At 63.5% G+C, this 113,306-nt stretch carries 105 protein-coding genes and 5 pseudogenes (1 of these 110 running past the window's edge); 49 read left to right on the top strand and 61 right to left on the bottom strand.

What is annotated here, in order from left to right:
- Positions 1-886: the 5' portion of a LysR family transcriptional regulator gene (locus P7F60_RS25020; RefSeq protein WP_277920423.1), read on the bottom strand. It extends 14 nt beyond the left edge of the window; the window shows 886 of its 900 coding nt (coding positions 1-886); the start codon lies at positions 884-886; its stop codon lies beyond the left edge, outside the window.
- A 147-nt stretch (positions 887-1,033) separates the two neighbouring features.
- On the opposite strand from P7F60_RS25020, the gene P7F60_RS25015 reads away from it, so the two are divergent.
- Together P7F60_RS25015 and P7F60_RS25010 are read left to right on the top strand one after the other, a co-directional pair.
- A complete protein-coding gene (locus P7F60_RS25015; RefSeq protein ID WP_277920422.1) occupies positions 1,034-2,317 on the top strand; it encodes an FAD-binding oxidoreductase in 1,284 nt (427 codons plus the stop codon).
- A gap of 47 nt (positions 2,318-2,364) precedes the next feature.
- On the top strand, positions 2,365-3,903 hold the full coding sequence (locus P7F60_RS25010; RefSeq protein ID WP_277920421.1) for an aldehyde dehydrogenase family protein: 1,539 nt from the start codon (positions 2,365-2,367) through the stop codon (positions 3,901-3,903).
- A gap of 83 nt (positions 3,904-3,986) precedes the next feature.
- Here P7F60_RS25010 and P7F60_RS25005 read toward each other — a convergent pair whose 3' ends face one another.
- The 6 genes from P7F60_RS25005 to P7F60_RS24980 all read right to left on the bottom strand — a co-directional run bounded on the left by P7F60_RS25005 (position 3,987) and on the right by P7F60_RS24980 (position 11,209).
- Entirely contained in the window at positions 3,987-4,370 is a 384-nt protein-coding gene (locus P7F60_RS25005) for a VOC family protein (RefSeq protein ID WP_277920420.1), read from the bottom strand.
- A 126-nt stretch (positions 4,371-4,496) separates the two neighbouring features.
- Complete coding sequence (locus P7F60_RS25000) at positions 4,497-6,302, bottom strand: ABC transporter ATP-binding protein (RefSeq protein WP_277920419.1); 1,806 nt, start codon at positions 6,300-6,302, stop codon at positions 4,497-4,499.
- 2 nt (positions 6,303-6,304) lie between these two features.
- On the bottom strand, positions 6,305-7,165 hold the full coding sequence (locus tag P7F60_RS24995) for an ABC transporter permease (protein ID WP_277920418.1): 861 nt from the start codon (positions 7,163-7,165) through the stop codon (positions 6,305-6,307).
- The gene (locus tag P7F60_RS24990) at positions 7,162-8,112 is read right to left on the bottom strand and encodes an ABC transporter permease (RefSeq protein ID WP_277920417.1); all 951 of its coding nucleotides are present in this window, start codon (positions 8,110-8,112) and stop codon (positions 7,162-7,164) included. The genes P7F60_RS24995 and P7F60_RS24990 overlap by 4 nt, the downstream gene beginning before the upstream one ends.
- Before the next feature lie 11 nt (positions 8,113-8,123).
- Entirely contained in the window at positions 8,124-9,641 is a 1,518-nt protein-coding gene (locus P7F60_RS24985) for an ABC transporter substrate-binding protein (RefSeq protein ID WP_277920416.1), read from the bottom strand.
- 86 nt (positions 9,642-9,727) lie between these two features.
- Positions 9,728-11,209: a M81 family metallopeptidase gene (locus tag P7F60_RS24980; protein ID WP_277920415.1), complete on the bottom strand. Its 1,482-nt coding sequence runs from the start codon at positions 11,207-11,209 to the stop codon at positions 9,728-9,730.
- A 720-nt stretch (positions 11,210-11,929) separates the two neighbouring features.
- Here P7F60_RS24980 and P7F60_RS24975 point away from each other — a divergent pair.
- A complete protein-coding gene (locus tag P7F60_RS24975; RefSeq protein ID WP_277920414.1) occupies positions 11,930-12,793 on the top strand; it encodes a MurR/RpiR family transcriptional regulator in 864 nt (287 codons plus the stop codon).
- Between the two features lie 19 nt (positions 12,794-12,812).
- Here P7F60_RS24975 and P7F60_RS24970 read toward each other — a convergent pair whose 3' ends face one another.
- On the bottom strand, positions 12,813-14,174 hold the full coding sequence (locus P7F60_RS24970; protein ID WP_277920413.1) for an aspartate aminotransferase family protein: 1,362 nt from the start codon (positions 14,172-14,174) through the stop codon (positions 12,813-12,815).
- 121 nt (positions 14,175-14,295) lie between these two features.
- Here P7F60_RS24970 and P7F60_RS24965 point away from each other — a divergent pair, with 121 nt between their 5' ends.
- From P7F60_RS24965 to P7F60_RS24900, 14 genes are all read left to right on the top strand, one after another.
- Positions 14,296-15,171, top strand: a complete 876-nt coding sequence (locus P7F60_RS24965; protein WP_277920412.1) for a LysR substrate-binding domain-containing protein — start codon at positions 14,296-14,298, stop codon at positions 15,169-15,171.
- 157 nt (positions 15,172-15,328) lie between these two features.
- Entirely contained in the window at positions 15,329-15,991 is a 663-nt protein-coding gene (locus P7F60_RS24960; RefSeq protein WP_277920411.1) for a cytochrome c3 family protein, read from the top strand.
- A 5-nt stretch (positions 15,992-15,996) separates the two neighbouring features.
- Positions 15,997-18,774, top strand: coding sequence for a 4Fe-4S dicluster domain-containing protein (locus tag P7F60_RS24955; RefSeq protein ID WP_277920410.1), 2,778 nt, complete (start codon positions 15,997-15,999; stop codon positions 18,772-18,774).
- Positions 18,771-20,108, top strand: coding sequence for an NrfD/PsrC family molybdoenzyme membrane anchor subunit (gene nrfD / locus P7F60_RS24950; protein ID WP_277920409.1), 1,338 nt, complete (start codon positions 18,771-18,773; stop codon positions 20,106-20,108). The genes P7F60_RS24955 and nrfD overlap by 4 nt, the downstream gene beginning before the upstream one ends.
- Positions 20,101-20,661 (top strand): DUF3341 domain-containing protein, encoded by a 561-nt coding sequence (locus P7F60_RS24945; RefSeq protein WP_277920408.1) that lies wholly within the window; start codon positions 20,101-20,103, stop codon positions 20,659-20,661. Before nrfD ends, P7F60_RS24945 begins: the two co-directional genes overlap by 8 nt.
- Positions 20,658-21,191 carry a cytochrome c gene (locus tag P7F60_RS24940; RefSeq protein WP_277920407.1) on the top strand — a complete coding sequence of 178 codons (534 nt, stop codon included), beginning with the start codon at positions 20,658-20,660 and terminating at the stop codon, positions 21,189-21,191. The genes P7F60_RS24945 and P7F60_RS24940 overlap by 4 nt, the downstream gene beginning before the upstream one ends.
- The gene (locus P7F60_RS24935) at positions 21,188-22,219 is read left to right on the top strand and encodes a hypothetical protein (RefSeq protein ID WP_277920406.1); all 1,032 of its coding nucleotides are present in this window, start codon (positions 21,188-21,190) and stop codon (positions 22,217-22,219) included. The genes P7F60_RS24940 and P7F60_RS24935 overlap by 4 nt, the downstream gene beginning before the upstream one ends.
- On the top strand, positions 22,216-22,569 hold the full coding sequence (locus P7F60_RS24930; RefSeq protein ID WP_277920405.1) for a hypothetical protein: 354 nt from the start codon (positions 22,216-22,218) through the stop codon (positions 22,567-22,569). The genes P7F60_RS24935 and P7F60_RS24930 overlap by 4 nt, the downstream gene beginning before the upstream one ends.
- Positions 22,569-23,363 (top strand): SCO family protein, encoded by a 795-nt coding sequence (locus tag P7F60_RS24925; RefSeq protein WP_277920404.1) that lies wholly within the window; start codon positions 22,569-22,571, stop codon positions 23,361-23,363. The genes P7F60_RS24930 and P7F60_RS24925 overlap by 1 nt, the downstream gene beginning before the upstream one ends.
- Positions 23,356-24,312, top strand: coding sequence for a cytochrome c oxidase subunit II (gene coxB / locus P7F60_RS24920; protein ID WP_277920403.1), 957 nt, complete (start codon positions 23,356-23,358; stop codon positions 24,310-24,312). Before P7F60_RS24925 ends, coxB begins: the two co-directional genes overlap by 8 nt.
- Entirely contained in the window at positions 24,296-25,960 is a 1,665-nt protein-coding gene (locus P7F60_RS24915; RefSeq protein ID WP_277920402.1) for a cbb3-type cytochrome c oxidase subunit I, read from the top strand. Before coxB ends, P7F60_RS24915 begins: the two co-directional genes overlap by 17 nt.
- The gene (locus P7F60_RS24910; protein ID WP_277920401.1) at positions 25,957-26,592 is read left to right on the top strand and encodes a cytochrome c oxidase subunit 3; all 636 of its coding nucleotides are present in this window, start codon (positions 25,957-25,959) and stop codon (positions 26,590-26,592) included. The genes P7F60_RS24915 and P7F60_RS24910 overlap by 4 nt, the downstream gene beginning before the upstream one ends.
- A gap of 6 nt (positions 26,593-26,598) precedes the next feature.
- Positions 26,599-26,868 (top strand): cytochrome C oxidase subunit IV family protein, encoded by a 270-nt coding sequence (locus P7F60_RS24905; RefSeq protein WP_277920400.1) that lies wholly within the window; start codon positions 26,599-26,601, stop codon positions 26,866-26,868.
- A gap of 19 nt (positions 26,869-26,887) precedes the next feature.
- The gene (locus tag P7F60_RS24900) at positions 26,888-27,154 is read left to right on the top strand and encodes a hypothetical protein (protein WP_277920399.1); all 267 of its coding nucleotides are present in this window, start codon (positions 26,888-26,890) and stop codon (positions 27,152-27,154) included.
- 57 nt (positions 27,155-27,211) lie between these two features.
- On the opposite strand, the gene katG is transcribed toward P7F60_RS24900, so the two are convergent.
- Positions 27,212-29,386 (bottom strand): catalase/peroxidase HPI, encoded by a 2,175-nt coding sequence (gene katG / locus P7F60_RS24895; protein ID WP_277920398.1) that lies wholly within the window; start codon positions 29,384-29,386, stop codon positions 27,212-27,214.
- A gap of 166 nt (positions 29,387-29,552) precedes the next feature.
- On the opposite strand from katG, the gene P7F60_RS24890 reads away from it, so the two are divergent.
- Positions 29,553-30,500, top strand: a complete 948-nt coding sequence (locus tag P7F60_RS24890) for a hydrogen peroxide-inducible genes activator (RefSeq protein ID WP_277920397.1) — start codon at positions 29,553-29,555, stop codon at positions 30,498-30,500.
- Positions 30,501-30,714: 214 nt separating this feature from the next.
- Here P7F60_RS24890 and P7F60_RS24885 read toward each other — a convergent pair whose 3' ends face one another.
- The 6 genes from P7F60_RS24885 to P7F60_RS24860 all read right to left on the bottom strand — a co-directional run bounded on the left by P7F60_RS24885 (position 30,715) and on the right by P7F60_RS24860 (position 35,693).
- Positions 30,715-31,479, bottom strand: a complete 765-nt coding sequence (locus P7F60_RS24885) for an ATP-binding cassette domain-containing protein (RefSeq protein WP_277920396.1) — start codon at positions 31,477-31,479, stop codon at positions 30,715-30,717.
- Positions 31,480-31,514: 35 nt separating this feature from the next.
- Positions 31,515-32,216, bottom strand: coding sequence for an ABC transporter permease subunit (locus P7F60_RS24880; protein WP_277920395.1), 702 nt, complete (start codon positions 32,214-32,216; stop codon positions 31,515-31,517).
- Positions 32,216-32,929 carry an ABC transporter permease subunit gene (locus P7F60_RS24875; RefSeq protein ID WP_277920394.1) on the bottom strand — a complete coding sequence of 238 codons (714 nt, stop codon included), beginning with the start codon at positions 32,927-32,929 and terminating at the stop codon, positions 32,216-32,218. The genes P7F60_RS24880 and P7F60_RS24875 overlap by 1 nt, the downstream gene beginning before the upstream one ends.
- Before the next feature lie 133 nt (positions 32,930-33,062).
- The gene (locus P7F60_RS24870) at positions 33,063-33,863 is read right to left on the bottom strand and encodes a transporter substrate-binding domain-containing protein (protein ID WP_277920393.1); all 801 of its coding nucleotides are present in this window, start codon (positions 33,861-33,863) and stop codon (positions 33,063-33,065) included.
- Positions 33,864-33,887: 24 nt separating this feature from the next.
- On the bottom strand, positions 33,888-34,691 hold the full coding sequence (locus P7F60_RS24865) for an arginine deiminase family protein (protein WP_277920392.1): 804 nt from the start codon (positions 34,689-34,691) through the stop codon (positions 33,888-33,890).
- 33 nt (positions 34,692-34,724) lie between these two features.
- Entirely contained in the window at positions 34,725-35,693 is a 969-nt protein-coding gene (locus P7F60_RS24860) for an arginine deiminase-related protein (protein WP_277920391.1), read from the bottom strand.
- Between the two features lie 229 nt (positions 35,694-35,922).
- On the opposite strand from P7F60_RS24860, the gene P7F60_RS24855 reads away from it, so the two are divergent.
- Positions 35,923-36,348: an Lrp/AsnC family transcriptional regulator gene (locus tag P7F60_RS24855; protein ID WP_277920390.1), complete on the top strand. Its 426-nt coding sequence runs from the start codon at positions 35,923-35,925 to the stop codon at positions 36,346-36,348.
- On the opposite strand, the gene P7F60_RS24850 is transcribed toward P7F60_RS24855, so the two are convergent.
- The gene (locus tag P7F60_RS24850; protein WP_277920389.1) at positions 36,345-37,067 is read right to left on the bottom strand and encodes a UTRA domain-containing protein; all 723 of its coding nucleotides are present in this window, start codon (positions 37,065-37,067) and stop codon (positions 36,345-36,347) included. The two genes, P7F60_RS24855 and P7F60_RS24850, sit on opposite strands and share 4 nt — an antisense overlap.
- A 301-nt stretch (positions 37,068-37,368) precedes the next feature.
- Here P7F60_RS24850 and P7F60_RS24845 point away from each other — a divergent pair, with 301 nt between their 5' ends.
- From P7F60_RS24845 to P7F60_RS24820, 6 genes are all read left to right on the top strand, one after another.
- Positions 37,369-38,541: a CoA transferase gene (locus P7F60_RS24845; protein WP_277920388.1), complete on the top strand. Its 1,173-nt coding sequence runs from the start codon at positions 37,369-37,371 to the stop codon at positions 38,539-38,541.
- The gene (locus P7F60_RS24840) at positions 38,538-39,692 is read left to right on the top strand and encodes an acyl-CoA dehydrogenase family protein (RefSeq protein WP_277920387.1); all 1,155 of its coding nucleotides are present in this window, start codon (positions 38,538-38,540) and stop codon (positions 39,690-39,692) included. The genes P7F60_RS24845 and P7F60_RS24840 overlap by 4 nt, the downstream gene beginning before the upstream one ends.
- Before the next feature lie 65 nt (positions 39,693-39,757).
- Positions 39,758-40,576, top strand: a complete 819-nt coding sequence (locus tag P7F60_RS24835; protein WP_277920386.1) for a transporter substrate-binding domain-containing protein — start codon at positions 39,758-39,760, stop codon at positions 40,574-40,576.
- Between the two features lie 130 nt (positions 40,577-40,706).
- Positions 40,707-41,354, top strand: coding sequence for an amino acid ABC transporter permease (locus P7F60_RS24830; RefSeq protein WP_277920385.1), 648 nt, complete (start codon positions 40,707-40,709; stop codon positions 41,352-41,354).
- On the top strand, positions 41,354-42,016 hold the full coding sequence (locus P7F60_RS24825) for an amino acid ABC transporter permease (RefSeq protein WP_277920384.1): 663 nt from the start codon (positions 41,354-41,356) through the stop codon (positions 42,014-42,016). Before P7F60_RS24830 ends, P7F60_RS24825 begins: the two co-directional genes overlap by 1 nt.
- Before the next feature lies 1 nt (position 42,017).
- Positions 42,018-42,791, top strand: a complete 774-nt coding sequence (locus tag P7F60_RS24820; protein ID WP_277920383.1) for an amino acid ABC transporter ATP-binding protein — start codon at positions 42,018-42,020, stop codon at positions 42,789-42,791.
- A 1-nt stretch (position 42,792) separates the two neighbouring features.
- Here P7F60_RS24820 and P7F60_RS24815 read toward each other — a convergent pair whose 3' ends face one another.
- From P7F60_RS24815 to asnB, 7 genes are all read right to left on the bottom strand, one after another.
- Positions 42,793-43,398, bottom strand: a complete 606-nt coding sequence (locus tag P7F60_RS24815) for a hypothetical protein (RefSeq protein ID WP_347276894.1) — start codon at positions 43,396-43,398, stop codon at positions 42,793-42,795.
- 303 nt (positions 43,399-43,701) lie between these two features.
- Positions 43,702-45,162: a glucose-6-phosphate dehydrogenase gene (gene zwf / locus P7F60_RS24810; protein WP_277920382.1), complete on the bottom strand. Its 1,461-nt coding sequence runs from the start codon at positions 45,160-45,162 to the stop codon at positions 43,702-43,704.
- Positions 45,163-45,350: 188 nt separating this feature from the next.
- Complete coding sequence (locus P7F60_RS24805) at positions 45,351-46,379, bottom strand: thioesterase domain-containing protein (protein ID WP_277920381.1); 1,029 nt, start codon at positions 46,377-46,379, stop codon at positions 45,351-45,353.
- Between the two features lie 21 nt (positions 46,380-46,400).
- Positions 46,401-47,399, bottom strand: coding sequence for an NAD(+) synthase (gene nadE, locus P7F60_RS24800; RefSeq protein WP_277920380.1), 999 nt, complete (start codon positions 47,397-47,399; stop codon positions 46,401-46,403).
- Positions 47,396-48,949, bottom strand: coding sequence for an AMP-binding protein (locus tag P7F60_RS24795; RefSeq protein WP_277920379.1), 1,554 nt, complete (start codon positions 48,947-48,949; stop codon positions 47,396-47,398). Before P7F60_RS24795 ends, nadE begins: the two co-directional genes overlap by 4 nt.
- Before the next feature lie 14 nt (positions 48,950-48,963).
- On the bottom strand, positions 48,964-49,242 hold the full coding sequence (locus P7F60_RS24790) for an acyl carrier protein (RefSeq protein WP_277920378.1): 279 nt from the start codon (positions 49,240-49,242) through the stop codon (positions 48,964-48,966).
- A gap of 8 nt (positions 49,243-49,250) precedes the next feature.
- Positions 49,251-51,206, bottom strand: a complete 1,956-nt coding sequence (gene asnB / locus P7F60_RS24785) for an asparagine synthase (glutamine-hydrolyzing) (RefSeq protein ID WP_277920377.1) — start codon at positions 51,204-51,206, stop codon at positions 49,251-49,253.
- Between the two features lie 283 nt (positions 51,207-51,489).
- Between asnB and P7F60_RS24780 the strand changes: the two genes are divergently transcribed.
- The gene (locus tag P7F60_RS24780) at positions 51,490-52,248 is read left to right on the top strand and encodes a HemK/PrmC family methyltransferase (protein ID WP_277920376.1); all 759 of its coding nucleotides are present in this window, start codon (positions 51,490-51,492) and stop codon (positions 52,246-52,248) included.
- 187 nt (positions 52,249-52,435) lie between these two features.
- Here the strand turns inward: P7F60_RS24780 and P7F60_RS24775 are convergent, their stop codons facing one another.
- The gene (locus tag P7F60_RS24775) at positions 52,436-53,218 is read right to left on the bottom strand and encodes a response regulator transcription factor (protein WP_277920375.1); all 783 of its coding nucleotides are present in this window, start codon (positions 53,216-53,218) and stop codon (positions 52,436-52,438) included.
- A gap of 356 nt (positions 53,219-53,574) precedes the next feature.
- On the opposite strand from P7F60_RS24775, the gene P7F60_RS24770 reads away from it, so the two are divergent.
- From P7F60_RS24770 to P7F60_RS24720, 11 genes are all read left to right on the top strand, one after another.
- Entirely contained in the window at positions 53,575-54,267 is a 693-nt protein-coding gene (locus P7F60_RS24770) for a sugar transferase (RefSeq protein WP_277920374.1), read from the top strand.
- A 4-nt stretch (positions 54,268-54,271) separates the two neighbouring features.
- On the top strand, positions 54,272-55,138 hold the full coding sequence (locus P7F60_RS24765; protein WP_277920373.1) for a glycosyltransferase: 867 nt from the start codon (positions 54,272-54,274) through the stop codon (positions 55,136-55,138).
- 21 nt (positions 55,139-55,159) lie between these two features.
- Positions 55,160-56,617 (top strand): polysaccharide biosynthesis protein, encoded by a 1,458-nt coding sequence (locus tag P7F60_RS24760; RefSeq protein ID WP_277920372.1) that lies wholly within the window; start codon positions 55,160-55,162, stop codon positions 56,615-56,617.
- A complete protein-coding gene (locus P7F60_RS24755) occupies positions 56,614-58,008 on the top strand; it encodes an O-antigen ligase family protein (protein ID WP_277920371.1) in 1,395 nt (464 codons plus the stop codon). The genes P7F60_RS24760 and P7F60_RS24755 overlap by 4 nt, the downstream gene beginning before the upstream one ends.
- Positions 58,005-59,096, top strand: a complete 1,092-nt coding sequence (locus P7F60_RS24750; RefSeq protein WP_277920370.1) for a glycosyltransferase family 2 protein — start codon at positions 58,005-58,007, stop codon at positions 59,094-59,096. Before P7F60_RS24755 ends, P7F60_RS24750 begins: the two co-directional genes overlap by 4 nt.
- Positions 59,093-61,309 carry a family 16 glycosylhydrolase gene (locus tag P7F60_RS24745; protein ID WP_277920369.1) on the top strand — a complete coding sequence of 739 codons (2,217 nt, stop codon included), beginning with the start codon at positions 59,093-59,095 and terminating at the stop codon, positions 61,307-61,309. Before P7F60_RS24750 ends, P7F60_RS24745 begins: the two co-directional genes overlap by 4 nt.
- Positions 61,306-62,586 carry a polysaccharide biosynthesis/export family protein gene (locus P7F60_RS24740; protein WP_277920368.1) on the top strand — a complete coding sequence of 427 codons (1,281 nt, stop codon included), beginning with the start codon at positions 61,306-61,308 and terminating at the stop codon, positions 62,584-62,586. The genes P7F60_RS24745 and P7F60_RS24740 overlap by 4 nt, the downstream gene beginning before the upstream one ends.
- 123 nt (positions 62,587-62,709) lie before the next feature.
- The gene (paaG, locus tag P7F60_RS24735; protein ID WP_277920367.1) at positions 62,710-63,498 is read left to right on the top strand and encodes a 2-(1,2-epoxy-1,2-dihydrophenyl)acetyl-CoA isomerase PaaG; all 789 of its coding nucleotides are present in this window, start codon (positions 62,710-62,712) and stop codon (positions 63,496-63,498) included.
- Complete coding sequence (paaI, locus tag P7F60_RS24730; protein WP_277920366.1) at positions 63,495-63,935, top strand: hydroxyphenylacetyl-CoA thioesterase PaaI; 441 nt, start codon at positions 63,495-63,497, stop codon at positions 63,933-63,935. The genes paaG and paaI overlap by 4 nt, the downstream gene beginning before the upstream one ends.
- A gap of 41 nt (positions 63,936-63,976) precedes the next feature.
- Complete coding sequence (paaK, locus tag P7F60_RS24725; RefSeq protein WP_277920365.1) at positions 63,977-65,287, top strand: phenylacetate--CoA ligase PaaK; 1,311 nt, start codon at positions 63,977-63,979, stop codon at positions 65,285-65,287.
- A gap of 86 nt (positions 65,288-65,373) precedes the next feature.
- Complete coding sequence (locus P7F60_RS24720; RefSeq protein WP_277920364.1) at positions 65,374-65,970, top strand: TetR/AcrR family transcriptional regulator; 597 nt, start codon at positions 65,374-65,376, stop codon at positions 65,968-65,970.
- A 7-nt stretch (positions 65,971-65,977) separates the two neighbouring features.
- On the opposite strand, the gene P7F60_RS24715 is transcribed toward P7F60_RS24720, so the two are convergent.
- The 17 genes from P7F60_RS24715 to lysA all read right to left on the bottom strand — a co-directional run bounded on the left by P7F60_RS24715 (position 65,978) and on the right by lysA (position 83,485).
- Entirely contained in the window at positions 65,978-66,496 is a 519-nt protein-coding gene (locus P7F60_RS24715) for an acyl-CoA thioesterase (RefSeq protein WP_277920363.1), read from the bottom strand.
- A gap of 4 nt (positions 66,497-66,500) precedes the next feature.
- Entirely contained in the window at positions 66,501-68,558 is a 2,058-nt protein-coding gene (paaZ, locus tag P7F60_RS24710; protein WP_277920362.1) for a phenylacetic acid degradation bifunctional protein PaaZ, read from the bottom strand.
- 1 nt (position 68,559) lies between these two features.
- The gene (locus P7F60_RS24705) at positions 68,560-69,321 is read right to left on the bottom strand and encodes a Phenylacetic acid catabolic protein (protein WP_277920361.1); all 762 of its coding nucleotides are present in this window, start codon (positions 69,319-69,321) and stop codon (positions 68,560-68,562) included.
- Positions 69,322-69,331: 10 nt separating this feature from the next.
- Positions 69,332-70,408: a 1,2-phenylacetyl-CoA epoxidase subunit PaaE gene (gene paaE, locus P7F60_RS24700; protein ID WP_277920360.1), complete on the bottom strand. Its 1,077-nt coding sequence runs from the start codon at positions 70,406-70,408 to the stop codon at positions 69,332-69,334.
- 82 nt (positions 70,409-70,490) lie between these two features.
- Positions 70,491-71,015, bottom strand: a complete 525-nt coding sequence (paaD, locus tag P7F60_RS24695) for a 1,2-phenylacetyl-CoA epoxidase subunit PaaD (RefSeq protein WP_277920359.1) — start codon at positions 71,013-71,015, stop codon at positions 70,491-70,493.
- A gap of 9 nt (positions 71,016-71,024) precedes the next feature.
- Positions 71,025-71,780: a 1,2-phenylacetyl-CoA epoxidase subunit PaaC gene (paaC, locus tag P7F60_RS24690; protein ID WP_277920358.1), complete on the bottom strand. Its 756-nt coding sequence runs from the start codon at positions 71,778-71,780 to the stop codon at positions 71,025-71,027.
- Positions 71,780-72,064, bottom strand: coding sequence for a 1,2-phenylacetyl-CoA epoxidase subunit PaaB (gene paaB / locus P7F60_RS24685; protein ID WP_277920357.1), 285 nt, complete (start codon positions 72,062-72,064; stop codon positions 71,780-71,782). Before paaB ends, paaC begins: the two co-directional genes overlap by 1 nt.
- A gap of 16 nt (positions 72,065-72,080) precedes the next feature.
- Positions 72,081-73,070, bottom strand: a complete 990-nt coding sequence (gene paaA / locus P7F60_RS24680; RefSeq protein ID WP_277920356.1) for a 1,2-phenylacetyl-CoA epoxidase subunit PaaA — start codon at positions 73,068-73,070, stop codon at positions 72,081-72,083.
- Between the two features lie 296 nt (positions 73,071-73,366).
- Positions 73,367-74,227, bottom strand: coding sequence for a phenylacetic acid degradation operon negative regulatory protein PaaX (paaX, locus tag P7F60_RS24675; RefSeq protein WP_277920355.1), 861 nt, complete (start codon positions 74,225-74,227; stop codon positions 73,367-73,369).
- A 164-nt stretch (positions 74,228-74,391) separates the two neighbouring features.
- Positions 74,392-75,960 (bottom strand): D-aminopeptidase, encoded by a 1,569-nt coding sequence (locus tag P7F60_RS24670; protein WP_277920354.1) that lies wholly within the window; start codon positions 75,958-75,960, stop codon positions 74,392-74,394.
- Positions 75,961-75,962: 2 nt separating this feature from the next.
- Positions 75,963-76,472 carry a L,D-transpeptidase family protein gene (locus tag P7F60_RS24665; protein WP_277920353.1) on the bottom strand — a complete coding sequence of 170 codons (510 nt, stop codon included), beginning with the start codon at positions 76,470-76,472 and terminating at the stop codon, positions 75,963-75,965.
- 11 nt (positions 76,473-76,483) lie between these two features.
- A complete protein-coding gene (locus tag P7F60_RS24660; RefSeq protein WP_277920352.1) occupies positions 76,484-77,458 on the bottom strand; it encodes an oligopeptide/dipeptide ABC transporter ATP-binding protein in 975 nt (324 codons plus the stop codon).
- The gene (locus tag P7F60_RS24655) at positions 77,455-78,471 is read right to left on the bottom strand and encodes an ABC transporter ATP-binding protein (RefSeq protein ID WP_277920351.1); all 1,017 of its coding nucleotides are present in this window, start codon (positions 78,469-78,471) and stop codon (positions 77,455-77,457) included. The genes P7F60_RS24660 and P7F60_RS24655 overlap by 4 nt, the downstream gene beginning before the upstream one ends.
- A 4-nt stretch (positions 78,472-78,475) precedes the next feature.
- The gene (locus tag P7F60_RS24650) at positions 78,476-79,372 is read right to left on the bottom strand and encodes an ABC transporter permease (RefSeq protein ID WP_277920350.1); all 897 of its coding nucleotides are present in this window, start codon (positions 79,370-79,372) and stop codon (positions 78,476-78,478) included.
- Positions 79,372-80,307, bottom strand: coding sequence for an ABC transporter permease (locus P7F60_RS24645; RefSeq protein ID WP_277920349.1), 936 nt, complete (start codon positions 80,305-80,307; stop codon positions 79,372-79,374). Before P7F60_RS24645 ends, P7F60_RS24650 begins: the two co-directional genes overlap by 1 nt.
- A gap of 144 nt (positions 80,308-80,451) precedes the next feature.
- Complete coding sequence (locus tag P7F60_RS24640) at positions 80,452-82,035, bottom strand: ABC transporter substrate-binding protein (protein WP_277920348.1); 1,584 nt, start codon at positions 82,033-82,035, stop codon at positions 80,452-80,454.
- Positions 82,036-82,147: 112 nt separating this feature from the next.
- Positions 82,148-83,485 (bottom strand): diaminopimelate decarboxylase, encoded by a 1,338-nt coding sequence (gene lysA / locus P7F60_RS24635; RefSeq protein ID WP_277920347.1) that lies wholly within the window; start codon positions 83,483-83,485, stop codon positions 82,148-82,150.
- A gap of 118 nt (positions 83,486-83,603) precedes the next feature.
- On the opposite strand from lysA, the gene P7F60_RS24630 reads away from it, so the two are divergent.
- The gene (locus P7F60_RS24630; protein ID WP_277920346.1) at positions 83,604-84,524 is read left to right on the top strand and encodes a LysR family transcriptional regulator; all 921 of its coding nucleotides are present in this window, start codon (positions 83,604-83,606) and stop codon (positions 84,522-84,524) included.
- A 302-nt stretch (positions 84,525-84,826) separates the two neighbouring features.
- Here P7F60_RS24630 and P7F60_RS24625 read toward each other — a convergent pair whose 3' ends face one another.
- The 5 genes from P7F60_RS24625 to P7F60_RS24605 all read right to left on the bottom strand — a co-directional run bounded on the left by P7F60_RS24625 (position 84,827) and on the right by P7F60_RS24605 (position 89,743).
- Positions 84,827-85,801, bottom strand: coding sequence for an FAD:protein FMN transferase (locus P7F60_RS24625; RefSeq protein WP_277920345.1), 975 nt, complete (start codon positions 85,799-85,801; stop codon positions 84,827-84,829).
- Positions 85,782-87,989 (bottom strand): PepSY domain-containing protein, encoded by a 2,208-nt coding sequence (locus P7F60_RS24620; RefSeq protein WP_277920344.1) that lies wholly within the window; start codon positions 87,987-87,989, stop codon positions 85,782-85,784. The genes P7F60_RS24625 and P7F60_RS24620 overlap by 20 nt, the downstream gene beginning before the upstream one ends.
- 12 nt (positions 87,990-88,001) lie before the next feature.
- Entirely contained in the window at positions 88,002-88,469 is a 468-nt protein-coding gene (locus P7F60_RS24615) for a DUF2271 domain-containing protein (RefSeq protein WP_277920343.1), read from the bottom strand.
- A 266-nt stretch (positions 88,470-88,735) separates the two neighbouring features.
- Positions 88,736-89,251, bottom strand: coding sequence for a cytochrome b (locus tag P7F60_RS24610; protein WP_277920342.1), 516 nt, complete (start codon positions 89,249-89,251; stop codon positions 88,736-88,738).
- 54 nt (positions 89,252-89,305) lie between these two features.
- Positions 89,306-89,743 carry a PepSY domain-containing protein gene (locus P7F60_RS24605; protein WP_277920341.1) on the bottom strand — a complete coding sequence of 146 codons (438 nt, stop codon included), beginning with the start codon at positions 89,741-89,743 and terminating at the stop codon, positions 89,306-89,308.
- A gap of 104 nt (positions 89,744-89,847) precedes the next feature.
- Here P7F60_RS24605 and P7F60_RS24600 point away from each other — a divergent pair, with 104 nt between their 5' ends.
- Complete coding sequence (locus tag P7F60_RS24600) at positions 89,848-90,507, top strand: response regulator transcription factor (RefSeq protein ID WP_277920340.1); 660 nt, start codon at positions 89,848-89,850, stop codon at positions 90,505-90,507.
- Positions 90,504-91,832 (top strand): ATP-binding protein, encoded by a 1,329-nt coding sequence (locus P7F60_RS24595; RefSeq protein WP_277920339.1) that lies wholly within the window; start codon positions 90,504-90,506, stop codon positions 91,830-91,832. Before P7F60_RS24600 ends, P7F60_RS24595 begins: the two co-directional genes overlap by 4 nt.
- A 211-nt stretch (positions 91,833-92,043) precedes the next feature.
- Here the strand turns inward: P7F60_RS24595 and P7F60_RS24590 are convergent, their stop codons facing one another.
- Together P7F60_RS24590 and P7F60_RS24585 are read right to left on the bottom strand one after the other, a co-directional pair.
- Positions 92,044-94,023, bottom strand: coding sequence for a cation-translocating P-type ATPase (locus P7F60_RS24590; RefSeq protein ID WP_277920338.1), 1,980 nt, complete (start codon positions 94,021-94,023; stop codon positions 92,044-92,046).
- Positions 94,024-94,025: 2 nt separating this feature from the next.
- Complete coding sequence (locus P7F60_RS24585; protein WP_277920337.1) at positions 94,026-94,721, bottom strand: VIT family protein; 696 nt, start codon at positions 94,719-94,721, stop codon at positions 94,026-94,028.
- Between the two features lie 537 nt (positions 94,722-95,258).
- Between P7F60_RS24585 and P7F60_RS24580 the strand changes: the two genes are divergently transcribed.
- The gene (locus P7F60_RS24580; protein ID WP_277920336.1) at positions 95,259-95,621 is read left to right on the top strand and encodes a hypothetical protein; all 363 of its coding nucleotides are present in this window, start codon (positions 95,259-95,261) and stop codon (positions 95,619-95,621) included.
- A gap of 732 nt (positions 95,622-96,353) precedes the next feature.
- Here the strand turns inward: P7F60_RS24580 and P7F60_RS24575 are convergent.
- On the bottom strand, positions 96,354-96,956 hold the full coding sequence (locus P7F60_RS24575; RefSeq protein ID WP_277920335.1) for a class I SAM-dependent methyltransferase: 603 nt from the start codon (positions 96,954-96,956) through the stop codon (positions 96,354-96,356).
- Between the two features lie 180 nt (positions 96,957-97,136).
- On the bottom strand, positions 97,137-97,712 hold the full coding sequence (locus P7F60_RS24570; protein WP_277920334.1) for a hypothetical protein: 576 nt from the start codon (positions 97,710-97,712) through the stop codon (positions 97,137-97,139).
- A gap of 432 nt (positions 97,713-98,144) precedes the next feature.
- Here P7F60_RS24570 and P7F60_RS24565 point away from each other — a divergent pair.
- From P7F60_RS24565 to P7F60_RS24555, 3 genes and pseudogenes are all read left to right on the top strand, one after another.
- Positions 98,145-98,387 (top strand): annotated as a pseudogene (locus P7F60_RS24565) (GFA family protein); the annotation flags it as partial.
- Between the two features lie 125 nt (positions 98,388-98,512).
- Positions 98,513-99,013: a ferritin-like domain-containing protein gene (locus P7F60_RS24560; RefSeq protein ID WP_277920333.1), complete on the top strand. Its 501-nt coding sequence runs from the start codon at positions 98,513-98,515 to the stop codon at positions 99,011-99,013.
- Positions 99,014-99,049: 36 nt separating this feature from the next.
- Positions 99,050-99,403 (top strand): annotated as a pseudogene (locus tag P7F60_RS24555) (cysteine hydrolase); the annotation flags it as partial.
- Positions 99,404-99,423: 20 nt separating this feature from the next.
- Here the strand turns inward: P7F60_RS24555 and P7F60_RS24550 are convergent.
- From P7F60_RS24550 to P7F60_RS24515, 8 genes and pseudogenes are all read right to left on the bottom strand, one after another.
- Positions 99,424-99,832, bottom strand: a pseudogene (locus tag P7F60_RS24550) (metal-dependent phosphohydrolase).
- 4 nt (positions 99,833-99,836) lie between these two features.
- Positions 99,837-100,103 (bottom strand): DUF2934 domain-containing protein, encoded by a 267-nt coding sequence (locus P7F60_RS24545; RefSeq protein ID WP_277920332.1) that lies wholly within the window; start codon positions 100,101-100,103, stop codon positions 99,837-99,839.
- A 13-nt stretch (positions 100,104-100,116) separates the two neighbouring features.
- On the bottom strand, positions 100,117-101,286 hold the full coding sequence (locus tag P7F60_RS24540; protein WP_277920331.1) for a zinc-dependent alcohol dehydrogenase: 1,170 nt from the start codon (positions 101,284-101,286) through the stop codon (positions 100,117-100,119).
- Positions 101,287-101,299: 13 nt separating this feature from the next.
- On the bottom strand, positions 101,300-103,105 hold the full coding sequence (locus tag P7F60_RS24535) for a YbhB/YbcL family Raf kinase inhibitor-like protein (protein ID WP_277920330.1): 1,806 nt from the start codon (positions 103,103-103,105) through the stop codon (positions 101,300-101,302).
- A 56-nt stretch (positions 103,106-103,161) separates the two neighbouring features.
- Positions 103,162-104,028 carry an SDR family oxidoreductase gene (locus P7F60_RS24530; protein WP_277920329.1) on the bottom strand — a complete coding sequence of 289 codons (867 nt, stop codon included), beginning with the start codon at positions 104,026-104,028 and terminating at the stop codon, positions 103,162-103,164.
- Between the two features lie 289 nt (positions 104,029-104,317).
- Complete coding sequence (locus tag P7F60_RS24525; protein ID WP_277920328.1) at positions 104,318-104,689, bottom strand: response regulator; 372 nt, start codon at positions 104,687-104,689, stop codon at positions 104,318-104,320.
- Positions 104,682-107,516 (bottom strand): PAS domain-containing protein, encoded by a 2,835-nt coding sequence (locus P7F60_RS24520; protein WP_277920327.1) that lies wholly within the window; start codon positions 107,514-107,516, stop codon positions 104,682-104,684. The genes P7F60_RS24525 and P7F60_RS24520 overlap by 8 nt, the downstream gene beginning before the upstream one ends.
- Positions 107,517-107,733: 217 nt before the next feature.
- Complete coding sequence (locus P7F60_RS24515) at positions 107,734-108,219, bottom strand: hypothetical protein (RefSeq protein ID WP_277920326.1); 486 nt, start codon at positions 108,217-108,219, stop codon at positions 107,734-107,736.
- Between the two features lie 180 nt (positions 108,220-108,399).
- Here P7F60_RS24515 and P7F60_RS24510 point away from each other — a divergent pair, with 180 nt between their 5' ends.
- Entirely contained in the window at positions 108,400-109,527 is a 1,128-nt protein-coding gene (locus tag P7F60_RS24510; protein ID WP_277920325.1) for a helix-turn-helix domain-containing protein, read from the top strand.
- 116 nt (positions 109,528-109,643) lie between these two features.
- Here P7F60_RS24510 and P7F60_RS24505 read toward each other — a convergent pair whose 3' ends face one another.
- Complete coding sequence (locus P7F60_RS24505; protein WP_277920324.1) at positions 109,644-109,892, bottom strand: hypothetical protein; 249 nt, start codon at positions 109,890-109,892, stop codon at positions 109,644-109,646.
- Here P7F60_RS24505 and P7F60_RS24500 point away from each other — a divergent pair.
- Positions 109,882-110,079, top strand: coding sequence for a hypothetical protein (locus P7F60_RS24500; protein ID WP_277920323.1), 198 nt, complete (start codon positions 109,882-109,884; stop codon positions 110,077-110,079). The genes P7F60_RS24505 and P7F60_RS24500 overlap by 11 nt on opposite strands.
- Positions 110,076-110,858, top strand: a complete 783-nt coding sequence (gene xth, locus P7F60_RS24495) for an exodeoxyribonuclease III (RefSeq protein WP_277920322.1) — start codon at positions 110,076-110,078, stop codon at positions 110,856-110,858. Before P7F60_RS24500 ends, xth begins: the two co-directional genes overlap by 4 nt.
- A gap of 2 nt (positions 110,859-110,860) precedes the next feature.
- Here the strand turns inward: xth and P7F60_RS24490 are convergent, their stop codons facing one another.
- Both P7F60_RS24490 and P7F60_RS24485 read right to left on the bottom strand, forming a co-directional pair.
- On the bottom strand, positions 110,861-111,739 hold the full coding sequence (locus tag P7F60_RS24490) for a hypothetical protein (protein ID WP_277920321.1): 879 nt from the start codon (positions 111,737-111,739) through the stop codon (positions 110,861-110,863).
- Positions 111,740-111,775: 36 nt separating this feature from the next.
- Entirely contained in the window at positions 111,776-111,958 is a 183-nt protein-coding gene (locus P7F60_RS24485) for a hypothetical protein (protein WP_277920320.1), read from the bottom strand.
- Positions 111,959-112,159: 201 nt separating this feature from the next.
- Here P7F60_RS24485 and P7F60_RS24480 point away from each other — a divergent pair.
- Positions 112,160-113,019, top strand: a pseudogene (locus tag P7F60_RS24480) (Ku protein).
- Positions 113,020-113,030: 11 nt separating this feature from the next.
- Positions 113,031-113,189, top strand: a pseudogene (locus tag P7F60_RS24475) (Ku protein); the annotation flags it as partial.
- Between the last annotated feature and the right edge of the window lie 117 nt (positions 113,190-113,306).

Raw genomic sequence — 113,306 nt, 5'->3', positions numbered from 1 at the left:
TCGCCACCGCCGCGATCCAGTCGCGAAAGGCGGCAAGCGGCGGATAGGCCAGCCGCTCCGTCGGGCAGGCAAGGAAATAACGTCCGCCGCCGTCGATCTCGCCATCCTGGAAGGCCTCGACCAGATCGCCGCGCCGCAATTCCTCCTCGAACAGGAAGCGCGGCAGCAACGCCACGCCGAGCCCGGCGACCGCGGCTTGCGCCGCCGCGGTGAACTGGTCGAACAGCATGCCGTGGACCGTCGGTTCCGGGACGCCATGGCCGATCAGCCATTGCTCCCAGGCATCCGGCCGCGAAGTCAGATGCAGGAGCGGCACCTGCAGGAAGTCGCCGGGCTGTTGCAACCGGTGCCGGTCGCGGAAATGTGGGCTGCAGGCCGGCAGGATACGTTCGCCCATCAACGGCGTCAGTTCCGCGCCCGGCCAAATGGAATCACCGAAGTGGATCGCCGCATCGATGGAGTCGAGCTTGAAATCGAAGGGCGACAGCCGCGTCACCAGATTGACCGACATGCCGCGATGGTGCTCCAGGAAACCGGCCAGCCGAGGCATCAGCCAGCGGTTGCCGAAGGCCGGCAGCACCGCCAGCGTCAGCGTGCCGCCATCCGGATTGGCGCGCAGGTTCAGCGAAGCGGTGGAGATGCGCCGCAGCGCCTCGCGGATTTCCCGCGCATAGGCATCGCCCGCCAGCGTCAGCCGGATGGTCTGGCGCTCGCGAACGAACAGCTCGACGCCGAGATGGTTTTCCAGTGCGCGTATCTGCCGGCTGACGGCGCTTTGCGTCAGATCCAGCTCACGGGCGGCGATAGTGACGCTGCCCGTGCGCGCCGCCGCTTCGAAGGCGGAAAGCAGCGAGAGCGACGGCAGAAAACGGCGGGCATGCAGCATGATCAGGTTATTCCTTCGCGGAATGAACTCTTGAGAATATGTCGATATTCACGACGCCGGCGGCGCTGTAAAGGCTGCGATGAGGGAAGACGTGCCGAATTCTCGCATGCATGCGACGGCGGACGGCATTCCCCTATGGTGAACACGATGCTGAACGATCCCCGCTCTCACGGCCTCTGGGAAAAGACCGCCCCGCCCGCCCCCGCGGCGCCGCCGCTGCAGGGTGTTGCGACGGCGGATGCCGTCATCATCGGCGGCGGTTATACCGGCTTGTCCTCGGCGCTGCATCTGGCGGAAGCTGGCAAGCATGTCGTGCTGCTGGAAGCGGTGGATTTCGGCTTCGGCGGCGCCGGCCGCAATGTCGGCCTCATCAATGGCGGCATGTGGGTGATGCCGGATGATCTGCCGGGCGTGCTCGGTTCCGTCTATGGCGAACGCGTCCTCGCCCTGCTCGGCGAAGCGCCGCTGGTGGTGCGCGGCCTCATCGAAAAACATGAGATCGCCTGCGAGCTGGAAACCGGCGGCACGCTGCATTGCGCCGTCGGCGCGGAAGGCTTCAAGGAATTGGAAGAGCGCCAGCGCCAATGGTCGATGCGCGGCGCGCCGGTGCGGCTGCTGGATGCGCGCGAAACCGCCGCGCGGCTCGGCAGCAGTGCCTATGCCGGCGCCCTGTTCGATCCCCGCGCCGGCACCCTGCAGCCGCTCGCCTATGCCCGCGGCCTTGCCCATGCCGCGCAAAAAGCCGGCGTTGAGCTGCATGGCGAAAGCCGCGTCGAAAGCTGCGAGCGGGCTGGCAATGGCTGGCGCGTCGCGACCGCCCAAGGCTCCGTGACCGCGCCCTGGGTGATCGTCGCCACCGATGCCTATTCCACCGGCCCCTTCGCCAGCGTGCGCGAGGAGCAGGTACATCTGCCCTATTTCAATTTCGCGACCGCGCCGCTCGGCGACAACCTCAGGCATTCGATCCTGCCGGGCCGCGAAGGCTGCTGGGATACCAGGGAGATCCTCTCCTCCTTCCGTATGGACAAGGCGGGAAGGCTGGTGTTCGGCAGTGTCGGCGCCTTGCGCAACACCGGCCTTGCCGTGCATCGCGCCTGGGCGCAACGCTCGCTGAAGCGGATTTTCCCGCAACTCGGCGAGATCGGCTTCGAGGCCGAATGGTATGGCAAGATCGGCATGACCACCGATGCCGTGCCGCGCTTCCACCGCTTTGCCGATGGCATCGTCGGCTTTTCCGGCTATAACGGCCGCGGCATCGCGCCGGGCACGGTGTTCGGCCAGACGCTGGCGCGGCTCGTCCTCGGCGAGATGAGCGAACAGGATCTGCCGCTGCCGCTAACAGAACCCACTGCCCAGCGCTTCCGCGCCGTCAAGGAAGCGTGGTATGAGGCCGGCGCCCAGGTGGCCCATTTTGCCGGCGAGCGTTTTTAAGCGCGCCGGACTGAACCAGACAACGACAACCCACGGGGGAGACATCCATGACCGTTGCAAAACTCGACCTTGCCGCAGAGGTGAAGTCCATCCTGAGCGAACTCGGCGTTGCCGAAAACGCCTATACCGGCGGCACGCTGACCGTCACCTCGCCGGTCAACGGCGAAGTGATCGGCCGTCTGCCGGAGGATTCGCCGGAAGCCGCCAACCGCAAGATCGAAGAGGCGCACAATGCCTTCCTCGAATGGCGCAAGGTGCCGGCGCCGAAGCGCGGCGAGTTGATCCGCCTGCTCGGCGAAGAACTGCGCGCCGGCAAGGCAGCACTTGGCCGCCTTGTCTCGCTGGAAGTCGGCAAGATCACCTCCGAAGGTCTTGGCGAAGTTCAGGAAATGATCGACATCTGCGATTTCGCCGTCGGCCTGTCGCGCCAGCTTTACGGCCTGACGATCGCCACCGAGCGCTCCGAGCACCGCATGATGGAAACCTGGCATCCGCTCGGCGTCGTCGGCATCATCTCGGCCTTCAACTTCCCCGTCGCCGTCTGGTCGTGGAACGCGGCGCTGGGGCTGGTCTGCGGCAATGCCACCGTCTGGAAGCCCTCCGAAAAGACCCCGCTGACGGCGCTCGCCTCGCAGGCGCTGCTGGAGCGCGCCATCAAGCGTTTCGTCGCCGAAGGCGGCGTTGCTCCGGTCGGCCTGTCCTCCGTCCTGATCGGCGACCGCGCCATCGGCGAGCTGCTGGTCGACAACGTCAAGGTACCGCTGGTTTCGGCCACCGGCTCGACCCGCATGGGCCGCGAAGTCGGCCCGCGCCTTGCAAAGCGCTTCGCCCGCTCGATCCTCGAACTCGGCGGCAACAATGCCGCAATCGTCTGCCCGAGCGCCGATCTCGACCTGACGCTGCGCGGCGTCGCCTTCGCCGCCATGGGCACGGCCGGCCAGCGCTGCACCAGCCTGCGCCGCCTCTTCGTTCATGACAGTGTCTACGATGCCCTCGTTCCGCGCCTGCGCAAGGCTTACAGCTCGGTCACCGTCGCCAGCCCGCTCGAAAACGGCACGCTGGTCGGCCCGCTGATCGACAAGGCCGCCTTCGACGGCATGCAGAAGGCGCTCGACGGCGCCAGGACCGCCGGCGGCAGCATCACCGGCGGCGACCGCGTCGATGTCGGCGCCGACAATGCCTATTATGTCCGCCCGGCCCTCGTCGAAATGCCGTCTCAGACCGGCCCGGTCGAGCACGAAACTTTCGCGCCGATCCTTTATGTGATCAAGTACAGCGATTTCGACGAAGCACTGCGCCTCAACAACGCCGTGCCGCAGGGCCTGTCGTCGTCGATCTTCACCAACAACATGCAGGAAGCCGAAACCTTCGTCTCGGTTCGCGGCTCCGATTGCGGCATCGCCAACGTCAACATCGGCCCCTCCGGCGCCGAAATCGGCGGCGCCTTCGGCGGTGAAAAGGAAACCGGCGGCGGCCGCGAATCCGGCTCCGACGCCTGGAAGGGCTACATGCGCCGTTCGACCAACACCATCAACTACGGCAAGACCCTGCCGCTGGCCCAGGGCGTCAAGTTCGACGTCGAATAAGCCAAGCCGAATGCAAAAGCCCCCGCGCGGACACCGCGCGGGGGCTTTTTTGCTGTCGAAACCGAAAACCGGCACCTGAGGGATCAGAGTTTCTGGATGAACTCGACCTTCTCGGCATTCGGGCCATTGATCGTGAAATAGCGCACGCCGCGCTCCCAGAAGGGCAGTTCGCGAATTCCGCCTTCGATCGCCTGCAGGCCCGCCTTCGAAATGACCTCGAAAACCGACTCGATATCGATGACGTCGATGGCGATGTGATCGATCGCGCCGGAAAGGCCGGCTGCCGGTCCTTCCCAGATCTCGACGACGAAATCCCGCAGCTTCAGGAAAACCACCCGGCTGTCGCCGTTGCGCGTCTGGTGGAGGATGTCGAAGCCGAGGCCGGTGTAGAAGCGAACCGAAGCTTCCATGTCATTGGTCGGGATGCCGACATGCTGCAGCCCCGTTGCATATTGGGCGATATTCATCGTTGCGTCCTTCCGCCTCTTGCGCGACCCGAGGCGATCGCCTTCGACTCGGAAACCGAAATATCGCTCCTCTTACCCTGTTATGCACGGAATGTCGTGGGGGTTGGCGCGTCGGCAAGGTGCCGGCTATGCCGCTGCGGCGGTTTCCTGCACGAAGTGACCTGACGAAACTTCGCGGTAAATCCGTTTCGGCGGCACATAATCGAAGGGACGCACGGGGCTCTTGATTTCCTCGCCAAGCGGCGGGCGGGCTTTGCCGCGCCGCGATGGATCGGGGATCGGCACGGCCGCGATCAGGCGCTGCGTATAGGGATGCTGCGGATTGTCGAAGATCGCCGCGCGCGGGCCGATCTCGACGATTTCGCCGAGATACATCACCGCGACACGATGGCTCATGCGCTCGACCACCGCCATGTCATGCGAGATGAACAGGTAGGAGAGGCCGCGCTTTTCCTGCAGGTCGAGCAGCAGATTGCAGACCTGCGCCTTCACCGAGACGTCGAGCGCCGAAACCGCCTCGTCGGCGACGATCAGCTTCGGATCGAGCGCCAGCGCCCGGGCGATGGACACGCGCTGCCGCTGGCCGCCAGAGAATTCATGCGGAAAACGCTCGGCCATGGCGGCGGAGAGGCCGACCTGATCGAGAAGTTCGACGACGCGCGCCTTTGCCTCGCGCTTGCCCATCAGCCCATGCGCCAGCATGGGTTCGGCAATCGCCGAACCGATGGTGATGCGCGGATTGAGCGAGGCGAAGGGATCCTGGAAGATCATCTGCGCGGTGCGGCGCACCGCACGCATGTCGCGCCCGCCCGCCTGCAACACGTCCCGGCCCTCGACCTTGATCACGCCGGCGGTCGGATTGTTGAGTCGGATGATGGCGCGGCCGGTGGTCGACTTGCCGCAGCCGGATTCACCGACCAGCGACAGCGTCTCGCCCGGGCGCAGGTCGAAGGACACGCCTTCCACCGCGTGGACGCGGCCGGTCGGCAGGTCGAAGCGGATGGTGAGATCGGAGACCTGCAGGATGGGCGCGGCTTCCGCCGGAACGGCCTTCGCCTCCCGCCCGTCGATGGCCTCGCCCGTCTCGGCGTCGACTTCCGGGAAGCGTTTCGGGGCCTTGGCCTCGCCCATAGTCCCGAGCCTCGGGATCGAGGCGAGCAGCGATTTGGTATAGACTCGCGCCGGCGCGGCAAAAATATCTTGCGTGCGGCCGGTCTCGACCATGTCGCCGCGGAACATCACCACGGCGCGGTCGGCGACTTCGGCCACCACGCCCATGTCGTGGGTGATCATCAGCACGCCCATGTTCTCCTCGCGCTGAAGCTCGCGGATGAGATGCAGGATCTCGGCCTGGATGGTGACGTCGAGCGCCGTCGTCGGCTCGTCGGCGATCAGCAGTTTCGGCCGGCAGGCCAGCGCCATGGCGATCATGACGCGCTGGCGCATGCCGCCGGAGAATTTATGCGGATATTCGTGCAGCCGCGTCTTCGCCGCGGGAATGCGCACCCGCTCCATCATGCGCAGCGCCTCGGCCTCGGCCGCCGACCAGGACAGGTTCTGGTGGAGCACCAGCGCCTCGGCAAGCTGGTTGCCGATGGTGAAGACCGGGTTGAGCGAGGTCATCGGCTCCTGAAAGATCATGCCGATGGAGCCGCCGCGCACCGAGCGCATCTCGGCTTCGTAAGCTTGCAACAGATCCTTGCCCTGCAGCAGGATGCGGCCTTCGCAGCGGGCCTTGCCGGCCGGCAGCAGGCGCATGGTGGAGAGCGCCGTGACGCTCTTGCCGGAGCCGGATTCGCCGACGATCGCCACCGTCTCGCCGGCATCGACATGCAGGCTGATATCGCGGATGACGGCGCGCCAGCCGTCCGGCGTCTTGAAGGAGGTGGTCAGGTTCTCGATTGACAGAACCGGTGTAGCCTTTTCACGCATGATCAGCTTTCCTTCGCAAGGCGCGGATCGACCAGATCGCGCAGGCCGTCGCCCAGCAATTGCAGCGACAGGACGGAGAGGACGATGGCGAGGCCAGGGAAGATCATCAACCAAGGCGCATTGTTCATGAACTCGCGGCCGGACGCCAGCATCGTGCCCCAGGTGGGCATGTCGCTGGAGACGCCGACGCCGAGGAAGGACAAGCTGGCTTCCGCCAGCATCGCCGAGGCGAAGACGAAGGTGGCCTGGACAAGGATCGGCGAGGCGAGGTTGAGCAGGACGTGACGCATCAGCACCTGCCAGGTCGGCAGGCCCATTGCGACGGCCGCCTCGATATAGGGCAGTTCGCGCAGCACCAGCGTCGAGCCGCGCACGATGCGGGCAAGCCGAGGGGCATAGGTGATGCCGAGCGCGATGATGACGGTCGCCAGCGACGGTCCCAAGGCCGCGACCAGCGCGATGGCCAGCAGGATATCCGGAAAAGACATCATGGCATCCAGCAGGCGCGAGATCGGCGCGTCGAGCTGGCGGAAATAGCCGGCGGCGACCCCCATGATCACGCCGAGCACGGTGGAGATGAAGACGACGCCGAGGCTGACGAGCAGCGAAATCCGCCCCGCATAGATCGCCCGCGAGAAGATGTCGCGGCCGAACTCGTCGGTGCCGAAGAGATGGGTGAGCGACGGGCCCTTGAGCTTGTTGACGATCGACAGCTTGTTGGGCGCATAGGGCGCGATCAACGGAGCCAGGATGGCGGCGAGGACGACGAGCGCCAGGACGATCGCGCCAAGCAGAATGGCGCGGTTGCGGAACAGGCGCCGCAGGCCGGCCACGACAGGCATGGTGGTGGAAGCGGCCATCATAGGCGGACCCTCGGATCGACGAGAATGTAGAGCATGTCGACGATGAAATTGATGAGCACGTAGATTGCGGCGACAACCAGCAGCGTGCCCTGGATGACCGGATAGTCGCGCCGCAGCACGGCCGAGACCACCAGATTTCCGACCCCCGGCAGGCCGAACACGGTTTCGGTGACGACGGCGCCGGCGACCAGCATGGCGACCGACAGGCCGATGACGGTGATGATCGGGATCAGCGCGTTCTTCAGCGCATGCTTGAGGATCACCCGGCGCTCGTTCGCCCCCTTGGCGCGGGCTGTGCGCACGTAGTCCTCGCCGAGGACATCGAGCATCGCGGCACGGGTGAAGCGGGTGATCAGCGCCGAATTGACGACGCCGAGCGCCACGGCCGGCAGCACGAGGTGGTGCAGCCGCTCCAGGAAGGGCGTATCCGGGCCGCCATAACCGGAGGCCGGGAACCAGCCCGTGCCGACCGCGAAGACCTGGATGAGCATCAGCCCCAGCCAGAAGCTCGGCACGCTTGCCGCCACCATGGTGAGGGTGACGACGATCTGGTCGAAAAGCGTGCCGCGCCGGACGGCGGAGAGCACGCCGACCGGCAGCGCGATCGCCACCGCGATGAGGATCGAGAATAGCGTCAGGAAGAAGGTCGGTTCGGCGCGCGCGGCGAGCGCCTGCGTCACCGGCTGGTTCAGGAAGATCGACTGGCCGAGATCACCCCTGAGGATGCCGCCGACGAACTGCCCGTACTGCACGATCAGCGGCGCATCCAGCCCCATCCTGGAGCGCAGTTGCGCGATGTCTTCCGGGGTCGCATCCGACCCCAGCATGACCGCTGCGGGGTCGCCCGGGGTGACCCGGACGATGATGAAAACCACCGTCACGACGAGGGCAAGCACGATCAGCATGCCTCCCAGCCGGTGCAAAAGTCCCCAGGAAATCCTCGCCATGGCCTGTCGCCTCACTTTTTCGGGGTGACGTTCCAGAAATGCGGCCAATAGGTCGGCGTATAGCCGCCGACCGACGCGCCGACACCCGTCAAGCCGTTGAAATTGCCGACTTTATAGAGCGGCGCATCGTCATAGATGACCGTCTGGATGCCTTCCCAGGCCTTGGCTTTGGCGGTGTCGTCCAGCGCGTCCATATAGGCTTTGACGGCGGTCGCCTTCTGCTGCGAAACATACCAGCCCGGATAGGTGTCGGTAATGGTGTTGATCGTCGTCGGGTCGCCGGGAAAGTTGGAATGGGTGATGAAGATGTCCCACTCCTTGGGATCGCCGCGCCGGGTGGTCAGCGTCGCCCAGTCGACCACCTGCATGTCCACCTTGAAGCCGGCTGCTTCGAGATAAGCCTTGGCGACTTCGCCGAGCTTGTAGTGGAACTCGTATTGGCGGCTGGTCAGCAACCGGATCGGCGTGCCGTCATAGCCGGCTTCGGCAAGCAGCTTGGCGGCGGCTTCCGGATCGCCTTCGCCGTAACGGGCGACGCCGGCTTCGGTGTACCAGGCCGAACCCTTGGGGAAGAACGAGCCGTCGATACTGAAGAACCGCTCGTCCGAGAAGGCGGCGAGCATCATATCGGAGGCGTTGAGCGCGGCCTGGACGGCCTGGCGCAGCGGCTTCTTGGTGAGAAGACCCTCCTTCATATTCATGTTGAGCGACACCCAACCGGAATTTTCGAAGATCACCGGCTTGGCGGTGCCGCTGGCCTCGATGCGCTCATAGGTGCTGACCGGCAGCGAGTCGGCGAAATCGAACTGGCCGGAGATCAAGCCCTCGACACGGGTATTGGCATCGGGAACCGGAACGAAGCGGATTTCCTTGGCGATGGCCTCGCGCTTGCCGGCATAATTGCTCGGCTCGCCTTCCGGCGACTTGTAGCCATCGAAGCGGACGAGCTGGGTGTACTGGTCCGGCTTGCGCTCCTTCAGCACATAGGGGCCGGTGCCGACGAATTCGGTCAGCGTGTCGGCGATCTTTTCCGAGGGCATGATGACCGAGGCCTGCGACAGCGTGGCGAGCAGCGGCGCATAACGCGACTTCAGCTTGAAGACGACGGCATGGTCGCCGTCCTCGGTCAGGCTTTCGACGATGGTGGCGACCTGCTTGCCCTTCGGATAGAGCGCCATCCAGCGCTTCAGCGAGGCGGTGACGTCCCTGGAGTCGAGATCGCTGCCATCATGGAATTTCACGCCTTCGCGGATCGGGATGCGATAGGTCAGTCCGTCCTCGGAGATCTCGGGCATGGAGGCGGCCAGCAGCGGCACGGACTTCCACTGCGCGTCATAGGTATAGAGGGTTTCGAAGATGTGCTGGTCGATGGTCAGGACGATGTCGGTCGCTGTCTGCATGACGTCGAGGGTTGGCGGTTCGCCAATGGTCGCGACAGTGAGAACGCCATCGCCCTGCGCCTGTGCGAGAGCGAGGCCGCTGGTTCCGGCCAGCGCCGCAAGCGTTGCGAGAAGAAATGCACTTTTCATCGGGTTCCCCTTTCGGATTGAGCGACCTTGGCGGTCCCTGTCTTTTCAAATGCACGGTTGCGAAGACCGCCGGCTCGGTTCGCGATCTATGATTCCAGCCCCAGGGGATCGGCGACGCGCGGCCACAATTCCAGGCTGGCCTTGCGGTACGGGGTCGTCGCGGGATCCGTCGGATAGGAGGTCGGCGCGGCGACATAGACGATCTCCGAAGCGATCGGCTGGAAGCCGGCATGGAAATGATTGGTCGACTTGACCAGCAGCAGCGCCTTGCCGGCGAAATCGATGCCCTGGTTCGAGAAGATATCCGGCTCGTAGGTCTGTGTGCGGCTGGTGATCAGCACGATATCCACCGTCGTACCGATCGGTCGCACCACGGCGGTCCTGCCGAGCGTCACGCGGCTGTTGCGAAAGCTCTGCCAGCCGGCATCGAAGACACCTTGCACCGTCACGCGCAGATCCAGCGGCTCGCCGCCCTGGGGGCCGCATTTGCCGCCGACGCGCAGGTCGAGTTCTGCCCCCTCGCCGGCCGCATGGCAGAAGGAAACGGCGATCGGATCCCAGATCGTCGCCACGCCGACATGTTCGATGCCGCGCTCGATAATCCGCCGCAGGATATGGGTGGCATCGCCCGCCACGCCGCCGCCGGGATTGTCCCAGACATCGGCGACGACCGCCGGCTTGTCCGGCCGGGCGGCGCGCAGGTGGAGAGCACGGTCGAGCCCGGCCTCGGTGTCCAGCATCGGCATGGTCGTGCGCTTGCGCATCCCGTAAAGCTCATGGCCGAGCGCCTTGGCGAGCGCATCGCCCTTGGCTCTGTCGTTGTCGGTGACGACGACGATGCGGGTGCCCATGTCCGGCACGTCGCCGGCCATGAAGCCGTGGATAACCGAGGCGGAGAGGATGCCGTCCTTGCCTTCCAGCGCCATCAGACGGTCGACGAAGGAGCGCATCGGCTCGCGGCTGGTCGGATAGATGGTGATCATGCGGCAATCGAAGGTGGAGATGACCGGCTTGATCTCGCCCCGCAGCGTGCGCAGCGCCAGCTCGACGACATGTTCGCCGCGCTGCTCGAAGTCCGTATGCGGAAATTCGAGGAAGGCGGCCATGATATCGAGACTGGCGACGCGCAGCGTCGTCAGATGGCTATGCGGGTCGAATTCGGCGGCGATCAGCACATCCGGCCCGACCAGGGCCCGAACCTTCGACAGCAGATCGCCTTCGGGATCGTCATAGCCCTGGGCAACCATCGCGCCATGCAGGCCGAGCACTACGGCATCGACCGGCATCGCCGCCCGCAACTCATCGAGGATCTGGTCGCGCAGCATCTCATAGGTGCGGCGCTGGATGAGACCGGCGGGCTCCGCCCAGCAGGAAGTACCTTCGATGACGGTAAAGCCTTCCGCGCGCGCCCGGCGCCGCAGGATCGGCACGACCGAGGAGCAGAGCGTCGGCGTTTCCGGATGCTCGCCCGGCCCGGCATAGAACGCCGCCTTGAAGGCGTTCAGATCCGTCGGGACGGGGGAGAATGTGTTGGTTTCGGTCGCAAGCGACGCGGTGAAAATGCGCATGAACAATTGATCCGATCTTCTTCAGCCGTGAGGACACGCGTCCGCCCTCGCCGCCTCTTTCGAGGTACGACCGCTCGTTTTCGTTACGCTGAGTGGATGAAACGTCTCATTCGGCACCGCCGCCTATGGCAAGCATCGGCTCGGCACCACGACTGATCGCAATCAGACGCCGACTATGCTCTATAAGAGCGATATCGCTGATATTTCCTCCCGCCACCGCCTCAAGGTGTAATTAATTTTCTTGGATAAGGAATAAATGGATCGAAGTCAATCAGATTTTCGGTAAGCAGCATGAATTGTGAAAATTGATTTCTTTCAGCTTTGCATTTCATGAAATCGTTAAATCAACCAAAACGGCAAACGCTAGACCAGATCGACTTAAATTCCTTATAAATCAAAAAGTTAAATTGTATTCTCTCAAATAAGGCACTCCCTCGTCGCCGCAACACCGCTGAAAACGCTGAAACCGAATTTCGAGACCGCCTTCGCCCGCGCGGCTGGACCAAATCGCTCCCCAAGTCGGGATCGATGTGAAATCAACCGATTGTATCGTCAAAAGAATGTCCCGAAAGCCGCGCCTCGAAACACACTCAGGAAATGCCTTCGCCTGAAATCGCATTGCCGCCCGCCAATAGTGTGGTATGAAACCGCGTTCGAAAGAAATTCATTTTCATGAACGCGTTGCGGCCCGTGGGCCGTCAGTTCGAACCGGAGCCGTCAATGGATCTCTTCCACGCCCTTTCAGACGAAGACGGCCGGCTTGCCGGCCTGGACAAGAAGCTCGCCCATCTCGTGCTGAAGGATGTCGAGGCGGTGATGAATGCCTCGATCAGCGAGCTTGCCGAGCGCGCCGGCGTTTCCCCGCCGACGGTGACGCGCTTCTGCCGGCGGCTCGGCTGCCAGGGCTATTCGGATTTCAAGGTGCAACTGGCGAAGATGCCCTATGTCGGCCTGCGTTACCTGGTGCCGGAGACGCCAACCGCGACACCGGAAGAAGTCGCCGAGGATATCGTCGCCAAGGCGCAGAACGCGCTGTTCCAGTTCCATCGCCAGATCGATCTCAAGGCGATGAACCAGGCCGCCCACCTGCTGCGCGGTTCCGAATTCATCTATGCCTTCGGCGCCAGCGGCAATTCGGCGATGATCGTCAATGAGTTGCACAATCGCCTGTTCCGGCTGGGCTGCCGCATCAATTCCTCCAACGATCACAACATGAACATCATGCTTTCCGCCTCCGCGCTACCCGGTACGGTGGTCTTCGCCTCTTCCTTTACCGGCCGTGACCTCGGCGTCGTCGATTGTCTGGACGTGCTGCGCAAGCGCGCCATCCCGACCATCGTCATCACCCAGAGCGGCTCGCCGGTCGCCACCGCCGCCGATGTGGTCATTCCCATCGACCTGCCCGAGGGCAAGAACATCTTCCGCCCCACCTCCACCCGCTATGCCTATCTCGCAGCCATCGACATCCTTGCCAACCTCGTCGCCTACGCCGACCGCGGCAAGGCCACGAAGGCCCTGCGCAACATCAAGGAGGAACTGGTCAGACGGCGCGACGGCGACGATCGCCAGGTGCTGGGAGACTGAGATTCCGGTCGATTCCCGATCAGCCGGCGGCAATCGCCTGTTCGACGATGGCGAGCGCCCTGTCGAGATCGTCGCGCGCAATCACCATCGGCGGCGAGAGCGTCATGACGTTGCCCTGGCTGATCTTGAGGCTTAGCCCTGCTTCCAGGCAGCGATAATAGGCGCGTTCGGCCAGTCCGTTGTCGGGTGCGAAATCGGCGCGGTCGGCGACGATTTCGACGCCGAACAGCAGGCCGCGGCCGCGCACGTCGCCGATGGCGGTGCAGCGCTCGCCGAGGCTGCGCAGCCGGTCCATGGCATAAGCGCCGAGTTCGGCGGCCCGCTCCGCCAGACCCTCTTCCCGGATGATGGCAATCGTGGTCAGCGCCGCCTTCGATGTCACCGGGTTCTTTTCGTGGGTATAATGGCCGATGGCATAATCCCCGGCGACATCCAGATCGCGCCGCGCGATCACACCGGCGATCGGCAGGATACCGCCGCCGAGCGCCTTGCCGAGCACGAGAATATCGGGGATGACGCCGTCATGCTCGCAGGCGAAGAAACGGCCCGTCTTGCCGAGGCCGGTCGGGATCTCGTCGAAGATCAGCAGCGTCCCATGCCGGTCGCAGGCCTCGCGCACCATTTTCCAGAAGCCCGGCGCCGGCGGATTGGGGGTCGCGCGCATCGGCTCTGCAACCAGAGCCGCGAAATCGCCTTCGCGGCCAAGCACGTAGGAAATCATGTTGGCGCAGGCGCGGGCTGAACTTTCGAGATCGTCGTGGCCATAGGCGCAACGGCGGCTGGCCCAGGGTGCGACATGCTCGGCGCCCGGCAGCAGCGGACCGGCGATCCCGGAGCGGAATGTCGCCTCGCCGCCCACGCTGGAAGCGCCGAAACCGGCGCCATGGAAGGCATCCCAGAAGGACAGCGTCTTGAAACGGCCGGTCGCGGCCCGCGCCAGCCGCAGCGCCACCTCGATCGCATCCGAGCCGCCGGTGGTGAACAGCACCTTGCTAAGATCGCCCGGCGCCAACCGCCCCAGGGTCTCGGCAAGTTCCACCGCCGGCTCACAGGTGAAACGGCGCGGCGCGAAACAAAGGTCATCTATCTGCGCCTTGATCGCCTGCTTCAATCTGGGATGACCATAGCCGATGTGATGGACGCTGTTGCCGTGGAAATCCATGTAGCGCCGCCCCGCCATATCCTCGATCCAGATCCCTTCCACCCTGGCGATGGCGCTGAGGCAGGGGCTCGAGAGACTCTGGTGCAGAAAGGCGGCGGCATCCCGCGCCACCAGCGCGCTGGTCCGCTGATCGCCGATCCGGGCATTCCAGGCGCCGCGTGCGGCGGAGGTGTTGGCCTCGCCTTCGGTGTGAACCAGCGTGGATTCAGTCGGTTTCATCGCTTTCTCCGATCGTCGCTACGCAAAATCCATCGCATCTTTCTCAAAGGGAATAAAATCGATAATATAGCTTTCATTTAAGAATTCTTCGATATCATGAAGTGACCCGGAGGGCCCGTCCATGCGCTATGTCCAGCTTCGCGCTTTCCACCATGTGGCATTGTCCGGCAGCTTTTCGCAGGCTGCGCGCGCCTTGCGGCTGACGCAGCCGGCAATCTCCGATCAGGTGCGCTGGCTGGAAGAGGCCTATGATGTCGCCCTGTTCGTGCGAAAACGCCGGCAGATCGAACTGACGCCGGCTGGCGCCCGGCTGCTGGTCGCAACCCGCCGCCTATTCGACGCGGAAGGCGAAGCGCTGGGCGTCCTGCAGGAGGAGCGCTCGCTGCGGGCCGGCACGCTGCGCATAGCCGCGGACTCGGTCGATCACGTGCTCGAAGCGCTCACCGTCTTCCAGACCCGCTTTCCCGGCATCCAGATCAGGATCGTCGGCGGCAATTCGGAGGAGATCGTCGAAGATCTGCTGAATTATCAGGTGGATATCGGTGTCCTCGGCGACCTGCGCGACGACCGCCCGTTCGAGGTGCTTTCGCTCAACCTCTCGCCGGTGGTGCTGTTTGTCGCGAAATCACATGCCCTCGCCGGCCGTGCGAGCATGTCGCTCGACGCGCTGGCCGCATGGCCGCTGATCATGCGCGAGGAAGGTTCGCGTACGCGGCAGATGTTCGAGGCACTCGCCCGAGCGCAAGGCGTGACGCTGCGCTACGCCATCGAGGCGGAAGGCCGCGAAGCCGTCCGCCGTCTCGTCGCGACAGGCATAGGCGTCGGCATCGTTTCCGAGGCCGAATTCGACGACGATCCGCGCCTCGTCAAGATCGCCCTCGACCACCAGCCATTGACGATGCACGAAAAGCTGATCTGCCTGAAGGATCGCCGCAACGGCAAGGCCATCCATGCCTTCTTTGCGGTCGTCCGAGAACTGGGCGATCCGAACCGCTAGGCAACCTCTTGATCGGCGATCCCGCCGCCGCGTGCTTTTTCCACAAGCGCAGGGAACAAATGCCGGCCCGGCCGTGTTGAACTGCCGTTCGCCGACTTTCTGACCGGATTCGACCGCCGTGGCAGCCGGCCGGTGCATGCGCGAAGGGAAGCGCGGCATGGCGCAGATTTTTACCGCCTCGGCGGATACGCGGTTGAGAGCGATGCTGCTGATGGCGGCTGCCGCTCTCGTCCTTGCGATCGTCGCTGGTTATGCGTCCCAGGGATATGGCACTGTGGTCGGCTGGGTGCGCGATCAGCCTGTTCCTTTCAGCCACCGCCATCATGCCGGCGATCTCGGTATCGATTGCCGCTACTGCCACGGCGCCGTCGAGACCAGCAGCCGCGCCGGTTTTCCCGCCACCCATGTCTGCATGACCTGTCATTCGCAGATCTGGACGAATGCCGGGATGCTTGCGCCGGTGCGCCTCAGCCTGGCGCAGGACAAGCCGCTGATCTGGCAGCGCGTCTCGAAGCTTCCCGATTACGTCTATTTCAACCATTCCGCCCATGTCGCCAAGGGCGTGCCCTGCGTCACCTGCCATGGCCGCATCGACCGCATGCCGCTGACGGCGGCGGCCCATTCCTTTCACATGAACTGGTGCCTGGATTGCCACCGCAACCCCGGACCGGCGCTGCGCCCGCCCGGTGAAGTAACGCGCATGGATTGGTCCGGCTGGGACGACAGTGTGGAAAGTCATCGGCAATACGCCGCCTTGCGCGTCAGGGTCGAACATATCGACCCCGTCAAGCTCACCCAATGCAATGTCTGTCACAGGTGACCGCAATGCCCTTTGATCCCACAACAGAGCCAAATCGCCGCCCACCGGCCGAGATCGACCGGCGCAACCTGCTGAAGCTGATGGGGGCGTCGCTGTCGCTGGCGGGTTTCGTCGGCTGCACGGGAAACCATGACGAGAACGCCCTTCCCTATGTCCGCCAGCCCGAAGGCGTGACACCGGGCATCGCCAAATGGTATGCGACGGCGGTGACCTTCTGCGGCCTCGCCCAGCCGGTGCTGGGCAAGACCTATACCGGACGGCCGGTCAAGCTCGAAGGCAATCCGGACCATCCTGCCGCGCAGGGCAAAAGCGATGCCTTCACCCAGGCCGCGCTGCTCGGCCTCTACGATCCCAACCGCTCGCGCGGACCGCGGCGGCTCGGCACGCCGGTGGGCTGGGCGTCCTTCCGTCGATGGGCGACGGAAAATGCCGCCGCGATGGATCGGCGCAGGGGTGAAGGGTTTCGCCTGCTGACCGGCCCCTTCTCCTCGCCGACGCTCGCCCGGCAGATCCGCGCCTTGCTGGCGCGCTGGCCGCTGGCGCGCTGGCATATTCTGGACGACGGCCTGTTCACGGCCGAACGCGCGGCCACGCAAAGCCTGTTCGGTCAATCGCTGACGCTGCAGCCGAGCTTCGACCAAGCCAGTACCATCCTTGCCATCGAAGACGATTTCCTCGGCCCCGGCCCGCGCCAGACGCTGAACGCGGTGCAATTCGGCGCCGCGCGACGCAAGGGTGATCGACGGGTGCAACTCCTCGTCGCCGAAGCCGTACCGAGCGCTACCGGCGCCGTGGCAGACCAGCGCCTTGCCCTCGCCCCGGACGAAACCGCCACGCTCCTGCGAGCGCTCGCTGCCCGCCTCGGTCTCGGCATCGATGCCCCGGCTCCGGGTTCGCAGCAGGAGGCGTGGATTTCGAAAGCGCTGGCGGCAGCGACGCAAGGCCGCACGCTGCTCACGGTCGGCACGACGCAGCCAGCGGCACTCGTCAAGCTCGGCCTGCTGATCAATGAAAGGCTCGGGGCCTTGGGACGAACCCTGCATTTCTCCCCTTCGCCATTCGAGAGCCTGCAGGCGGAAAGCATCGCCGACCTCGTGGCGGACATGGCAGCCGGCAAGGTCGAGACATTGCTCTGTCTCGATACCAACCCGGTTTACCATGCCCTCCCCGATCTCGATTTCACGGCGGCGCTGGGAAAACTGCCGTTGCTTCTGCATGCCGGTCTGCACTTCGACGAAACGGCGGCGCGCGCGCAGTGGCACCTGCCTTTGCAGCACGATCTGGAAAGCTGGAGCGACGCCCGCGCCGTCGATGGCACGACAGGCATCCTCCAGCCGCTGGTGCGGCCCTTCTTCGATGTCCGTTCGCGCCACGGGCTTCTCGACATCATTGCTGGCGGAGAGGGCAATGACGACCGGGCGCTCGTCTCCGGCACCTGGCGAAACGCATGGGGCGAGGCTTTCGAGGAAAAATGGCGCGCGGCGCTGTTCAAGGGGTTTGTCGAGGGCAGCCGGCCCGAACCGCTGTCGCCGGCCGTGCGCGACCGTTCGCTCGAACTGGAAACGAAAAGCCCGCCAAGGCAAGGCCTGGCGGCACTCATCCGGCCTGACGCCACCGTCTGGGACGGCGTTTTTTCCGAAAACGCCTGGCTTCAGGAAACCCCGAAGCCGCTGAGCAAGCTCGTCTGGGAGAATGTCGTCCAGATCGCCCCGGCGCTCGCCGCCCGGCACGGGCTCGCCGATGGCGACATGGTGGAGGTGTCGGATGGACACATCCGCCTGCAAGGCCCGGTCTTCATCGCCAGGGGTCAGGCCGACGAGACGCTGGCGCTGACCCTCGGTTACGGCCGCGCCATTGCCGGCGGCCTTTCCGAGGGCATCGGCCACGATGCCGGGCTTCTGAGGCGCAGCAGCACCCCGTGGCGCTGCGATGGCCTGACGCTGACGCCGCTCGGCAAAACTGTGCCGCTTGCCTTCACCCAGCCGCATCAGCAGCAGGAAGGGCGCGATTTCGTCCGATCCGTCACCGCCCGCGAAAAGGCGGTGGAGACCGATATCGCCGCCGCCGACTTCTACCCGCCCCGACCGCCGCAGGATCCGAGCTGGGGCATGACGATCGATCTCGATCTGTGCATCGGCTGCAACGCCTGCGTCACCGCCTGCCAGGCCGAAAACAACATTCCCGTCGTCGGCAAGGCGATGGTGGCGCAAGGGCGCGCCATGCACTGGTTGCGGGTGGATCACTATACCGATGGGCCGGGAGACGCCTTCCAGCCGGTGCCTTGCATGCATTGCGAGCAGGCGCCCTGCGAGATGGGATGCCCGGTCAACGCCGCCGTCCACAGCATCGACGGCCTCAATTTGCAGGTCTACAATCGCTGCATCGGAACGCGCACCTGTTCCTCCTACTGTCCCTACAAGGTGCGGCGCTTCAACTGGTTTAACTACACCGCCGGGGATGCCGATTCCGTGCAGGCGATGCGCAACCCGCAGGTGACGGTGCGCAGCCGCGGCGTCATGGAAAAATGCACCTATTGCGTCCAGCGCATCGAGGAAGCCCGCATCGCTGCCGACCGGGAGAACCAGCCGCTCGGGGAGGTCGTGACCGCCTGCCAGCAGGCCTGCCCGACGCAGGCGATCGTCTTCGGCAACATCGCCGACCGCGGCTCGCACGTCAGCCGCACCAAGGCAGACCCACGCAATTACACGCTGCTGGAGGAAGCCAATACTCGCCCGCGCACCACCTATCTCGCCCGGATCCGGCCGGAGGAAGGCGAAGGATGAGCGATTTTTCCCGCCAGGCCGACCGCGCCATCACCGAGGACATCGTCTCCATACCGCTGGATTTTCCGCATCCGCGCCTGTGGCGGTTGTTTTTCGGCATGTCGCTGGCGCTGCTCGGCTGTTTCTTCGTCTCCGCCGTCGTATTGTTCGTCAACGGGGTCGGCGTCTGGGGGATCAATATCCCGGTCAACTGGGGGCTCGCGATTGCCAATTACGTCTGGTTTCTCGGCATCGGCCATGCCGGCACGCTGATTTCGGCGCTGCTGCTGATCGCCGGCGGGCATTGGCGCAATTCGCTGAACCGGTTTGCCGAGGCGATGACGCTGTGCGCCGTCGCCTGCGCCGGTCTCTATCCGATCCTGCATCTCGGCCGGCCCTGGCTGTTCTACTGGATGGCGCCCTATCCGAACACGATGGATCTCTGGCCGCAGTTCAAGAGCCCGCTCGCGTGGGATTTCTTTGCGGTGCTGACCTATCTGATCGTGTCGCTGCTGTTCTGGTATATCGGCATCGTTCCCGATCTCGCAGCCTTACGCGACCGGGCGAAAAGCCGGGGGCGACAGGTCGTCTACGGGCTTCTCGCGCTCGGCTGGCGCGGATCGGGACGGCATTGGGCGCGCTGGCAGCAGGCCTATCGGCTGACGGCGGCGATTGCCGTGCCGCTGGTCGTCTCGGTGCATTCGGAGATCTCGCTGCTGTTTGCGGCCAGCCCGGTTCCCGGGTGGAATTCCACCGTCTTCCCGCCCTATTTCGTGCTGGGCGCCGCCTTTTCCGGCTTTGCCGTCGTGCTGATGATCGCGATCGCCATCCGCCATCCGCTCGGCCTCGACCGATTGGTCACCGACCGCCATCTCGACCGCCTCGCTCTCTTCCTGCTCGCCACCGGCCTGATGACCGCCTATGGTTATCTCGCCGAGGTGTTCGACGCGCTCTATTCCGGCGAGGGTCCCGACATCGACACGCTCCGCGACCGGCTGACGGGCACCTATGCCTACAGCTACTGGGCCGCCGTTATCTTCAATTTCCTGCCGCTTCAGATGCTTTGGTTCGCGCGGCTGCGCAGAAAACCGCTGCTGCTTTTCCTGGTGGCGCTTTCGGTGACGGTCGGCATGTGGTTCGAGCGCTTCATGCTGCTGACCACGGCGCTTTATCGCGACCGGCTCGTCTCATCCTGGGGAGAATACAGCCCGAGCCATTGGGAATGGGCCTTGTTCCTCGGCATGCTCGGGGTTTTTCTGACCCCCTATCTGCTGTTCGTGCGCTATCTGCCGGTCATCTCCGCTTTCGAGGTGAAGGAAGCCTATCGCAAGACCGGGAGGCTGGAGGATGCGTGAACCGGAAGCCCATCTGCAACCCTTCGGCCTCATCGCCGAATTCGACGATGGCGAGCGTCTCGTCGAGGCGTTGCGAAAAGCACACGCCGCCGGCTTTTCCCGCCTCGACAGCTATTCGCCCTATCCGCTGGAAGGCATGCCGGAGGCGCTCGGCTTTCATGACCGGCGCCTTGCGCTGCTGACATTGGCAGGCGGCATCTTCGGCGCGGTCTTCGGCTACGGCATGCAGGTTTTCGCAATCGGGGATTTCCCGATCGATATCGGCGGCCGGCCGCTTTTCGCCTGGCAATCCTTCCTGATGGTCAGCTTTGAGCTGGCCGTGCTGTTTGCGGTGCTGGCCGCCGTCTTCGGCATGCTGGTGCTCAATCGCCTGCCGCGCCTGCACCATCCTGTCTTCGACGTGCCGGGCTTCGAGCGTGTCAATGTCGATCGTTTCTTCCTGATCATCTTTGGCGATGACGCGTCTTTCGAGCCCGCCTTTGCGCGCGGCTTCCTCGAAAGCCTTGCGCCGCGCGCGGTCCACACGGTCGGCAAGGCGGAGGAGCCGGAATGAAACGCGCGATCCTGCTTGTCCTCCTCTGCCTGCTGCCGGCCGCCTGCAACGACATGGGGCGCCAGCCGCGTTCCGATTCCGACGAGCCGAGCAAACTCTTCGCCGATGGCAAGGCGTTGCAGGCCCCGCCCGAGGGCACGCTGGCGCGCGACGATCCCGCCCGCATGGCCGCGCTGCAGAACCGCCCGCCCCTCACCCCCGCCCTGCTGCAACGCGGGGCGGAGCGCTACGCCATCTATTGCACCCCCTGCCACGGCCTGACCGGCGATGGCCACGGGCGCATTCCGTCGCGCGGCTTTCCGCAGCCGCCGAGTTTCCACGAGGCCCGACTGAAGGCGGCGCCCAGCCGCCATTTCGTCGATGTCATTACCGCGGGCTACGGTGCGATGTACAGCTATTCCGACCGCATAGAGCCCCGCGATCGCTGGGCAATCGCCGCCTATATCCGCGCGCTGCAGATCAGCCAGTCCATGCCGGCCTCCGCTCTCGACGAGGACGAGCGCCGGCGTCTTGAGGAGAGCGGCTCATGACACCGGGACGCGCGTCTCCCCACCTCGCCGAATGGGCCGGGCTTGCCCTTCTGGTCCTGTCGCTTGCGCCGTTGCCTTTCACGCCGGCCGCAGCGCTTGGTGGCTGGCTCTGTGCTTTCGTCCTGGCAAGCGGCATCCTGCTCGGCGGCCTGCTGTTCCTCGCGCTGACTTGGATCATTCCCGGCCGCTGGCAAGCCTGCGTGGAAGCGGAGGCAAGGCTTCTCGCCGTGCTGACGCCCTGGTTGCCTGTTCTTGCCATTCCCCTGCTCGCCGGTCTTTCCCGGCTCTACCCCTGGACTTCGGGCGACACTCTCACCGGGTTCAAGGCCGTCTATCTCTCGCCGGTGTTTTTCAGCCTGCGGCTTGTCGCAATCCTCGTCTTCGCGGCGTTGCTTTCCCTGCGGATGGCGCTGAAACCGGGGCGCGCCGTAGCCGTCGCGGGCAGCATCGGCTTCGTCCTGCTCGACAGCCTGCTTGCCACCGACCTGATCCAGTCCCTCGATCCGAATTTCCATTCCTCCGGCTTCGGTCTCTATATTCTGGCCTTGCAGATGCTGACCGCTTTCGCGGCGATGCTTCTCCTGCGGTTGCGGCAACCGTCCGATGGCGACGTTTCCCTTACCGGCGCATTGTTCCTCACCCTGCTGCTGTGCTGGCCCTATTTCTTCTTCATGCAGTATTTCATTCTCTGGTCCGGAAACCTGCCGCCGGGTGCGGCATGGTTTGCGCGCCGCGGGGTTGGTCTCTGGGGCGTGGCGGAGACATTGCTGGCAGCGCTCCGCTTGCTGCCGGCGTTCCTGCTGCTGTTCACCCCGATCCGCAGCAGCCGCAACTGGCTAAAGGGGATTGCAGCCGTGACACTGCTCGCCAGCCTGGTCGAGATCGGCTGGCTCATCCTGCCGGAAATCGACGGCCCCGCATGGCTCGGCTTCGGCTGCTTCCTGATGGCGGCAGCCGGTGGCGCCCTTGCAGCACCCCTCGCCCGCCGCCTTTTCGCCTGGGGACGAACGGAAAGGATGCGGGCATGAAAGCGCTCACTCGTTTCTCCTCCGTCGAGACCAGCGATCTGCGCCCGCGATGGCTGCTGGTCGCCGCCGCATTGCTGGTGGTGATTACCGCCTTCTGCGTGGTGGCCGCCGTATTGATCGTTTCCTTCGACCGCCCTCCCGCAGCAGAGCCCGCTGCCTCGGCGCTGCGCCGCGGGATCAGGTTGGAGACCGATCCGCGCGCCGATGGCGACCGCCTGCAACAGGCGGCGAAGACACGGCTGGAAACCTATGGCTGGAGCGACCAGCGGCGAGGGCTTGCTCATGTGCCGATCGCAAGGGCCATGGATCTGCTTGCCGCCCATGGCTGGCCGGATGAGGAGGAGCAGTGATGCGCGCCCCTATCCTCCTGCTGCTTTCCAGCCTGCTCTGCGCTGCGCCCGCCGCCGCTGCATTCAACCCGTTCGAAACCGCCGGTATCGATCGAAAGTCGGATGCGCAGGTGCCGCTCGCGATTCCCTTCATCGATCAACATGGTGCCCCGGCGACGCTTGCCGGCATCGCACACGATCGGCCCATCCTGCTGGTTCCCCTGCTGCACAAATGTCCGAACATCTGCGGCGTCACGCTTTCCGGCTTGATGGAGGCCATCCGGGTCCAGGATTACAAGCCGGGGCGGGATTTCGAGATCATCGCCTTCAGCATCGACCCGAAGGAAGTGCCGCAGGATGCCCGCGACAGCCTTGCGGATCTGCAGCGCCGCTATCCGGCGCTTTCCGCATCCGTTCACGCGCTGACCGGTTCGCGAAAAAACATCGCCGCCGTCACCGATGCACTCGGCTATCGCTATGGATGGGATGACGCAATCGGCCAGTATGCCCATATCGCCGCCACGGCCGTGCTTACGGCGGACGGCCGGCTCAGCCGCTGGCTTTACGGCCTCCAGCCCGCCCCCGAGGATCTCGCCCTGGCGCTGACGGAAGCCGGGCGCGGCCGGATCGGCACCTGGGGCGATCAGTTGCTGCTGCTCTGCTATCACTATGACCCGGTGACCGGACGCTATTCCCCGATCATCTGGACGGCCCTGCGCCTCGCCGGTGTCGCCACGGCCGGCATCATGCTCGGCGGGCTGGGCCTCGCCCTGCTGCGCGAGCGCCGCGGCCGCAAGGAGCGCGGCGATGCGTGATCTCCTCGCCTTCCTCCTGCCCGCCGAGGCGTCGGCCTATAGCCGCCAGGTCGATATATTCGCCCTAGCCTTCCTGTCGCTGGTCATCGCGCTTTCGGCTCCCGTCTTCATCCTCATTACCGCCTTTGCGGTAAAATATCGCCGGGGCAAGGAGGCCAACCGCGTCCACCCGCCGCAAAAGAGCGCCTGGATGGAAATCTCCTGGGCAGCGATCCCATTCCTCTGCCTGCTCGGCTTCTTCGCCTGGGCGACGGCGCTGTTTGCCACGCGCTATGCGCCGCCGGCCGACGCGCTGACCATCGACGTCGTCGTCAAGCAATGGATGTGGAAATTCCAGCACCCCGAGGGACAAGGGGAAATCGACGAGCTGCATGTTCCCGTCGGACGGCCGGTCAAGCTGGTCATGGCTTCGCAGGATGTCATCCACAGCCTCTATATCCCCTCCCTGCGGCTCAAGCAGGACGTGGTGCCGGGGCGCTATACGACGATGTGGTTCACCGCCGACCGTCCGGGCGTCTTCGGCCTTGCCTGCGCCGAGTTCTGCGGCACGGATCATTCCGTCATGGGCGGAAAGTTCATCGCGCTGGATGCGGCGGACTACAGCCGCTGGCTGGAGCGCGCCCCGGCCGACGAAACGCTGGCCGCCGCGGGCGCGAAAATCTTCCGCGCCCGCGGCTGCAGCGGCTGTCATGGTCCTTCCGCAACCGTGCACGCACCCCGGCTGGAAGGGCTGTACGGCCGCGCCGTGCCGCTGGCATCGGGGGAAATCGTCACCGCCGACGCTCAATATATCCGCGACAGCATCCTGCTGCCGCACAAGCAGGTGGCGGCCGGCTACCCCGACATCATGCCGACCTTCGCCAACACGCTCAGCGAAGAGGAACTGCTGATGCTCGTCGCCTATATCCAGTCACTCGGCGGGGAGGATTTCGATGTCCGTGCCCGATAAGAGCGAGTTCTTCCCGGACACGGTTTCGCAGCACGGCGTGCCGGAAACCGGGGCCGAGCGCGTCAGCTACCTGCGCGCCGGCCACAGCCTGCGCTCCTGGCTGTTGACGACCGATCACAAGCGCGTCGCCATCCTCTATCTTTTCGCCGTCACCTTCTTCTTCTTCGTCGGCGGGGCGGCAGCCGCGCTCATCCGCATGGACCTGCTGACGCCGCAGGCGGACCTGCTCACCAACGAGGGGTACAACCGCGCCTTCACGCTGCATGGCGTCATCATGGTCTGGTTCTTCCTCATCCCGTCCATCCCCAACACGTTCGGCAACTTCCTGGTGCCGCTGATGATCGGCGCGCGCGATCTCGCCTTTCCCCGGCTGAATCTGGTCAGCTGGTACATCTTCGTGATGGCCGGCTGCTTCACGCTGTTCGTGGTGGTCAGCGGCGGCGTCGATACCGGCTGGACCTTCTACACGCCGCTGTCCTCCAGCTTCGCCAACGGCAATGTCGTGCTCGCGGCGACGGCGGTGTTCATCGCCGGCTTTTCCTCGATCCTGACCGGGCTGAACTTCATCGTCACCATCCACAAGCTGCGCTGTCCCGGCATGTACTGGCGACGCCTGCCGCTGTTCGTCTGGTCGATCTACGCCACCTCGCTGGTGCTGGTGCTGGCGACGCCGGTGCTGTCGATCACGTTGGCGCTGATCGTCGCCGAGCGGCTGTTCGGCCTCGGTATCTTCGATCCCGCGCTTGGCGGCGATCCGCTGCTCTACCAGCATCTGTTCTGGTTCTACAGCCATCCGGCGGTCTACATCATGGTGCTGCCGGCGCTCGGTGTCGTCAGCGAACTGATCGCGGCGGCGGCGCACAAGCCGATCTTCGGGTACCAGTTCGTCGCCGGCTCGTCGATCGCCATCGCCGTCATCGGCTTTCTCGTCTGGGGGCATCACATGTTCGTCGCCGGACAATCCATGTATGCCAGCGCCGCCTTTTCGCTGCTCAGCCTCGCCGTCTCGGTCCCCTCGGGCATCAAGGTCTACAACTGGACGGCGACGCTGTACAAAGGCGACATCTCGCTCGATCCGCCCTTTCTTTTCGCCATGGGATTCATCGGCCTGTTCGTGGTCGGTGGGCTTACGGGACTGATGCTCGCCATGCTGGCGCTGGACCTGCACGTCCACGACACCTATTTCGTCGTCGCCCATTTCCACTACATCATGGTCGGCGGAACGGTGTCGGCGTTTTTCGGGGCCCTGCATTACTGGTGGCCGAAGATCGTCGGGCGGCGCTATTCGCAGATCTGGGGCAGCCTGACGGCGATCTTCATCTTCGCCGGCTTCAACCTCACCTTCTTTCCGCAATTCCTGCTCGGCTATTGGGGCATGCCGCGCCGCTACCATGTCTACGCGCCGGAGTTCCAGCCGCTGCATGTGCTCTCCTCCGCCGGCGCCAGCCTGCTCGCCGTGGCCTATGCCGTCCCCTTCGTCTATCTTTTCTATTCGATGCGCTACGGCAAGCCGGCCGGCGACAATCCCTGGCGCGCCAAGGGGCTGGAATGGACCGTCCCGTCGCCGCCGCCACAGCACAATTTCGATACGCTGCCGGTGGTGAGCGAACCACCCTACAACTATCCGATCGAGCGGGCGGAACGATGAACGAGATCACCCGCCTGCGCGAGCCCTACTCCACCCCGGAACGCCAGCAGGAAGCGGCGATGATGGGCGCCTATATCTTCCTCGCCACGGAAATCATGCTGTTCGGCGGCCTGTTCCTGGTCATAGCCTGGCTGCGTTACAGCCATGCGCCGGATGTCGTGGCTGCATCGAAACGCATGCATCTGGGTCTCGGCGCGCTCAATACGGCCGTGCTGCTGACCTCCAGCGCACTCGTCGCGCTTTCGGTAGCGGCAGCGCGTGAGGGAAAACCAGCGCCCGTCCGGCTCGGGCTTTGCGGCGCGACCCTGCTGGGCCTGGCCTTCCTTGCCGTCAAGGCGATGGAATATCGTTTCGAATATCGGGAGGGACTGCTGCCGGTCCCAGGAAGCGGCGCGGCGCTGTCGAAGGCCGGCGAGCACCTGTTCATGAATTTCTATCTGATCTCGAGCGGATTGCATGCCATTCATCTGACGATCGGCGTGCTGCTGCTGGCGGGTTTGCTGATCCGCTCCATGGCGGGCCGCCTGCCGCTGCCGGACCGGGCCATCGTGGTGACGGTTATCGGGCTCTACTGGCATTTCGTCGATATCGTCTGGATTTTTCTCTTTCCGCTTCTCTATCTGGCGAGGTGACGCCCCATGCCGAAAGCGATGCAGATCCTGAGCGTATGGCTGGCGCTGATGGCGCTGCTCGCCGCCACCGTGGTTTCCAGCATGCTCCTGCGGGGAAGTGTGGGACTGGCGGCAAGCCTGGTCATCGCCCTGGCAAAGGCCGCCCTCGTCTTCTGGTTCTTCATGCATCTGCGCGAGGAAAACGGCCTTGCCCGCATCGCCGCCACCGGCGCCGTGCTGTGGGTAGCGATCCTTTTCCTGCTCAGCGGCCTCGACATCGTGACGCGCGGGCTCTGAAGAAACGCGGCCAACGCCCATGCCCGCGCTTCATGAGGGCGTTGACGGCGGAACCGGATCCGAGGCGGCGCCGTTATGTATGCGTCTTGCAAAAAAGGTGGACGATATGGACAAGCAAAAGGACATGCCCGACCCGAAAAAGACCGGGCACAGGGATAGCACCAAGCCGGGAACGATCGTCGCAGGGCCGGAGGCGCATGCGCATGAAGGGGCCGGACAATCGCCGGCAGGGCGCGGCGGCCGGCCGCAAAGCGAGCCGGACGATAAGCCCGCCAAGGGCCACTGAACCTTCGAAGGTAGCCGTCCCCGTTGGGGGACGGCCTTGATCATGGCGCGACCGTTATCAGGCGGCCAGATCGAAGCGATCGGCGTTCATGACCTTGGTCCAGGCCGCGACGAAATCCTTGACGAACTTCTCCTTGTTGTCGTCCTGGGCATAGACTTCCGCATAGGCGCGCAGGATCGAGTTCGAGCCGAAGACGAGATCGACGCGGGTTGCCGTGTACTTTGTCGCGCCGGTCTTGCGATCGCGGATGTCATAAAGGTTGTTGCCGGTCGGCACCCAGGAATAGGCCATGTCGGTCAGCGTGGCGAAGAAATCGGTCGACAGCGCGCCGACCCTGTCGGTGAAGACGCCGTGTTTCGTGCCGGCATGGTTCGTGCCGATGACGCGCAGACCGCCGATGAGCGCCGTCATTTCCGGCGCGGTCAGGCCCATGAGCTGCGCACGGTCGAGCAGCAGCTCTTCCGGGCTCACCACATAATCCTTCTTCTGCCAGTTGCGGAAACCATCGGCCAGCGGCTCCAGCGGCGCAAACCCGTCCGGATCGGTCTGCTCGGCGGTGGCATCGCCACGGCCGGGCGCGAACGGCACGGCGATGTCGAAGCCGGCCGCCTTGGCCGCTTGCTCGACGCCATAATTGCCGGCGAGCACGATGACGTCGGCAATGCTGGCCCCGGTCGCGGCCGCAATCGGCTCGAGAACGGCGAGAACGCGGGCCAGACGCGCCGGCTCGTTGCCTTCCCAATCCTTCTGCGGCGCAAGGCGGATGCGCGCGCCGTTGGCGCCGCCGCGGAAGTCGGAACCGCGGAAGGTGCGGGCGCTGTCCCAGGCGGTGGCGACGAGATCGGCGACCGAAAGGCCGGATGCGGCGATCTTCGCCTTGACGGCGGCGACGTCATAGTCCTTGGCGCCGGCGGGGATCGGATCCTGCCACAGAAGGTCTTCCGCCGGCACGTCCGGACCGAGATAGCGCGACTTCGGACCCATGTCGCGATGCGTCAGCTTGAACCAGGCGCGGGCGAAGGCATCCGAGAAGGCCGTGAAATCGTTGCGGAAGCGCAGCGAAATCTCGCGGTAGATCGGGTCGACCTTCAGCGCCATGTCGGCGTCGGTCATCATCGGCATGACGCGGATCGAGGGATCCTCGACATCGACCGGCTTGTCTTCCTCGGCGATGGTGATCGGCGCCCATTGGGAAGCGCCGGCCGGGCTATGGGTCAGCGTCCACTCATGCTTGAACAGCATTTCGAAGAAGCCGTTGTCCCACTTGGTCGGCTCGGCGGTCCAGGCGCCTTCGATGCCCGAAACGACCGTGTCGCGGCCGATGCCGCGGCCATGCGTGTTCATCCAGCCGAGGCCCTGGAATTCGGGGCCGGCGGCTTCCGGGTCCGGGCTGAGATTGCTTGCCTTGCCGTTGCCGTGCGACTTGCCGATGGTGTGGCCGCCGGCGGTCAGCGCCACGGTTTCCTCGTCATCCATGCCCATGCGGGCGAAGGTCTCGCGCATCTGCGCGGCCGTCGCCATCGGATCTGACTTGCCGTTGACGCCTTCCGGGTTGACGTAGATCAGGCCCATCTGCACGGCGGCCAGCGGGTTTTCCAGCGTGGCGGGCTTGGAAACGTCGCCATAGCGACCGTCGCTCGGGGCGAGCCATTGCTTTTCATTACCCCAATAAACGTCCTTTTCCGGCGCCCAGATATCCTCGCGGCCGAAAGCGAAACCGAAGGTCTTCAGGCCGGCGACCTCGTAGGCGATGGTGCCGGCGAGCGCGATCAGGTCGGCCCAGGAGATCTTGTTGCCGTACTTCTTCTTGATCGGCCAGAGCAGGCGGCGACCCTTGTCGGTGTTGACGTTGTCAGGCCAGGAGTTGAGCGGCGCGAAACGCTGGTTGCCGGTGCCGGCACCGCCACGACCGTCCGCGGCGCGATAGGAACCGGCGGCGTGCCAGGAAACGCGGGCCATCATCCCGACATAGCTGCCCCAGTCGGCCGGCCACCAGTCCTGACTATCGGTCATCAGCGCGCGCAGATCGGCTTTCAGCGCCGCGACGTCGAGCTTCTTGAGTTCCTCGCGATAGTTGAAAGCCTTGCCCAGAGGATCGGTCTTCGTATCGTGCTGGTGAAGGATGTCGAGGTTCAGCGCGTTGGGCCACCATTCCATGACGGAATTGCCAAGCGCAGTGGCGCCGCCATGCATGACCGGACATTTGCCGGCGAGGTTTGTCTTCGTATCCATTTGGTCCCTCCAACGGATTTTCTAGGGTCTCTTGGGCACCGGAAGCGTTTCAGCAGGCGCCTTCCACCAGCGCGACGGGGCAACGATCTTCCGTATACCCAAGCAGTAGCAAAGCTCATCCATAAGTTCCAATTGTAAATTCTAAACTCTGCGATAGGATCAGGTTATGAATGGCCTGTCGATGAAACATCTCCGTTATTTCGATGCGCTTGCGCGGCTCGGCCATTTCGGTCGCGCGGCGGAAGCCTGTTCCATCTCGCAACCGGCATTGTCGGTGCAGGTGAAGGAATTGGAGGATCTGGTCGGCGCACCGCTGGTGGAACGCGGCGGACGACGCATCCGGCTGACAGGGCTCGGCGAGGAATTCGCCGCCCGCACCCAGGCGATCCTGCGCGCCGTCGACGATCTCGAAGATCTCGGCCGCGCGGCGCATGGGCCGCTTGCCGGCCGCCTGCGCCTCGGCATCATCCCCACGGTCGCCCCCTACCTGCTGCCCGACATCATCAAGGCTTTGGCGCGGCTTTATCCGGGGCTCGATCCGCGCCCGCGCGAGGCGATCACCCAGCGGCTGATCGAAGATCTCGCGGAGGCAAGGCTTGATGTCGCCATCGTCGCCCTGCCGATTTCCGAGCCGGCGCTGGAGGAAATTCCGCTGTTCGAGGAGGAATTCGTCCTGGTGCGGCCGCTGGAAGACATAGGCAAGCCTGTGCCGGTCTCCGAACGGCTACACGAGATGCGGCTGCTGCTGCTGGAGGAAGGCCATTGCTTTCGCGATCAGGCGCTTTCCGTCTGCAACATCGCGCCGACGTCGACCCGCGACCTGATGGAGGGAAGCTCGCTGTCGACGCTGGTGCAGATGGTCGGCGCCGGCATCGGCGTGACGCTCATCCCGCAAATGGCCGTCGATACCGAAATGCGCTCCGCCGCCGTCTGCGTCTCGCGGCTGGCCGAACCGCGCCCCACCCGGACGATCGGCATGGTCTGGCGCAAGACCAATCCATTGTCCGGGCGATTTGCCGTGATCGCCAACATCGTTCGCGAGGCGGGCGTGGACAAGCAGAAGCAGATGGCCGGCAGCCTGGTTGCGTCCTGCGCGGCGCGCCTTCGTGTATAACCAACCCTGCCATCCGGAAGGACAGGCAGCCTTGTTCCCATGTCAAGCGCAATCAAGTGCGCTCGGAAATCAAGAATTTTGCAATCAGCGGCGGGGTTTCACGGATATGGACCAGGTGCGCGCCTTCCTGGAAATCGTCCGTACCGGCAGTTTCCTCAAGGCTCGCAGCGGCGGCGCATTACCGGACGACGATCAGCGCCCGTATTGACGCGGTTCAGGAAAACTGCAGGAACTGGCGCAGGCGTGCCGATTGCGGATCGCGCATTACCTGGGACGGCGCGCCGCGCTCCTCCACCTGCCCCTTGTGCAGGAAGATGACCTCGCTGGAGATGTCGCGGGCGAGCGCCATTTCATGGGTGACCATGACCATGGTGCGCCCTTCCTCGGCGAGTTTCTTGATGACCAGCAGCACTTCGTTGACGAGTTCCGGATCGAGCGCCGAGGTCGGCTCGTCGAACAGCATCACCTCCGGCTTCATCGCGAGCGCACGGGCGATGGCCGCGCGTTGCTGCTGGCCGCCGGAGAGCTGGTTGGGATAGTGGTCGCGCTTGGGGGTGATGCCGACCTTTTCCATCAGCAATTCGGCCTCGCCGATCGCATCCTGGCGGGAAACGCCCAGAACATGGATCGGTCCCTCGATAATGTTTTCGAGGATGGTCTTGTGAGCCCAGAGATTGAAACTCTGGAACACCATGCCGAGGCGGGTGCGGATATGTTCGAGCTGGCGCTTGTCGGCGGCATGGAACTTGCCGTCCTTGCCCTTGACCGTGCGGATCGTCTCGCCGGAGACGGAGATCTCGCCCTCGTCAGGGGTTTCCAGATAGTTGATGCAGCGCAGGAGCGTGCTCTTGCCGGAGCCGCTGGAGCCGATCAGCGAGATGACGTCTCCGGATTTCGCCTCGAAGGAAATACCCTTGAGAACCTCGACGGTGCCGAAGCTCTTGTGGATATTCGAAACCGAAAGCGCCGTTGCGACCATGTTCGTTCCTCTCGTCGCGCCGTGCGCGCCTTTCGTTATGCCCTTGCCGTGCGGTAGCGGCTGAGCCGCGTCTCGACGACGCCCATGATGCGCGTCAGGATGAACACGACGGTGAAATAGATGATGCCGGCGGCGATCAGCGGTTCGAAGATTTGCAGCGATTGACGCTGCAACATGCGGGCCGTGCCCATGACTTCGAGGATGGTGATCGTCGAGGCGAGCGAGGTGGTCTTCAGGAGGATGATGAGATCGCCGGTCAGGACCGGCAGGCAGGAGCGGAAGGCCAGCGGCAGGGTGATGCGCCGCAGGATCATCGCGGCGCGCATGCCGATCGATTTCGCCGCCTCGATCTGTCCGCGCGGCACCGCCTTGATCGCGCCACGGATGACCTCGGCATTGTAGGAGGCCTGGTTGAGGCTGAGCGCAAAGATCGCATACCACAACCCGTCGCGCAGATAGGGCCAAAGGAAACTGTGGCGCACCCAGGTGCCGGGCAGGATCTGGCCAAGGCCGTAATAGACGAGATAGATCTGCACCAGGAGCGGCGTGCCGCGAAAGGCGAAGGTGAAGACAGAGGCCGGCACAGAGAGCGCGCGATGGCCGGAGAGCCGGGCAAGCGCCACCAGCGTGCCGATGACCAGCCCGAAGGCGCCGGCCACCGCCGTCAGAAGCAGCGTCAAGGGCGTCGCCTTGATCAGCGCCGGCAGGAAGCCGATGACGTTGGAGATCGTTTCCATCAGTGATGCCCCCGGTTCAGGTGGCGCTCGATCCTGGCGATCGCCAGCACGGAAACGAGGGTGATGCCCAGGAACAGAATGGCCGTCAGCCCGTAGAAGAAGATGTATTGCTTGGTGCCCGCCGCCGCCCGGTAGCCGGTGTAGAGCAACTCGCTGAACGAGCCGAGCACGCTGATGATGGCGCTTTCCTTGGTGATCGACAGCCAGAGATTGCCCATGCCGGGGACGGCATGGCGCATCATCTGCGGCAGGATGATGCGGGTGAAAATCTTGGAGCGCCGCATGCCGATCGAGACCGCCGCCTCAACCTGGCCCGGCGGCACCGACAGGAAGGCGGAACGCAGCACCTCGGTCATGAAGGCGCCGGAGACGAAGGCGAGCGCGATGATCGCCGCCCAGAACGAACTGAACTGGAAGGTTTCGGCGACGAGACCGAGACGCTTCAACAGCCGCTCGGCGCCGCTGGCGACGGAGAAATAGAGGAGCAGGATGACCAGCAGCTCGGGCAGCGAACGCACGACGGTGGTGTAAAGCTCTGCGGCCAGGCGCAGGATGCGATGCCGCGACAGCTTGCCCGCCGCCCCGAGGAAACCGAAGACGACGGAAAGCGCATAGGCGAGTAAAGAGACCTGCAAGGTCATCAGCAGGCCCCAGGCGAAATCGTCGCCCCAGCCGTCGCCGCCAAAGGCAAGCAGGTGCCAGTAATAGTCCATCCGTCGTTACCTGTTCCGATTCTTGGTCAGCCGCGAAACGCCGCCTGTCCCTTGGAGGCGGTTCCGGTCGCCGGTGGTCTCCGACACGCGGCCGGCAGCGGCGGCGAGGAGCCACGCGCCGCCGGTCAGCGGATTACTTCTTGCCGAAGATCCAGGTATCGACGAACTTCTTCAACTCACCGTCCTTTTCCAGTGCCGCAAGGCCGGCATTGACCTTGTCGAGCGTCGCCGCATCGCCCTTGCGCACGGCATAGGCCACGCCTTCGCCCAGAACCACGTTCTTCGGCACTTCCAGCTTCACCTCGTAGTCGGCGCCTTCCGGCGTCTTCAGGAAGGTCTGGATGTAGAGGTCGGGGATCAGCACATAGTCGACGCGGCCGGCGACGAGATCGGCGACGGAATTGTCGGCGGTATCGTAGCTCTTGGCCTCCGCGCCCGTCAAGTATTTGGCGACATAGGCGGACTGGACGCTGGAGGTCTGGACGCCGATGATCTTGCCCTCGACGCTGGCGGGATCGATGATCTTGCCTGAACCGTCGGGCGCATCGGCCGTCTTGATTTCGCTGCTATCCGACTTGGCGCCGACGAAGGAGGTGCCTTCCGTGTAGTAGGGCGTCGAGAAATCGACCGACTTGCGGCGTTCGTCGGTGATCGAAAAGGCGCCGATGATGAAATCGACCTTGTTTTCCTTCAGCGACGGGATGAGCCCGTCCCAGGCCATCTGGCTGATCTCGCACTTCACCGCCATCTTGTCGCACAGGGCGCGGGTGAGATCGGCTTCCAGGCCTTCCCATTTGCCACTGGAATCGATCTGGGTGAAGGGCATGTAGGGCTCGGGCGTCATGCCGAGCCGCAGCGAATCCTCGGCCAGCGCGCTGCCGATAGACATGGAAAGGGCGATCCCTGCAAACAGGGCGGACTTGAACGTCTTCATTATTTCTTCCTCGAAGGTACGGGATTACAGCGTGTTGCTGAACCAGCGCAGTGACATGCAGGACAGGCCCGCATCGATCTTGCCGATCTCGGTGGTCTTCAGCGGCACGACCTTATAGCCGAGCGTATCGAGCATCTCGATGGTGCGCGGGAAGTCGGAGCCGACCATGACGACATCGTTGACGCGAAGCGCATTGGCCGCCGCCTCTTCGCCTTCCGGGATGATCACCTGCTTGAAGCGCTCGAACACGCCGGACTTGGCCAGACGCGCAGTCGACAGCACGGTCTCGTCGTCGAGCAGCGAGCAATCGGTCTTGAAGTGCAGCACGCCTTCCGGCGTCGCGACGATCTCGCTCTTGCGGCCGAGCTTGGCCAGAGTGGCCTGCAACGCCTCGGCGCCGACCTTGCTGGTGCGGGCGGAGAGGCCGATCATGACGCTTTCGCGGGTGGTGAGCACGTCTCCGCCATCGGCAAAGCCTTCGCCCGGCAGGTCGAGCACGGTTTCGAACATGGCGCGCAGCGTCGGCTCGATTTCCGGCGTTTCCTTGATGCGCGTCTCGGCGCCCGGACGCAGCAGGATCGCGCCTTCGGTGAAGACCAGCGCCGGATCCTCGACGAAGATCGAATCGGGGAAGGCTTCCAGCGCCGGCAGTACCGTCACCTTCACACCCGCATCCTGCATCGCGGCGATATAGGCGTCGTGCTCGGCTTTCACGCCTTCGAAAGTCGGGTTGCCGCGGTCGTCGGCGCGCAGGCCGTTGACCACCGAGCGGGACGGCGTGCGCACGATGATGTTGTTGAACTGGTAGACGGGGCGGGATTGCGACATGTGCAGTACCTTTATCCTGGATTTAGGGTGCTTCTATCGAGCGGACGGGGCGGCGTAAAGCGTTTGCGTACCGACGGGTTCTCTTCGCGACAAATGGACGCCCGCGAGCATGCAGCGCACGGAGCCGCCGGCAAGCTCGATGGTCGGCACGTCGAAGGCGAGCAGGCGGGCCGAAGTTTCCAGCGCCGCGATCTGGTCGGACCGCAGCGAGGCCAGAGCGCGGGCCGACAGCACCACCACGCGACCATCGGCGCCATCGAGTTCGATGGCGTTGCCGGCGAAATTCTCGATCTGCTCCACCGTCAGGTCGATGACCTGGCGGCCGGTCTCCTCGAGGCGCGCACAGATCTCGGCGCGGCGGGCCGCATCCGGGATCATGCTCGCGCCGATCAGGGCGAATTCCGTGCCGATGCACATCAGCACATTGGTGTGGTAGATCGAATTGCCGTTGCGGTCGACCGCGCCGAAAATCATTGGCTCGAAATTGAAATGGGTGCAGAATCGCTCCAGCGCCACCTCGTTGGTGCGGTTCGAGCGCGCCGCATAGGCGACGCGGCCGATATGGTCGAGCACCATGGCGCCGGTGCCTTCGAGATAGACGCCGTCCTTTTCGAGGCCGGAATAGTCTATGACGTCCTGGACGCGGTATTCGCTCTTCAGCATCTCGATGATGTCGGGGCGGCGCTCGCTCTGGCGGCTTTCCGAATACATCGGATAGATCGCCACATGGCCGCCGGAATGAGTCGAAAACCAGTTGTTGGGAAAGACGGAGTCGGGAAGGGCCGCCGTCTCGTCCTCGAACAGATGCACGGCGACGCCGGCCCGCGCCAGGCCCTCGGCCATGCGGGTGACTTCCTCGAAGGCGGCTTTTGCTATTGCCGAGGGCTGGCGTGCGTCGGTCGCCTGGAAGGCGTTGTCCCTGGCCGTCATCGGGTTCGGGCCGAAGTAATGCGGGCGGATCATCACAACGCCCTTCGGCGCCTGTGCGGACGGTCTTTTCATGTCAGGCAATGCGCTCCATGCGGCGAGGGCCGAACCGTCTTCGCACGATCCGCAACATCGAACGGCGGCACAAGGCAGCCGGCATGTGTGGATCAGCTGACGATCCCCCGCTCCCTCGGGAAATTCGACGAAATCAGCCTAGGCTGGCATGACGTGAAATGAAATTCGAAACCTGCTCGATGTTTGCCGTCGTATTGCGCAATTTGCGCAATGGCACTAAGCATTCCTGATGCATATTTTCGACGATCTCGATCATCGGCTCATCTCGCTGCTGCGCGAGGATGGGCGCGCGCCCTATTCCAAGATCGCGGCCGTGCTGGGCATCTCCCGGGCGACGGTGCAGACCCGCATCGACCGGCTGCTGGAAAGCGGCGCGGTCCTCGGCTTCACGCTGCGCGTCCGCCAAGATTACGACGACCGCTCGATACGCGCGATCATGATGATCGAGGTCAGCGGCCGCAACACCACGAAAGTCATCAAATACCTGCGCGGCCTGCCGGAGCTGTATGCCCTGCACACGACCAATGGCGGCTGGGATCTGGTGGCCGAAATCCGCGCCAACAGCCTCAGCGACTTCGACCGCATCCTCCGCGAGGTCCGCGACGTCGAGGGCGTTTCCAACAGCGAGACGAGCATTCTGCTGAGCAGCGTCTAATTCGCCTCCGCCGCGCGTCTGTCCGTGCTGACACGATGGCCGGGCCGGAAAGCGACGCGGACGGTGGTGATCGGACCGAGGTCGTTCCAGGTGGTGCGTTGCTGGATCAGCAGCGCCTGACCGTGACGCACCTGAAGCAGGCGGGCATCGCGCCGGTTGGCGTTTTCGGCGGAGAAGGCCAGTTCGGCATGCAGGTAGGGCGCGTTGCGCACCAGCCATTCGTTGACGTTCAGGCGGCGCAGGCTCGACGGATCGAGATCCGGCACGGCGCACAGGTTGATCCAGCGGTCTTCGAGCTGGAAAGGCGTCCCGTCGCCGTAGTGAACGGCACGCATGCGCACGAGCTTCTCCCCCACGGGCAGGCCGAGGCATGCAGCGATTCCGGCCGGCGCGGGGCTCAGCCGATGGGCGACGACGCGGTGACCATAGACGAGGCCCGCCTGCTCCACCTGCTCGCGCACGATGCCGATGGAAAAGCTCGCCTTGCGTACCGGATCGATCGCAATCCGGGTGCCGGCGCGGCGGCGGCGATCCAGCAAACCCTCGTCCGCCAGCATCTGCAGCGCCTTGTTGACCGTCGCGCGCGCCGCGTCGAACTCGATGGCGAGTTCGGCTTCGTCGGGAATGCGCTCGCCCTGCCGCCAGCGGCGCTCGACGATGCGGCGCCGGACTTCGGTCGCGATGGAATGCGCCTTGGCGCCTGCGCGCTTGTCGGTCATCCAATCCTCCCTTCTGACGAGAAGGACGACATTTCCGTTCGAAGCTAGGCGAAAAGAAAAAATATGTCTAGACATAAGCGCGATTACATTTATACATATCGGCATTGCACGGCGGCTGGGAGGACGCATTACATGCAGGCATTCCGCAATACCGCAGATGCGGCCACAGCCTGCGCGCCGGCGCCTGCCGGTCTTTTGCAATACCCCTCTTCCGTCCTCGATCCCGAAAAGATTTCCCCGTCCGCAAGGCGCCGGGCCGGCTGCCGTCCGGCGTCGAGTGCCAGACATGTCGGAGGCATCCATGCCTGAACTGACGCCCGTTTCCACGGGACCGCTTGCCGGAATCAAGGTGCTGGATCTGTCCCGCGTCCTTGCCGGCCCCTATTGCACCGCCCTGCTCGCCGATCTTGGCGCCGAAATCATCAAGTTGGAACCGCCGTCGGGCGACGACTATCGCCATATCGGCCCGTTCCTGAAGGGCGAGAGCGCGCTTTTCACCCTCAACAATCGCGGCAAGAAGAGCCTGGTGCTCGATCTGAAGAAGCCGGAGGACCAGGCGATCGCCCGGGCGATCGCGGCGCGTGTCGACGTAGTTGTGGAGAATTTCCGCCCCGGCGTCGCCGCCCGGCTGGGGATCGGCCCCGAGGAGTTGCGGACGGTCAATCCCCGGCTGGTCTATTGCTCGATTTCCGGTTTCGGCCAGGCCGGGCCGTTCAAGGATCTGCCGGCCTATGATCTCGTCGTCCAGGCCATGTCCGGCCTGATGGCCGGCACCGGCGAAGAGGGTGGCGCGCCGCTCAAGACCGGCGAAAGCATCGCCGACCTGATCGCCGGCCTGTTTGCGAGTTGGTCGATCATGGCGGCGCTGGTGCAGCGCGACCGTACCGGACAGGGCGCGACCCTCGACGTCGCCATGTATGATGCGCTGTTCTCGATGCTGACCACCAGCCATGCGCTGCATCTCTATGCCGGCATGTTGCCGAAGCGGGTCGGCAATCGCCATCCGCTGTCCACGCCGTTCGGCTGCTTTGCGACGACGGACGGGCAGGTGGTGATCGCGGTGCTGAACGGCAAGCAGTTTTCAACCCTTGCGGCGCTGATCGGCACGCCGGAAGCCGCCGCCGACCCGCGCTTCGCCACGGACGAAAGCCGCACCACACACGAGCCTGCCCTGAAGGCACTGATCGAGGCCTGGTCGAAAACCCTGACGACCGAGGACGCCGTGGCGGCGCTGGCTGGCGCTGGCCTGCCGGCCGCGCCGATCTGGGATATCGCCAAGGCTGCGGATAACGAACATTCGGCGGCGCGCGGCCTCGTCAGCCATCTGCCGCATCCGGTGCTCGGGCTCGCTCCAACCATCGGCCAGCCGGTGCGCTTCGACGGCGAAAAGCCGGTCGCCGCCACATCGGCGCCGCGTCTTGGCGGCGATATCGACACTATCCTGCGGGAATTCGGACTGGAGGAAACCCGATGAGCGACGACTGGCACATGCTTTCCGAGGAAGAGGCTTTGTTCTGCGACGTGCTGACCCGCGTCTGCGCCGAACAGATCGCCCCCCTCGCCCATGAGACGGACGAGACCTCCACCTTCGTCCACCGGCAGCTCAAGCTTCTCGGTGAAGTCGGCATGATGGGCGCCAACCTGCCGGAGGAGTATGACGGCAGCGGCATTTCCGCCCCCGCCTTTTTGCGCGCGGTGGCGATCGTTGCCGGCGCCTGCGGCTCGACCGCCTCGGCACTGACGGCGCATTACCTTGCAACCGATTCGATCCTGATCGGCGGCAGCGAGGCGCAGAAGCAGCAATGGCTGCCGAAGGCCGCGACCGGCGAGGCGCTCGGCGCCTTCGCGCTGACCGAGCCCGGCGCCGGCTCCGACCCCGCCGACATGAAGACCCGCGCCCGCCGCACCGAAAGCGGCTGGCACCTCAAGGGCACGAAGTGCTTCATCTCGAATGGCGGCGTCGCAGATTTCATCGTGCTTTATGCCGTCACCGATCCGAAAAAGGCCCATCGCGGCATTTCCGCCTTCATCCTACCGAAGGGCACGCCGGGGCTGGATGCCGGTCCCGCCGAAAAGACCATGGGCCTGAAGGGCGGCCATGTCTTCACGCTCAACATCGACTGTCACCTGCCGGCGGACGCCCTGCTCGGCGAAGAGGGCCGTGGTTTCCGCACCGCCATGCAGGTGCTCGACAATGGCCGCATCGAAGTCGCCGCCCAGTGTCTCGGTCTTGCCGAAGCGGCGATGAACGCCGCCATCGCCTATGCGAAGGAGCGGGTGATCGGCGGCCAGTCGCTCAGCGATCGCCAGGGCATCCGCTGGATGATCGCCGACATGGGTGTCGCCTATCGCGCCGCGCTGCTGCTGTCGCAGGACGCCGCCCGCCAGCGCCAGAAGGCGCATGACGAGGGCGGCCGTTTCACGCTGGCCTCCTCCATGGCCAAGCTCGCGGCCTCCGAAGCGGCCGGCAGGATCGCCGATACGGCGCTGCAGATCCACGGCGGCTATGGCTATACCCGTGATTTTCCGATCGAGCGGATCAACCGCGATCTGCGCATCATGCGAATCTATGAGGGGTCCAGCGAGATCCAGCGCATTATTATCGCGGGAAATATGCTCGCCTGATCTTTACCGGAGCGGCGGAAACGCGTTTGATCCAGCCAGTCCCAGCTTTCACCAAGGAGGATGAAATGAGCCTATCGAAAACGTTGAAATCCCTGCTGTTCGGCATCGCAGCGCTTGCCGCGACCGGTCCGGCGCTCGCCGACCAGCTCGCGGATGTCAAGGCCGCCGGCAAGATCGTCACCGCGACCGACATGCACTACGCCCCCTTCGACGTGCTCAACAACGGCACCTATGAAGGCATGACCAAGGATCTGTTCGACGGCGTCGCCAAGGAACTCGGCGTCGAGCCGGTCTACCAGGACATTCCCTGGACCGCCGAGCTGCCCGGCCTGGAAGTGAAGAAGTTCGACATCGTCATCGCCCCCGTCACCATCACCCCGGAGCGCCTGGAGCGCTACGCCTTCACCCTGCCGATCGCCGATGCGACTGTCTCGCTGGTCAAGGCCGCCAGCAACACCGAGCTGACCAAGCCGGAAGACATCAAGGGCAAGACCGTCGGCGTCCAGCAGGGCACGGCGCAGTTCAAGCAGCTCACCGCCTATGGCGAAAAGCTGGGCGGCGTCACCGTCAAGGAATACGGCACCACGGACGAGGCCTATGCCGACCTCGCCGCCGGCCGTCTCGATGCCGTCGCCGGCTCGCTGCCGAACCTCACCTATCTCGTGAAGAATCGTCCGGAAAGCTTTGCCCTGTTTACGCCGTCGCAATTCGGCGCGCCGACCTATTTTGCCTGGGTTCTGCGCAAGGACGCCGATAGCGCCAGCCTCGTCAAGGCCATCAACGATGCCGTCCTGAAGATGACCGACGACGGCCGCATCAAGGCGATCCAGGAAAAGTGGCTCGGCAGCTACACCGAGCTTCCCCGCGAAGTGCCGACCAAGTAAACGAGACCGGGCGGAGCTTCGGGCTCCGCCCGTTTTCCTCAAGCGCCGCAGTGTCTTGCGGCGGTTGAAAGACAAGGGGTCGGCGCGGATCCGCTATACCGGAAACGCGCCTGGTGACCATGAGGGGCGCATGTTCTCGATTTCCGTCTTCCTGGAAAGTTTCGGCCCGCTGTTCTGGGCCGCCCGTTATACGCTGCTGATCTCGGTGCTCGGCATCGGCTTGGGGCTCGTCATCGGAACGCTGGTCTGCGCCGCCCGGCTCTCGCCCTATGCCTGGCTGCGCCGCTTCGCGATGCTCTGGGTCAGCTTTCTGCGCGGCGTACCGCTTCTGGTACAGCTTCTCGTCTTCTATTACACGCTGCCGGTGATCGGGCTGGACGTGCCGGCCATGGTCGCCGCCGTGGTGACGGTCGGCATCTGCGCCAGCGCCTATATTTCGGAAATCTGGCGCGGCGCCATCGCCGCCCTGCCGCGCGGACAGGCGGAAGCCGCCATCGCCATCGGCATGACCCCGCGCGATATCTGGACACGGGTGATCCTGCCGCAGGCCTTCAACCTGTCGCTGCCCGCCCTCATCAACGAGCTGATCCTGCTGGTCAAGGCATCCTCGCTGGTGTCGGTCGTCGGCATCCTCGAGATCACCCGCGCCAGCCAGGCGCAGGCCGCCACCACCTTCCGGCCGCTGGAAGTCTATATCGCCGCCGCCTGCATCTATCTGGCGATCAACCTCTGCCTCGCGGTGCTCGGTCGCTACCTCGAACACAGGACGGCTATCTGATGGATTGGAGCATCCTGCAACAATACGGCCCCGGTCTGCTCTCCGGCTTCGGCAACACCATCCTCTGCTGGTTCCTGGGCACGATCTTCAGCATGGCGCTCGGCCTCGTCATCGCGCTCGTCCAACGCTACGGCTCGCGCTGGGTCGGACGGATCATTCAGGTCTATATCGAGATCATCCGGGGCACGCCCTTCCTCGTGCAGCTCTTCGTGCTCTATTACGGCGGCCCGCTGGTCGGACTCAGGCTCGATGCCCTGCCCGCCGGCCTGCTGGGCCTCACCATCTATGGCAGCCCCTATTTCGCGGAGATTTTCCGCTCGGGCTTCCGCGCCGTATCGGTCGGCCAGATCGAGGCGGCGCGCGCCATCGGCATGAGCGAACCTTCCATCGTACGCCGCATCCTGCTGCCGCTCGGCCTCGTCTCGTCGCTGCCGGCGCTGGTGAATTTCTCGATCATCCTCACCAAGGAAACGGTCATCCTGTCGATCATCACCGTGCCGGAGCTGATGTACCAGGTCCAGCGCATGTCGACCGAAACCTTCCGTTATCTGGAGGCCAACCTCGTGCTGGCGCTGTTCTTCTGGGCTTTGGTCGAGACCATCTCGAATGTCGGCCGCTGGCTCGAAGCGCGCGTCACCAAACATCTCATCGAAAGGACTTAGGATGGTTGCTGCCTCTTCCGTCGAGATCCGCAAGGTCAACAAGCATTTCGGCACCTTTCACGCGCTGAAGGACATCGATCTCACCATTCCCCCGGGCAAGGTCACCTGCCTGATCGGCCCCTCGGGGTCCGGCAAGTCCACCCTGCTGCGCTGCATCAACTTTCTCGAACAATATGATTCCGGCGAGATCCGCATCGACGGCACGATGATCGGCTATGACGCGCCCGGCAGGAAGATGCCCGGCCGTAAGCTGCGCGAGATGCGCCGCTCCATCGGCATGGTATTCCAGCAGTTCAATCTCTGGCCGCACATGACCGCGCGCGAAAACGTTGCCGAAGGGCTGATGCGGGTGCGCGGCATGTCCAAGAGCGAGGCAAGCCAGCGCGCCGCCGAGGCGCTGACCAAGGTCGGGCTCGCAGACAGGATGGCGAACCACCCTTCCCGCCTCTCCGGCGGCCAGCAGCAGCGCGTGGCGATCGCCCGCGCCATCGCCATGGAACCGCGGCTAATGCTGTTCGACGAGCCGACCTCTGCGCTCGACCCGGAGTTGGTCGGCGAAGTGCTGAACGTCATGAAGACGCTGGCGAGCGAAGGCATGACCATGGTGGTCGTGACGCATGAAATGGGCTTCGCCGCCCATGTCGCCGATCAGGTGGTGTTCATGGAAAAGGGCGAACTGGTCGGCGTCGACAGCCCCGACCGCATCCTGCATCACCCGCAGGACGCCCGCATCCAGTCCTTCCTGCGCACCTATCACGAACGCAACAGTTTCTGAGTCACGCTGCTCGCGGCGCGCCGTCTGCGATGTCGAGGAACAGCTCGGTCATCATCACCATGGCCTGACAGGCAACTGACAGGAGAGCGTGCTCGTTCGGCCCGTGCTGGCCGCATTCGGCATGGGCATGTGGCAGCCAGATCGTCGGCAGGCCGAGGATGTCGACGAACATCTCGTTCGGCAGCGAGCCGGCGAGGTTCGGCAGGATATGCGGCGGCTGCCGCGTACTGCGGGCGACGGACTCGCAGACGAAGCGCACCCAGGGATTGTCGAGCGAGAAACGCGTCGCCTTGAAGGGCTCGCCCCGGCAAGCGATCTCGACCATCTCGAAACCATTGGTCTCCAGATGGCGCCGCAGCGCTGGCACGATGTCGTCGACATCGGTGCCGACAACGAAACGCAACTGCCCGACGGCGCGCGCCACGCCGGAAATCGCCGATTGCGACGCGGCAATCGCTCCGGACGAAGTGGCGAGCAGCGCGAAGGAATTCCAGCCGAAAACGCGTTCGGAGGGCGTCAGTTCCTGCGCCTCGCCATTGCAGACATCGCCGTGGCCATACACCAGCACGGCCGGCAAGGCCGCACCCTCGATATGGCTGGCGATCATCAGGGGTGGCCCGCCGGGCAGCGGATTGTCGTGGATGGCGATTTCGAGGCCATGGTCCTGAAGCAGCGGCCCGATATCCTCGGCCAGATAGGCTCATAGCTCCTCGGGCGTCCCCTCGGACTGGCTGACGGACTGGCGCGCGACAAGGCGCGCCAAATCCTGCTTCAATCGGCCGCTTTCGACATAGTCGACGGCTTGGGCGCGACAGGTTTCACAGGACATGGCAGACCTCGGGGACAAAAAGCAAGGCCTCGCCATGAGGTCGTAGCCGGCGAATGCGCCGGCTGCAATCTCCTTTGACGATCACTCACCCTTTGCCGAATCCCGCCAAGCGCGCTCGAAGGGCAGGCGCCAGGCATGTGGGGCGATGAGCTGGTGGATCGATTTCGGTCCCCAGCTTCCCTGGTCGTAGAGGCGGACCGGCGGCGGGTTTTCGAGCAGCGGCTGGGAAATTTCCCAGAGACGCTCGATGCCCTCGGCGGTGGTGAACAACGTGTGGTCGCCGCGCATGGCGTCGAGGATCAGGCGCTCATAAGCTTCCAGCACCTCGCCGATCAGGCCGGTTTCGCTCATGGCGAATTGCAACGACAGCTTGTCGAGCCGAAAGCCCGGGCCCGGACGCTTGCCGTAGAAGGACAGCGACACCTTGGAGGCATCGGCCAGGTCGAAGGTCAGATGATCGGGCCCCTGCGCGCCGACACCGGAACCGGCCGGGAACATCGATTTCGGCGGCTCGCGGAAGGCGATCGAGATGATGCGCTGTCCCTCGGCCAGGCGTTTGCCGGTGCGCAGGAAGAAGGGCACGCCGGCCCAACGCCAGTTGTCGATGGCGCATTTGAGCGCAATGAAAGTATCCGTGTCGCTTTCCGGATCGACGCCCGGCTCCTTGCGATAGCCGATATACTGGCCGCGCACCACGTCGCGCGGCTCGATCGGCAGCATGGAGCGGAACACCTTGTTCTTTTCTTCCGAGATCGGCGCCGGCTCGAGTGCCGTCGGCGGCTCCATCGCCATGAAGGCGAGAATCTGAAAAAGGTGGGTGACCACCATGTCGCGATAGGCGCCGGTGGTCTCGTAGAAGGCGGCGCGGGTGGAAAGGCCCAGCGTCTCCGGCACGTCGATCTGCACATGATCGATGAAGTTGCGGTTCCAGATCGGCTCGAACAGGCCATTGGCGAAGCGGAAGGCGAGAATGTTCTGCGCCGGCTCCTTGCCGAGGAAATGGTCGATGCGGAAAATCTGCTTTTCGTCGAAGACTTCGTGCAGCTTCTTGTTCAACTCGACGGCACTGGCGAGGTCGGTGCCGAACGGCTTCTCCATGATGATGCGGCAATGCTCCACCAGCCCGGCCTCGGCAAGAAGCTGCACGGCCGACAGGGCGGCCTTGGGCGGCACGGAGAGATAATGCACGCGCCGCGTCTCCGGCCCCAGCGCCTCTTCGGCCCGGTTGACCGCTTCCTTCAGCACGCCGGCGCCGGCCGACAGCGGCACGTAATCCAGCGAGGCGGAGAAAGCCTCCCACTCGGCCTGCGTGAATTTGCGGGTCAGGAATTTTTCCAGCGCTTCGCGGGCAATGGCACGGAAACCATCGGCGTCGATATCGTCGAGCGAGACGCCAACGATCCGGCAACCCGGGATGAAGCCCGCCTTGATGAGATGAAACAATCCCGGCAGCAGCTTGCGCCGTGAAAGATCGCCGGTTGCGCCGACGAGAACGACGACCTGTGGAAAGCCGGGGCCGACCCGCGTGGAATTTTTCAGCAAGACACCCGTTCCGAATTCTTCTGTTGCACTTTGCGCCTGGGACGGGACCGCGGCTGCCAAAGGCTTGCGCCGCCGCGAGGCGGCTGTCGTCATGCCCGAAGCTGCCACGGCAAATCCTCACCCGATTCAAGGTCGAATAGAGGCATGGATTGCGAGGCGGATCAAGTGGCTGTCGTCGGATCAGGCCATCACGAACCCGGGGCCTTGCCGAGCGCCAGCATCGTGAAATCGCCCTGTTGTCTGGCGAGCCTTTGCGCTGGCGGCTCGGTCTTGCCCGGCGGCAGGCCGCGAAGGATGGATTTCAGGTCGGACGCTAGCTCGCCGACATGGGTCGAAAGACAGGTGGCATGGTGGCCGCGCAGCCGGATATGGCGAAAATTCGCTGCGACTCGAGCCCATTGCACACCGTCATACATGCCGCAACGGCGCCCGCCGCCATCCATGCCGGTCGACAGCGCCACGATCGGGATCTGCGTCGGCAACGGCAGATAGGTCGATACCGAACGCCAGTGGAAGGTCTTGAAGGCGGCATCGGTTTCCCGCACCTGCCGTTCCTGGTCCAGGGCCTCCTGTTCGCCCGCCACCAGATGGCCGCGCCACATCATGCGCCGATGGCCGAGATAGCGGACGAGGCCCAGCAATTCGCGCGGCGACAGATGCAGCAGGCGGCCGATGTTCCAGACGACATGCATGACATCGCCGAAACGCTGTTGGGCCTTCAGCGACCGCGCCTCGGGCGGCGGCAGCATCGCGGCGATCAATTGCTGAACGGCGCGAAAAACCGGCCGCGTGTTCAGAGACGCCGGCTCGATCATCACGACGACCTCAACCTCGTGGCCGCGCTCCCTGAGGCGACGGGCGCATTCATAGGCGATGATCGCACCGTTGCAGTACCCTCCCAGCCGATAGGGGCCTGAAGGACGGAAGGCGAGAATATCTTCGACCATATCCTTGCCCAGCGCCTCGACGCAGGGGCGAAGGCCGGGTTCCTCGATGCTGCGGGGCGCAAGGGCGGCGACCGGATAACCGCATTCGGCAGCGAGGCGGCGCACATAAAGGCCACCCATATCGGTATCGCCGTGAAAGAAGATCAGCGGAATATCGGCACCGTTGTCGTTGTAGCATTTCCATTTCGCGCCCTGATCGGCGCAGGCGCGCCGCCAGAAGCGCAGTTTTTCGAGTCGGCGGTTGCGTGTGTCGTCGTCTGCCTCGGTCATCGGCGTCTCCCCGCGGATGGTTCAAAACACGTCTTCGACGAGCAGTGGGGCAAGATGAAGCGGCCGTGTCGCCTTGCGCTTCGAACGGATATCCTGCCAGACGCGCTCGACCTGAACGGCTGAAAGCCCGGTTGCTCCGGCCGTTTCCTCGACGCTGATTTTCTCGTTCATCGCATAGAGGCAAAGGTCCATGCGGTCATGCGGCAGCGAGAAATAGAATTCCTCCTGCGTCTGGGCGAGCGACCAGGTGTCGGTGGTCGGCGGGCGCCGGCAGATGTCCTCGGGAACGCCCAGATATTCAGCAAGCTGGTAAACCTGGGACTTGTAGAGATGGGCGATGGGTTTGACATCGGCGGCACCGTCGCCGTTCTTGACGAAAAAGCCCTGGTCGTATTCCAGCCGGTTCGGCGTGCCGAGCACGGCATAGTTCAGCCGGTCGGCATGATAGTATTCCATCTGCTTGCGTGTGCGCTGCTTCATGTTGGTGGCGGCGATGATGGCGAGATAGATGGCCGCCGGCAGTCGGTGGCGACTCATGGTGCCGTCCGGCGCCTGCAGCACCAGCATGGAAATCGCGTAGCTCTCGCCTTCCAGCGGGCTGTTGATCGACACCTTGCAGGACCAGCCCGGCCCATAGGCGGGCTCGATGCTGCGGATCGCGGCATCGCGGCGTCCGTAGCAATCCATGGCGGCAAGGATCGGGCCGATTTCCTCGACGGTCCATTTGATGCCGAAGGTCTCGGCCACCCTGCGGCCGAGCGCCAGACTTTCGGGATCGGAATCGTTTTCCGGCATCAGCAGCGCAAAAACCGCATTCGATCCCAGCGCCCGCACGGCGAGCGCCGCCGACACGCTGGAATCGATCCCGCCCGAGAGACCGAGGACCAGCCCGCGCCGGCGCAGGTCGAAATGCACCTGTTCGCGCAAGTTCGAGGTGATTCGCCCGACTTCGGCGGCTGCGTCGATGCGCAGGCTTTGCGGCGAAAGCGGCGGTTGGACGGTGCGGAGGATCGCGCTCATACTACAGACTCCATGGCTCGTTCGTAGTCTTCCGCGGCCAGCCGGCGGCTGACCTTGCCGGTATCGGTCTTGGGCAGTTCGGTGCGCAGCGACACCGCGCGCGGCACCATGAAATCCTCCAGATGCCGCTGGCAATGACGGATGACCGCCTGTTCGGTGACGTCGGCGCCGGACGCGACGACGACGGCATGGACCGACTGGCCGAGAACGGCGTCCGGCCTGCCGAAGACCACCGCTTCGACGATGCCGGGCATGGCATGGATGACCGCCTCGACCTCCTTGGGCGCGACCTTCTCGCCACGCGTCTTGATGATGTCGTCCTTGCGACCGACGAAATAGAGGAAACCGTCCTCGTCGGTGCGAAAGAGATCGTTTGTCATCAGCACCTTTTCCCAGGGGTTGAAGCCAGGTTTAAGCACGCGCGCGGTGGCGGCATCGTCCTCCCAATAACCCTGCATGACGTGCGGGCCGCGAATGACCAGCTCGCCGGTAACGCCAGGCGCCACCTTCCTTCCGTCATCGTCGACGACATAGGCCTGCGTGTTCGGTATGGCGATGCCGACCGAACCGGGGCGGATGTCGAGCTCGGCGGGCGGCAGGTAGGTGCAGCGCTTGCATTCGGTCAGCCCATACATGGAATAAAGCGTCACGCCTGGGAACAGGGCCCGCAACCTGGCGATATGTTCCGGCGGCAGGGCGGCGGCGGTGTTGGTGATGTAGCGCAGGCCCGGCAGGAAGTCCGGCTGCAGATCGCGCATGCCGAGAATCATCGCCGCCATGGTCGGCACCAGCGGGAAGCCGGTCACCTTCTCGCGCCGCATGGTCTCGAATACCGCCTGCGGGAAGGCGAAGGATTTTTCCAGCACGATGGTCGCGCCCATGCGTATGGCCATCAGCACCTGGTAGAGGCCGTAATCGAAGGCGACCGGCAACACGTTGAGGATGATGTCGTCGGGCGTGTTTTCGAGGTAGGTCGTGATCGAGCGCGAGGCCGCCTCGATGTTGCGATGGGTCATCATCACCCCCTTGGGGCGGCCGGTCGAACCCGAAGTGTAGATCAGCATGGCGAGATCGATATCGATACCGCCATGGGGCATCGGCCGGGCGTCGCCGCAGATGCAGTCCATAAAGCCGAGGGCGCCGGGCGGCAGCGCCTGCGTCTCTCCCGAGATGACGGTGAGGACGACATCCGGGGCCTCGGCGAGCGCCTCGTCCAGCACCGGACGGAGACTGGCCTGCGCGATGACCGCCCGCGCCCGGCAATTGCGCAAGACATAAGCGAGCTTGGCCGCCTTGGTGGAGGGATTGACCGGGCTGAACACCGCACCGGCCTTCAGCACCGAAAAGATCGCGACCACCGCCTCCCAGCGATTGTCCATGAAGATGACGACGCGGTCGCCCGGCATGACCCCGCCCTCCTGCAGGCGCGCGGCCAGCCGGTCGGAGGCAGCGTCGAGCGCGGCGTAGCTCAGCCTTGTCGCACCGGCGATGACAGCCGTCTTGTCGCCGTATCGCCCGGCGCTTTCCTTCAGGAAATCCTCGACACGCATCGCCGCCTCCGCGTCTAGCTTGCCACGGCAAGCGGGGCTGAAACGGCCGACTTGCCGGCCACGAAGGCCGCGACCCTGGCGATGGAATCGAAATTAGACGGCAGGATCTCGACGTCGGCGACGGTGATGGCGAACGTATCCTCGACGAAACTGACGAGTTCGAGGATGCCGGTGGAATCGACGACATCGTTCTCGATGAGCGAATCGTCGTCCAACAGGGCGCGCGTGGTATCGCCGAACAGGAAGCTTTCGACAATAAAGGCCCGGATTTGCTCTTTCAGGTACATCATCATGCCTCTCCTCAGTTCACTGCCGCCAGAAGGCGGTCGCCATCGTTCAAAAGGGATTGTCTGGTAAAAGTCCGATGCCAGAGCTGGGTGGACAGGATGCCGACGAAGGCGGCGTTGTCCCGGAAGCCATCCGTCTGGCGGCGGCATTTTTCGATCAGCTTCCCGGCCGCGGCCGGATTGAAGAGCCCGGTCTCCTCCAGCGCCTGGGCGGAGAAGCAGCAGCGGACATAATCCGGCTCCTGTCCCGCCAGGAAGGAACGGCTGTCGGGGGCGCGGTAGGGCTGTTTGGTGCGCTGCGCGATGGCGGGCGGCAGGAGATCGGCCACGGCCCGGCGCAGGATATGCTTTTCCACGAAGCCGCGAAGCTTCAACGAGGGCTTAAGCCGCGCGGCATAATCGACGACGCGGTGGTCGAGGAAGGGGAAACGTCCTTCGACGCCATGCGCCATGGCCATCCGGTCGCCCTGGCTCGACAGGATGTAATCCGGCAACAGGAATTTTGTTTCGAGATATTGCGCCTGATGTTGCGGATGCCAGCGGCCGAAATCACCGGGCAGGCGGGCGAGGATCTCGTCGGTGGCGTCATATCCCTCGAGCGTCTTGCGCAGATCGCCGGAAAAGAAGAGCTTCGCAGCCGCCGTGCTGCGATAGCGCGGGCGATGCGAGAAGAGCGGATCGCCGATATCCTCGCCCTTCGCACCGAAAAAGGCGGCCAGGGATTCCGGAGTCTGCTGGGTCAATCCCGGCAGATAGGGATAGAGGCGGCTGAAGAGCAGCGGTCGGCGACGCGAGCCCGGCTGGCGGGCGCAGAAGCGGCGAACGTTGGCCTCCTTGAAGAGATCGTAGCCGGCAAATACCTCGTCGGCACCCTCGCCGGTCAGCACCACTTTCATGCCCGCATCGCGCACATGGCGCGACAGGACATGCAGCGGCGCCGGCGCGCTGCGGATGACCGGTTTTTCCGTATGGGCGATGACGGCCGGGAATGCGCCGGCGATCTCCTCCGGCCCGCAGGCGACGGCGGAATGACGGGTTCCGAGCGCAGAGACCATCTGCTGCTGGAACGGGCTTTCGTCATGCTCCGGCGTATCGAAGGTCACGGAAAAGGTGCGCAAGCCCGAGGCGGCATAGGGTTTCGCCAGCGCGCAGGTCACCGAGGAATCGAGCCCGCCCGAGAGATAGGCGCCCACGGGGACATCGGCGCGCATACGGATCGCCGTCGCATCGTCGAGAAGCGCGAGCAATTCCTCGGCAATGGCCTGCTCATCCTGCGCGCCGCAGACATCCTGCGGAAAGTCGAGATCCCAATATTGCCGGATGGCCATACCCGATCCATCCAGCACCATGCAATGACCGGCCGGCAGTTCCAGAACGCCTTTGAACATGGTGCGCGGCGGAACAGGCGCCCAGCAGGTGAAAACCTGGTCGAGCGCGAAGGGATCAATTTCGGCCTCGATTCCGGGCACTTCCAGCAGCGCCTTGATTTCAGAAGCGAAGAAGACCATGCCGCGCCGCTCGGCATAGAACAGCGGCCGCACGCCCATCCTGTCGCGGGCGACCAGCATCCGTCCTTGCCGGCTGTCCCAGATGGCGAAGGCGAAATCGCCGTTCAGTTCGTCGATGCAGGCGTCGCCCTTCTCTTCATAGAGATGCAGGATCACTTCGGTGTCGGAGGCGGTGCGGAAGCGATACCCCTTCGCTTCCAGCATTCTGCGGAGTTCGACATGATTGAAGACTTCGCCGTTGAAGCTGATCCACAGTGCGCCGTCGGCATTGCACATCGGCTGCTGGCCATCGGCCAGGCCGACGATCGAAAGACGCCGATGGCCGAAGCCGGCAGCAATTTCGGCATGAACGCCGGAATCGTCGGGGCCGCGATGGCGCAGCGCATGGCTCATGCGCTGCAGGACGATTTCCGCCGCATCAGGGGCCATGCCATGGCCGAAATATCCGACAATTCCACACATACTCGCCTCACAATGCAGGGTTCGCCGCAAAGTCTCGCGACGCCATTTCCGCAAGACCAAGCTTGTCGGCGCTTCACGGGCGAAGCAACGGCGCAAAGGGACTACCCCGGGCGGGATGATTAGCCGTCCCGGCGCATACGCGAAGGAGGTAACTCGCATGCGCCGTGACCGCGATCTTTACGCCCCCGAATTCTGGTGGGACCATCGCCGCCGTGGGGGCCGCCGGCTTCGGCATAGGTATGCGCGCGGCGTGTGCAATAGCCCCGGCGGCGGAGGAAAATCGATGTCACGCAATGATCGGCAATCAACGCCCTCCGATATGGCGGAGGATTTGTTCCATCCCGGAGACGTAGCGCTCTCGCAACCGGAGATGAACACGTTCAAGAACAAGTTGGCGACTTTCATGGATCTCAGCTTCCGGCTGGGGCCGAATGTGCTTGCGCCGCGCAAGGAAACCGAGCTGCTGGCCAAGGTTTGCATCGAGCGCCTGTCGAAGGGTCCGGCGCGCCCGCGCGTCATCGACATGTGTTGCGGCTGCGGCAATCTGGCGATCGCCATCGCACATCAGATTCGCGACGCCGACGTCTGGGCCTGCGACCTGACCGCCGATACCGTAGCGGTCGCCTGGAACAATGTGCTGCGCTACGAACTGCAAAATCGCGTCACCGTCGTGCAGGGCGATATGTTCGAGAACATCAGGAACATCGGGCTGGAAGGCCAGGTGGATCTGGTGATGTGCAATCCGCCCTATATTTCCACCGGCCGGCTGAACGGCGATCGCGCCCATCTGCTCGATTCCGAACCGCGCGAAGCCTTCGACGGCGGGCCTTACGGCATTTCCATCCAGCAGCGGCTGGTGCGGGAGGCCCTGGACTTCCTGAAGCCCGGCGGCTGGCTGGCCTTCGAATTCGGCCACGGGCAGGAACGGCAGGCCGCATCGATGATCACCCGCACCAAGGCCTACAGCGAGGTGCTGTTCGTTCTCGACCCCAACGGCATTCCGCGCGTGGCGATCACCACGAAACTTGCCTCTCCTTTATGACGCAGTCGCGGGCGCGATCCAAAGCGCGACAAGCAGACTGATCTCTCCAAAAAAATCGAGCATCGAAACAACGCGATAGAGCATCGCCCACGGACGCGGGGCGTGCTCCGGAACGAAAATTCACCCGACAGACAATGAGAGCGTTTCCGGCGAACCGGAGACGCTCCAGGCCGATCGAGTCTTCGCCCTAATGGGATTGGGAAGGCGGCGTGAAATCCGGATCGGCCAAAGCCCAGATGGCGGCTTGCGTGCGGTTCTTCACGTCGATCTTGCGCAGGATGGTCTTGATATGAACCTTGACGGTGCTTTCGGTGATGTTGAGGTCGCGGGCGATCTGCTTGTTGGATTCGCCGCTCATCACAAGCTTGAGGATGGCGGTCTCGCGCGGCGAAAGGTTGCGCAGGCGCAGGCCGGCCCGCGCATTGTTCAGCACGAGACGGGCCGCCGTTTCATCGGCAACGGCCCCGGTGTCTTCACGATCCGCCGTCTCGGGTTCGGCCCGGATGATTCGCTCCTCCACGAGGGATGGCGGACGCATGGAGAGCGGCAGAGTCATCGCCGCCGCGGCACGACCATCCCGCGCCATCGGCCAGCCGGCAACGACCGAGCACTCCTCCGAAATCAGTTGCAGCGCCTTTACGAAGCTCTCGGACGACAGGTTCTTGTGCAGATAGCCCTTGGCGCCACGTTCCAGGATCGCCGTCGAGGCCCTGTCTTCATGGGTATCGACGACGACGGCGATGCGGGCGAGACGATTGGCGGCGAGAATGCATTCGATGAATTCGAAAACTGTCGCGCCGGCGGGATTGCCGATGACATACAGGGTCGCGGAATCCGTCGCCGGCACGCTGTGGAGGTCGTGCAACGTCTCGCCAATTCCCAGGACTTCGAACGATGCCGCCCCAAGGATCAATCGCGTGCCCTCGCGAAACAACCGACAGGAATCGAATATATACGTAGGGATAAGCATGATACGTCTTCCCTCTTTTCAGGCCCCTCACTTCCTCGCAAAGGTGTTTGCCTCTCGCCGCGCGCAAATATTAAAACGAAAATTCAGCTCAACTGACTTTCCGGGAAACTTCGCCGCGAATCAAATATTCAAACAATTATAATGTAATATCCGATTATCCATTTCAACGTTAAAAATCAATCTATTCATATTGAACTATATATAAGCATATATAGTTACATTTTACGTCATTCATAGCTATTTCGATTGTGTTACCTTGGAGGTACTCCCTCAGTTTCCTTGCAAACGCCCTCGCTGCAATGGTGTGCTTGCTCCTCGATAGACCTGAATGACTGTCCGGTTTTGGAGGACTTGCCGTGAATCAATTGCAAAAGTTCGGCGATGCATCCGTGTCGTCACGCGCCGTGCCGCTGGCGGCATGGCCTGTCCGCCAGTCCCCCTGGAGCGCGACGGCAAAGCGTATCTTCGATGTGACGCTTGCGCTTGCCCTGCTTGTGGTCATTGCGCCGCTGCTGCTGGTGATCGCGGTTCTCGTGTCGCTTGATGGCGGTCCCGTCCTCTACCGGCATTCGCGCGTCGGCAGGGGCATCACGCCGTTCGACTGCCTGAAATTCAGGACCATGATCGTCGATGCCGACCATTGCCTGACCGAATATCTCGGCCACCACCCCAAGGCCAGCGACGAATGGGCCCGTGACCAGAAGCTGATGTTCGACCCCCGTATCACGCCGATCGGCAAGGTCCTGCGCAGGACCAGCTTCGACGAGCTGCCGCAAATCTTCAACGTGCTGCGTGGCGAGATGAGCCTCGTCGGCCCGCGGCCGGTCACCAGCGCCGAGCTTGCCCGCTACAAGGAACATGTCGGCGCATACGCCAGCGTTCTGCCCGGCATCACCGGCCTGTGGCAGGTCAGCGGTCGCAACGACGTCAGCTACCAGCGCCGCGTCGAGCTGGATGTCGATTACGTGCGTCGCCAGACACTCCTGCTCGACCTGATTATCCTGGCCCGCACGCCACGCGTGATCCTGTCCTCCACCGGTGCGAGGTGACATCATGGACGGACGCGAGGCAAGCTCACAGATCGCCGGCGACCCGGCTCGGGCGATGGGCATATCGGTGCTGATGGCGACCTATGCCCGGGAGAAAGCATCGAACCTTTCCGCCAGCCTGGAAAGCCTTCGCATCCAGACACGCGCCGCCGACCAGATCGTGCTGGTGCTGGATGGTCCCGTTGGAGCCGACCAGGAAAAGGTGATCGCCAATTTCGATGCCCTCGATGCGCCCTGGGACTTCCTGGTGGTCCGGCTTGAAAAGAACTGCGGGCTGGCGGATGCGCTGAATGCGGGCCTGGCCGTCTGCACCCAGCCCTTCATCCTGCGTATGGACAGCGACGATATCTGCCTGCCGGACCGTATCGCCCTCGAGATGGATTATCTCGAGGGCCACCCGGACATCGGGCTCGTCGCCTCCTGGGCCGAGGAATTCTACGACGAGAACCCGGCGACCCGGCTGCGCACAGCGCCAACGACCCATGAGGCGATCGTGCAGGCGCTCCACTGGCGCAACATCGTCGTCCACCCCTCGGTCGCGTTCCGGGCGGAGGCGCTGCGCTCGGCCGGCGGCTATCGCATGAAATTCGGCCTGCTGGAGGATTACGACCTCTGGATTCGCATGGCGCTGGCCGGCGTGCGCTTTCACATCATCCCCAAAGTCCTGGTCAAATCGCGGACGGGAGCCGGGCTCAACGAGCGGCGTGGCGGCCTCGTCTATGCCGTCAACGAAATCCGCTTCCGATACCACTATCTGCGCGCGGGATTTCTGACGATGCGGCAGTTCCTGATGGTGACAACGCTCTATGTCGGCTTCCGCATCATCTCAGGTCCGATGCGCGGAAGGCTCTATGCATTCGTCAGAAGCTGAGGCGCGAGGGAGACAACGGAGATGACCAGGGTCTACAATTCCAAACCGATCCCGCTTCATGCCACCGACGAGGAGGAGGCGATCATCCGCGCCCGCGCCGACGAACGGGTAAAGACGCCGGAACCGCGCTATTCCGTGCGGCGCTTCGTCGTCGGCGGCATGACGGTGATGGCCGCCGCCGCCATCGTCTGGCCGTCGATCCCGCGCATCTACGAATCGACCGCGACGCTGGTGCTCCGCCCCACCAATATGGAAGGCCAGAACGACGTTTTGGAAGCTTCGCGCCAGCCATTGGACGAAAGCTTCATCATTTCCGATCTCGACCGGCTGCATTCCGTCAACCTGGCGAAAGAGGTGATCGACATCCACCATCTGGCACAGGACGACGAATTCCGGCCGAAGCCCGGCGCCACCGAAAAGGCGCAGGCGCTGGTCATGAACTTTCTTGACGTCGCCTTGCCGCAGACCTGGGCGCACGGCTTCATCGCGCCATCGACCGACGGCCTGCTCGACGGCGACGGCATCGCCAACGCCGCCGCGCGCGAGGAGACGCAACTGCGCGAAAACCTCTGGCACCGCATGGTGATCGATCGCGACCGCCAGTCCTACACCGTCAAGGTCGGCTTCCGCTCCAACGACCCGGAAAAGGCGACGGCCCTGACCAACACGCTGGTCGGCGCCTATCTGAAGGCGCAGGTGATGCGCAAGGTCGACGATGCCGACGCCATGAACAAGCTGCTTTCCGACCGCGTCGACGAGGCCAAGCGCCGCGCCGAGACCTCGCAACGGGAGATGGAGGATTTTCTCAACACATCCGGCCTTATCGACCAGGGCGTTCAGATATCGCTCGAAGCCCAGCTCTCGACCCTGAGCACCGAGCTTGCCAATGCCCGCGCCCAGCTCATCGATTTTCGCACGCGCACCGACACGCTCACCGCGATGAAGGCGGCCGGCACGCTCGACAGCGCGCCGGAAGTTTTGGCCTCGCCGACGATCCGGCAATTGAACCAGAGCTTGACGGAAAGCATGTCGCGCCTGGCCGTCATGCCGACGGAGGCGCGCAGCATATCCAGGCAGGCGGAAATCGAGCGGGATCGCATCGTCACCAGCGTGCGTGTCGAGGCCGAGAACTGGGCCGAGCGCGAAAAGCGCCTGACCGACGAAATCCAGAAGATACGCCAGACCATGGTGGACCGTCGCAAGGCGAGCCTGCGTCTTGACGAGCTTCGTCTGCGGGTCGACAACGACACGCAGGTGCTGGCCGACGCCCTGACCCGCATGAAGACACGCGGTCCCTCCACAGAAGCCCTGAAGCCGGATGCGGAAGTCCTGTCGCCGGCAACCGTGCCGGACAAACCGGTCTTCCCGATCCTGCCGCTCTATCTCGCCGGCGCCTTCGGCGCGGCGCTGCTGGCAGGCGCGGCCCTCAATGCATCTGCCATCCGGCGCACCACCCTGCGCCTGATGCAGCAATCATGACGACGGCAACAGATACCGCCTGGAAAGGCCCGGCGGGCATGGGCGCTGTCGCGGCGGGCATCGCGCTCGCCGTTATTCTCGCCTGGCTGGCGCTCCTTCTTCGGGCGGTCCCGCAACCGTCGGTCGCCGCCCTTCCGCTCGTTCCCATCCTCGCGGTCGTCAGCGCGACGCTCGTCCTCGCCTGCATCCGTGGCCGACGCTGGGCAATCGGCCTTCTGTTCATCTTCGCCTTTTTCGGCCTCAGCTTCGGAATGCGCATGGATGGCTATGCCCGGACCGGCGGCATGGATGTCGAGAACATCATCAAGCTCAGTTCGTGGCTGCTGGTCTTCCTCATCTGCCCCTTCCACGTCCGGCGGCTGCTGCCGTTTCTGCGCGAAAGGACAGTGCTGCTGGCCTGTCTCTACGGGCTGGTGGCCTTCGTCTCGGCGGCTTGGTCGCTGATCCCGGCCTATACGGCGGCCAATGCGCTCGGCCTTGCGTCCTATATCATCCTCGCCTGCCTCGTCGTCTCGGTGCTCGGCCCGGATGCAACGCTGCGTCTTCTGACGCTCACCCTGCTGGTCTTCATCACCATCGGGCTGATTTCGGGCGTCGTGTTTCCCGATATCGCCTGGCTGCCGCCTTCGGTGGAGGAACATGTCTACCGGCTGCGGGGCTTTTCCGGCCATCCCAACGTGCTGGGCGCGCAGGCCGCGCTGCTGGCGACCTTCGCGCTGATCCTCAAGCGGCGCAAGGTGATCGGCTGGACGGTTCTGGTGGCGTCGCTGGTCGTCGGCTTCGCCGCCATCATGGCCGCCGACAGCCGCACGATGCTGGCCGCCACCGCCGGCACCTGGCTGGTCATCGCATTGCGCGAGCGGCGGCTGCTCGCGCCCGCCCTGCTTTTCGGCTCGGTCTTCGCCTTCCTCGCGGTGGTGCTGCTGGCGCTGGGACGGTTTCCCGATCTGACGGTGCTTCTTGGGCCCCTGGCGCGCACCGGCTCGATCAACGAGGTGGTGACGCTGACCGGGCGGACGGAATTGTGGGCGGTGTCCTTCGATCTGATCAAGCAGAAACCGCTGTTCGGCTGGGGCTTCGGCGGCACCGAGGCGCTACTCATCGAAAGCGTCGGCCGGGGATTCCAGGGGGCGCCGGTCAACGCCCACAACATGTATATCCAGGCCGTCTTCAACCTCGGCTTCATCGGCGCACTGCCCGCCTTCGGCATGTTGGCGGTCCTTCTGTGGCGGATGCTCTCGCGGCCGGATGCGGCGCGCGACCAGCTCGTTCTGCTGGTCATGGTCATCGGCCTGACCGAAGTCAGCATCTTCGCCCTGCCGGTGCTGCTCACCTTTTCCTTTTTCCTCATCCTTGCCCGCGAGGCCGTCATGCCGGAGGCCCGATCATGACCATGCAGCTTACCCGACCCGACCATCCGCAGGCTCGCCCCCGGCGCGGCAGCATCGACGCCTACATGGTGGTGCGCAACGAGGCCGAGCGCCTGCCATTCCTGCTGGAGCATCACCGCCAGCTCGGCATCGACCGGTTCTTCGTCTGCGACAACGATTCCCGGGACGGCTCGATGGAATTCCTGCTCTCGCAGGGCGATTGCGTGGTGTACCACACGGCCGATTCGTTCGGCGAGGCCGGCTGCGGCATGAACTGGATCAACGACATGATCGCCCGCCATGGCGCGGGCAACTGGTGCCTGTTCATCGATGCCGACGAGCTGTTCGTCTATCCCCATTGCGAGCGCATCGGCCTGAAAGCCTTCTGCCGCTTCCTCGAAACGCAGGGACACGAGGCCGTCTTCGCCATCATGGTCGACATGTATGGCGAAGGTCCCGTCTCCGAGGCCGTCTATGTCAAGGGAACCTCTTTCATCGATACCTGCCCCTGTTTCGACACGGACTACCGCGTGCGCGCCAAGGCCGCCTTGCCCTTCTCGAAGAATTTCCTCGATGTCGAGGCCATCGGCGGCCCGCGCCTGCGGGTCTTCTATCCGCAATACCGGCATCTCGGCATCTGGCCGATGGCGGTGGCGCGCGCCGCCCGCAACCTGCGCCATCATCGGCTCGGCAAGCTGATCGGATTGCAGAAGACCGATATCGGGTCGTTGCCGCCCGACATCACCAAGGTGCCGCTGATGCATTGCCGCGACGGGCAGCGCTGGGCGACCAACCATCGCACCGTCCCGCTTCCGGTCGCCGAGGTGACGGCGGCGCTGCTGCATTTCAAGCTGTTCGCCAATTTCGACCAGCGTGCCCACAGCGAAGTCAGCCGCGGCGAGCATTGGGATGCCGGTGTCGAATATCGCCGCTACGTCGCCCATGCCAAGAAACATCCCGGAGCCGGTTTTCTCTATGAAAACAGTGCCCGCTATCGCTCCAGCGATGACCTGAAGGCTCATGGCATCCTCCGCTCCTCCCCCGCCTTCGAGGCCCTCGTGAAAACGATCCCGGCTGACCGGTCCGTGGAAAGGGCGGTGGCCTCATGAGCATCGCCGCCGACGCCGAAACGCTGGCCCTCCGCCCGGTCACCGCCAATCGCCTGCCGCCGGCCTTCGACCGGATGCGCCATGCGCCGCATCTGCAATGGCTGGGCCGCCCCTTCACCTATGCCTTCGGCGCGCTGATCCTGACCATCCTCGGCAGCGGCGCGACGCTGCTCGCCCCACGGCTGCTGGAGCCGGCCGCCTTCGGCACCTTCGCGCTGCTGACCAGCCTGTTCACCTATGCGGGGCGCGCCGATTTCGGCCTGTCGCAACTGGCCGACAAGCAGATCCCCGGCCGCGCCGACAGCGACGTGCTGAAGGCCGGGCTCGATATCCTCAATGCGCTCTGGCTGGTCGGCTTCGTGCTTCTCGCCTTGATCCTGCCGCTGCTGGCGCTGTTCGGCGACAATGCGCTGCCGCGGTTCGATACCGCGCTTGCCATTGCCGGCGGCATCATGGCGATGATCGCCAATGGCCCGGTAACCCTGTTCCGGGCTTCATCGCGGCTGTGGGAGTTCACGGTCGTGGCGCTGATCCTGCAGCTCGGCATGACGGTTCCCCGGCTGGCCGGCCTGCTGGCCGGCGGCATCACCGGCTCGTTTGCCGCACTTGCCGCCTATTATGCGCTCTGCGCCTTCCTGTTTGCCCGGCCCTCGCCGATCCGGCTGCGCCGCCGTCTGCCGCTGCTCGCCATGGCGCGCACCGCGCTGCCGTTGTTTGCCTTCAATCTTTCCTGGATCCTCTATCTCGGGGCCAATCGCTGGGTCTCGGCCACCCTATCCTCGCCGCACGATCTCGGTCTATTCTCGCTCTCGGCCAGCCTGGCGATGATCGGCCTCGGCCTGATGTCGACGGTGGCGCAGACGCGTTATCCGAGATTTCTGGCGCGGATCGAAGCCAGCGCCGACGCCTGCTCCCGGGAAATCGAGCGGGAGCTTTTCGCCGTCACCGCCGTCCTGACGCTCATCGCCGCCGCCGCCGTCTATCTCGCCCGTCCCGTCACTGCCGTGATCTTTCCCGGCTACGAGGATTCGACGGCATCGACCGTGGCGCTCGCCGCCGCCTGCATCCCGCTCGGCGCGATGAGCTGGATCACGCCGATGCTGGTCATCCGCTCGCTTCGCCCCGGAATCGACGCGCTGCTGCTGACGGGCGCCGGCCTTGCCGTTCTGGCCGCTGCGATGGGCTGCGGCCATGCGCTGGCCGGCATCGATGGGCAAGCCTGGGGCAATGCCTTCGCCGCGCTTGTCCTGTTTACCGCCATGGTCAAGCTGATGCATGGCCTCGGCATGACGACCGGGCGCGGCGCGGCGCGGATCGTCGCCGCCCAGGCCGTCGCCATCGTCTTCACCGCCACCCTCGCCTTCAGCCATTCGGCGCGGGCGGAAGTCGGCCCGGACGCGCAAGGACTGGTCGATCCGCCGCACTGGAAAACCATTTTCGAGGACGATTTTTCAACGCTGAACCTGCAATCCGCGACCGGCGGCATCTGGCTGCCCTACTATCCCGATGGCAACCGCAGCAATGGCGGCAATCGGGAGCTGCAATATTATGTCGATCCGCGCCGGGGCGGCGATGCGCCGGCTTTGCAAGCGCTTGAACCCTATCGGCTGCAGGACGGCGTTCTGGCGATCCGCGCCAGCCAGGTTCCGGAAAGCCTGCGCGCCCGCAGCAATGGCTATGCTTATGCCTCCGGCCTGCTCAACAGTGCCGGGCATGTGCGTTTCCTCTATGGTTCGGTGCAGATCCGCGCCAAGGTGCCGAAGGGGCGTGGCTTGTGGCCGGCCTTCTGGCTGCTGCCCCAGGATCGAACCTGGCCCCCGGAACTCGACGTTTTTGAAGTTCTCGGCCACGACACCAGCAGCCTCCACGTCACCGCCCATAGCGGCCTGAACATCCCCACAGGGGAAAAATCCGCACGGACGACCGGGCGTATCTCGACCGACGATCTCTCTGCGGATTTCCACGTCTATGGCCTGACCTGGACGAGGGAAAGACTGGTCTGGTCGCTGGATGGACGCGCCGTCTTCGAGACCGCGACGCCGGCCGACCTGCACAAGCCGATGTTCCTCGTCGTCAATCTCGCCGTCGGCGGCGATTGGCCGGGCGCGCCGGATGCCCGCACCCCCTTTCCCGCCGCCCTGCTGATCGACTGGATCCGCGTGCGTCAGTCCGACGCTGACAGACGCAGTGAAGCAAAAGAGGCAATCCAATGAAACCGATCGGCCTTTCGACTTTCCGTTGTGTCGCGATCCCGGAGGCAAGGCCGCATCGCTCCTTTGCTGGAATTGCTTTCGGCCTGCTGCTGACGTTTGCGACCCTGCCGCAGATCGCCACCGCCCAGGAGCGCCCGCGCTATCGCCTGGCGCCAGGCGACATCCTGCAGCTCGGCGTCTTCGGCGTCGCTGATTTCGGCCGGCGGGTGACAGTCAATGTCGACGGCGATATCTCCGTACCCTTTCTTGGCGAGGTGCAGGCCGAAGGGCTCACGCTCAAGGATCTGCGCATCGCCCTCTCTGAAGGCCTCACCAAGGACGGCCGTATCCAGTCGGCGGATGTGACGGTGGAGATGGTCGAGCACCGGCCCTTCTATATCAGCGGCGACGTTTCCCGCCCGGGCGCGGTGCCCTATCGCCCCGGCCTGACGGTGCGACATGCGATCGCGCTTGCCGGCGGTTATGACGCCTTGCGCTTCCGCACCGAAAACCCGCTGATGACCGCCCCGGATCTGCAAAGCGAAAACGAGGGCCTGTGGATCGATTTCGCCCGTCAGCAGGCACTGGTCATCAGCCTGAAGAGCGAGATCACCGGAACCACGGAAATCGACCTGACTCCGATCTATTCCGTGCCGCTGGCCCGCAAGACCCTCGACGAGATCGCCGATTTCGAACGCAACGACCTGAAAATGCGGCTGGAGAACTACGCCAAGCAGCGCACGCATCTGCAAACCCTGTTGCAGGATACGGAAAGGACGCTGGCTTCGCTGAAGGATACCCAGAAGAGCAATGCCGAAAGCCTGAGGCTGCAGCAGGACGCCCTTGACCGCGCCTCGAAATCGGCCTCCAAGGGACTGGTCGCCAGCAACCGCGTCGATGACGAACGTCGCTCATTGTCGGAGCTGCGCAGCCGCTCCACCGATACGGACTCGCGCGTCGACCAGACCCAGCGTCAGAAGGAAGAGGTCGCCCGCAACATCGAGCAGCAGGACGAACAGCGCCGGACGCAATTGAACTACAATTTGCGCGAAGCGACCATCACGCTGGAAAAACTCTCCTCCCGCCTGCAGGCTTCCAGTGAAAAGCTGCTCTATACCGGCGCGGTCAAGGCCCAGTTGCGCGGCGGTGGCGGTGGGCCGGAACTGATCATCCACCGCAAGATCGACGGCCGGGTGGTCGATCTCTCGGCCCGGGAAGATACGGAAATCCTGCCCGACGACGTGCTCGACGTCTCGATCCGCCCCGAGCAGATGGTGGCCATCGCAAGAGGCCAATAGGGCCGGATGCGAAAAAGCCCGGGTATCTCAGCTCCTCCAAGTCGCGGATTTATAATTGACTGACCGGTCGGTTTATGCAAGGATTTTCCACGTCGCCAATGGGATGGGCGCGAGGGAGGAACCATGTCCGCATCCAACACCGTTTTGCAGACGTTTGCCGATGGCGTTCTGAGCCTCACACTGAATCGCCCCGAAAAGCTCAACGCTTTCAACGAGGAAATGCATCTGGCGCTGCGCGCCGGGCTGGAGCGCGCCCATCGGGACGACGCGGTGCGCGCGGTATTGCTGACCGGCGCCGGACGCGGTTTCTGCGCCGGGCAGGATCTCGGCAATCGCGATCCGCGCAACGGCACGCCGGATCTCGGCCATACACTGGACACTTTCTACAATCCGAATGTGCGGCTGATCCGCAGCCTGGAAAAGCCGGTCGTCTGCGCCGTCAACGGCGTCGCCGCCGGGGCCGGCGCCAACATCGCCATCGCCTGCGACATCACGCTCGCCGCCCGCTCGGCGCGCTTCATCCAGGCCTTCGCCAAGATCGGCCTGGTGCCGGATTGCGGCGGCACCTGGAGCCTGCCGCGCCTGGTCGGCGAAGCGCGCGCCAAGGCATTGGCGCTGACCGGCGAGCCGCTGGCCGCGCAAACCGCCGCCGACTGGGGCCTGATCTGGCGCGCCGTCGATGACGATGCGCTGATGGAAGAGGCCATGGCGCTCGCCACCCGCCTCGCCGCCGGCCCGACCCGTGGCCTCGGCATGACCAAGCGTGCCATCCAGGCCGCCGCCACCAATTCGCTCGACCAGCAGTTCGATCTCGAGCGCGACCTGCAGCGCGACGCCGGCCGGAGCGCCGACTATGCCGAGGGCGTCATCGCCTTCCTCGAAAAACGCAAGCCGGAGTTTTCGGGCCGATGAGCGCCGCCGGCCTTTCGCCGCAAGCGCTGGCCGAGGCCTGCGCCAGGGTCATGTGGGACGACGACAATGCCACCCGCCATCTCGGCATGGAGCTTGTCTCCATCGCGCCCGGCGAGGCGGTCATCGCCATGGATATCACCGAGGCCATGACCAACGGCCACGGCACCTGCCATGGCGGCTACATGTTCACGCTGGCGGATTCCGCCTTCGCCTTCGCCTGCAATTCGCACAACCAGCGCAGTGTCGCCCAGCATTGCTCGGTCAGCTTCATCGCCCCGGCCTTTCGCGGCGACCGGCTGACGGCGAGCGCGCAGGAAGTGTCGCGTCGCGGGCGCAGCGGCATCTACGACGTCCGCATCACCAATCAGGAGGGCGAGATCGTCGCGGAATTCCGTGGCCACTCGCGAACGATCAAGGGCGCACATCTGCCGGAGTGAGACAGAGGCCGGCGCCATCAAGCATTCCCGGAGGAGATTTCATGGAAGACCTGTCCCCCCGCCCCGGCGCGCTCGATGCGATCGAGACCGCCTCGCGCGACGAGATTTCCGCGCTGCAACTCGAGCGCATGACCTGGTCGCTGACCCATGCTTATGAGAATTCCCCCTTCTACCGCCAGCGTTTCGACGAGGCCGGCGTCCATCCCTCGGACCTGAAGACACTCTCCGACCTTGCGAAATTCCCCTTCACCACCAAGAAGGATCTGCGCGACACCTATCCCTTCGGCATGTTCGCCGTGCCGCGCGAAAAGCTCGTGCGCATTCACGCCTCCTCCGGCACGACCGGCAAGCCGACCGTCGTCGGCTATACGCGGAAGGATATCGATATCTGGGCCGATGTCGTCGCCCGCTCCATCCGCGCCTCGGGCGGAAGGAGCGGCGATATCGTGCATGTCGCCTATGGCTATGGCCTGTTCACCGGCGGGCTAGGCGCGCATTACGGCGCGGAAAGGCTCGGCTGCACGGTGGTGCCGATCTCCGGCGGCATGACCGAGCGGCAGGTCACCCTGATACAGGATTTCAACCCTCGCATAATCATGGTGACCCCCTCCTACATGCTTTCCATCCTCGACGAGTTCCGCAAGCATGGCATCGATCCGCGCGAAAGCTCGCTCGCCGTCGGCATTTTCGGGGCGGAGCCGTGGACGAATGCGATGCGCGAGGAGATCGAGCAGGCCTTCGACATGCATGCCGTCGATATCTACGGCCTGTCGGAGGTCATGGGACCGGGCGTCGCCAATGAATGCGTCGAGACCAAGGACGGGCTGCACATCTGGGAAGACCATTTCTATCCGGAAATCGTCGATCCGATGACCGGCGAGGTTCTTCCGGATGGCGAGATCGGCGAGCTGGTCTTCACTACGCTGACCAAGGAAGGCCTGCCGGTCATCCGCTATCGCACACGCGACCTGACGCGGCTGCTGCCGGGGACGGCACGTTCCATGCGGCGCATGGAAAAGGTCACGGGCCGCTGCGACGACATGATGATTCTGCGCGGCGTCAATGTCTTCCCGACCCAGATCGAGGAGCAAATCCTCAAATGTCGCGGCCTCGCCCCGCATTTCCAGATCGAACTGACCCGCTGCGGCCGCATGGACGACATGACGGTCCATGTCGAATGCACGCGTGAAGCCGCCGACCAAGGCGCGCGCACGGGCTCGGCCAGCGAACTTGCCCACCACATCAAGAGCGTGGTCGGCATCTCCACGAAAATCCTCGTCCATGAACCGGGCGGCGTCGCCCGTTCGGAAGGCAAGGCGAAACGGGTGGTCGACAACCGCCCGAAAGAGTGAACCACCGGGGTAGCCCGGCGCCGGGTCGAGCGTCTATAGGAGAGCCGCCGCCCTCTATAGACCCGGAACAAGCAGAGCAGGATCCTATGGCACGCACACGCGCAGTCGATTTCGAGGAAAAACAGCGTGGCATTCTGGCGAGTGCCGCGGCGGTGTTCGCCGAGATAGGCATGGAGAAGGCGTCCATGTCGATGATCGCCTCGCACAGCAATGTCTCCAAGGCGCTGCTTTACCATTATTATCCGAGCAAGGACGCGCTGATCTTCGACATCGTGCGCACGCATCTCACGGAACTGCAAGGGGCCATCGAAGCCGCCGACAGGCTGGACCTTGCACCGCAGGAGCGGCTGCGCCTGCTGGTGAAGGCCGTGCTCGCCAATTACGAGGGGCGCGACAACGAGCACAAGGTGCAGCTCAACGGCACCAGCGCGCTTTCGCCCGAGCAGCTTTCCGAATTGCAGGCGATCGAGCGACAGATCGTCAAGCGCTTCTCCGGCGTTATCCGCGATATCAACCCGGATCTCGCCGGGGAGCGGCCATTGCTGATGCCCGTCACCATGTCGCTGTTCGGCATGATGAACTGGGTCTATATGTGGTTTCGCCCGAACGGGCCGATCACCCGCGACGAATATGCCGATATCGCCACCACATTGATCCTCGAAGGCGTCAAGGCGGTCCGGTAACCGCGGTTCAGTCGCCTTCCGACCGATCGACATCCCTGCCCGTCGCCGCGACCGATTCAAGCCGCTCGGCGAATTCGCGACGCAACCTGCGGCGAAGTTCGGCCGCCTTGTAGCGACGGATATCCACCGCATCGGTCGGGCGCAGTTCCGGCACAGGCACGGGTTTACCCGCATCATCGACGGCGACCATCGAGAAATAGCAGGAATTGGTGTGTCGGCGGTGGCTGGAGCGGATGTTTTCCGCCTCGACCCGGATGCCGATCTCCATCGACGTCCGGCCGGTATGGTTGACCGAGGCACGAAACGTCACGAGTTCGCCGACATGGATCGGCTCCTTGAACATCACCTGATCGACGGAGAGCGTCACCGCATATTGCCGCGAATAGCGCGAGGCGCAGGAAAAGGCAACGCGATCGAGCAGGTTCAGCAACGCGCCGCCGTGGACCTTCCCCGAAAAATTCGCCATGTCGGGCGTCATCAGAACGGTCATGTCCAGGCGGCGGGGATCCTGCTCGATCGGCGTCATGCGGTCACTCTCTCGTTTTTGCCACCATCGTCAGAACGTCGTATTGGGCGACGGTGGCGCCCGTCTGGTTGGTCACCCGGCAATCCCAGCGCACTTCGCCGTGGTCGGCATTGGCGCGCGGGTTGATCTCCTTGCAGGTGAGCTGCACCTGCAACGTATCACCCGGATTGACCGGTGTCAGGAAGCGCAGGTTGTCGACCCCGTAATTGGCGAGCACCGGGCCCGGCGCCGGATCGACGAACAGACCGGCGGCGAAGGAGACGATGAGATAGCCATGCGCCACGCGCCCGTCGAAGAACGGATTCGCCCTGGCCGCGTCCTCGTCCATATGGGCGTAGAAAGTGTCGCCGGTGAAGTTCGCGAAATGCTCGATATCGTCGATCGTCACCATGCGCCTCGCGGTGACGAGCTGATCGCCGACCTTCAGCTCCGCCAGCGACTTGCGGAACGGATGTTCACCGCCCGCCCGCGCCTCGGCACCGGGCATCCAGCGGCCGGTGATGGCGGAGAGCAGGGTCGGCGCGCCCTGCACGGCCGTGCGCTGCATGTAATGCTTGACGCCGCGCATACCGCCCAGTTCCTCGCCGCCGCCGGCGCGGCCGGGGCCGCCATGGACGAGGCCGGGCAGCGGCGAACCATGGCCGGTGGAGGTTTTGGCGCTGACGCGGTTGCCGATCATCACGCGGCCATGGAAGGGCGCAAGACCCAGCACGACCTCCTCGGCAAAACCCGGATCGTTGGTGAAAACGGAGGCGACGAGGCTGCCCTTGCCGCGGCGGGCGAGATCGACGGCCTCTTGCGCCGTGCCATACGGCATGACGGTGCTGACAGGCCCGAAAGCCTCGACATCGTGGATGGCGCGGGCCGAACCAGGCTTGTCGCAATAGAGCAATACCGGATTGAGGAAGGCCCCGGCGACGGCATCCCCGGACTGGACGCTCGGATTGTCCGGGTCGCCGGCGACGATTTCGGCATCGGCGGCGAGATCGCGGATGCGCGCGCGAACCTCCTCGCGCTGTTCGAGGCTGGCGAGCGGGCCCATGCGCACGGCCTCGTCAGCAGGATTGCCGACGACGGTCTTGCCGAGGCGCGCGCGCAAGCTTTCGATCAATGCGTCGCTGTAGGCATGCGGGGCGATGACGCGACGGATCGCGGTGCATTTCTGGCCGGCCTTCACTGTCATCTCGCGGACGACTTCCTTGACGAAGAGGTCGAACTCTTCCGTGCCGGGCGCCGCATCAAGGCCAAGCACGGCGGCGTTGAGGCTGTCGGCCTCCATGGTGAATCGCACGGAATTTTCGACGATGGACCTGTGCGTCCTGAGGCGTTGACCCGTCGAGGCCGAACCTGTGAAGGTCACGGCGTCCTGTCCCTCGACATGGTCGAGCAGGTCGCCGACCGAGCCGCAGACGAGTTGCAATGCGCCTTCCGGCAGAATGCCGGTGTCGATGATGCGGCGGACCATCAGTTCGGTGAGATAGGCCGTCTGGCTCGCCGGCTTGACGACAGCGGGAACGCCGGCCAGCAGTGTCGGCGCCAGCTTTTCCAGCATGCCCCAGCAGGGGAAATTGAAGGCGTTGATATGCACCGCAACGCCCTGCAAGGGGCTGAGGATATGCTGCGCGGCGAAGGTATCGTCCTTTGACAGCGGCTCCACGTCGCCATCGAGCAGGACGCGGGCGTTCGGCAATTCGCGCCGGCCCTTCGAGGCATAGGACAGCAGCGTGCCGATGCCGCCTTCGATATCGATCCAGCTATCGATGCGGGTGGCGCCGGTGGCGGTGGAGCGCGCGTAGAAATCCTCCTTCTTCTCCATCAAAGCCTGGCCGAGCGCCTTCAGCATGGCGGCGCGCTCATGGAAGGACATCCGCCGCAGCGCCGGGCCGCCCTTGTCGCGGCCATGGGCGAGGATCGCCTTGAAATCGATGCCGGAGGAGTCGATGAAAGCGACCGGCGCGCCCGTCGAGGCGTCGAGCAGCGGCACACCCTCCTTCGCACCTGCAACCCACTGGCCGCCGACATAGCTTTGGAGCCGGCGCGGCCGGTTTGCCATCACGTTCATCTCACTGCCCTCTCAAACCGAGCGCAGAAAGCTGCGCGTCGACGCCTGCGCGCCAATCGGCCAGCAGGGTCTCGTTGGGCGTATGCCTGAGGCCGAAACGTGACAATGTCTCGAAGCGGGCCGAGCCGGAGTGGCCGAAGCTCATGGCGACGCGCGGATACCAGTAGGCGACCGAAGCCTTCGCCTTCGCACGGCCCTGCTCCTCATCGACGATGCGAACCAGACCGGCAAGGCCCAGTTCGGCATGGCGCATCTCCCGCGGCAGGATCACTCGGAAAACCTCGGCGAGCGGCTGGTAGGAGACACGCGACAATTCCGTGAGCTGCACGACGCTCGCCCGGCCCATCAGCACGTTCATCACGACCGCATCCACCCAGCCTTGCAGCGGATAGTGAAAGACGGAAAGGCGCATGTCGCCCTCCCGCCTGGCCGCGCCGATATCGGCCTCGCGGGAAAGCCTTTCGGCCCAGGGATAATGCAAGGCGTAACGCCCGCCATCCGCGCCGAAGGTTTCCATGATTTTCAGAACCTCGCCGGCATGGTCGGTCTTTTCCAGCACGATGCGGGCGGCGGAGATGCGCTCCTGGATACCGGGCGCATCGTTGATCGTATCGGCAAAACCGGCGGAACCGGCCAACTCGCTATCGACGAAACTCGCCATCAGGCGCAAAAGCTCGCCGCGATAGCGCGGCGGCACATTGGCCGGCGACGAAAGAACGCCTCCCTTTGCCAGATAGTCCTCGATCGGCATCGTGTCGGACATGATCGTTCTCCTACTGATCGTAGCTGAGGACGATGCGGTCGGTGAGCGGATAGCACTGGCAGGTCAGCACATAGCCCTGGCGCACCTCGTAATCTTCCAGCGCGTGGTTGACCTCCATCTCGGCCTCGCCCTCGATAATCCTGGCGCGGCAGGTGGAACAGACGCCCGCCTTGCAGGCATAAGGCGCATCCATGGCGTTTTCGAGCGCGGCGTCGAGCAGACTCTGGCCCTGCTTCGGGAACCTGAAGCTGCGCGTCGCGCCGTCGAGCGTGACGGTCGCCTCGCACATCGCGCCCTGGTCGGCCCCGGCGGCGGCCTCCGCCTTGCGCCTGAGGCAGCCGGGCTGCGAGGAGGCGAACAGCTCGAACTTGATCTGGTCGTCGCGCAGGCCGTGTTCGCGCAGGGCTGCGGCAATCGCCAGCATCATCGGCTCCGGTCCGCAGACGAAGGCGGTGGCGATGGACCTGATGTCGATCCAGCTCCTGAACAGCGCCGCACATTTCTCGCCGTCGATACGGCCGGTGAACAGATCGATATCCTGTGCCTCGCTTTCGAGGATGTGCAGCACCGAGAAACGGCCGAGATAGAGGTTCTTCAGATCCTCCAGCTCCTCGCGAAACATGATCGAGCTGATCTGGCGGTTGGCGTAGACCAGCGTGAAGCGAGACCGCGGCTCGCGCGCCAGCACCGTCTTGATGATCGAGAGCACCGGCGTGATGCCGCTGCCGCCGGCGAAACCGAGATAATGCTTGGCAACGTCAGGCTCCAGCGCGGTGAAGAAGGCGCCCATCGGCGGCATCGCCTCCAGCGTATCGCCGGGTTTCAGGCTTTCATTCACCCAAGTGGAGAAGCAGCCGCCGTCGACACGCTTGATGGCGACCGTCAGCACGCCCTCGTCCTTGCCGGCGCAGATCGAATAGGAACGGCGTAGCTCCTCGTCCTCGAATTTGCGGCGGAAGGTCAGATACTGGCCTTGGGTGAAGTCGAAGACGGCGCGGTCCTCTTCGGAGGGCGCGAGCGTCACCACCACCGCGTCGCGGGTCTCGCGGCGAATGTCGGTGACGGTCAGGGGGTGAAAACGTGCCATGCGCAGGCCTTCTTCCTGGAGCATTTCCAGCCGGAGCGGCATCGCTTCGTCGTTGGATAATGCGGTAAAACAACAAACTGGATCAGATGCACTTGAAATAGTCGAACGGTTCCAGGCAGTCGGAACAGCGATAGCTCGCCTTGCAGGGCGTCGAGCCAAACTGGCTGATCTTGTGCGTGTGCGTCGAGCCGCAGCGCGGACAGGCGATGGTCAGGTTCGAGCGGCCGGAAAGCCTGTCGATGCGCTTCATCAGCACGCCGTCGGCAGCCGTGCCGTCGATGGGTGGGGCGATGCCGTAGTCGCGCAGCTTTTCCCGGCCCTCGACGCTGATCCAGTCCGTCGTCCAGGCGGGCGAAAGCCGGCGCTCCAGCTTCACCTTGTCGAGGCCCTTTTCGGTGAGCGCCGTCTCGATATCGAGATTGATGATCGTGGTGGCGGGACAACCCGAATAAGTCGGCGTCACCGTCACCACCAGCGTATCGTCCCGCCATTCGACATCGCGGATAATGCCGAGGTCCGTCAACGAAATGACCGGAATTTCCGGGTCCGGCACCTGGCGTAACCAGTGCCAGACCTGATCGACCGAGGGACGATGCGCCGGATCCATCGCCGCCTCCTACCAGGTCGCGCCCGGATAGGCGCGCTGCAGAAACTGCATTTCAGTCAAAATGAACCCGAGATGCTCGGTATGCACGCCGCGCCGTCCGCCCTTGTGCATGTAGCCGTCGGCCGGCGTCTTCAGCGTGGCCTCGGCGAGCGCCTCCGCGACGATCTCGTTCCAGCCGACCTTGAGGCTTTCAGGCGCCGGGATGACGCCGGCCTCGACCAGTTCGGCGTCAAGGGCATCGCTCATGAACATCTCGCCGGTGAAGGGCCAGAGATCGTCCAGCGCCGCCTGCATGCGGCGATGGCTTTCCGCTGTGCCGTCGCCGAGCCGAATGACGAGATCGCGACTGCGATCAAGGTGATAGCAGACCTCCTTGAACGCCTTTTCCGCGATCTCGGCGATGCGCGTATCCGAAGAGCCCTTCAGCGCCTTCAGGAGCAGATAGTGCCAGGCGTCGAACAGGAACTGCCGCATCAGGGTCTTGCCGAAATCGCCGTTCGGGCGCTCGACGAGCAGGATGTTGCGGAATTCGTAGCCGTCGCGCAGATAGGCAAGATCATCCGCCGAGCGGCCCTTGCCCTCCACCTCGCCGGCAAGGCCGAGCCAGAGCTGCGTCTGACCGATCAGGTCGAGCGCGGTGTTGGCGAGTGCGATATCCTCCTCCAGCGCCGGCGCGTGTCCGCACCATTCGGAAACGCGATGACCGAGGATCAGCGTATTATCGCCGATGCGCAGCAGGAATTCGAGGAGGGCGCCGCTTGCCATCACATATGCCCCACTTCATCCGGAATGTCGAAGAAAGTCGGGTGGCGGTAGACCTTAGAATTCGACGGATCGAACAGCGGGCCTTTTTCCGAGGGCGCGCTGGCGGTGATCTCGGAGGATTTCACCACCCAGATGCTGATGCCCTCGTTGCGGCGCGTATAGACGTCGCGGGCATTGTTGATCGCCATCTCGGCGTCGGGCGCGTGCAGGCTGCCGACATGGCGATGGTTGAGACCATGTTGGCCCCGGATGAAGACTTCCCAAAGCGGCCATTCGCTGGACATTCTTGTCTCTCCCACACTATTCGGCAGCGCGGCGACCGGCGGCCTTTTCGGCATGAGCGGATAGCCCATCGCGGAACCAGGCGCCGTCGTTCCAGGCCTGTTTGCGCGCGTCGAGGCGTTCCGCATTGCAGGGGCCGTTGCCGGCGATGACGTTGAAAAATTCCGCCCAGTCCGGCTCGCCGAAATCGTGGCCGCCCTTTTCCTCGTTCCACTTGAGATCCGGGTCGGGAATGGTGAGGCCGAGATATTTCGCCTGCGGCACCGTCTGATCGACGAATTTCTGGCGCAGTTCGTCGTTGGAATTCTGCTTGATCTTCCAGGCCATGGATTGCGCCGAATGCACGGAAGCATCGTCCGAGGGGCCGAACATCATCAGCGACGGCCACCACCAGCGGTTCAGCGCATCCTGCACCATGGCTTTTTGCGCCGGCGTGCCCTTCACCATCTTCATCAGGATATCGAAGCCCTGGCGTTGGTGAAAGCTCTCTTCCTTGCAGATGCGCACCATGGCCCGCGCATAGGGGCCGTAGGAACAGCGCTGCAGCGGCACCTGGTTCATGATCGCCGCGCCATCGACCAGCCAGCCGATCGCGCCGATATCAGCCCAGCTCAGCGTCGGATAGTTGAAGATCGAGGAATATTTCGCCTGTCCGGCATGGAGCTGCTCATACATCTCGTCACGGCTGACGCCGAGCGTTTCGGCGGCGCAGTAGAGGTAGAGGCCGTGGCCGGCCTCGTCCTGCACCTTGGCGAGCAGAATCGCCTTGCGCTCCAGGGTCGGCGCGCGGGTGATCCAGTTTCCTTCGGGAAGCTGGCCGACGATTTCCGAATGCGCGTGCTGGCTGATCTGGCGCACCAGCGTCTTGCGATAGCCCTCGGGCATCCATTCCTTCGGCTCGATCTTCTGGCCGGCATCGATGCGTTCCTGGAAGGCGCGCTCCTGCGGCTCCATTTCGTCGAGGAGCCGGACGCGGGCGGCATCGGTCTTTACCATCTGGGCATACATGGACTTTCCTCCTCGATGGCGCGTGCCGGATCATCGGCGCGCATTGCCGACAGCCGTCGGTCATGACGATCAACGGATATGCGAACGGCATCGCGGATAAAGGCTTCGGACACGCGGTTTCCTCCCTGTATCCAAGGCTGGCCATCATTTCCTCGAATGATTGACCGACCGATCGGTTATCTATTTAGCATTCGACATGTCACAAATCAACGGAAACTTATTCGTATTTTGTGATGTGTCCTTTTGCCAGCTCATAACATAGCACAAGAGGCCCACTTTCCTGGGAAAAATCGTCCTCAGCCGAGTTCGGCGAGCAGCGCCAGACGGCGCAGGGTTGCCTCGCTCGCCTCCGGCAAGGGGCCGTCCGCGGTTACGAAATGGCGGGCGACATGCCGGTCCGCCTGCGGCGACAGGCGCAGATAAAGCGCGGAAAACAGCCGCCGCGCCGCCTCCCCCGGCCAGTCCGCCGGCAACGCCGTCTGCGGCAGGCGCGGATCGCGCAACACGACGAGACGGAACCGATGCACCAGCACCAGGCGGGCGACGAGGCTTTCGGCTGCGCCGAGCCGCGCGCCGCCGGCAAGCAGATCGGCCAGCCGCTCGAAGCAGCCGAGAAAGCGCCGATAGGCATCGGCATGTTCAGCCAGGTTCCAATAATCGGCGGCGAAGGCTCCCAGATCCCGCTCACCGCTCACCATCTCCGCCCGGAAGACGACGGCCGGCTGCTTCAGCGCCGGCAGGGCGCGCGCGCCGACAGCAAGCCGCGGCCCGAGCCGGGCGTGTCCCGCCCGCTCCAGCATCTGCATCGCCTCCTCGGGCGCCGGCCCGGTGAGTTGCACGAAATGCCAGTCCGCCTCCTCCGGCGGCCCGAAGAGCAGGCGGGCGGCGGCGGCAAATTCCGCACGCGCCGGCGCGGCGAGACGGTAGAAACTGCGCCGCCCCTCACGCTCGCCGGAGAGCTGCCCGGCAGCGACGAGGCGCGAGACGGCGGTGCGCACCAGCGTCTCGCTGATGCCGACCTCGGCGCAGGTTTCGATGAGATTGCCGGTCCAGACGACCCCGCCGCGCGGCTCCACCACGTCGCCATAAATGGTGACGATGAAGCCGGCCGCCTTCAGCGGGCTCTCCTCGAGGATATCCTGCAACCACGCCGCCAATGCCGATCCGCTCCCCTCAAAACCGTACCGGTTTTAACCCTAAAGCATTTCCAGCCGAAGCGGGATCGCTTCGGCGTCAGACAATGCGGAAAAACCAAAAAGATAGAGCAAAGAGCGGTCGCCGGGAAGCCGGGGGCGGCGGCGCCATCCAGTCCAAGGCGGGATCAGTGTTCGATACGGTAATCGATATTGCGGGCAAGCCAGCATCCAAGCGTCAGGCCGGAAATCCCTTGGGGCGAATTGCGCCTGATCCGCACCGTCCAATCTCCCGGCGGAGCCGCATCCATGGAGCGGCGCGTGGTCACGATCCAGAGATCTTCCGCCAGGGGATACATGCGCTCCATGGGGCCTTGGCCGAGCATGCCGGCGAAGCCGACATAGGTGGCGCCGTCGCGAAACTCTATCGTCAGCCGTGACCCATTCTCGTCGCAGATGTAGGAACCGGCAATCTCCCCGCCGTCCGCCCATGCCACCGGGGTAACCGGTTTCGCAAGGACGACCAGATTTTCTGCGGGACGCTCCATGATCAGTCCACGCTCATCCCAGCGAAGCACCGCATCGCGCGCGCGCGCCGATCCATCCGCCAGAGGCTTGCACAGGCTGGCGGCCGTCGCATAGTGCAGCCGCACGCCGTCCTTCTGTTCTTCCGTACGGAGATAAAGACCCTGGACCTCATCCAGCCAAAGACCGGACCACCCCTCGGCCGGGACGACATCCTTATCCTCTTCGGTACGGCAATCGAGCGCGGCTTCCATCAGCGACCAGGCAGCCCGCATCGCGCTCGCCTCGTGGTTGAACAGAACGACGATCGAAAGTCGCTCGGAAGCGATATGCATGCGGTAGGAGCAGAAGCCGCGAAGACCGCCGCCATGAACCGTAGCCTGATAGCCGCCGATCCGTTCGCGCCGTATCCCGTAACCATATGAAGCCGGCGTTCCGTCTGCAAAGGAGACCGGAATGCTGATGCGGTTGTAAAGGCTTGCCGGATCGCCGCGCGTGGCGTCGATATGGCGCTCCCATGCCAGCATATCGTCGAGCGAAGCGGAAATGCCGGCATCGCCGAACCAGAAAATGCGGTTCGTGGCCGGCAGGAAACCGACTGTGTCATTGCCCTCGTAGCCGACGACGCCATCGAGCGGCCGAGATGTATCAGGCGCAAGGACCGCGCCACTCATCGCCGCCGGTTCGAAAATCCGCTCCCGCAGCAACGCGCCGAAATCCCGGCCGCTGGCCCGACGGATCATTTCCGCCAGAAGACGGAAATTGCCGTTGCTGTAGGAATAGCCTGATCCCGGAGCGAAATGCCCGGATCGCGCCTGCGACAGTAGGCGCAAGCCATCCTCCTCGGTGAAGACATCCTCCGGGGCTGCTCCTTGCAGCACGGTCAGCGCCCAATAATCGCGCAGACCCGATTGATTGTGGCAGAGATCGGCCACTTTCGGCAGCGGCCCCTGAAAATCCGGCAGCAGTTCCGGCAACAGCGGATCGAGCGCTTCCGGGTCGCCGAACATGTCGAGCAGCAATGCGCAGGTCATGTGCTTGGACATCGAGCAGATCGGCAGGCGGGTCGCCGGGGTCATCGGCCGGCGCCCCTCCATGTCGGCAAAGCCCCAGGCGCGGCGGGCGATCACCTTGCCGTCCTTGACCACGCCGGCAACGCCCGCCGGACCACGGTAACGATCGGGCAGCAGGTTCAGCGCATGTACCAGAGCGGCGTGACGGATATCGGTCATGATCAACCTGTGAAGCAAAGTCTCGTGCCGGGCCTGGCCATCGCGAGAAATTCCCGCAGGTCTTCGAGCGTGAGCGCGGCGCAGCCGGCGGTCGGACCATAATTCTCGCTGGCGACATGCAGAAAGATGGCGCTGCCGGCCCCCGGGACCACCGGGTCGTCGTTCTGCCCCAGGACCACGACGATGTCGTAAAGGCCGTCGGCGCGCCACATCTCCTCATGGCTGGCGTCGAAAGGCAGGCGTACCTGGCGATTGTAGTCGCGATGATCGGGGGCGTCGCACCAGCCGTCCTGCGCATCGATGGCCACCGTCTCGAACACAGAGACGGGCGCGGCGTCGAGTTTGTCGGCGCGGTAGAACACCTTGCGGATCGGCCAGCAACCGATGGGGCTGACGCCATCGCCCTCGACCTTCTCGGCCCGGATGCCGCCGCGGCCGACCGCCGCCTTCCAGGCCTTGTCGCCATAGCGGGCCTGCCAGCCATCGCCGACGCGTTTCACGACCAGATCCATTTCCATCTCCATTACGTTTCCAGCGGAAAATGACAGGCGATCGTCCGGCCGGCCCGCTGCTGCGGGGCGGGATCCTCGACCCGGCAGATATCCCTGGCAAAAGGACAGCGCGTATGAAAGCGGCATCCCGAAGGCAGGTTCATGGGGCTTGGAATTTCACCCTTGAGCACGGGCCTTTCGCGGCCGCGCTGACGCGGGTCGGCGACCGGCACCGCCGAAATCAGAAACATCGTGTAGGGATGCAGGGGCTGGGCGAAGATCTCCTCCGTCCGGCCCACCTCCACCAGGCGGCCCAGAAACATCACGCCCACCCGATCGGCAAATTGCCGCACCACGCTGAGATCGTGGGTGATGAAGAAATAGGTAAGCCCCAGTTCCTCCTGAAGATCGGACAGCAGGTTCAGCACCTGCGCCTGGATCGAAACGTCGAGCGCGGACACGGACTCGTCGCACACCACGAGATCCGGGCTGTTGGCAAGGGCGCGGGCAATGCCGATGCGCTGGCGCTGCCCGCCGGAAAACTGGTGCGGATAATTGCGTAGATATTGCCGGCGCAAACCCACCATCTCAAGAAGCGCGCCGCAACGCTCGCGGATCGCCTCGGCCGAACCATAGCCATGGGTGCGCAACGGCTCGCTCAGGATTTGCTCGATACGCATGCGCGGATTCAGCGAGGCATAGGGATCCTGGAACACGATCTGCAGCTTCTTGCGCAAGCTGCGCATGCCGCTTTCGTCCAGCTCCGTCAATTCCTGCCCGCGATAGCGGATCGTGCCCGAGGTCGCGTCCAGCAGGCGCAGCATGACCCGGCCCAGCGTGCTCTTGCCGCAACCCGATTCACCGACCAGGGCGAAAGTCTCGCGTTCATAGATATCGAGCGAAACGCCATCGACGGCGCGTACCGTGCGCGAACCCCTTCCAAAGAGCCCGCCGCCCACGGGATAATGCTTGTTCAGATCCCGGGTGGAAAGCACGATGTCGTTCACGATGCCGCTCCTTCTGCACATGTCGCCGGCGATGACGCATGCAGCCAGCAGCGCGCCACATGTCCCCGACCCAGCTCCGCAAGGCCCGGCGGTTGCTCGCAGACCGGCATGGCGTCGCCACAGCGCGGGCTGAAACGGCAGCCGGGCGGCAGCTTCGCCAGATTGGGCACCATGCCCGGAATGCTGGGCATCCGCTTGGTCGCCCGCGCGGCGCCCGCCTTGGGAATGGATGCCAGAAGTCCTCTGGTATAGGGATGGGAGGGACGTTCGAAGAGATCGAACACATCGGCCTGCTCGACGATCTGTCCGGCATACATGACGTTCACCTCGTCGCACATTTCGGCGATGATGCCGAGATCGTGGGTGATCATGATGATCGCCGTGCCGACGCGGTCGCGCAGGTCCAGCATCAGCTTCAGGATCTGCGATTGCGTGGTCACGTCGAGAGCCGTGGTCGGCTCGTCGGCGATGAGCAGCTTCGGCTCGCAGATCAGCCCCATGGCGATCATGGCGCGCTGGCGCAGCCCGCCCGAAAGCTCGTGGGGATAGGCCTCCAGCCGTGCTTTCGGCTCCGGTATGCCGACGAGTTCGAACATTTCCAGGACGCGATCGCGGATCGCCCTGCGCCCGAGACCGTGATGGACCGCCAGCGGCTCCCCGACCTGATCCCAGATCTTGCGAACCGGATTGAGCGAGGTCATCGGCTCCTGGAAAACCATCGAGATCTCGTTGCCCCGGATGCGGCGCATTCCATCCGGCGAAAGCGTCGCCAGATCGGTCCCGTCCAGCAAGATGCTTTTCGCGCTGACCTGCCCCTGCGGTCTCGGCACGAGGCCCATCAGCGAGAGCGCGGTCATGCTCTTGCCAGAGCCGGACTCGCCCACGAGCCCGACGATGCGTCCACGCCCCACGTCGAAGGAAATGTCGTCGAGGACGCGGACATTGCCGCGGCCGCCGCGAAACTCGGTGCGCAATTCGCGCACGCTCAATATTGTGTCGGTTCGCGATATCATCGGTTCAGTCCTTCATGGAGGGATCGAGCGCATCGCGCAGACCGTCACCGATAAAGTTGAAGGCAAGCACCGTCAGCAGGATCGCAATCCCCGGCGAGATCGCCACCAGCGGCGCCTGAAACAGGTACTCCTTGCCTTTGGCGACCAGCAGGCCCCAGCTCGCTTCGGGCGGCTGCACGCCCACACCGAGGAAGCTGAGGCTCGATTCCCACATGATCGCTTCGGGGATCGACAGCGAGAACAGCACGATCAGCGTCGGCACCACATTCGGGAAAATATGGCGCAGCATGATCGTCGGCCGCGACGTGCCGCCGGCGTGGGCGGCCTCGATGAATTCCTTCTGCTTCAACGCCAGCGTCTGCGCACGCACGACACGCGCCACGCCGGCCCAGCCGACCAGCGCCAGGGCGAGGAAAATGTTGAGAAGATTGGCGCCGAGCGTATACATCACCACCATGGCGAGCAGCAGCGAGGGAAAGGCGATCATCATATCGGCAAGCCGCATCACCGTGAAATCCGTGCGCCCGCCGAAATAGCCGCTGAGGATGCCCAGAACGGTGCCGATCATCAACGAGAGAAGGCTCGGCACGATGCCGACCACGAGCGAGATGCGCGCGCCATAGAGGATGCGCGTCAGCACGTCCCTGCCGAAATTGTCGGTTCCGAGCCAATAGGTCGCGGAGGCGGGCAGCAACTGTTCGTCAAGCGCCACGCGATAGGGATCGTGCGGACTGATCCATGGAACGAAGATCGTCGACAGCACCAGCAGCACGACGAAGGCCAGCCCCGCCATTGCCATGCGATTCCTGCGAAACGCCCGCAGGCTGTCGCCGAGGAAACTCGCCTCTTCGATGGTTTCCGGGGCGCTTCCGACGATTACGGACTCGACGGGCATGCTCATCAGACGTCCCTCTTCATCTCGGAGCGAATTCGGGGATCCAGAACGGAATACAGAATATCGGCGATCAGGTTCCCGAGAATGACCAGCGCGGTGGCGAACAGCACCGAGCCCTGCAGCAACGGCATGTCGCGGGATTGAATGGCGTTGACGGAAATACGCCCCACGCCCGGAATACCGAAGATCGCTTCGGTGATGACGGCGCCCGACAGAAGCGTCGCCACCTGGATTGCCATGATGGTCACAACGGGAATCAGCGCGTTCTTCAGCGCGTGCCGGGAAATGACGCGGACCTCGCGAAGACCCTTGGCGCGGGCCGTGCGGATATAATCATGACGCATGACTTCCAGCAGGCTCGAACGCGTGAGACGGGCGATGACCCCGGCCGAACTCCAGCCAAGCACGACAGCGGGCAGAATGAGGTATTTCCAGCCATAGAAGCCAGACACCGGCAACCATTTCAGCTTGAGCGCGAAGATATACTGCATGAGCAGCGCCGACCAGAAGATCGGCATCGATACGCCCAGCAGCGAAAAGCCCATGAAGAAATTGTCGAGCAGGCTGTCGCGGCGCACCGCCGACAGGATACCGGCGGGAATTCCGACGATCCAAGACACGGCGGCGGCGCAGCCGGCCAGCAGAAGCGTGGCCGGAAACGCGGTCAGGATCAGGGAGGTCACGCTGCGGTTGAGCTTGATCGACATGCCCAGATCACCGTGCAGCGCATCCCCGAGGAAACGCAGGTAGCGGGTGATCAGCGGATCGTCGAGATGCATCTGCGCCCGAAGCCGCTCGATGACGTCGGCGCTCGCATGTTCCTTCATCATCAGCGCCACGGGATCGCCGGGCACGACATTCAACATGACGAACAGGATGGCTGTGATCCCGATCAGCACCGGAATCGAGACGGCAAGGCGTCGAATGACGAAGATCAGCATCGGCGGTGGGTTCTCCGGTCGGCGGTCCGGGGGGAGCGGCGAGGCCACGGGCGTCACACGCCCGCGGCCCGGATCAGGAAATTGAATACTCAAATCCAACTGGATCCCGAGCAAGGCGGATAGCAGGAAACGTCTTGCCCGACCTTACTCGACCTCGACCTTGTAGTAGCTCATATCGCTCCAGCCGTTCCACGGAACGACGAAGTTCTTGACCCGCTTCTGCACGACGAAGCTGTGGTCGAGGCTGAACAGCGGCACCCAGGCGGCATCCTTTTCGACGATTCTCGTTGTCAGCTCCTGGTAGAGCTTGCAGCGGGCGGCTTGGTCCGTCATTCCGCGCGCCTTGTCGAGATCCGCGAATACCTGCGCGTCGTCATTGTTGTAGGCCCGGACCTTGCTGCCGCTCTGCGAGAAGAACGTGTAGAAGAAATTGTCGGGATCGTTGAAATCCGCCGACCAGACCTGGGTGTAGGCGTCCGTCTCGCCCGCCTTTCGCGCCGCCAGATAGGCGGCTTCGTCGGTGGTGACGATATTGGCCTTGAACCCGGCTTCGGCGACCTGCGCCTGGATGATCTGGTTCATGTCAGCCCATTTCGACGACCAGCTGGAGACCTGCTGCAGGTTGATCTCGACGCCATCGGGATAGCCGGCCTCTGCCAGCAGTTGCTTCGCCTTGGCCGGGTTGTGCTCGATGGGGGCGGCGGGCGAATAGCAGACCAGGCCGCGCGGCATGACGCCATCCTCGAGCTTGCCCTTGCCGTAGAAATTCTTGTCGAGGATGGCCTGGCGGTCGATGGCCATCTGGAAGGCGCGGCGGACCCGGACGTCGTCGAACGGCTTTCTCTTCTGGTTGATGTTGTAATAGTAGAGCCCGACGCGCGCGCCAGCGCGGATCTGGGACTTCCATTGATCGTTTCCGTAGAAATAAGGAGTCTGCGTCGGTGCATAATCCAGGTCGAACACGTCGATTTCATCCGACTCGAACAGCATGCGCAGGGTTTCGGAATCGGATACGACACGCACCAGCAGGCGGTCGAGCTTCGGCCGGCCGCGGAAATAGTTGTCGTTGGCTTCGAGCATCTGGCTGTCGTTCAAGGTATAGTCGCGCAGGATGAACGGGCCGGTGCCGTTGGTCGTCTCCGGGGTGAGACCGAACTTGTCGCCGGCGGCCTCGGTGAAGGCCCGATTGTAGATCGAAGCCTGTGGGCTGGCCAGAAGCGCGAGGAAGGCGGCATAGGGCTGGCTGAGCTGAATCTGGACCGTGTACTTGTCCAGCGCTTTCACTCCCGAGACGCTATCGGCCTTGCCATCGAGCCGGTCCTGCGAACCCGCCACGAAGGTGAAGATATCGCTGCCGAGCGCCTTGGTCGCCGGATTGAGCATCCGGTCGATCGTGTAGACGACGTCGTCGGCGGTCAGTTCGGCGCCGTCGTGAAACTTCACGCCCTGCCGCAGATGGAACGTATAGGTCAGGCCATCGCCGGAAATCTCCCATTTCTCGGCAAGGCCGGGCACCAGAGCGGATTCGCCGGGGCCGGTCGTTTCGGCTTCGACCAGGCGGTCGAAGATGTTCAGCGGCAGCGTATAGGCATCCGATGTCATCTGGGCATCGGCGGTCTTGGGATCTTCCGTATAGGATACCCGCAGCATGTTCTCGGCAAGCACGGGGGAGACCAGGGCAAGGCCGACCAGGCCGGTTGCCAGCAAAAGCTTCATCTTGTTTTTCACGTCACACCTCTTGGCGGTTTTGTCCCCGGCAAACAGCCGGCGCAGACCTTGATAGCGACTTCTCTGAACCTCCCGGGCGTGTCGCACAATCCCGGGATTTGCCTGTCGGCGCCTAACCGACAGGATTTTTTTTGCTGTGCCATGCCTCCGGCTGTTCCAGTTGCAGAGCATCCGCAATCGTCGCTCGCCGCCGGACCACCCGGAACCGCTCGCCATCCACCAGCACTTCCGCAACCAGGTCGCGGGAATTGTAGGTGGAGGACATGGCCGCGCCGTATGCGCCGACATTGTCGAACACCAGAAGGTCGCCGGCGAGCACGGTCCCGAGCCCTTCATATTTGCCGAAGTCATCCGAGCTTTCGCATATCGGGCCGACGATACGGCAGACGTCGTCGCTGCCCGGTTCCACGGCGCGCGCAGGCCCATCCGTCAGGACCGGATGCCGGGCGCTGTAAAGCGCCGGGCGCATGAGATCGTTCATGGCGGCGTCGATCACCGCAATCGGCGTGCCCGCGCTTTGCTTGACGTAGAGAACCTCGCTCGCCAGCACCCCTGTCCGCCCGGACAGCCAGCGGCCCGGCTCGATATTGAGCTTGCAACCGAGATCGCCGACGGTCGCGGCGATGATCGCCGCGTACTCCGCCAGATCCGGCCCGGCCTGGATGTCGTCTCCGATCCCCAGCCCACCGCCGAGGTCAAGCCGTTCGACGGAAAACCCGTCGTCACGCAAACGGCGCACCAGGCCCGCCAGCGCCGACCAGGCGTCCCGAAAGGGCGTGAGATCGAGTATCTGCGAGCCGATATGCACGGCCAGGCCGACCATGCGCAATTCGGGCCGCGCCGAGGCCGCCGCGTAAAGCGCGGGAATCTCGCCGATGGCTATTCCGAATTTGCTGTCTTTCTTCGCGGTGGTGATCTTGGCATGGGTGAGCGCATCGACATCGGGATTGACCCGCAGGGCAATGGGCGCGCGAATCTGCGTTTCGCGGGCGACTGCCGCGACGATGTCCAGTTCCGCCTGGCTTTCGACGTTCAATTGATAAACACCGGCCTCGAGCGCGCCATGGATCTCCGCGCGTGTCTTTCCGACGCCGGAGAAGATGATGCGCTCCGGCGGCGTTCCCGCCGCCAGCGCGCGCGCCATCTCGCCGCCGGACACGATATCCATGCCACAGCCTTGGCGCGCCAGTTCCGCCAGGATGTTGATGTTGCTACATGCCTTCACGGCAAAACAGATCGAAACGCCTGATGCTGCAACCGCCGCCTTCAGCCGCGCATAATTGTCACGCAGCGCGCCGGCGGAATAACAATAGAAAGGCGTGCCCACGACATCAGCGATGTGATGGAGCGGTATGTTTTCGGCGTGCAGTCGGCCGCCCTCGCCCCGTTTCAGCCACCGGCGAGACATGTCCTTGATGTTCATATGAGAAAGAGTACTCGCGTCGGTCATGATGTTTCATTTCGATGTTTTCGCTCTGTGAAGCTTTCATATCGTTCCATGATTCCATAATGCTTTCTTTCATTCTTTTATTCATTTCTGATATGGATCGAGACGAGGAGAATTCGCCTTGAAGCTCAGCCAGCGACAAATCGAGGTTTTCAACGCCGTGATGATCAACAAGAGCGTCACCGCGGCCGCCCTGCAACTGGGCAGCTCGCAGCCCACTCTCAGCCGGGAAATCCGCGAGATGGAACAGCGTCTCGGTTTCGAACTGTTCCAGCGCTTCGGGCGACGGCTTACGCCGACGGAACAGGCGGCGCTCCTGCACGAGGTTGTGGTGCGTTCCTTCGTCGGGCTGGACGAGATCAATCGCGCGGCAAGCGCCATCCGCACCCGCAGCGCCGCCAATTTTCGCATCGCCACCATTCCCGCCTATGCCGAATCGATCATTCCGCAGGCGATCCGGCTCCTCCTGCGCGCGCGACCGCCGATCCATTTCTCGATCCATTCGCACGAGGAGCCCTCATTGCTCCAGGAAATGACGACCCAGGTTTTCGATCTCGGCTTGACGGAGAGTTTGACCGAGCGCAGAGGGGCTGCGATCGAAACCATTCTCGCAGGCGACATGGTCTGCGTCCTGCCGCCCGGTCATGGCCTCGCCCGGCAGAGGATGGTGACGCCGATGGATTTTACCGGTCAGCCCTTCATCTATTTCGGCCAGAACGATCCCTACCGTCACAAGCTCGATGATGTATTTTCGTCCGCAGGCGTCGCGTGCAATTATGCTGCGGAAACGACCACCGCAGCCAGTGTCTGCGCGATGGTCGCCCTCGGCATGGGGATTTCGGTCATCAATCCCCTGACCGCTGCCAGCCATATGGGCCGCGATGTGGTGTTTCGCAGGCTCTCGGTCTCCGTACCCTATGTCCTGTCCGTCTGGCGTCCGGCCCACAGCACCCGTGCAGCCCAGGCGAAAAAATTCGTAGCCGCGCTGCACAGCGCAGCGGCGAACATGTCGACCAGATTGGCAAAAGTCCTCGACGCGTGACTAAGGCTGACGGTGCGCAAGCGCGGCGGCTGGAAACAAGCGCTCGGCACACGCGCACAGATGCTGATCCCGATAGCCGTCAATGACAGTTGGCCGAGATGTTGATGACCTGTTCGTCTGTGACACGGTTGGGCTTCATTCCCTGGTCCTTTCAATGGGCCAGAGCTTACTTCAAAATGGATTATTTCAACGGGGCAGTGTCAGAGGCAAACGCCATGCCTCGCGCCTTCCAAACCGCCTGACACAGCAGGTGGACATTCCATGGTGCCGGTGCCCTGCGACGGCCTCGATATACTCGTCGGTCATGTCAAATTGGGATTCCGGCCTATCGAGAAGAGCGGTCCTGTCGCCATCGGCTGAAATCCGCCAGAGGCGTCGCGCAGCAGAAACAGTACGTCGAGGCCGAGGCGCCAGGCGACTTCTATCCCGGGCGTCGGGCCGAGGACCATCAAGGCGGTCGCCCACGCATCGGCTTCGGCGCAGCTTCGCGCAACGACGGTAACCGAGGCAGGCGATGACAGCAGCGGTGCGCCGCGCCGCGGATCCATGGTGTGCGAGAGGCGGCGGCCGTTCACGACGGTCCAATGCCGGTAATCGCCAGAGGTGGCGACTGCGGCGTCCTGCAAGGCGAGCATCGAGTGTGGTGCACGACGGGCTATGTCGGGACTTTCTATGGCGACGTTCCACGGTTCGTCGTCGAAGCCCAGGCCGAGCGCTCTCATCTCGCCGTCAATTCCCACGAGGCCGGAAGCAATGTCGAAGCGGGACAACGTCGCCGCCAGTCGGTCGACGGCATAACCCTTGGCGATGCCATTCAGGTCGATCGAAATCGGCGCGTGCTTTCGCACCTTCGCATGAACAGGATCGAGCTCGACCACGGCGTGGGCGGGTTGGCGTGATGTCCCCAGCGCATCCCGGATCAGGTTCCGGTCAGCCGCACAAGGGCCGAAGCCCCAGGCGTTGACAGCATCGCCCACGCCGATATCGAAAGCCCCGCCGGACGCACGACCGATTTCAAGCGCCAAGCGCAGCACGTCTGCCAGACGCGCCGGCACCTCGATCCAGTCGCCGACGGGACCAGCATTCAACAGCATCAGAGCGCTGTCGGGCTTCCAGATGGACATCTCAGCGTCTATCTCGTCCATTTCCGCCTGAAGAGCATTGTGAACTGGTTTCGGGTCGATCCCTGCCACCGCATAGAACAGCGCCGACCAGCGCGTTCCCATGGTCGCTCCGTTGAGCGTGTGCCTGATCGGATCAGTAAACATCTTCGACATAGCGCCCCTCCGCCTTGAGCAGGGCCGGCGTCAATCCGGCTGGCGCGAGAATCTTGGCAAGCGCCGCCGAGACGCCGCCGGCCATGTCGCGTCCACCACAGACCATGATGCGCGCGCCGCCGCGGATCAGGGCCGCGATCTGGGCGGCGTCCTCAAGAAGGGCGTGCTGGACATAGCGCGGCATCCGCCCGCGCGAGCAGGCCCCGACGAGCTGACGAAGGCGCCCTTCGCGGCGCCAGCGCGTCAGTTCGTCCTTGTAGAGGAAATCGCTGGCAGGATGACGCATTCCGAAGAACAGGTGGATCGGACGGCGGCGCGCATTGGCGCGCACGAAGCCCGCCAGCGGCCCTATCCCTGTTCCAGCTCCGAGCAGGATCAGCGGTGTCCTGCTCCTGCCGGCATGGAAGCCGGGATTGGTTCGGATGAATGCGCGAACGGCACATCCTGGCTCCAGATTGAAGAGCTGTCCGGAACAGAGCCCGGCCGGATGCTTCTTCACGACGATCTCGACGAAGCCGTCGCGCCGCCCCGAAGCCAGCGAATAGAACCGGGGAACGGGCGAGCCCTCGGGCAGCACGCCGAGAAGGTCGCCCGCCGAAAATCGACCGAAGCCGCGCCCCACCAACCGATGCCAGAGCGAGACTTTGGGCAGGGCGAACCGCAGGATCGCCGTAGACGCCTGTACCTCCGCCCCGTATTCGCGTCGCGAGACGAGGGTCAGAGAGCAGGCCATCCGCAAGGCCGGCCGATGGACAAGCTCCAGCCCGATCCTCAGCGACTCACCCAGCGATCGTCCCCAACGGGCAAAATCCTGCGGCGACTGGCGGTCGACAGTGTCATTTGGGATCAGCATGTTCCACCCTCGCGCCTCGGCGGTCCTGGCGACGTCCTGGGCAAAGGCGCAGTAGGCCGGGAAGCTGCGGTCGCCAAAGCCGAGGACGGCCATCGGAATAGCCGGTTCTGCCGGCGAGGTTTGCAGGCGATCGAGGAACCCCCGCGCCGAAGCGGGCGCATCGCCATCGCCATAGGTTGCCGCAAGGATGACAATGCGCCGGGCATGCCGGTAACGCTCAGGATCGAAAGACGACATCGGCGCGGTGTGAACCGCCTGCCCGATCTTCGTCAGTGCAGCATGCAGCGTCGCAGCGAAGCTCCATGTGCTGCCGCTCTCGCTGCCGACAAGCAGGATCGTTTCTGCACGCCCAGCCGTTGCATTGCCATGAATTCGGGGGCGCCCGCGCCGACCCGCCAGCCACAGGACGAGACCGGTGCCCGCCATCGCCGGCACGCCGAGTCCCATCATGCCGAGCACGAGGCCCAAGGCAGCCGCGCCTCGACCGGTATGCAGCATATGGATGGTCTCCGAGAGGCGCTGCCACCCGGTCAGGTCGCTCCAGGCGAGCAGCGCGCCGGTGCCGTGATGCAGATAGCCCGAGCCGCGATCGGTCTTGAGCGTGAAGACATCCGTCGCATCGGCCGGATCGGGAAACACCAGGCTGCGCAAATCAGCGACCAGTGTCCGTTTCAGCAGGTCCATTTGCGATGCGGCCATGCCGGTCCGACCGCTTGCCTCGATCCGGGCGACGGGAGATATGGCCGCGTCGGGAAGGAGATCGAATGTCGACGCCGTCATCCACAATGCGGTGACCGAGGACAAGACGAGGCCTGCGGCGGCGACGCGTGCGATCTCGACATGCAATCGTCCGGGGAGCGGCCCGCGTATCGGCGCGAACCATCGCCGCCAGCCGCCGGCCCTGCGCGCGACGAGCATTGCGCCAGACACAGCCAGGACCAGCATGGCCGCAGCCCCCGCTGCCGCCGCGATGCGCCCGCCGTCACCGAGAAAGAGCGACCGGTGCAGGCCGGTAAGCCACTGCTCGACAGCATTCGGATCGCTGGAGCCGACACCCAGCCCTGTTGCGGGATCGATGAGGGCGGCCTGAGGCACATCATCCTCGAACCAGTAGGCGGTGATCTCGCCGGAGGGCGCGCGGCGGATCTGTTCTATCTGAGGGTGGACGGTGAGGATGCGGCCGGCCAGCGTCGCGACGGAAAGTCCGGCCTCGGCCTGCGGGGCGGACAACCGTTCGGCGGCAGGAAACAGCGAGAGCGCCGCGCCGCTTAGACTGAGGACAAACAGCAAAAGAGCGGCAAGAAGGCCCGGCCAACGATGAAGGACACGGATCATGTCGTCCACCGCCTAGAAGGAGTAGGCAACTGTCGAGACGTAGCGTCGACCGCGAACAGACGCCTTTGCGCCCGCAGTGGTCAGGGGAACGGCCACCTCGTTGGGGCTGTCACGCATATCCTCCACGGCAGCGTCGGCATGCAGCATGTAACCCGCGTCGAAAAGCGCATCGGCAAGGTCGAGCGAGATCTCCAGCGTGCGCCCCGCACCGACGCTGGCCCCGGTAATGCCGTCGACACCAGCGCGGCCGCCAGTGGCGCGATACCATCCCGATAGATGCTCGTAATATTTGGACTTTCCGCCAGCGACCCAGAGCGTGCCAGCATATTTGCCCTGGGGATCGGTGACATAGAGCGCGAGATACGCGCCGTCGCCGCCATAGTTGGTCAGCGTTGTGGTCAATGTCACCGGCCGGGCCATGGCGAGGCCGGGCAGCGTGAGGGCGGTTGTCATGACGAGAACTGCGAGAAGCGATTTCATGTCGGCTTGCCTTTTGCGAGGAAACGGTGTCCGGGTCGTCACAGAGCGCCGACCCGTCCTCGTCACTGTGGCGAAGACGCCTGAGGGCTGCCTGACGGTCACCGGGATTTTCCGTCAGCACTTCGTCAGGAAGCATCGGACACGGTCAGGTCCGCAGCAGATGCAGGAGCGGCCGGCCTGTCGGCAGGCCAACCGCAAAAGCTCCGGGGACTGAACAAGACGGCAACCGGCCACGCCCCGGTCGAGCGCGTGTCTCTGCCGCTGCGTCAGCGAGGTGACATCCGCTGCAACGTCCCGTCGCGCAGGACGTACTGGTGCCAGACTGCCACCGCGGCATGCAGTCCGGCGAGGTAGAGGATGATCGTGCCGGCATTCTCATGAATGTCCGCGATCAGGCCCGGTTTCCCCTGCACCCGCTCGGTGATCGCCGGAAGCTGGAAGCCGAAGAAGGAAACGGGAACACCGAGGCGCGAGGCGGCGTACCAACCGCTCAACGGCAGGGCAATCAGGAACAGATACAGCAGCGCATGTCCGGCTTTGGCGGCAAGGGCGAGACGGCTATTGGACTGCGGCGCGTCCGGGGTTCCGCCCACAAGGCGCAGGATCAAGCGCGGAAGCACCAGGACGAGCACGGCCAACCCGAACGAGAAATGCAGCAAGGGCGGGTTTTCGGCCATATGGCGGCCTCCCGTGGAGGTCAGCCAGGCCCCGAGGATCAGCAGGGCCGTCAGCCAGTGGATGACGATCATACTTCTGGAATAACGGGCCGGATCATGAGACATGGCGGGATCTCCTTGCGACGGTCGCAGTGCTTGAGCGACAGCGAGATGGGATTGCTACTTGATGGTGGTTTTGGGCCGCACGGTCGTCCCGAGCAGGGTGTTGGAGGATGTCCCGCCTACGGCATCGTTCTCCGAGGCTGGCGGCTGCTGACGCCTCGATCCGTGACGGTCGTCATCGCGGTCCCTGTGCCGGAACTTGACGATTTCGAGGGTCTCCGGATCGATCTTGGCCTTGAAAGCCAAGCCGTTCCGGTCGGTTCCCCGGACTTCGTAACAGCCATCGTCGATCTTGATCCTGGCAACGGTCCAGCCTTGACCGGCGGCCATTGTTTCGACCGCTTCCCGCGGCTTCCATCGATCCATCGAGACATGGCAATCGTCGTCGTCAGCCTTGGCGATACCGGGACCGGAGAACGCCAGAGCGAGGATCGCGGCCAGCAAATGTTTCATCGTTTCATTGTTCCTGATCAACGCGCTTTCGGGGGAAACCATGGCACGCTCTCCTGACGAACGCCTGAAGCGGCGATGGGCCGATCTTCAGCAAACCGACAGCATCGGACGCTAGGCAGGAGGATGGCGAGACGGGTGACCCTGGGATGAGAGTTCTACTGATCGAAGACGATGCAATCCTCGGAAAGGCCGTGCGCGAGCAGGTCGCCGCCCTCCACTCGGTGGACTGGGTGACACGGCTCGATGCAGCGCGCGCACATCTCCAAAGCGCGGCATACGATCTCATCCTGCTCGATCTGATGCTCCCCGACGGATTGGGCATCGCCTTTCTCAAAAAGCTCCGAGCCGAGGGCAGCGTGATGCCCGTCATCATCCTGACGGCGCTCGACCAGATCTCCGATCGCATTGCGGGCCTCGACGCGGGTGCCGACGACTATTTGATCAAGCCCTTCGATCTGTCCGAGCTCTCCTCCCGGCTGAACGCCGTGGCGCGGCGGTACAGCGGCAATCCGAACCCTCTGATCGAGATCAGTGACCTGCGCGTCGACCTCGCAGCCCGCACCGTGATGCGGGGTGCTCGGCCGGTGGAGCTTACCGGACGCGAATGGGCGCTGTTCGAGGCATTTCTTCAGCGGCCCGGCATCGCGATGACCAAGACGCAGCTCGAAGACAGGCTCTATGCCTTTGGCGCCGAGGTCGAGAGCAATACGATCGAGGTTCACGTCAGCAGACTGCGCAAAAAACCCGGCCATGGCGTGATCGATACCGTACGGGGCATCGGCTATCGTCTGGGAACGGCAGGATGATGCGGCTCCGGAGCCTGCAATGGCGGCTCTCGCTGTGGCTGGGGCTAGGGTTGATCGTGCTGTGGGCCGGCGCCGCTCTCGTGACCGCGCAGATGCTTCGTCACGAAATGGACGAGGTGTTCGACAGCGCCCTTGAAGAGACGGCGCAACGCATCCTGCCGCTCGCGGCGATCGAGATCATCTGTCGCGATGCCGACGACAACGAACAGCGCGTTGCGACGCTCCGCCAGCACGATGAGTATTTCACCTATGTCGTGCGCGATGCGTCGGGCAAAGTGCTGCTGCGATCGCACAGCGCGGACCTCGCTGTGTTCCCGCCATTTTCCGGGATGGGCTTTGCCTCGACGCAAACGCACCGCCTGTACTCCGACGCAGCGCTCCAGGGAAATCTGACCGTCACGATCGCGGAGCCCCTGTCGCATCGGCGGATGGCCGCCCGGCAGTTGTTGCTCGGGCTAAGCCTGCCGCTAGCCGTGATCGCCCCGCTCGGATTGATCGGCATCTGGATCGTCGTGCGGCTGTCCATGACTCCGGTGCGAAATTTCCGGTCGCAGATCGAGGCACGCGGCGAAGGTGATCTGACGCCCATCGCCGCGGAGGACCTGCCTTCGGAGATCGGCCCCGTCGCCAAAGCGGTCAATCACCTTCTGGACCGGTTGACGCGTACTTTGCGGGCCGAACGCAGCCTGGCGGCCACATCGGCCCATGAGCTGCGTACACCGGTGGCGGCGGCACTGGCGCAGGCCCAGCGGATGATCGCACAAGCCCCGGACGGCGCCACGCGCGAGCGCGCCGAGGACATGCAGACGGCCTTGCGGCGTCTTTCTCGCCTGACGGAAAAACTCATGCAACTGGCCAGAGCCGAGGGGGGCCGCCTTCTCGCCGAGGCGCCTGTGGAAATCGGCGCCATCCTTCGGATGGTCGTGGCCGAGTTCGATGGGCAGGCCGATACGGCAGGGCGTATCGGCCTGACGCTGCCGGATGCACCGGTGTTCGCAAGCATCGACGCCGATGCCTTCGCCATCCTTGCCCGAAACCTGATCGAAAATGCCCTCAAGCATGGCGCGCGGGACGAACCGGTCGCCGTCGCGCTGTCGGCAGACCGTTGTTTGCGCGTCGCGAACGCGGGCCCGGTCGTGCCTGCCGAAGTGCTTGCGCGGCTGAGCGAGCCGTTCGAGCGCGGTCAGGCCCTGGTGCGGGGCGCGGGTCTCGGGCTCGCCATTGCCCGAACCATCGCTGGCGGTACAAACGGGCGGATCGAACTGCTATCTCCCGCAAGCGGCAGAATTGACGGGTTCGAAGCAGGATTTTTCATCGACAAATGATCGTCGACATCAACGCCGGATGCCCAAAGGCAAGAACCGGGGATAGGAATACCGACGCCGTGCTGTCGCCTTGCGGCATCGCTTTCGATCGGCTTGTCGGATGGACCCGCGCGCGGATGGCAGCCCGCCCCCTCGATTGCAGAGACATGGCGCGCCTGGGATCTTGGGGATGGGAAGAACCCGTTGGCCAGGGCTCGGCACGAAGCCTGACTCATGGCTCGGCAGGCGAAGTCGCTGGCGATCCCGATGAACGGCCTGATCGATCTGGAATCACAGATCGGCCGGGAAGGCGGGCATTCGCCTCAGCGGTGCGGATCCTATCCGACAAAAGACGCAAGCCGTTCAACACGACCAGGACAGTGCCGCCCTCGTGTCCAATCACCGCCAGAGGAAGCGGCAGATCGAAGAACAGGCTGCCCATCACCAGCAGCACCATCGCGCTGATCGCAAACCCGAGATTCTGTCGGATGATGGCGGCCGTCCGACGTGCAAGCCGGTGCGCATCAGCCAGCTTTTTCATATCCTCTGACAGCAGGGCGACGTCAGCGGCCTGAAGCGCGACGTCCGACCCGGCTGCTCCCATGGCGATGCCGACATCGGCCCGGGCCAATGCAGCGGCATCGTTCACGCCATCGCCCACGAACGCGACCTTGCCACCGCGTGCGAGCTCTGCGACCTGACGCACCTTGTCCTGAGGCAACATCTCGGCGTGAACTTCATCGGGTGCAAGGCCGAGCTCTGCGCCAATGCGCAACGCCACCGGCTTGCGGTCGCCTGTCATCATGACGATGCGGTTTACGCCGCTGGCACGCAGTGCGGCCAGCGCCGGGGCGGAACTGGCCCTTGCCTCGTCCGCCACGCTGACGGCGCCGAGAACAGTCGAACCTCGACCCAGATAGATTACGGTCTGGGCGCTGTCGGCGAGTTCCCGGAATGCGACATGATCCAGCGCAGCGCCCGCCCGCTCGGCGAAGCGGGCATTGCCGGCCCATATCGGGCCGGACGCATCGCGGCCTGCGATACCTGCGCTGGGATGCGACGTCACGTCGATGACCTTTGCTGGCTCGATGCCGTGAACCAGCGCCTCCCGACGGATAGCGGCAGCGATATGATGCTCGGATTGAGCTTCCAGCCCGGCAAGGAGTGAAAGGAAAGCGCGATCCTGGCCATCGAGGGCGACAATGCGCGTCACCTCGGCCCGCCCGTTGGTCAAGGTCCCGGTCTTGTCGAAGGCAAAGCTATCGACGGCCGCGAGCGTTTCGAGCGCGCCGCCCCCCTTGAACAATACGCCGCCACGCGCCGCCGCGGAGAGCGCCGACAAGATCGCCGCGGGGACCGAAATGACGATCGCGCAGGGACTGGCGGCGACCAGGAGCGTTGCGGATTTGTAGAGGGCCTGCTCCCAGTCACGGCCGAGCCAGTAGAAAATCGCAAGGGCCAGTGCAGCCCCCAGCAAAACACCGATGGTATAGCGCTGGCCGAACCACGCGCTGAATCGCTCGGAGGGTGCCTTTGCTTCCTGCGCCTCGGTCACGAGTTGGATCATGCGTGCGATCGTGCTGTCGCCGACCGTCCTGGTGACCGTGACATTGAGAACCCCGTCAAGATTCACGGTCGCCTCGAAGACCTGGTCGCCCGGTTCCTTCGATACCGGCATGGACTCGCCGGTGATGTTGGCCTCGTCGATACCGCCACGGCCATGCAGGATCACACCGTCGGTCGGGACACGGGCGCCCGGGCGCAGCACCACCACATCGCCGACGGCAAGCTCCGCAGCAGGAATTTCCACCGTGACGCCGTCTTCGCCCTTGCGGAAAGCCGTTTCGGGGCGGAGCGCCATCAGCGCCTCGACAGCCCGGCGTGCCCGCCCCAAAGCCTGATGTTCGAGTGTGGTCGAAACGCTGAAGAGCGTCAGCAACACGGCGCCTTCGAACGGTGCTCCGACGATGGCCGCAGCCACGGCCGCGACGACCATCAGCAGATCGATGTCGAGGATATGATCGCGCCACAACGCCGTCAGGGCGCTCCCGGTGGCTGGAAGCCCGCCGGCGAAATAGACTACCGCCAGACCGGCAGATCGCAGAGCCGAAAGCCCTTCCAACGGTGGCCAGGTCCCGATTGTGGCGAGAATCATTCCGAGGACTGCCACTGCGGACATGACGGTCTGGAAATCGAACGATACGCGCTTCATCGTCACACCACCCGGCCAATCAAAGAGCCGATCAACGCGGTCGAGGCCATCGCGACGGCGCCCCAGAACACCACCCTGGCGGTGGGCTTCCAGATGCTGGCACCGCCAGCCCGGGCGCCGATTGCGCCGAGGATGGCAAGACCGATGAGGCAAGCAACAGATACGGTCCATGCGGCCGTTCCCGCCGGCGCAAGCAAGGCGGCAATCAGCGGCAGAGCTGCGCCCGCCGCAAACGTGACCGCCGACGTCAGCGCGGCCTGAACGGGTCTCGCCATCACATGGCTCGCCAGCCCGATTTCATCCCGCGCATGGGCTTCGAGGGCATCCTTGGCCATCATCTGTTCGGCGACCTGTCGCGCCAATTCCGGCGTGACGCCGCGCTGTTCATAGATCGCAGCAAGTTCGATCAGTTCGGCCTCTGGCTGCGTCGCCAGTTCGTGTCTTTCCTTCGCAAGGTCGGCTTCTTCGGTGTCAGCCTGCGAGCTCACCGACACATATTCGCCGGCCGCCATGGACATCGCCCCGGCGACGAGCCCGGCAACACCCGCCAGAAGGATCTCGTGCGTTGCGTTGGTGGCGGCGGCTACTCCGACGGTCAGGCTCGACGTCGAGATCAACCCGTCATTAGTCCCCAGCACTGCGGCCCGGAGCCAGCCTATGCGCTCGATGAGATGATTTTCCTTGTGAAGGGCGCGCATGAATGGTGCTCCGAGCAGTCGGCTCTTGTTCGTTCCGAGGTGGTGCCGCGCAAAGGGGGAGCCATCCGAGGCACATCGAGTTGATGTGCCTACTTTAGAAGTATTCTAAAATATAAAAAATCACAAGATGCCAAAAGCCGCGATCAGTCCTTCGGCTATGCTCGTTCAGCGACCATTGCGGGTGCAGAGCGCGTTGCAAGCGCCGCTGGCACCGCATGGCTCACCCGGATTAAACCGTCGATGAGCCATGCCACGAAGGCAAGATTGCCGGGGAGCGACGACCCCAGAATCGCGAGAGATTGGGTTCTCTCAAAGACCAACGACGACGGTTGCCGTTGCACGAGCTTGCGAACCGAGACCCAAGGCCGAACCCAAGCTGATCTCCGCCGGATCGCCGCCGATGACGTCGAGCCAGAGCTCGTGCAGTCGTCGGTCAACTCACGGAGTTTGGGTCACGGCCTGGCAACGTGCAACTATTTGATTGCACAATGGCGCCTGGTTATGGTGCAACCAAATCATTGCACTATAGGAGGCGTGGTGAGCGAATTCGACCGCATCGTGAAAGACATCGTGCTGCGCGCGCCGGTCGAGCGCGTTTGGCACGCCATCACCGACATTGCCGAGTTCGCGCAATGGTTCGGAGTCAAGCTTGGGCAGCCTTTTGCTCCGGGTCAGACCATAACCGGCACGTTCGAGGGTGATTTGACCAAGCGTATGTCAACCAGTGCCAGGTTTCGTTCGGGCTTGAGCCTACGGCCACACGGCTACCCGAACCGAATACTGTCTTCTGTACCGTCGAACGGATGGAGGCGCCCAGCCTTTTCAGTTTCCGCTGGATTCCCTATGGCATTGATGTCGAGTGCGATCCTGCGGGAGAATCCCTCGTTGAATTTCGTCTGAAGACGATTGCCGAAGGCACAGGGCTGACAATCACGGTACGTATGATAGATTCGGCAGCGGGTTTCATCCTATCGCTCCGAATTCCTCGTCGAAAGAGAATGCCAAATCCCTGCCGCGATAGCTCCGGCCGCGATGCAAATGGCGATCCCAATCGGCGTGTTGCCACCAATGTAACCGAACGCAGCGCCGACTATCACGCCTAGCAGGATTCCCCAGACCAATTTGCTCGCCATCGTGCATCTCCAGCTTAGCAATACGAAAGCGCTTCTTCTTGCACGACCCACCAGATCGACTGATAGCGGCTTAGAAGAGACCCGTACCCGCTCCCACGTCGCTGCGTTCTTTCTGCGGTTACGGGCAACGAATGCTTCGAGCGTCATAGGGCAAACGAGAACCTTGGGGCTGGGTTCCCCAATGAAGCGACTCCGATGCTACCTTCTTTAACGTCTGGCTACGGCGCTCGAAGTCGTCGCGTGCCGTCACCGTCACGCCCAAAGGATCGGCCGAGTTGAAGAAACAGCTTGGCGTTGACATAGCGGATTGAAACTGTCGTGCTTATCCTGAGACCTGCATCCCGTCCGCAGCGGCCTGGAATCCGTGCCGCGCCGTGTCGCAAAAGTCAGTCGCCCACGTTTGACTTTCGCACCTGGGTTTTTTCGACAGATTTTTCCCTGAAAAATCACCGCCGGCGATCTTGTCGGGAAACTCCGGAATGGCGCGACACCCTCACGGCTACCGCTGACGCGCCAGCCAGACCGTGCGCCCGCCGCAGTCAGGGTCTTCCGCAACATGGGCCACGACATCAAAGCCATTCCGGTCGAGCAGCAAGCGGTATTCGTCGGGGTCGAGGCTGGCATGATAGAGGGGTTCCCCTTCCAGCGTGCCTATAGCTTCACCAAAGGCGGGACCGCTGGTGAACAGCAATGGTGCCTCCGGTTCGGCATGGTCGCGGAAAATGGGAAACATCATACGCTGATCGTGAGGCGCAAGGTGAAAGAAGCTGTCCCAAGCGATCAGCCCGCCAAATCTCCGATCCAGTTTCAGCGAGCGCATATCCGCCACGTCCGCTGTCTCGCCGGGCAGATTGGCCCGGAACAGGGCGATCATCTCGGGCGAACCGTCCACGCCGGTAACCGGATGGCCTCTGGCGGCAAGGAAGCGGGCGATGGGCTCGCCTGATCCGCATCCAATGTCGAGCACCGCCGCCCCTCGCCGCACCATGTTGGCAAACCGCTCGATCCATGCGCGCTCTGACAGGACCGTGCCGCGCGCGGTTGTCCATGCACCAGCATGGCGACGATAAAGATCTATGATGCGGGCGGCCACGTCGATCATGGTCTTACTGTCGATTTCCTGTTTCCGGTGTCGCAAAACTCCCGAAGCCTTTAACATCGTGGAGGCCTCGCCCCGGACTTGAACCGAGGATATGAGGACTTGCAGTCTTCGGCGTAGCCAGTCCGCAACGAGGCCATCACGCCCAACCCTAGCGCCGGAAGCGTTAATGGTCTTCAAAAATCAGGGATTGCGCGACATTCCCGTCTCGCCGGCTCCGCTGAAATCCGCATAGTGCGCCTGCGTCCAGGTCTTCACATCGGTCGGCATGAAACCTTCAAGCCCGGCCTGCGGCCCGAAGGGGTCAGCTAAGATCGTATACGCATCGTCGGGATGCGCGGCGAAATAGCGAAACTTCGACGCCACATGCCACCCGATGCCCGCACCCATCGCAGCATAAAGCTCGCGCTCGAATTCATCACGCGGCTGGCCGCGATAGAGGACCGCGCGACCGATACCGGCGCTCACGCGCGAAGCCAGTTCATCGCCCGTCAGGCTCTCCGGCCCGGCGATGCGGTGATCGCCGCCCATCGCACCGCGTTCCAGCAGCATCAGCGCGGCCTCCGCGCAATCGTCGGCCGAAGTCCAGGCTATGCGCTGCCCGGCCGGAATCGGCGGCGCTAACACGCCGTGTACAATGATCTCCGTGCGCGCCGAAGGCTTTAGCAGATTGTCGAGATACATGGTCGGCCGCGCGATCGCGAAAGGCAGCCCAGAGCGCCGCGCGGCGTCCTTAATCCAGACGGCGACGACATTCATCTCTCCGTGCCGGCCTATCGCACGGCTCGCGGTACGGATGTCGATGCGCGCCGCTGGCGTCTGGCCCGCGATTAGAAATGGAACCTGGCGCTCGCGGCGATCCGCGTGACCCTGCCAGCAACACCTTCTAGGAATGGCGAAGGGCGCTCGACCCTTTCGGGGAGCGCCCTTCCGACCCGGACGACTGCGAACGCGCGACGGATATCGTCGCTGCAGGCAAGTGATCGATGACGGGCAGTGAGCGATAGATGGGGAAAGGCATCCGAGAAATCAAGACCATCCGGCGTCCCGGTCGCTCGGAGCAGCGCATCGAGGCAGGTATCGCAGATGCCGTAGCCGCCACACTATTGCGCGATTTGGAGGAAATTCCAATGAATTCGCACAGATCCAGAAAGGGAGCGACAGACCTCGGGCGCGACGCCGCCGGCCAGTTTGCCCCTCGCAGGCCGGCCAGTCGGCAGACGGCGTCGAACCGGTTCGTGTCTTTGCAAACAAGTACGGATAACGGTGCGGGGCGTTCCCGACCGGGTCGGCATCTGCCATTGCACCGACTGCCGGCAGGAGAGTGGCTCGGCCTTTCACGTTTTCGGGATCTGGCCTGCTGGACAGTTCGAACAAACGGGACAGACCGCCAGCTTTTCCGGCCGGTGCTTTTGCCCTCATTGCGGCGCGCGTCGCGGCTGCTTAGCCGACGGCGTGCTTTATCGAAGTTGCGGGGAACAAAGGCTCGAAAGGCTGGTTCAATCCCCGTGCGATCGCGCCGGCCAATCGGCAAACGTTCACATCAACAGGAGAGACCGATGCCCACCAAGACAATGGAAGACCTTTTCCTCGACGGTATCAAGGACATCTATTACGCCGAGCGCAAGATCATTGCCGGCCTCAAGAAGATGATCCGCGGCGCCGATGCGCAAGACCTGAAGGCGGCATTCGACAAGCATCTGCAGGAAACCGAGGGCCAGGTCGAGCGGCTCGTGCAGGTGTTCGAGCTTCTTGGCAAGCCCGCGCGCGGCAAAACCTGCCCGGCTATCGACGGCATTCTCGAAGAAGGTCAGGAAATTCTCGAGGAATTCAAGGACTCGCCCGCGCTCGATGCAGGCCTTCTTGCCGCCGCACAGGCCGTCGAGCACTACGAAATCGCCCGCTACGGCACCTTGAAATCCTGGGCCATACAGCTTGGCAAGAATGATGTCGCCCAGTTGCTCGACCAAACGCTCGCCGAGGAAACCAAGACGGATCAGGCCCTGACGCAGCTTGCGGAGGCCAAGGTCAACCGCGAAGGCAAGACCAAGGCCGCATGATCCGGAACGGGCGGAGGAGCGGCTCTCCGCCCGACCCACCTGCCGGCCGAGATGTACGGCCTCCTTTCGGAGCTTGCCGCATTTACCCCACCGGCAATCTTGTTCGACAAGCGGACCTATTCTCCCTGGATCGACGGGCGGCTCAACGCCCTTCTGCGAGAACACGACGTGGAAACGCTGGCCATCACCGGTGGGGAAACAGACGTGAGCGTTCTCGCCACGGCGCTCGGCGCCATCGATCTCGGCTACCGTGTCGTCATCCTGACAGATGCCGTCTGCAGTGGCACGGACGAAACATATGACGCGTCATTGAAGCTGCTCGAAAGCCGGTTTACTGCCCAAATGGACGCCATATCGACAGAGGCGTTTTTGTCGTCGGCTTCTACATAGGAGTCGGCACAACTAGCCCCTCAGAGTTCCGAGATAAGACGTAGCGCACACGGATATTTCTCACCATTCTCACCGATCGTCTGTACCTGAGAGAAATTGTCTTCCAAATCTGCGCGCTTCACAGGATATGAGGTAGGGTTCGAGGCGGCGCGGCGAACAAACACCTCCCACTCTTCGTCGATCCGTCTGGTCATCGCGTCCACCGCTCCGACAATGTCGGGGGGAAAAGCCCTCCTCTCGCAGCGGATCCAAGATCCAGCCCGTTCCCTTCTCGACCACGTCATGCAGATAGGCGACGACTTTTCCGGTTTTGTCTTCGAGGGCTGAGGCAACGCGACGGCAGTGCTCAAAACAGGATCGCCCGGCCTTATCGAACTGGCCTTCGTGTGCCGACCGGGCAACGAGGATCGCGTGATCGAGGGGGTTCACGGCCTCACGGTCCTCCAGTGCGTTTGGTTTTCTTGCGCACTGGCTCAGTTCCGGTCGAAATCTCCACGATCGGTGTCTCCGCAGCGGCGTTCACTCCGCCAGTTTCCTCATACGAAGCCTCGAACTCCGCTTCCGCCATTGACCAGTGGCGCAAGTCTTCACCTGCGGTAGCTCCCTCCTCTTGCCAGATCCAGTACGCGCGCCGACGAATTTCTTCGTGTCGATCTATATCTGTCATCGTTTTCTCCTCGCTTTGTTTTCCGCTGCTCATCGCGTATTCGCTCCTACGGCTTGAGCACGACCTTGATGCAGCCATCCTTCTTGTCTCGGAATGTCTTGTAGAGCTCGGGGCCATCTTCCAATCCGGCCCGATGGGTGATGACGAAGGACGGATCGATGTCGCCGCGTTCGATACGCTCCAGCAGGATTGGCAGATAGTGCTGCACCGGCGTTTGCGCCATGCGGAAGGTCAGGCCGCGATTGATCGCCGAGCCCATCGGGATCTTGTCGACGAAACCGCCATAGATGCCGACGATCGAGACGATACCGAAGTTGCGGCAGCAATGAATGGCTTGGCGCAGCACATGCGGCCGATCCGTTCCCATGAAGGTGGCGACTTTCACCCGGTCGACAATCGCGTCGAAGCCGGACATCGTGTCCGGCTCCGTACCGACCGCATCGATACAGGCGTCGGCTCCTCGGCCGGCGGTCAGGTCCATTATGCGGTCATAGATGTCCTCGTCGCGGAAATCGAGCACGAGCGCACCGCTCGCCTCGGCCAGTACCTTGCGTTCCGGCACCGTATCGATGGCGATTACCCGCTCGGCACCTAGAAGGAAGGCGCTTTTGATCGCCATCTGCCCGACGGGGCCGCAGCCCCATACCGCAATCGTATCGCCTGGTTTGATATCGCAGAATTCCGCAGCCATGTATCCGGTTGGAAAGATGTCGGAGAGGAAAAGAACCTGTTCGTCGGACAGGCTGTCCGGAACCTTGATGGGGCCGACATCAGCATAGGGTACGCGCATATACTCCGCCTGCCCGCCACTGAACCCACCAAGGAGGTGAGAATAGCCAAAAAGCCCCGCTGGGGAGTTGCCCCAGAGCTTCGCCGCCTTCTTGCGGTTCGGGTTCGAGCGCTCACAGCCGGAGAAATGTCCCCGTTTGCAGAAGAAGCATTCGCCGCAAGCGATGGTGAACGGCACGACGACACGGTCGCCGACCTTTAGGGCCTTGTTGTCCGATCCGACTTCGACGACCTCCCCCATCGTTTCATGACCGACGATGTCGCCATGTTCCATGCTGGGGATGACGCCATCGAAAATGTGGAGATCAGACCCACAGATCGCGCATGCCGTCACTTTTATGATGGCGTCGCGTCCGTTCTCGATCTTCGGATCGGGAACGCTTTCACAGCGGATATCGCTTTTGCCGTGCCAGGTAAGTGCTTTCATCGCTCGATCCTTCCTAGTTCGCTGCTGCTTTGCGCGCGAAGGTGCCGACCAGTTCTCCTTTCGAGAGAACATGGCCACTCATTGCCTTGAGGACGTCTTCGCGGGTCGCGCCCGGATCGATGCCAAGAGTGTCGACATCGAGAGCGAATACCTGAAAATGATAGTGGTGCGCGGGATCGCCGACCGGCGGCTTCGGGCCGGCATAGCCGATCGACCCCATGCTGTTTGCGCCCTGCTTCAGGCCCTTTGGGGACTGAAGGATAGGTGTTCCGGGCAGGCCTTCGCGAAGCTTCGTGGTGCCAGCAGGAATGTCATAGGCCACCCAATGAGTGAACGGTTTCGGGTCGTCGGCATCGGGATCATCAACGATGACGACGTAGGATTTCGTTTCCATAGGCCGATCGTCCCATTCCAGCGCTGGCGAGGCATTGTCGCCGTCGGCTGCATACTGGAGGGGTATCGGTTGGTTCGCTCGAAAGGCGCTCCGCACCGCGATAGCCTTCGGGTCCCTGGCCTCGACAAGGTCCAACGCTATTTTCGTCGCAGGCTTTTCCACAACGACGTTCGGGATAGCCTTGGTGTCATTGGCCGCAGCCTGATGTTTACCTACGTAGCGCACGCGATAGACGATGCCGTTGCTGTCATCGGCGACGAAGAGGGCTCCGTCCTTGCTCACGGCGACACCGGTCAGACGGCCGAGATAGCCGTATTTCCCATTTTCCTGCTGGAGGAGAAAGCCTTCGAGGAAACGCTCGAAGGCGACAGGCTTGCCATTTTCGAAGTTGATACGCACCACCTCATACCCGCTCGGCGGTCGACGGTTCCAGGAGCCGCGCATGGCGACAAAGGCGTCACCACGATAATCGTCAGGGAAAGCATTGCCGTCGTAGAATACCATCTGCATCGGCGCGCTATGCGGCGTGTATCCGAGCAAGGGCTCGGTCGACTGCCTCGCCCAGTCTTCCAGAGAAATGCCTTCCGGCGGATCGATATGCGGATTGAGGCCGCTTTTGCCGTAGACATAGGGCCATCCGTACCTCTTTCCCTGCTCGAGGACGTTGAGTTCCTCGATCTGCACCTCGTCGCCAAGCCAATCGATGCCATGGTCGACGCCATAAAGCGCGCCGGTTATTGGCTCCCAATCGAAGCCAATGGTGTTTCTCAGGCCGCTGGCGAAGATCGTGCGACTTTTCCCGTCCTTGCTGGCGCGTAAGAGCGCGGCGTTCTCCGGGTTGTCCTCCTGACATTCATTGCAGGTGCTGCCCGAGGAGATGTAGAGCATGTCGTCCGGCCCGATGCCGAGCGTGCGGTTCGCATGTTGGCCGGCATCCGGGAGATCGTTGATGATGCGCGTAAGAGGGCCGAACGTGCCGTCGTCGTTGACATCGGCCGTATAGACATCGTGAATGGTGACAAGGAAGACCTTGTCTCCGTCGAAGGCGATCCCATGCATTCCCGAGCGACTGGCGACCGTTACAGCGCCGTCGGCTGCGCCATCGCCATCGCCGTCCTTCAGCATGACGACGTCGCCGACAGAGCGGCGAGTGGCGTAGAGCACATCGGCATCCGAAACGGCAAGCATACGCGGATTGACAAGATCGCGCGCGAAAACCTCGACCTTGAAACCGTCCGGCGCCTTGATAAGGCCCGTAAGCTTGTCGTCGTCGGTCATTTGAATTTTTTCGGGCTCAAGGATCGAGCCTTCGATAACGACGTCCGATGCGCGGCCAACCTCACCCTTGACTTGCGCAAATGCGCCCGCCTGTGGAGTCAACAACAGAGCGCAGGCAGACAAGCGTAGTCCCAGGAAGGATTTCATGTGCAGGCTCCAGTTAGCGTGGCGAGACGATGCGTATTCAGAGGTGGCATGCCGGCTCAGATCATGATCTCGCCTCCCGTGACCGGGATCACCGCGCCCGTCATGTAGCTGCCGAGTTGGGAGGCGAGCAGGACGAAGGCCCCTGCGAGTTCAGCCGGCTGGCCGGCGCGCCCAATGAGGGTTTGCTTGCCGAAATCCTTCGTCTTTTCCGGCGGCATGGTGGAGGGAATGAGCGGCGTCCAGATCGGTCCCGGCGCGACGGCGTTCACCCGAATGCCCTTGTCGGCGACCATTTCGGCGAGCCCGGCGGTAAAATTCGAGATCGCCCCCTTCGTCGCCGCATAGGCGAGAAGATGAGACGACGGTTGGCGGGACTGGATAGAGGTCGTGTTGATAATGGCGCTGCCAGGCTTCATGTGCGGAATCGCCGCGCGCGCCAGGAAGAACGGCGCATAGATATTGGTCCGGAACGTCCGGTCCCATTCTTCGGTGCTGATGTCGCCGATATCCGCATAGGTCCGCTGAAAGGCGGCATTGTTCACGAGGATATCGAGTTGGCCGAAGGTTTCCAGACATTGACGCACCAGGTGACGGCAATGTTCCTCGCTTGTGATGTCCCCTGGAAGGGCGACGGCCTTGCGCCCCGCGTCCTCAACCCAGCGCGCGGTTTCATCAGCGTCCTCATGCTCGCTCAAATAGGAAATCACGATGTCGGCACCCTCGCGGGCGAAGGCAATCGCCACCGCCCGGCCGATACCAGAATCCGCGCCTGTGATGAGCGCCACTTTCCCGGTGAGACGCGCTGCGCCGGCGTAGCTCTTCTCGCCGTGATCAGGGACCGGCTTCATCTCATTCGTCAGACCCGGCGGAGACTGCTGCTGCTCCGGCTGGGGAGGAAAGGGCCGGTGGTCATCGTCCGTCATGGTCATCTCCAGCCTATGAATCTAGAGAGCGAACTCCAATGGGGATTAGATGTTCCCACGCATCAGGCCGACGGCCGTTCGGCAATGGCCATACCGGCCAGTTATCGCCGCTGGCGCGTTGCAGCGAGGAAACCGACAACCGCAACGGCGGTTAGGCGGCCTATATCGATACGCGAAGCTGGCAGCTAGGAGCAGCTACGAAGGAGTGTGGCGATCACATCGCCGATCCTGACCGCGTCGCCAAACGACCGCCACGGTCGGCCGGCTTTCTGACAGGAAACGAATATCGTTATCCCTTCGGTGGGCGTCCGATCGCCTCGATGATCTTCTTCATGCTGACCGGCTTCTCGCATCGCGCCACTTTGCTGAACCGGCTCGGAATGGCCGATGCGTCGTAGCCGGTCGTGAACACGATCCGCACCTCCCGTTCGATAAGCAGTTCGGCGGCGGGAAACACCATGTTGCCCCCGAGATTGGCATCGAGGATCGCCGCGTCGATGCCGTCATCGGCTTTAATGAGAGCGACCGCATCGGCGAGATCTGCGACAGGTCCAACGACGATAGCGCCGGCATCCTGAAGTTCGATCTCCAATTCCTGCGCGAGGATATACTCGTCCTCGACGACGAGAACCCGGCAATTCTTCAAGCTGCGATCAGGCATGGGCAACCTCCGATGAAGTCATGCTCGCCGAAATCGGTATCGCGATCGTACAGTGGACGCCGTCCGATTGAAACGTGAAGCTGGTCTTTGCCTTGAGCTGGTAGGGCAGCGCTCGCTCGATCAGCTCGCGTCCCTGCCCGCCGCCGGGCCGCACCGGCCTTACAGCCGGGATGACGACGCCGCTTTCGCGCCAGTCGATATGCAGCCAGGGCGAGCCGCCTGTGCCGCCCGTCAGCGTCCAGTCCACTTTAAGTCTGCCCTGCGGCTGACTAAGCGCTCCGTACTTGACCGCGTTCGTAGCGAGTTCGTGAAGGGCCATCGCCAGCGTCTGCACTGTGGAGGAACGCAGGCGGACGCCTTTCGGCCCATCCAGTATGACCCGGTCTGCAGCCCCGTCCATCGCGGCAAGTTCGGCATGGATCAACTCGTCGAAGGTGACGCGATCATGATCGTTCAGCCGCGAGAGCAGGCCCTGGACCCGCGACAGCGCGTCCAGCTGGTCGCGGAAGCGTCTCCTGAATTCCGGCAAGTCCGCACTATTGCGAGCGGTCTTGTCAGATACAGAACGCACCAAACCCATGAGATTGCGTGTCCGGTGTTGCAGCTCATCAACGAGGACATGCTGACGCTCTTGCATTTCGCGCATGTCGTGGACATCGGTCGACGTTCCGAGCCATTCGACGATCGAGCCGGCTTCGTCCCGCACCGCCGACGCGCGCGTCTGAAACCAACGGTACTCGCTGTCTCTTCCCCGACGTATGCGCGCCTCGACCTCGAACTGGCCCTTTGCCCGAGCAGCCGACCACGCGCTTCTCACGGTGGCACGGTCATCCGGGTGGAAGGCGTCTAGCCATCCACGGCCTTTGCTGTCCTCGAATCCGATTCCGGTATATTCGCTCCATTGCGGATTCGACCAAGTCCAGTCGCCTTCGCCGAGGGCCCGCCAGACAAGTTGCGGAATGCCTTCCATGAGCACCTCGAGGCGCCGTTCCGTCTCGCGCAACTCGGTCATGTCATGGCCGACGCCGCCTATCAGCCGGACCTTTCCATCCATATCGGCGATGGGAAAGTCGGTGTCGCGCAGCCAGCGGATCGCACCGTCCTTCGGGCGCCGGATGCGATAGTCGAAGGTCACATGTTCGCCCTGATGCACCCGCTTGATCGCCTCGCTGGCACGCGTGCGATCTTCGGGAACGATCAGGTCGAGCCAGTTGCGAAAGTTGTCGCCGCTCTGTGCCTCTTCGCGGCTCAACCCGTAGATCGCTTCGAAGGCCGGCGTCAGATATTGCCACTGTAGCTGTTCGGCATCGCGTATCCAGAGAACGTCCTGAGACGCCTGGCCGAATTCACGGAGGCGCTCTTCGCTCGTTCGCAAAGCTTCAACGCTGCGCTTTGCGGCATCGACGTCGGCAATCGCCGCGGCAGCACCGGTGACATGACCTTGTTCATCGCGGATCGGGACGGTCGCCACCGTTGTCCACGTTTCATGACCGGCTGCATCCGTATGGAGCATCTCCAGCCCCGGCATTACGGTCTCGCCACGCAGCGCTCGTGCTCCCGGAAACTTGCTTGGCTTTAACGGCCGCCCCTCTGAATCCCAGGCCTGCCATCGGGCCGGCGCCGAAGAGTCTTGTGACGGGATAATGCCGGTAGGCAGAAAACGCCGATACTCCGCGTTCGACACTACCGCCGCCCCGGAAAGGTCGATCACTGCCACGCCCACCGGAACGCTTTCGAGGGCTGCAGCGAGTGTGGACTCGCTTTCACGCAGGCGCTCCGTTGCGTGAAGACGCTCGATCAGATCAGCCGAAAGCCGCACCAGCACGTCGAAATGACGGTATTCATCTAAAGCCAATTCCCGCCGTTCACGCCAATGCGTCGACAACATGCCAACCACCTGACCACTGAACGCTTTCAGCGGCGTGGACTGCACGGAAAGAAGATTGGATCGCCGGTAAGCCTCCAGATCTTCCTGTCTGCCATCGAGCCGGTCCACGTCAGGGACGATCATGCGTTCGCCAGCCCCGAGTGTGCGGCTACAGGAGCTTCGCGTGTCGACGCACACCCACTCCCAGAACCTCGCCGAATCCGAATGGAAGCCACGCCAAGCGACAAGTTTGAGCCGGTTGGTGGCTGGATCGAGCACATGAATGCTCGCCGCATCCGAGCCCATGAGCGAGGCGGCGGCCTCGACAATGCGATCGAAAAGCGTCTGCGGCTCGCGCTCACCCACGAGTTCGGTGCTAACACGCTGCAACACCTCCAGGGCGGCAAGATCCGTCGCGCGCAGGGCGTCCGTCGCCCTTCGTTCTTTCGCGATCTGAATTCGGTCGATGACAGGACCAAGCACCATTGAATATGTCTTCAGGAATTCGATATCTTCCTGGTCGAACTCGCGGGGCCTGCGGGCGTCGACCTGAAGGATGCCGTAAGGGATTCGGCCGGGCAGGAAGATCGGAACGTTGACCACCGCGACGACGCCGTGATCGGTGAGAAACGAAGGGAACTCGAACCGCTTCTCCTGAGCGATGTCGTTGGTGATAACAGGCTCGGTCTTTTCGATCGCATAGGCCTCTGACGAGCGTTCGTTCAGGCTGATGCGCTCGTGGCCGACGACACCCGGATTCCAGCCGACACCGGCGCGAATGAAGCCGGTGTCAGACTGTCGCTCGATCTCGATGACCTTGGCGAGATCGGCACCAAGCGCTGCCGCGACCAACCGACATCCTTCGTTCAGGATCTCGTCGAGATCGTCATGATCGAGAACGAAATCTCCGAATTCTGACAGGACGCGCTGCCGGTCCAAAAAGGTGTGACAGTCACTCATGTCACTCAACGCATTCCCTCTAAGTTGGTTTCAAGACATAGATCCGGTCGGGAAGCGCTTATCGTTGGGTCTCGCCTGTCTAAAGCGGCTGCAGCCCAGCCCCGCTCTCAGACGGGCGTTTTCCGCGGCAAGGCATTTTGGAGGCTATCACCGTCCAGTTTGCCGGCTTTGCGAAGAGCGGCGACGATCGGAATGCTGGTGGCAGGACGCGCTCCTCCTAGCCGGTCAGGAATGCGAACGGAATGCCGTGCATCTTCAGGAACCCGGCAACCGGGTAAACCATCTGTCCGTCAAGATTGATGTCCAGCAAAGCCCCGTCCAAGTCGAGGTCACAGCCAGCGATGTCCATGGCATCCGACAGGTTCGAGACCGGTCCGACGACGTTGGCACCGCGTGCGCTGAGTTCCTCAGCAGTCGCCTGGGCAGCATAATAGTCGTCGTCCACTACCAGGATGCGGCGGCCTTCAAGTCCGGGCAGCGACGCAGCGTAGTATTTTTTCGCGGCGATCGTGCAGAACGATTCCAGCTCCTCCGGCACACTCATGCCTCGCGAATACATTTGAAGGACATAGAGCGCGAAAGCGGATCGGCGCGATGGCTCCATTGTAAACCATGATTGCGAAGTGATCCGGTCAACAACGCCTCGAACCAACTCTACTTCATGTGGTTCGAACGCGCATTGCGATAAACATTTAGAAGTCATGGCAGCTCTCCCGAAGACTGCATTGGCCAGAGCATGTCACCAGGTTGGACGGTTTGCAATCTTGGGAAGTGTGTGTACGGTGGCAGACAAACGAGGCGCTCGCCAGCCGCTAAGATCGTCGGGCTCAATTCCCTTGCGGACTTATCCGGCCGCCCGGCCCGCGTTCGGGAGAAGGTGTCGATGTCGTTGCACTCTTTGGCCGGAAAAAGCATCCTCATTGTCGAGGACGAGTATCACATCGCCTCTGGACTGGCGTCGCACCTCTTGTCAGCGGGCGTCGACGTCGTCGGCCCGGCTTCTGGTGTTGACGATGCGTTGAAATACATAAGCGCACGTCATCACCTCGCTGGCGCGATCCTCGACATCAGACTTGGCGACACGAACGTGTTTCCGGTCGCGGATGAACTGAACCGTCTCAGCATCCCGTATCTGTTCGCGACCGCTTTGGAAGCCGACCAGATACCGGCCCGGCATGCAGACGCGATCGTGCTGCGCAAGCCTGTCGAAGACGATGCAATCGTCGCCGCTCTTACCCAGGTCGTCCGTGATGACCCTGTCTCGATCGAGCAGGCATGCAGAAACGGCGTGCTCGCGAAGCTTCCGCAACGCAGTCTCGATTTGATCCTGCCGAAGCTTCGCGCGATGACTCTGCCTCGCGGCGCAGTGATGGAGCGACCGAACCAGCTCGTCCGCCGGGTCTATTTTCCAATCGACTGCGTCGGCTCGCTCATCGTTGTTGGGCGAGAAGGAAGCCGCATCGAAACGGGCCTTGTCGGACGGGAAGGCATGACCGGCACGGGTCTTGCCGACGGCGATTTCCAGACCCCCTATGAGCTGATCACCCAGATCGATGGGGATGCATTGGCGGCTGGGGTGGAGGACTTCGTGCGAATTCTCGAGACCGTGCCTGAACTCCGCCTTCTCAGCGGTCGCTTTGCGCGATCACTCGGAATTCAGGTTAGCTACACGGCGTTGTCGAACGCCCGGTTTGACATAAAACAGCGTCTTGCGCGTTGGCTGGTCATGGTTCATGACCGGGTTCCGGGGCGGCACTTTCACCTGACCCACGAATACTTGGCGATCATGCTCGGCGTCCGGCGGCCCTCGGTCACGGACGCGCTTCACATTCTCGAGGGCGACAAACTCATCCGATCGACAAGAGGTAATATCGAGATACGCGATCGGCGCGGACTGGTTGCCGCTGCCGGGGAGGCTTTCGGCGCTCCTGAGGCCGAGTACGACCGCTTGATGGCTTTGCCGATTGCGTCAACATATACGTCCGAGATGCGGGCCATGGCGATTAAATAATTATGATCCTCCAACCAGAAGCATACAAATTGCGCATGGCAGAGATAGCCCATACTTAGTGCCTCGCCAGCCCGCAACTGGTCGGTGGAGGCGCGGTATCGTCGCTGCAGACCGCTTTATCGGCGGGCGGCGGTCGATAGGCAGTGAAGTGCCGAAGGAAAATCAAGACCGTCCGGCGTCCCGGTCGCCTGGAGCGGCGCATCGAGGCAGGCATCGCAGATGCCGCAACCGTCATCGTCAACTGCCTGATCGGCATGCCCGCAAAAGATGCAGGCCGCCGCCTGCCGGGCAGACTTGCCGCACCGGCGCGGCCGCATGATTTCGGCCGCGTCGTCGAAGAGAGTTTCGATAGGGATGATCTTCATCGCGGGCGTCTCCAACGATATCGAGCAAGAGATCGGAACGCCGGAAATCTTTGCAATGGCTGGTTATGAGGCCCGGCGAAATCGACTTGCCGCGAACTCCCCTGAAGCTTCTGCGGCGCGGGAACCTTTGAAATTCCGGGAGGGTTTTGCTTCCAAGCAATCACCAGCCCCCGGAGAAACGTGGTGAAGATCGCCACCTACAACGTCAACGGCATCAACGGCCGCCTTCCCCTGCTTCTGCGATGGCTGAAGGAGGATGAACCCGACATCGTCTGCCTGCAGGAACTCAAATCGCCGGACGACCGCTTTCCGCGACGCGAGCTTCAGCAGGCGGGTTACGAGGCTGTCTGGCATGGACAGAAAAGCTGGAACGGCGTCGCCATCCTCGCCAGGGACGCGACGCCGGTCCTCACGCGACGCGGACTGCCGGGCGATCCGGACGACACCCACAGCCGCTACATCGAGGCCGCCGTCGACGGCATCCTGATCGGCTGCCTGTACCTGCCGAACGGCAATCCTGCGCCCGGCCCGAAATTCGACTACAAGCTGCGTTGGTTCGAGCGGCTCCAGACCTATGCCGCCGATCTGCTGTCGCTTGGCCTTCCTGTGGCGCTGATCGGCGATTTCAACGTCATGCCGACCGATCTCGACGTCTACGCACCGGAGCGCTGGCGCGACGATGCATTGTTCCGCCCGGAGGTCCGGGAGGCCTATGCCGATCTCGTCGCCCAAGGCTGGACGGACGCCATTCGCCATCTTCATCCGAAGGAACGCATCTACACCTTCTGGAAATACTGGCGGAACTCTTTCGAACGCGATGCGGGCCTGCGCATCGACCATCTTCTCCTCAGCCCGACACTTGCGCCCTGGCTGAGGGCCGCAAGCGTCCGGCGTGGCCCACGAGGCTGGGACCACACCAGCGATCACGCGCCGGTCATGATCGAGATCGAGCCGCCATCGGATTGACGTCAGGACGGCGCCTGCCGCGTCGCCCGACGCTCGCGCGCCCTCGCGGTTCGCCTCGCCACGCGCAACTCTTCGAGGGTCGGCAGCCACCAGCCGCGCTGGCGCTCGTCGTCGCCAGGTTCGGTTCGCGAGGGCCAGGCCTGCACCAAGTCGTCCCGCGACGGTGTTCGCCATATTCCCCAGATATGATCGGCGGCGATGCCGGGATAGAGGTCAGCGATCTCTTCGCGCTCGACCATCTCGCCGGTAATGTCGGCCACGACGATAATCCCGTACGGTATCGTCGCGATCGGCCGGTCCAACGGGGGCAGGTCATCGGCGGGGAGCGGGATGCGACGACGCTTGCGCTCGGCCGCTCGCCGGCGGGACGTCCTTTCCTCCTCGGTCCCCTTGCGCGCCTCAGCGCGCTTGCGCCTTTCTTCGGGCTCGCACCGCTGTGCTTCGGTCTCGATGGCCTGCCAGTGGCCGACAAGATCGTCATAGGAGGCGAAAGGCACACGCCAAAACTTGTGCTCGCCGTCCCACCGGGCGAAAGGCACCTGCCGGATCTCCTCGACCAGTTTGCGGGAATAGGGCGTCGTTATGCAAAGTCCGTCCTTATCGACGCCGAGATAGGGGCTGAGGATCGGCTCGAAAGCAAAAGCATCCCTGCCCTTCGCCTCTGCGTAGGGATCGGCACGGGATCCTTCCTTGGCCATCCAGCGATCGATGCGTCGGCGCGCCGTCTTGCCTGGAACGATCCAGGCCTTTCGCCGATCACTCCAGCGAGCACGCGGAAACGCCTCGCGAAACCGTTGCACCGTCATCCGGTCGAATGCAAACGAGACAGCGGCAAGATCACCGCCATCCGGGCCTTCGTCTTCGACATCGTCGACCACCATCGCATCACCCATCCTTGACGGGGGCGATCCGCGGCCTTAGTGCTTGGTATGCCGGTCACCGCGATCACCTTCGCCCGGTTTGGCCTCGTTCTTGGCCTTCTGCCGCCGATCAGCGGATAGGGATCGGCTGACGTCGACACTTTCCTTGAACTGGCCTTTCTCGTCACGACGAACATAACGCTTGTCGGTCCCGGTATCGATGAGCTCACGCTTGGTCATGACATTCTCCTTTGGTTGCAATCAGGAAAGAACGCACGACGACGCAAAAAAGATGCAGCGAATCAAAGGCATATTCGAGACTCGCAAAAGGTGAGGATGAACGGCGCTAAGTTATTGATTTTCGATGAATTTTTGAATCGGAAAAAATCCGGAAGCGATTCGCTTGACTCGTTTTGGTTGCGTCGCGTCAGAAGTTTCGAGATGGCCGATCATCGTGTCCAGTGGAACGGCTTCATCAAGTTCGGCGAAGTGAGTTGCGGGGTTGGCCTCTACACGGCCGCCAGCACCTCCGAGTGCATTTCGTTTCACACGATCAACAAAAAGACCGGCAATCGCGTCAATCGCGTCTTCATCGACAGCGATACCGGCAAGGAGGTCGAGCGCGAGGACCAGACCAAGGGCTTCGAGATCGAGAACGGCCAGTACATCATGATTGACCCGGAGGAGGTCGCCACGACCATTCCCGACACCAACAAGACGCTGACTATCGGGGCCTTCATGCCCTGTTCCGATATCGATGACGCTATTTCGACAAGCCCTACTATCTCGTGCCGGTCGACCGCGTCTCTTCCGACGCCTTCACGGCGCTACGCGACGCCATGGAGAAATCCAAGGTTGCCGCGGTCGCCCGTACGGTCCTGTTTCGCCGCATGCGGACGGTGCTGATCCGCACCCATGGCAAGGGCCTGATCGCCACGACCACGCAGTACGACTACGAGGTGCGCTCCTCGGAAAAGGCATTCGACGAGATACCGAAACTGCGCATCAAAAGCGAAATGCTGGATCTGGCCAAGCACATCATCGCTACCAAGAAGGGAACCTTCGATCCGGCCGAGTTCGACGATCGCTATGAGGCGGCCGTCGCGGAGCTGGTAAAGGCCTCCAAGCCCGACGATCTCTTGGCCGCGCTGCGCGAAAGCGCCGAAATGCTCAAAGCCGGTGACGACACGCCGAAGCGCTCCGCCGCCAATGCCAACAAGGGCACCGGCCGCAAGCCCGCTGCCCGCGCCACGGCATCGAAGCCGCGCAGCCCAGCAGCCGCGCAGCGTAAAGCCGGTTGAGGAGAACGATCATGGCGCCGCGTCCCTACTGGAAAGGCTATCTGAAGCTCTCCCTCGTCATATGCCCCGTCTCGATGTCGCCGGCAACCTCGGAGTCTGAGAAGGTCCGCTTTCACACCTTGAACAAGGCGATCGGCAACCGTGTCGTGTCGCAATATGTCGATGCTGTCGCGCGCAAGCTCTGCATCCTCGGCCTTGCGATAGGACCCGCGCGGCTTTGCTCTGCCCTTGAGACGTTCGACGAGGTTGGAACGGGAGACGCCCAGCGTGTCTGCGACGGTTTTCAT

Origin of the sequence: Rhizobium sp. YJ-22 (assembly GCF_029601685.1) — a bacterium.
GTDB lineage: Bacteria > Pseudomonadota > Alphaproteobacteria > Rhizobiales > Rhizobiaceae > Metarhizobium.
Note: the sequence above shows the minus strand (reverse complement) of the source record. Positions and strands in the feature narration are given on the sequence as shown.

Bases quoted from the DNA above. Each gene is read 5' to 3' on its own strand.
- P7F60_RS25015 (WP_277920422.1), top strand. From the start codon at position 1,034: ATGCTGAACGATCCCCGCTCTCACGGCCTCTGGGAAAAGACCGCCCCG.
- P7F60_RS25010 (WP_277920421.1), top strand. From the start codon at position 2,365: ATGACCGTTGCAAAACTCGACCTTGCCGCAGAGGTGAAGTCCATCCTG.
- P7F60_RS25005 (WP_277920420.1), bottom strand. From the start codon at position 4,370: ATGAATATCGCCCAATATGCAACGGGGCTGCAGCATGTCGGCATCCCG.
- P7F60_RS25000 (WP_277920419.1), bottom strand. From the start codon at position 6,302: ATGCGTGAAAAGGCTACACCGGTTCTGTCAATCGAGAACCTGACCACC.
- P7F60_RS24995 (WP_277920418.1), bottom strand. From the start codon at position 7,165: ATGATGGCCGCTTCCACCACCATGCCTGTCGTGGCCGGCCTGCGGCGC.
- P7F60_RS24990 (WP_277920417.1), bottom strand. From the start codon at position 8,112: ATGGCGAGGATTTCCTGGGGACTTTTGCACCGGCTGGGAGGCATGCTG.
- P7F60_RS24985 (WP_277920416.1), bottom strand. From the start codon at position 9,641: ATGAAAAGTGCATTTCTTCTCGCAACGCTTGCGGCGCTGGCCGGAACC.
- P7F60_RS24980 (WP_277920415.1), bottom strand. From the start codon at position 11,209: ATGCGCATTTTCACCGCGTCGCTTGCGACCGAAACCAACACATTCTCC.
- P7F60_RS24975 (WP_277920414.1), top strand. From the start codon at position 11,930: ATGGATCTCTTCCACGCCCTTTCAGACGAAGACGGCCGGCTTGCCGGC.
- P7F60_RS24970 (WP_277920413.1), bottom strand. From the start codon at position 14,174: ATGAAACCGACTGAATCCACGCTGGTTCACACCGAAGGCGAGGCCAAC.
- P7F60_RS24965 (WP_277920412.1), top strand. From the start codon at position 14,296: ATGCGCTATGTCCAGCTTCGCGCTTTCCACCATGTGGCATTGTCCGGC.
- P7F60_RS24960 (WP_277920411.1), top strand. From the start codon at position 15,329: ATGGCGCAGATTTTTACCGCCTCGGCGGATACGCGGTTGAGAGCGATG.
- P7F60_RS24955 (WP_277920410.1), top strand. From the start codon at position 15,997: ATGCCCTTTGATCCCACAACAGAGCCAAATCGCCGCCCACCGGCCGAG.
- nrfD (WP_277920409.1), top strand. From the start codon at position 18,771: ATGAGCGATTTTTCCCGCCAGGCCGACCGCGCCATCACCGAGGACATC.
- P7F60_RS24945 (WP_277920408.1), top strand. From the start codon at position 20,101: ATGCGTGAACCGGAAGCCCATCTGCAACCCTTCGGCCTCATCGCCGAA.
- P7F60_RS24940 (WP_277920407.1), top strand. From the start codon at position 20,658: ATGAAACGCGCGATCCTGCTTGTCCTCCTCTGCCTGCTGCCGGCCGCC.
- P7F60_RS24935 (WP_277920406.1), top strand. From the start codon at position 21,188: ATGACACCGGGACGCGCGTCTCCCCACCTCGCCGAATGGGCCGGGCTT.
- P7F60_RS24930 (WP_277920405.1), top strand. From the start codon at position 22,216: ATGAAAGCGCTCACTCGTTTCTCCTCCGTCGAGACCAGCGATCTGCGC.
- P7F60_RS24925 (WP_277920404.1), top strand. From the start codon at position 22,569: ATGCGCGCCCCTATCCTCCTGCTGCTTTCCAGCCTGCTCTGCGCTGCG.
- coxB (WP_277920403.1), top strand. From the start codon at position 23,356: ATGCGTGATCTCCTCGCCTTCCTCCTGCCCGCCGAGGCGTCGGCCTAT.
- P7F60_RS24915 (WP_277920402.1), top strand. From the start codon at position 24,296: ATGTCCGTGCCCGATAAGAGCGAGTTCTTCCCGGACACGGTTTCGCAG.
- P7F60_RS24910 (WP_277920401.1), top strand. From the start codon at position 25,957: ATGAACGAGATCACCCGCCTGCGCGAGCCCTACTCCACCCCGGAACGC.
- P7F60_RS24905 (WP_277920400.1), top strand. From the start codon at position 26,599: ATGCCGAAAGCGATGCAGATCCTGAGCGTATGGCTGGCGCTGATGGCG.
- P7F60_RS24900 (WP_277920399.1), top strand. From the start codon at position 26,888: ATGCCCGCGCTTCATGAGGGCGTTGACGGCGGAACCGGATCCGAGGCG.
- katG (WP_277920398.1), bottom strand. From the start codon at position 29,386: ATGGATACGAAGACAAACCTCGCCGGCAAATGTCCGGTCATGCATGGC.
- P7F60_RS24890 (WP_277920397.1), top strand. From the start codon at position 29,553: ATGAATGGCCTGTCGATGAAACATCTCCGTTATTTCGATGCGCTTGCG.
- P7F60_RS24885 (WP_277920396.1), bottom strand. From the start codon at position 31,479: ATGGTCGCAACGGCGCTTTCGGTTTCGAATATCCACAAGAGCTTCGGC.
- P7F60_RS24880 (WP_277920395.1), bottom strand. From the start codon at position 32,216: ATGGAAACGATCTCCAACGTCATCGGCTTCCTGCCGGCGCTGATCAAG.
- P7F60_RS24875 (WP_277920394.1), bottom strand. From the start codon at position 32,929: ATGGACTATTACTGGCACCTGCTTGCCTTTGGCGGCGACGGCTGGGGC.
- P7F60_RS24870 (WP_277920393.1), bottom strand. From the start codon at position 33,863: ATGAAGACGTTCAAGTCCGCCCTGTTTGCAGGGATCGCCCTTTCCATG.
- P7F60_RS24865 (WP_277920392.1), bottom strand. From the start codon at position 34,691: ATGTCGCAATCCCGCCCCGTCTACCAGTTCAACAACATCATCGTGCGC.
- P7F60_RS24860 (WP_277920391.1), bottom strand. From the start codon at position 35,693: ATGAAAAGACCGTCCGCACAGGCGCCGAAGGGCGTTGTGATGATCCGC.
- P7F60_RS24855 (WP_277920390.1), top strand. From the start codon at position 35,923: ATGCATATTTTCGACGATCTCGATCATCGGCTCATCTCGCTGCTGCGC.
- P7F60_RS24850 (WP_277920389.1), bottom strand. From the start codon at position 37,067: ATGACCGACAAGCGCGCAGGCGCCAAGGCGCATTCCATCGCGACCGAA.
- P7F60_RS24845 (WP_277920388.1), top strand. From the start codon at position 37,369: ATGCCTGAACTGACGCCCGTTTCCACGGGACCGCTTGCCGGAATCAAG.
- P7F60_RS24840 (WP_277920387.1), top strand. From the start codon at position 38,538: ATGAGCGACGACTGGCACATGCTTTCCGAGGAAGAGGCTTTGTTCTGC.
- P7F60_RS24835 (WP_277920386.1), top strand. From the start codon at position 39,758: ATGAGCCTATCGAAAACGTTGAAATCCCTGCTGTTCGGCATCGCAGCG.
- P7F60_RS24830 (WP_277920385.1), top strand. From the start codon at position 40,707: ATGTTCTCGATTTCCGTCTTCCTGGAAAGTTTCGGCCCGCTGTTCTGG.
- P7F60_RS24825 (WP_277920384.1), top strand. From the start codon at position 41,354: ATGGATTGGAGCATCCTGCAACAATACGGCCCCGGTCTGCTCTCCGGC.
- P7F60_RS24820 (WP_277920383.1), top strand. From the start codon at position 42,018: ATGGTTGCTGCCTCTTCCGTCGAGATCCGCAAGGTCAACAAGCATTTC.
- P7F60_RS24815 (WP_347276894.1), bottom strand. From the start codon at position 43,398: ATGATCGCCAGCCATATCGAGGGTGCGGCCTTGCCGGCCGTGCTGGTG.
- P7F60_RS24805 (WP_277920381.1), bottom strand. From the start codon at position 46,379: ATGACCGAGGCAGACGACGACACACGCAACCGCCGACTCGAAAAACTG.
- nadE (WP_277920380.1), bottom strand. From the start codon at position 47,399: ATGAGCGCGATCCTCCGCACCGTCCAACCGCCGCTTTCGCCGCAAAGC.
- P7F60_RS24795 (WP_277920379.1), bottom strand. From the start codon at position 48,949: ATGCGTGTCGAGGATTTCCTGAAGGAAAGCGCCGGGCGATACGGCGAC.
- P7F60_RS24790 (WP_277920378.1), bottom strand. From the start codon at position 49,242: ATGATGATGTACCTGAAAGAGCAAATCCGGGCCTTTATTGTCGAAAGC.
- asnB (WP_277920377.1), bottom strand. From the start codon at position 51,206: ATGTGTGGAATTGTCGGATATTTCGGCCATGGCATGGCCCCTGATGCG.
- P7F60_RS24780 (WP_277920376.1), top strand. From the start codon at position 51,490: ATGTCACGCAATGATCGGCAATCAACGCCCTCCGATATGGCGGAGGAT.
- P7F60_RS24775 (WP_277920375.1), bottom strand. From the start codon at position 53,218: ATGCTTATCCCTACGTATATATTCGATTCCTGTCGGTTGTTTCGCGAG.
- P7F60_RS24765 (WP_277920373.1), top strand. From the start codon at position 54,272: ATGGACGGACGCGAGGCAAGCTCACAGATCGCCGGCGACCCGGCTCGG.
- P7F60_RS24760 (WP_277920372.1), top strand. From the start codon at position 55,160: ATGACCAGGGTCTACAATTCCAAACCGATCCCGCTTCATGCCACCGAC.
- P7F60_RS24755 (WP_277920371.1), top strand. From the start codon at position 56,614: ATGACGACGGCAACAGATACCGCCTGGAAAGGCCCGGCGGGCATGGGC.
- P7F60_RS24750 (WP_277920370.1), top strand. From the start codon at position 58,005: ATGACCATGCAGCTTACCCGACCCGACCATCCGCAGGCTCGCCCCCGG.
- P7F60_RS24745 (WP_277920369.1), top strand. From the start codon at position 59,093: ATGAGCATCGCCGCCGACGCCGAAACGCTGGCCCTCCGCCCGGTCACC.
- P7F60_RS24740 (WP_277920368.1), top strand. From the start codon at position 61,306: ATGAAACCGATCGGCCTTTCGACTTTCCGTTGTGTCGCGATCCCGGAG.
- paaG (WP_277920367.1), top strand. From the start codon at position 62,710: ATGTCCGCATCCAACACCGTTTTGCAGACGTTTGCCGATGGCGTTCTG.
- paaI (WP_277920366.1), top strand. From the start codon at position 63,495: ATGAGCGCCGCCGGCCTTTCGCCGCAAGCGCTGGCCGAGGCCTGCGCC.
- paaK (WP_277920365.1), top strand. From the start codon at position 63,977: ATGGAAGACCTGTCCCCCCGCCCCGGCGCGCTCGATGCGATCGAGACC.
- P7F60_RS24720 (WP_277920364.1), top strand. From the start codon at position 65,374: ATGGCACGCACACGCGCAGTCGATTTCGAGGAAAAACAGCGTGGCATT.
- P7F60_RS24715 (WP_277920363.1), bottom strand. From the start codon at position 66,496: ATGACGCCGATCGAGCAGGATCCCCGCCGCCTGGACATGACCGTTCTG.
- paaZ (WP_277920362.1), bottom strand. From the start codon at position 68,558: ATGAACGTGATGGCAAACCGGCCGCGCCGGCTCCAAAGCTATGTCGGC.
- P7F60_RS24705 (WP_277920361.1), bottom strand. From the start codon at position 69,321: ATGTCCGACACGATGCCGATCGAGGACTATCTGGCAAAGGGAGGCGTT.
- paaE (WP_277920360.1), bottom strand. From the start codon at position 70,408: ATGGCACGTTTTCACCCCCTGACCGTCACCGACATTCGCCGCGAGACC.
- paaD (WP_277920359.1), bottom strand. From the start codon at position 71,015: ATGGATCCGGCGCATCGTCCCTCGGTCGATCAGGTCTGGCACTGGTTA.
- paaC (WP_277920358.1), bottom strand. From the start codon at position 71,780: ATGGCAAGCGGCGCCCTCCTCGAATTCCTGCTGCGCATCGGCGATAAT.
- paaB (WP_277920357.1), bottom strand. From the start codon at position 72,064: ATGTCCAGCGAATGGCCGCTTTGGGAAGTCTTCATCCGGGGCCAACAT.
- paaA (WP_277920356.1), bottom strand. From the start codon at position 73,070: ATGTATGCCCAGATGGTAAAGACCGATGCCGCCCGCGTCCGGCTCCTC.
- P7F60_RS24670 (WP_277920354.1), bottom strand. From the start codon at position 75,960: ATGACCGATATCCGTCACGCCGCTCTGGTACATGCGCTGAACCTGCTG.
- P7F60_RS24665 (WP_277920353.1), bottom strand. From the start codon at position 76,472: ATGGATCTGGTCGTGAAACGCGTCGGCGATGGCTGGCAGGCCCGCTAT.
- P7F60_RS24655 (WP_277920351.1), bottom strand. From the start codon at position 78,471: ATGATATCGCGAACCGACACAATATTGAGCGTGCGCGAATTGCGCACC.
- P7F60_RS24650 (WP_277920350.1), bottom strand. From the start codon at position 79,372: ATGAGCATGCCCGTCGAGTCCGTAATCGTCGGAAGCGCCCCGGAAACC.
- P7F60_RS24645 (WP_277920349.1), bottom strand. From the start codon at position 80,307: ATGCTGATCTTCGTCATTCGACGCCTTGCCGTCTCGATTCCGGTGCTG.
- lysA (WP_277920347.1), bottom strand. From the start codon at position 83,485: ATGACCGACGCGAGTACTCTTTCTCATATGAACATCAAGGACATGTCT.
- P7F60_RS24625 (WP_277920345.1), bottom strand. From the start codon at position 85,801: ATGTCGAAGATGTTTACTGATCCGATCAGGCACACGCTCAACGGAGCG.
- P7F60_RS24620 (WP_277920344.1), bottom strand. From the start codon at position 87,989: ATGATCCGTGTCCTTCATCGTTGGCCGGGCCTTCTTGCCGCTCTTTTG.
- P7F60_RS24615 (WP_277920343.1), bottom strand. From the start codon at position 88,469: ATGAAATCGCTTCTCGCAGTTCTCGTCATGACAACCGCCCTCACGCTG.
- P7F60_RS24610 (WP_277920342.1), bottom strand. From the start codon at position 89,251: ATGTCTCATGATCCGGCCCGTTATTCCAGAAGTATGATCGTCATCCAC.
- P7F60_RS24605 (WP_277920341.1), bottom strand. From the start codon at position 89,743: ATGGTTTCCCCCGAAAGCGCGTTGATCAGGAACAATGAAACGATGAAA.
- P7F60_RS24600 (WP_277920340.1), top strand. From the start codon at position 89,848: ATGAGAGTTCTACTGATCGAAGACGATGCAATCCTCGGAAAGGCCGTG.
- P7F60_RS24595 (WP_277920339.1), top strand. From the start codon at position 90,504: ATGATGCGGCTCCGGAGCCTGCAATGGCGGCTCTCGCTGTGGCTGGGG.
- P7F60_RS24590 (WP_277920338.1), bottom strand. From the start codon at position 94,023: ATGAAGCGCGTATCGTTCGATTTCCAGACCGTCATGTCCGCAGTGGCA.
- P7F60_RS24585 (WP_277920337.1), bottom strand. From the start codon at position 94,721: ATGCGCGCCCTTCACAAGGAAAATCATCTCATCGAGCGCATAGGCTGG.
- P7F60_RS24575 (WP_277920335.1), bottom strand. From the start codon at position 96,956: ATGATCGACGTGGCCGCCCGCATCATAGATCTTTATCGTCGCCATGCT.
- P7F60_RS24570 (WP_277920334.1), bottom strand. From the start codon at position 97,712: ATGAATGTCGTCGCCGTCTGGATTAAGGACGCCGCGCGGCGCTCTGGG.
- P7F60_RS24560 (WP_277920333.1), top strand. From the start codon at position 98,513: ATGCCCACCAAGACAATGGAAGACCTTTTCCTCGACGGTATCAAGGAC.
- P7F60_RS24545 (WP_277920332.1), bottom strand. From the start codon at position 100,103: ATGAGCAGCGGAAAACAAAGCGAGGAGAAAACGATGACAGATATAGAT.
- P7F60_RS24540 (WP_277920331.1), bottom strand. From the start codon at position 101,286: ATGAAAGCACTTACCTGGCACGGCAAAAGCGATATCCGCTGTGAAAGC.
- P7F60_RS24535 (WP_277920330.1), bottom strand. From the start codon at position 103,105: ATGAAATCCTTCCTGGGACTACGCTTGTCTGCCTGCGCTCTGTTGTTG.
- P7F60_RS24530 (WP_277920329.1), bottom strand. From the start codon at position 104,028: ATGACGGACGATGACCACCGGCCCTTTCCTCCCCAGCCGGAGCAGCAG.
- P7F60_RS24525 (WP_277920328.1), bottom strand. From the start codon at position 104,689: ATGCCTGATCGCAGCTTGAAGAATTGCCGGGTTCTCGTCGTCGAGGAC.
- P7F60_RS24520 (WP_277920327.1), bottom strand. From the start codon at position 107,516: ATGAGTGACTGTCACACCTTTTTGGACCGGCAGCGCGTCCTGTCAGAA.
- P7F60_RS24515 (WP_277920326.1), bottom strand. From the start codon at position 108,219: ATGACTTCTAAATGTTTATCGCAATGCGCGTTCGAACCACATGAAGTA.
- P7F60_RS24510 (WP_277920325.1), top strand. From the start codon at position 108,400: ATGTCGTTGCACTCTTTGGCCGGAAAAAGCATCCTCATTGTCGAGGAC.
- P7F60_RS24500 (WP_277920323.1), top strand. From the start codon at position 109,882: ATGATCTTCATCGCGGGCGTCTCCAACGATATCGAGCAAGAGATCGGA.
- P7F60_RS24505 (WP_277920324.1), bottom strand. From the start codon at position 109,892: ATGAAGATCATCCCTATCGAAACTCTCTTCGACGACGCGGCCGAAATC.
- P7F60_RS24490 (WP_277920321.1), bottom strand. From the start codon at position 111,739: ATGGTGGTCGACGATGTCGAAGACGAAGGCCCGGATGGCGGTGATCTT.
- P7F60_RS24485 (WP_277920320.1), bottom strand. From the start codon at position 111,958: ATGACCAAGCGTGAGCTCATCGATACCGGGACCGACAAGCGTTATGTT.